The 113,620-nt window shown below is 59.0% G+C and carries 107 protein-coding genes and 1 pseudogene (2 of these 108 only partly in view); 50 read left to right on the forward strand and 58 right to left on the reverse strand.

Annotated features, from left to right (window positions below; all coding sequences use genetic code 11):
• Positions 1–1,084, reverse strand: the 5' portion of a protein-coding gene (locus AB4N73_RS05735) for an ABC transporter ATP-binding protein (protein WP_256808792.1). It extends 773 nt beyond the left edge of the window; only the first 1,084 of its 1,857 coding nucleotides appear in the window; the start codon lies at positions 1,082–1,084; its stop codon lies beyond the left edge, outside the window.
• A 298-nt stretch (positions 1,085–1,382) separates the two neighbouring features.
• Here AB4N73_RS05735 and AB4N73_RS05740 point away from each other — a divergent pair, with 298 nt between their 5' ends.
• Genes AB4N73_RS05740 through AB4N73_RS05750 form a run of 3 tightly spaced genes read left to right on the forward strand, consistent with a single transcriptional unit; the run spans position 1,383 to position 3,270 of the window.
• A complete protein-coding gene (locus AB4N73_RS05740) occupies positions 1,383–2,033 on the forward strand; it encodes a hypothetical protein (RefSeq protein ID WP_305382718.1) in 651 nt (216 codons plus the stop codon).
• On the forward strand, positions 2,033–2,461 hold the full coding sequence (locus tag AB4N73_RS05745) for a phage holin family protein (protein WP_052392217.1): 429 nt from the start codon (positions 2,033–2,035) through the stop codon (positions 2,459–2,461). Before AB4N73_RS05740 ends, AB4N73_RS05745 begins: the two co-directional genes overlap by 1 nt.
• Positions 2,458–3,270 (forward strand): DUF3618 domain-containing protein, encoded by an 813-nt coding sequence (locus AB4N73_RS05750; protein ID WP_460143038.1) that lies wholly within the window; start codon positions 2,458–2,460, stop codon positions 3,268–3,270. The genes AB4N73_RS05745 and AB4N73_RS05750 overlap by 4 nt, the downstream gene beginning before the upstream one ends.
• A 369-nt stretch (positions 3,271–3,639) precedes the next feature.
• Here AB4N73_RS05750 and AB4N73_RS05755 read toward each other — a convergent pair whose 3' ends face one another.
• Positions 3,640–4,533, reverse strand: coding sequence for a LysR family transcriptional regulator (locus tag AB4N73_RS05755; RefSeq protein ID WP_252869251.1), 894 nt, complete (start codon positions 4,531–4,533; stop codon positions 3,640–3,642).
• A 131-nt stretch (positions 4,534–4,664) separates the two neighbouring features.
• Here AB4N73_RS05755 and AB4N73_RS05760 point away from each other — a divergent pair, with 131 nt between their 5' ends.
• Positions 4,665–5,876: an MFS transporter gene (locus AB4N73_RS05760; protein ID WP_370695124.1), complete on the forward strand. Its 1,212-nt coding sequence runs from the start codon at positions 4,665–4,667 to the stop codon at positions 5,874–5,876.
• A 1-nt stretch (position 5,877) separates the two neighbouring features.
• On the opposite strand, the gene AB4N73_RS05765 is transcribed toward AB4N73_RS05760, so the two are convergent.
• Entirely contained in the window at positions 5,878–6,036 is a 159-nt protein-coding gene (locus AB4N73_RS05765) for a DUF2986 domain-containing protein (protein ID WP_081932631.1), read from the reverse strand.
• Positions 6,037–6,163: 127 nt separating this feature from the next.
• Between AB4N73_RS05765 and AB4N73_RS05770 the strand changes: the two genes are divergently transcribed.
• The 3 genes from AB4N73_RS05770 (at position 6,164) to AB4N73_RS05780 (ending at position 8,706) form a co-directional block, all read left to right on the forward strand.
• A complete protein-coding gene (locus AB4N73_RS05770) occupies positions 6,164–6,655 on the forward strand; it encodes an anti-virulence regulator CigR family protein (protein WP_305382723.1) in 492 nt (163 codons plus the stop codon).
• A 153-nt stretch (positions 6,656–6,808) separates the two neighbouring features.
• Positions 6,809–7,783 carry a quinone oxidoreductase family protein gene (locus tag AB4N73_RS05775; RefSeq protein WP_460143039.1) on the forward strand — a complete coding sequence of 325 codons (975 nt, stop codon included), beginning with the start codon at positions 6,809–6,811 and terminating at the stop codon, positions 7,781–7,783.
• On the forward strand, positions 7,780–8,706 hold the full coding sequence (locus AB4N73_RS05780) for a LysR family transcriptional regulator (protein ID WP_460143040.1): 927 nt from the start codon (positions 7,780–7,782) through the stop codon (positions 8,704–8,706). The genes AB4N73_RS05775 and AB4N73_RS05780 overlap by 4 nt, the downstream gene beginning before the upstream one ends.
• Positions 8,707–9,213: 507 nt before the next feature.
• Here AB4N73_RS05780 and AB4N73_RS05785 read toward each other — a convergent pair.
• Together AB4N73_RS05785 and AB4N73_RS05790 are read right to left on the reverse strand one after the other, a co-directional pair.
• Entirely contained in the window at positions 9,214–9,690 is a 477-nt protein-coding gene (locus AB4N73_RS05785) for a hemerythrin domain-containing protein (protein ID WP_353187669.1), read from the reverse strand.
• A 254-nt stretch (positions 9,691–9,944) separates the two neighbouring features.
• A complete protein-coding gene (locus AB4N73_RS05790; protein WP_041480553.1) occupies positions 9,945–10,160 on the reverse strand; it encodes a PLD nuclease N-terminal domain-containing protein in 216 nt (71 codons plus the stop codon).
• A 169-nt stretch (positions 10,161–10,329) separates the two neighbouring features.
• Here AB4N73_RS05790 and AB4N73_RS05795 point away from each other — a divergent pair, with 169 nt between their 5' ends.
• Positions 10,330–11,457: a saccharopine dehydrogenase family protein gene (locus AB4N73_RS05795; protein ID WP_460143041.1), complete on the forward strand. Its 1,128-nt coding sequence runs from the start codon at positions 10,330–10,332 to the stop codon at positions 11,455–11,457.
• Between the two features lies 1 nt (position 11,458).
• The gene (locus AB4N73_RS05800; protein ID WP_236169191.1) at positions 11,459–11,956 is read left to right on the forward strand and encodes a DUF2269 family protein; all 498 of its coding nucleotides are present in this window, start codon (positions 11,459–11,461) and stop codon (positions 11,954–11,956) included.
• On the opposite strand, the gene AB4N73_RS05805 is transcribed toward AB4N73_RS05800, so the two are convergent.
• Together AB4N73_RS05805 and AB4N73_RS05810 are read right to left on the reverse strand one after the other, a co-directional pair.
• Positions 11,939–12,391, reverse strand: a complete 453-nt coding sequence (locus tag AB4N73_RS05805) for a thiol-disulfide oxidoreductase DCC family protein (protein ID WP_315435496.1) — start codon at positions 12,389–12,391, stop codon at positions 11,939–11,941. The genes AB4N73_RS05800 and AB4N73_RS05805 overlap by 18 nt on opposite strands.
• A 51-nt stretch (positions 12,392–12,442) precedes the next feature.
• A complete protein-coding gene (locus AB4N73_RS05810; RefSeq protein ID WP_375123478.1) occupies positions 12,443–13,363 on the reverse strand; it encodes an AraC family transcriptional regulator in 921 nt (306 codons plus the stop codon).
• A gap of 87 nt (positions 13,364–13,450) precedes the next feature.
• Between AB4N73_RS05810 and AB4N73_RS05815 the strand changes: the two genes are divergently transcribed.
• Positions 13,451–14,419 carry an oxidoreductase gene (locus AB4N73_RS05815; RefSeq protein WP_460143042.1) on the forward strand — a complete coding sequence of 323 codons (969 nt, stop codon included), beginning with the start codon at positions 13,451–13,453 and terminating at the stop codon, positions 14,417–14,419.
• 182 nt (positions 14,420–14,601) lie between these two features.
• Here AB4N73_RS05815 and AB4N73_RS05820 read toward each other — a convergent pair whose 3' ends face one another.
• Entirely contained in the window at positions 14,602–15,477 is an 876-nt protein-coding gene (locus AB4N73_RS05820) for a LysR family transcriptional regulator (RefSeq protein WP_056784881.1), read from the reverse strand.
• A gap of 98 nt (positions 15,478–15,575) precedes the next feature.
• On the opposite strand from AB4N73_RS05820, the gene AB4N73_RS05825 reads away from it, so the two are divergent.
• Together AB4N73_RS05825 and dctA are read left to right on the forward strand one after the other, a co-directional pair.
• Complete coding sequence (locus tag AB4N73_RS05825; protein WP_252883610.1) at positions 15,576–16,745, forward strand: mandelate racemase/muconate lactonizing enzyme family protein; 1,170 nt, start codon at positions 15,576–15,578, stop codon at positions 16,743–16,745.
• 102 nt (positions 16,746–16,847) lie between these two features.
• Positions 16,848–18,155 carry a C4-dicarboxylate transporter DctA gene (dctA, locus tag AB4N73_RS05830; protein WP_042610193.1) on the forward strand — a complete coding sequence of 436 codons (1,308 nt, stop codon included), beginning with the start codon at positions 16,848–16,850 and terminating at the stop codon, positions 18,153–18,155.
• Between the two features lie 338 nt (positions 18,156–18,493).
• Here the strand turns inward: dctA and AB4N73_RS05835 are convergent, their stop codons facing one another.
• Entirely contained in the window at positions 18,494–19,438 is a 945-nt protein-coding gene (locus AB4N73_RS05835) for a LysR family transcriptional regulator (protein WP_256808770.1), read from the reverse strand.
• A gap of 119 nt (positions 19,439–19,557) precedes the next feature.
• On the opposite strand from AB4N73_RS05835, the gene AB4N73_RS05840 reads away from it, so the two are divergent.
• The gene (locus tag AB4N73_RS05840) at positions 19,558–20,298 is read left to right on the forward strand and encodes an SDR family oxidoreductase (RefSeq protein WP_460143043.1); all 741 of its coding nucleotides are present in this window, start codon (positions 19,558–19,560) and stop codon (positions 20,296–20,298) included.
• Positions 20,299–20,326: 28 nt separating this feature from the next.
• Positions 20,327–21,409, forward strand: coding sequence for an alkene reductase (locus AB4N73_RS05845; protein WP_150635635.1), 1,083 nt, complete (start codon positions 20,327–20,329; stop codon positions 21,407–21,409).
• A gap of 168 nt (positions 21,410–21,577) precedes the next feature.
• On the opposite strand, the gene AB4N73_RS05850 is transcribed toward AB4N73_RS05845, so the two are convergent.
• The 4 genes from AB4N73_RS05850 to xylA form a co-directional block, all read right to left on the reverse strand.
• Positions 21,578–22,714 carry a sugar ABC transporter permease gene (locus AB4N73_RS05850; protein ID WP_016774325.1) on the reverse strand — a complete coding sequence of 379 codons (1,137 nt, stop codon included), beginning with the start codon at positions 22,712–22,714 and terminating at the stop codon, positions 21,578–21,580.
• Entirely contained in the window at positions 22,715–24,271 is a 1,557-nt protein-coding gene (gene xylG, locus AB4N73_RS05855) for a D-xylose ABC transporter ATP-binding protein (RefSeq protein ID WP_460143044.1), read from the reverse strand.
• A gap of 157 nt (positions 24,272–24,428) precedes the next feature.
• Positions 24,429–25,430: a D-xylose ABC transporter substrate-binding protein gene (gene xylF, locus AB4N73_RS05860; protein WP_016774327.1), complete on the reverse strand. Its 1,002-nt coding sequence runs from the start codon at positions 25,428–25,430 to the stop codon at positions 24,429–24,431.
• 148 nt (positions 25,431–25,578) lie between these two features.
• Positions 25,579–26,895: a xylose isomerase gene (gene xylA / locus AB4N73_RS05865; RefSeq protein WP_460143045.1), complete on the reverse strand. Its 1,317-nt coding sequence runs from the start codon at positions 26,893–26,895 to the stop codon at positions 25,579–25,581.
• 281 nt (positions 26,896–27,176) lie between these two features.
• Between xylA and AB4N73_RS05870 the strand changes: the two genes are divergently transcribed.
• On the forward strand, positions 27,177–28,352 hold the full coding sequence (locus AB4N73_RS05870) for a XylR family transcriptional regulator (RefSeq protein WP_460143046.1): 1,176 nt from the start codon (positions 27,177–27,179) through the stop codon (positions 28,350–28,352).
• Between the two features lie 13 nt (positions 28,353–28,365).
• On the opposite strand, the gene AB4N73_RS05875 is transcribed toward AB4N73_RS05870, so the two are convergent.
• Positions 28,366–29,532 (reverse strand): MFS transporter, encoded by a 1,167-nt coding sequence (locus AB4N73_RS05875; protein WP_252885808.1) that lies wholly within the window; start codon positions 29,530–29,532, stop codon positions 28,366–28,368.
• 95 nt (positions 29,533–29,627) lie between these two features.
• Here AB4N73_RS05875 and AB4N73_RS05880 point away from each other — a divergent pair, with 95 nt between their 5' ends.
• Entirely contained in the window at positions 29,628–30,521 is an 894-nt protein-coding gene (locus AB4N73_RS05880) for a LysR family transcriptional regulator (RefSeq protein ID WP_150635633.1), read from the forward strand.
• Between the two features lie 48 nt (positions 30,522–30,569).
• Here the strand turns inward: AB4N73_RS05880 and AB4N73_RS05885 are convergent, their stop codons facing one another.
• Entirely contained in the window at positions 30,570–31,346 is a 777-nt protein-coding gene (locus AB4N73_RS05885; RefSeq protein ID WP_460143047.1) for an SDR family oxidoreductase, read from the reverse strand.
• A gap of 208 nt (positions 31,347–31,554) precedes the next feature.
• Between AB4N73_RS05885 and AB4N73_RS05890 the strand changes: the two genes are divergently transcribed.
• Positions 31,555–32,454, forward strand: a complete 900-nt coding sequence (locus AB4N73_RS05890) for a LysR family transcriptional regulator (protein ID WP_076563309.1) — start codon at positions 31,555–31,557, stop codon at positions 32,452–32,454.
• A 13-nt stretch (positions 32,455–32,467) separates the two neighbouring features.
• Here AB4N73_RS05890 and AB4N73_RS05895 read toward each other — a convergent pair whose 3' ends face one another.
• On the reverse strand, positions 32,468–33,907 hold the full coding sequence (locus tag AB4N73_RS05895) for an HD domain-containing phosphohydrolase (RefSeq protein ID WP_460143048.1): 1,440 nt from the start codon (positions 33,905–33,907) through the stop codon (positions 32,468–32,470).
• Between the two features lie 88 nt (positions 33,908–33,995).
• On the opposite strand from AB4N73_RS05895, the gene AB4N73_RS05900 reads away from it, so the two are divergent.
• Together AB4N73_RS05900 and AB4N73_RS05905 are read left to right on the forward strand one after the other, a co-directional pair.
• Positions 33,996–34,769: an alpha/beta fold hydrolase gene (locus AB4N73_RS05900; protein ID WP_460143049.1), complete on the forward strand. Its 774-nt coding sequence runs from the start codon at positions 33,996–33,998 to the stop codon at positions 34,767–34,769.
• Positions 34,770–34,795: 26 nt separating this feature from the next.
• On the forward strand, positions 34,796–36,373 hold the full coding sequence (locus tag AB4N73_RS05905; protein WP_460143050.1) for a GMC family oxidoreductase: 1,578 nt from the start codon (positions 34,796–34,798) through the stop codon (positions 36,371–36,373).
• Positions 36,374–36,442: 69 nt separating this feature from the next.
• Here the strand turns inward: AB4N73_RS05905 and AB4N73_RS05910 are convergent, their stop codons facing one another.
• The 8 genes from AB4N73_RS05910 to AB4N73_RS05945 form a co-directional block, all read right to left on the reverse strand.
• Complete coding sequence (locus tag AB4N73_RS05910; RefSeq protein ID WP_041480531.1) at positions 36,443–36,856, reverse strand: PaaI family thioesterase; 414 nt, start codon at positions 36,854–36,856, stop codon at positions 36,443–36,445.
• Positions 36,857–36,975: 119 nt separating this feature from the next.
• Positions 36,976–37,917 carry an AraC family transcriptional regulator gene (locus AB4N73_RS05915; RefSeq protein ID WP_056784919.1) on the reverse strand — a complete coding sequence of 314 codons (942 nt, stop codon included), beginning with the start codon at positions 37,915–37,917 and terminating at the stop codon, positions 36,976–36,978.
• A 596-nt stretch (positions 37,918–38,513) separates the two neighbouring features.
• Positions 38,514–39,338, reverse strand: coding sequence for an oxidoreductase (locus tag AB4N73_RS05920; protein WP_460143051.1), 825 nt, complete (start codon positions 39,336–39,338; stop codon positions 38,514–38,516).
• A 189-nt stretch (positions 39,339–39,527) separates the two neighbouring features.
• Entirely contained in the window at positions 39,528–39,860 is a 333-nt protein-coding gene (locus tag AB4N73_RS05925) for a hypothetical protein (RefSeq protein WP_150742660.1), read from the reverse strand.
• Positions 39,861–40,071: 211 nt separating this feature from the next.
• The gene (locus tag AB4N73_RS05930) at positions 40,072–41,145 is read right to left on the reverse strand and encodes an ArsO family NAD(P)H-dependent flavin-containing monooxygenase (protein ID WP_353187658.1); all 1,074 of its coding nucleotides are present in this window, start codon (positions 41,143–41,145) and stop codon (positions 40,072–40,074) included.
• A 68-nt stretch (positions 41,146–41,213) separates the two neighbouring features.
• The gene (arsH, locus tag AB4N73_RS05935; RefSeq protein WP_041480526.1) at positions 41,214–41,927 is read right to left on the reverse strand and encodes an arsenical resistance protein ArsH; all 714 of its coding nucleotides are present in this window, start codon (positions 41,925–41,927) and stop codon (positions 41,214–41,216) included.
• A 48-nt stretch (positions 41,928–41,975) separates the two neighbouring features.
• Complete coding sequence (locus tag AB4N73_RS05940; RefSeq protein ID WP_256808740.1) at positions 41,976–42,446, reverse strand: arsenate reductase ArsC; 471 nt, start codon at positions 42,444–42,446, stop codon at positions 41,976–41,978.
• Positions 42,447–42,510: 64 nt separating this feature from the next.
• Complete coding sequence (locus AB4N73_RS05945) at positions 42,511–42,867, reverse strand: metalloregulator ArsR/SmtB family transcription factor (RefSeq protein ID WP_256808739.1); 357 nt, start codon at positions 42,865–42,867, stop codon at positions 42,511–42,513.
• Positions 42,868–43,148: 281 nt separating this feature from the next.
• Between AB4N73_RS05945 and AB4N73_RS05950 the strand changes: the two genes are divergently transcribed.
• Positions 43,149–43,535, forward strand: coding sequence for a MerR family transcriptional regulator (locus AB4N73_RS05950; protein ID WP_056784936.1), 387 nt, complete (start codon positions 43,149–43,151; stop codon positions 43,533–43,535).
• 70 nt (positions 43,536–43,605) lie between these two features.
• Positions 43,606–43,998 carry a carboxymuconolactone decarboxylase family protein gene (locus tag AB4N73_RS05955; RefSeq protein WP_016774346.1) on the forward strand — a complete coding sequence of 131 codons (393 nt, stop codon included), beginning with the start codon at positions 43,606–43,608 and terminating at the stop codon, positions 43,996–43,998.
• Between the two features lie 37 nt (positions 43,999–44,035).
• Here the strand turns inward: AB4N73_RS05955 and AB4N73_RS05960 are convergent, their stop codons facing one another.
• Complete coding sequence (locus AB4N73_RS05960) at positions 44,036–44,950, reverse strand: LysR family transcriptional regulator (RefSeq protein ID WP_460143052.1); 915 nt, start codon at positions 44,948–44,950, stop codon at positions 44,036–44,038.
• 157 nt (positions 44,951–45,107) lie between these two features.
• On the opposite strand from AB4N73_RS05960, the gene AB4N73_RS05965 reads away from it, so the two are divergent.
• Positions 45,108–46,118, forward strand: coding sequence for a zinc-dependent alcohol dehydrogenase family protein (locus tag AB4N73_RS05965; RefSeq protein WP_236169206.1), 1,011 nt, complete (start codon positions 45,108–45,110; stop codon positions 46,116–46,118).
• A gap of 66 nt (positions 46,119–46,184) precedes the next feature.
• Here AB4N73_RS05965 and AB4N73_RS05970 read toward each other — a convergent pair whose 3' ends face one another.
• Genes AB4N73_RS05970 through AB4N73_RS05980 form a run of 3 tightly spaced genes read right to left on the reverse strand, consistent with a single transcriptional unit; the run spans position 46,185 to position 48,967 of the window.
• Positions 46,185–47,186 carry an NAD(P)H-quinone oxidoreductase gene (locus tag AB4N73_RS05970; protein ID WP_460143053.1) on the reverse strand — a complete coding sequence of 334 codons (1,002 nt, stop codon included), beginning with the start codon at positions 47,184–47,186 and terminating at the stop codon, positions 46,185–46,187.
• Position 47,187: 1 nt separating this feature from the next.
• Positions 47,188–47,520, reverse strand: coding sequence for a carboxymuconolactone decarboxylase family protein (locus AB4N73_RS05975; protein WP_110599182.1), 333 nt, complete (start codon positions 47,518–47,520; stop codon positions 47,188–47,190).
• Positions 47,521–47,530: 10 nt separating this feature from the next.
• Positions 47,531–48,967: an NAD-dependent succinate-semialdehyde dehydrogenase gene (locus AB4N73_RS05980; RefSeq protein WP_460143054.1), complete on the reverse strand. Its 1,437-nt coding sequence runs from the start codon at positions 48,965–48,967 to the stop codon at positions 47,531–47,533.
• Between the two features lie 211 nt (positions 48,968–49,178).
• Between AB4N73_RS05980 and AB4N73_RS05985 the strand changes: the two genes are divergently transcribed.
• Positions 49,179–50,105 (forward strand): LysR family transcriptional regulator, encoded by a 927-nt coding sequence (locus AB4N73_RS05985; protein ID WP_252869271.1) that lies wholly within the window; start codon positions 49,179–49,181, stop codon positions 50,103–50,105.
• Positions 50,106–50,174: 69 nt separating this feature from the next.
• Here the strand turns inward: AB4N73_RS05985 and AB4N73_RS05990 are convergent, their stop codons facing one another.
• The 3 genes from AB4N73_RS05990 to tspO form a co-directional block, all read right to left on the reverse strand.
• Positions 50,175–50,426 carry a DUF2790 domain-containing protein gene (locus AB4N73_RS05990; protein WP_252869272.1) on the reverse strand — a complete coding sequence of 84 codons (252 nt, stop codon included), beginning with the start codon at positions 50,424–50,426 and terminating at the stop codon, positions 50,175–50,177.
• Positions 50,427–50,647: 221 nt separating this feature from the next.
• The gene (locus AB4N73_RS05995; protein WP_460143055.1) at positions 50,648–51,631 is read right to left on the reverse strand and encodes an alpha/beta hydrolase; all 984 of its coding nucleotides are present in this window, start codon (positions 51,629–51,631) and stop codon (positions 50,648–50,650) included.
• Complete coding sequence (gene tspO / locus AB4N73_RS06000; protein ID WP_041480509.1) at positions 51,628–52,071, reverse strand: tryptophan-rich sensory protein TspO; 444 nt, start codon at positions 52,069–52,071, stop codon at positions 51,628–51,630. Before tspO ends, AB4N73_RS05995 begins: the two co-directional genes overlap by 4 nt.
• A 133-nt stretch (positions 52,072–52,204) precedes the next feature.
• Here tspO and AB4N73_RS06005 point away from each other — a divergent pair, with 133 nt between their 5' ends.
• Positions 52,205–52,471: a hypothetical protein gene (locus AB4N73_RS06005; protein ID WP_041480507.1), complete on the forward strand. Its 267-nt coding sequence runs from the start codon at positions 52,205–52,207 to the stop codon at positions 52,469–52,471.
• A 42-nt stretch (positions 52,472–52,513) separates the two neighbouring features.
• Here the strand turns inward: AB4N73_RS06005 and AB4N73_RS06010 are convergent, their stop codons facing one another.
• Positions 52,514–53,425: a magnesium transporter CorA family protein gene (locus AB4N73_RS06010; protein WP_150742655.1), complete on the reverse strand. Its 912-nt coding sequence runs from the start codon at positions 53,423–53,425 to the stop codon at positions 52,514–52,516.
• A gap of 3 nt (positions 53,426–53,428) precedes the next feature.
• Positions 53,429–55,009: a RimK family protein gene (locus AB4N73_RS06015; RefSeq protein ID WP_305382754.1), complete on the reverse strand. Its 1,581-nt coding sequence runs from the start codon at positions 55,007–55,009 to the stop codon at positions 53,429–53,431.
• A 94-nt stretch (positions 55,010–55,103) separates the two neighbouring features.
• Here AB4N73_RS06015 and AB4N73_RS06020 point away from each other — a divergent pair, with 94 nt between their 5' ends.
• On the forward strand, positions 55,104–56,198 hold the full coding sequence (locus AB4N73_RS06020; protein WP_305382755.1) for a GNAT family N-acetyltransferase/peptidase C39 family protein: 1,095 nt from the start codon (positions 55,104–55,106) through the stop codon (positions 56,196–56,198).
• Positions 56,199–56,208: 10 nt separating this feature from the next.
• Here AB4N73_RS06020 and AB4N73_RS06025 read toward each other — a convergent pair whose 3' ends face one another.
• The gene (locus AB4N73_RS06025) at positions 56,209–57,780 is read right to left on the reverse strand and encodes a sensor domain-containing diguanylate cyclase (protein ID WP_305382756.1); all 1,572 of its coding nucleotides are present in this window, start codon (positions 57,778–57,780) and stop codon (positions 56,209–56,211) included.
• A gap of 160 nt (positions 57,781–57,940) precedes the next feature.
• On the opposite strand from AB4N73_RS06025, the gene AB4N73_RS06030 reads away from it, so the two are divergent.
• Positions 57,941–58,372, forward strand: a complete 432-nt coding sequence (locus tag AB4N73_RS06030) for an HhH-GDP family DNA glycosylase (RefSeq protein ID WP_460143056.1) — start codon at positions 57,941–57,943, stop codon at positions 58,370–58,372.
• A 73-nt stretch (positions 58,373–58,445) separates the two neighbouring features.
• On the opposite strand, the gene AB4N73_RS06035 is transcribed toward AB4N73_RS06030, so the two are convergent.
• From AB4N73_RS06035 to AB4N73_RS06045, 3 genes are all read right to left on the reverse strand, one after another.
• Complete coding sequence (locus tag AB4N73_RS06035) at positions 58,446–58,658, reverse strand: hypothetical protein (protein WP_041480496.1); 213 nt, start codon at positions 58,656–58,658, stop codon at positions 58,446–58,448.
• A 51-nt stretch (positions 58,659–58,709) separates the two neighbouring features.
• The gene (locus AB4N73_RS06040; RefSeq protein WP_041480494.1) at positions 58,710–59,591 is read right to left on the reverse strand and encodes a manganese catalase family protein; all 882 of its coding nucleotides are present in this window, start codon (positions 59,589–59,591) and stop codon (positions 58,710–58,712) included.
• Positions 59,592–59,871: 280 nt separating this feature from the next.
• Positions 59,872–61,410, reverse strand: coding sequence for a methyltransferase regulatory domain-containing protein (locus AB4N73_RS06045; RefSeq protein ID WP_460143057.1), 1,539 nt, complete (start codon positions 61,408–61,410; stop codon positions 59,872–59,874).
• A 336-nt stretch (positions 61,411–61,746) separates the two neighbouring features.
• Between AB4N73_RS06045 and AB4N73_RS06050 the strand changes: the two genes are divergently transcribed.
• Complete coding sequence (locus tag AB4N73_RS06050) at positions 61,747–63,666, forward strand: tyrosine-protein phosphatase (RefSeq protein WP_460143058.1); 1,920 nt, start codon at positions 61,747–61,749, stop codon at positions 63,664–63,666.
• A gap of 36 nt (positions 63,667–63,702) precedes the next feature.
• Here AB4N73_RS06050 and AB4N73_RS06055 read toward each other — a convergent pair whose 3' ends face one another.
• Positions 63,703–64,830: a mechanosensitive ion channel family protein gene (locus tag AB4N73_RS06055; protein WP_150742647.1), complete on the reverse strand. Its 1,128-nt coding sequence runs from the start codon at positions 64,828–64,830 to the stop codon at positions 63,703–63,705.
• 167 nt (positions 64,831–64,997) lie between these two features.
• A complete protein-coding gene (locus tag AB4N73_RS06060) occupies positions 64,998–65,981 on the reverse strand; it encodes a helix-turn-helix transcriptional regulator (RefSeq protein ID WP_460143059.1) in 984 nt (327 codons plus the stop codon).
• Between the two features lie 373 nt (positions 65,982–66,354).
• Between AB4N73_RS06060 and AB4N73_RS06065 the strand changes: the two genes are divergently transcribed.
• The gene (locus tag AB4N73_RS06065) at positions 66,355–66,753 is read left to right on the forward strand and encodes a hypothetical protein (RefSeq protein ID WP_460143060.1); all 399 of its coding nucleotides are present in this window, start codon (positions 66,355–66,357) and stop codon (positions 66,751–66,753) included.
• Positions 66,754–66,804: 51 nt separating this feature from the next.
• Here AB4N73_RS06065 and AB4N73_RS06070 read toward each other — a convergent pair whose 3' ends face one another.
• On the reverse strand, positions 66,805–67,818 hold the full coding sequence (locus AB4N73_RS06070; protein WP_460143061.1) for an AraC family transcriptional regulator: 1,014 nt from the start codon (positions 67,816–67,818) through the stop codon (positions 66,805–66,807).
• A gap of 30 nt (positions 67,819–67,848) precedes the next feature.
• Between AB4N73_RS06070 and AB4N73_RS06075 the strand changes: the two genes are divergently transcribed.
• The 3 genes from AB4N73_RS06075 (at position 67,849) to AB4N73_RS06085 (ending at position 69,848) form a co-directional block, all read left to right on the forward strand.
• Positions 67,849–68,646: a glutathione S-transferase family protein gene (locus AB4N73_RS06075; RefSeq protein WP_460143062.1), complete on the forward strand. Its 798-nt coding sequence runs from the start codon at positions 67,849–67,851 to the stop codon at positions 68,644–68,646.
• A gap of 46 nt (positions 68,647–68,692) precedes the next feature.
• Positions 68,693–69,436 carry a methyltransferase domain-containing protein gene (locus AB4N73_RS06080; RefSeq protein ID WP_460143063.1) on the forward strand — a complete coding sequence of 248 codons (744 nt, stop codon included), beginning with the start codon at positions 68,693–68,695 and terminating at the stop codon, positions 69,434–69,436.
• A 112-nt stretch (positions 69,437–69,548) separates the two neighbouring features.
• Positions 69,549–69,848, forward strand: coding sequence for a hypothetical protein (locus AB4N73_RS06085; RefSeq protein ID WP_460143064.1), 300 nt, complete (start codon positions 69,549–69,551; stop codon positions 69,846–69,848).
• Between the two features lie 43 nt (positions 69,849–69,891).
• On the opposite strand, the gene AB4N73_RS06090 is transcribed toward AB4N73_RS06085, so the two are convergent.
• The 4 genes from AB4N73_RS06090 to AB4N73_RS06105 all read right to left on the reverse strand — a co-directional run bounded on the left by AB4N73_RS06090 (position 69,892) and on the right by AB4N73_RS06105 (position 73,924).
• The gene (locus tag AB4N73_RS06090; protein WP_024012629.1) at positions 69,892–70,794 is read right to left on the reverse strand and encodes a bestrophin family protein; all 903 of its coding nucleotides are present in this window, start codon (positions 70,792–70,794) and stop codon (positions 69,892–69,894) included.
• An 88-nt stretch (positions 70,795–70,882) separates the two neighbouring features.
• Positions 70,883–71,425, reverse strand: a complete 543-nt coding sequence (locus AB4N73_RS06095) for an AAA family ATPase (RefSeq protein WP_076563283.1) — start codon at positions 71,423–71,425, stop codon at positions 70,883–70,885.
• An 84-nt stretch (positions 71,426–71,509) separates the two neighbouring features.
• Positions 71,510–72,820 (reverse strand): NTP/NDP exchange transporter, encoded by a 1,311-nt coding sequence (locus AB4N73_RS06100; protein WP_460143065.1) that lies wholly within the window; start codon positions 72,818–72,820, stop codon positions 71,510–71,512.
• A gap of 57 nt (positions 72,821–72,877) precedes the next feature.
• Positions 72,878–73,924, reverse strand: coding sequence for an SDR family oxidoreductase (locus tag AB4N73_RS06105; RefSeq protein ID WP_460143066.1), 1,047 nt, complete (start codon positions 73,922–73,924; stop codon positions 72,878–72,880).
• A 145-nt stretch (positions 73,925–74,069) separates the two neighbouring features.
• Here AB4N73_RS06105 and AB4N73_RS06110 point away from each other — a divergent pair, with 145 nt between their 5' ends.
• The 4 genes from AB4N73_RS06110 to AB4N73_RS06125 all read left to right on the forward strand — a co-directional run bounded on the left by AB4N73_RS06110 (position 74,070) and on the right by AB4N73_RS06125 (position 80,565).
• Complete coding sequence (locus AB4N73_RS06110) at positions 74,070–74,987, forward strand: LysR family transcriptional regulator (RefSeq protein WP_460143067.1); 918 nt, start codon at positions 74,070–74,072, stop codon at positions 74,985–74,987.
• 286 nt (positions 74,988–75,273) lie between these two features.
• Positions 75,274–77,379, forward strand: coding sequence for an AAA family ATPase (locus AB4N73_RS06115; RefSeq protein ID WP_460143068.1), 2,106 nt, complete (start codon positions 75,274–75,276; stop codon positions 77,377–77,379).
• Between the two features lie 531 nt (positions 77,380–77,910).
• Positions 77,911–79,917, forward strand: a complete 2,007-nt coding sequence (locus AB4N73_RS06120; protein ID WP_460143069.1) for an ATP-binding domain-containing protein — start codon at positions 77,911–77,913, stop codon at positions 79,915–79,917.
• A gap of 6 nt (positions 79,918–79,923) precedes the next feature.
• Complete coding sequence (locus tag AB4N73_RS06125) at positions 79,924–80,565, forward strand: hypothetical protein (protein ID WP_460143070.1); 642 nt, start codon at positions 79,924–79,926, stop codon at positions 80,563–80,565.
• Between the two features lie 167 nt (positions 80,566–80,732).
• On the opposite strand, the pseudogene AB4N73_RS06130 reads toward AB4N73_RS06125, so the two are convergent.
• Positions 80,733–82,162, reverse strand: a pseudogene (locus tag AB4N73_RS06130) (IS1182 family transposase).
• Positions 82,163–83,262: 1,100 nt separating this feature from the next.
• Between AB4N73_RS06130 and AB4N73_RS06135 the strand changes: the two are divergent.
• The gene (locus AB4N73_RS06135; protein ID WP_460143071.1) at positions 83,263–83,562 is read left to right on the forward strand and encodes a hypothetical protein; all 300 of its coding nucleotides are present in this window, start codon (positions 83,263–83,265) and stop codon (positions 83,560–83,562) included.
• 168 nt (positions 83,563–83,730) lie between these two features.
• Positions 83,731–85,362, forward strand: coding sequence for a hypothetical protein (locus AB4N73_RS06140; protein ID WP_460143072.1), 1,632 nt, complete (start codon positions 83,731–83,733; stop codon positions 85,360–85,362).
• Positions 85,363–86,254: 892 nt separating this feature from the next.
• On the opposite strand, the gene AB4N73_RS06145 is transcribed toward AB4N73_RS06140, so the two are convergent.
• Entirely contained in the window at positions 86,255–86,767 is a 513-nt protein-coding gene (locus AB4N73_RS06145) for a nuclear transport factor 2 family protein (RefSeq protein ID WP_460143073.1), read from the reverse strand.
• Between the two features lie 272 nt (positions 86,768–87,039).
• On the opposite strand from AB4N73_RS06145, the gene AB4N73_RS06150 reads away from it, so the two are divergent.
• From AB4N73_RS06150 to AB4N73_RS06160, 3 genes are all read left to right on the forward strand, one after another.
• On the forward strand, positions 87,040–87,933 hold the full coding sequence (locus AB4N73_RS06150; RefSeq protein WP_460143074.1) for an AraC family transcriptional regulator: 894 nt from the start codon (positions 87,040–87,042) through the stop codon (positions 87,931–87,933).
• A gap of 375 nt (positions 87,934–88,308) precedes the next feature.
• Positions 88,309–88,608 carry a metal-sensing transcriptional repressor gene (locus AB4N73_RS06155; RefSeq protein WP_016774379.1) on the forward strand — a complete coding sequence of 100 codons (300 nt, stop codon included), beginning with the start codon at positions 88,309–88,311 and terminating at the stop codon, positions 88,606–88,608.
• A 7-nt stretch (positions 88,609–88,615) separates the two neighbouring features.
• Positions 88,616–89,752, forward strand: a complete 1,137-nt coding sequence (locus AB4N73_RS06160; protein ID WP_460143075.1) for a nickel/cobalt efflux protein RcnA — start codon at positions 88,616–88,618, stop codon at positions 89,750–89,752.
• 170 nt (positions 89,753–89,922) lie between these two features.
• Here AB4N73_RS06160 and AB4N73_RS06165 read toward each other — a convergent pair whose 3' ends face one another.
• Complete coding sequence (locus AB4N73_RS06165) at positions 89,923–90,285, reverse strand: DUF6124 family protein (RefSeq protein ID WP_460143076.1); 363 nt, start codon at positions 90,283–90,285, stop codon at positions 89,923–89,925.
• Positions 90,286–90,831: 546 nt separating this feature from the next.
• Between AB4N73_RS06165 and AB4N73_RS06170 the strand changes: the two genes are divergently transcribed.
• From AB4N73_RS06170 to AB4N73_RS06185, 4 genes are all read left to right on the forward strand, one after another.
• Positions 90,832–92,154 carry an APC family permease gene (locus AB4N73_RS06170; protein ID WP_460143077.1) on the forward strand — a complete coding sequence of 441 codons (1,323 nt, stop codon included), beginning with the start codon at positions 90,832–90,834 and terminating at the stop codon, positions 92,152–92,154.
• Between the two features lie 134 nt (positions 92,155–92,288).
• Positions 92,289–92,915 carry a TetR/AcrR family transcriptional regulator gene (locus tag AB4N73_RS06175; RefSeq protein ID WP_016774383.1) on the forward strand — a complete coding sequence of 209 codons (627 nt, stop codon included), beginning with the start codon at positions 92,289–92,291 and terminating at the stop codon, positions 92,913–92,915.
• 324 nt (positions 92,916–93,239) lie between these two features.
• Positions 93,240–94,349: an efflux RND transporter periplasmic adaptor subunit gene (locus AB4N73_RS06180; protein ID WP_460143078.1), complete on the forward strand. Its 1,110-nt coding sequence runs from the start codon at positions 93,240–93,242 to the stop codon at positions 94,347–94,349.
• Complete coding sequence (locus tag AB4N73_RS06185) at positions 94,346–97,405, forward strand: efflux RND transporter permease subunit (protein WP_460143079.1); 3,060 nt, start codon at positions 94,346–94,348, stop codon at positions 97,403–97,405. The genes AB4N73_RS06180 and AB4N73_RS06185 overlap by 4 nt, the downstream gene beginning before the upstream one ends.
• Here AB4N73_RS06185 and AB4N73_RS06190 read toward each other — a convergent pair.
• Both AB4N73_RS06190 and AB4N73_RS06195 read right to left on the reverse strand, forming a co-directional pair.
• Positions 97,383–98,318, reverse strand: a complete 936-nt coding sequence (locus AB4N73_RS06190) for an NADP-dependent oxidoreductase (protein ID WP_460143080.1) — start codon at positions 98,316–98,318, stop codon at positions 97,383–97,385. The two genes, AB4N73_RS06185 and AB4N73_RS06190, sit on opposite strands and share 23 nt — an antisense overlap.
• 60 nt (positions 98,319–98,378) lie before the next feature.
• Entirely contained in the window at positions 98,379–98,810 is a 432-nt protein-coding gene (locus AB4N73_RS06195) for a DoxX family protein (protein WP_082228565.1), read from the reverse strand.
• Between the two features lie 295 nt (positions 98,811–99,105).
• Between AB4N73_RS06195 and AB4N73_RS06200 the strand changes: the two genes are divergently transcribed.
• On the forward strand, positions 99,106–99,939 hold the full coding sequence (locus AB4N73_RS06200) for an oxidoreductase (RefSeq protein ID WP_056785051.1): 834 nt from the start codon (positions 99,106–99,108) through the stop codon (positions 99,937–99,939).
• Positions 99,940–100,119: 180 nt separating this feature from the next.
• Positions 100,120–101,280 carry an MFS transporter gene (locus AB4N73_RS06205; RefSeq protein WP_290128321.1) on the forward strand — a complete coding sequence of 387 codons (1,161 nt, stop codon included), beginning with the start codon at positions 100,120–100,122 and terminating at the stop codon, positions 101,278–101,280.
• Here the strand turns inward: AB4N73_RS06205 and AB4N73_RS06210 are convergent.
• Positions 101,274–102,182, reverse strand: a complete 909-nt coding sequence (locus AB4N73_RS06210; protein WP_252887766.1) for a LysR family transcriptional regulator — start codon at positions 102,180–102,182, stop codon at positions 101,274–101,276. The genes AB4N73_RS06205 and AB4N73_RS06210 overlap by 7 nt on opposite strands.
• A gap of 204 nt (positions 102,183–102,386) precedes the next feature.
• Here AB4N73_RS06210 and AB4N73_RS06215 point away from each other — a divergent pair, with 204 nt between their 5' ends.
• Positions 102,387–102,956 carry an NAD(P)H-dependent oxidoreductase gene (locus AB4N73_RS06215; RefSeq protein ID WP_016774391.1) on the forward strand — a complete coding sequence of 190 codons (570 nt, stop codon included), beginning with the start codon at positions 102,387–102,389 and terminating at the stop codon, positions 102,954–102,956.
• A gap of 235 nt (positions 102,957–103,191) precedes the next feature.
• Complete coding sequence (locus tag AB4N73_RS06220) at positions 103,192–103,407, forward strand: Atu4866 domain-containing protein (RefSeq protein ID WP_056786820.1); 216 nt, start codon at positions 103,192–103,194, stop codon at positions 103,405–103,407.
• Between the two features lie 45 nt (positions 103,408–103,452).
• Here the strand turns inward: AB4N73_RS06220 and AB4N73_RS06225 are convergent, their stop codons facing one another.
• The 5 genes from AB4N73_RS06225 to AB4N73_RS06245 all read right to left on the reverse strand — a co-directional run bounded on the left by AB4N73_RS06225 (position 103,453) and on the right by AB4N73_RS06245 (position 107,839).
• A complete protein-coding gene (locus AB4N73_RS06225; protein WP_056785061.1) occupies positions 103,453–104,010 on the reverse strand; it encodes a flavin reductase family protein in 558 nt (185 codons plus the stop codon).
• Positions 104,011–104,147: 137 nt separating this feature from the next.
• A complete protein-coding gene (locus AB4N73_RS06230) occupies positions 104,148–105,053 on the reverse strand; it encodes a LysR family transcriptional regulator (RefSeq protein WP_024012654.1) in 906 nt (301 codons plus the stop codon).
• Positions 105,054–105,137: 84 nt separating this feature from the next.
• Positions 105,138–105,704, reverse strand: coding sequence for a GNAT family N-acetyltransferase (locus AB4N73_RS06235; RefSeq protein WP_252877954.1), 567 nt, complete (start codon positions 105,702–105,704; stop codon positions 105,138–105,140).
• Between the two features lie 86 nt (positions 105,705–105,790).
• On the reverse strand, positions 105,791–106,795 hold the full coding sequence (locus tag AB4N73_RS06240) for an NAD(P)-dependent oxidoreductase (protein ID WP_236169235.1): 1,005 nt from the start codon (positions 106,793–106,795) through the stop codon (positions 105,791–105,793).
• A gap of 102 nt (positions 106,796–106,897) precedes the next feature.
• The gene (locus tag AB4N73_RS06245) at positions 106,898–107,839 is read right to left on the reverse strand and encodes a LysR family transcriptional regulator (protein ID WP_150635584.1); all 942 of its coding nucleotides are present in this window, start codon (positions 107,837–107,839) and stop codon (positions 106,898–106,900) included.
• Between the two features lie 120 nt (positions 107,840–107,959).
• On the opposite strand from AB4N73_RS06245, the gene AB4N73_RS06250 reads away from it, so the two are divergent.
• Complete coding sequence (locus tag AB4N73_RS06250) at positions 107,960–108,712, forward strand: SDR family NAD(P)-dependent oxidoreductase (RefSeq protein WP_460143081.1); 753 nt, start codon at positions 107,960–107,962, stop codon at positions 108,710–108,712.
• A 220-nt stretch (positions 108,713–108,932) separates the two neighbouring features.
• Positions 108,933–109,529 (forward strand): trypsin-like peptidase domain-containing protein, encoded by a 597-nt coding sequence (locus AB4N73_RS06255; RefSeq protein ID WP_150742630.1) that lies wholly within the window; start codon positions 108,933–108,935, stop codon positions 109,527–109,529.
• Here the strand turns inward: AB4N73_RS06255 and AB4N73_RS06260 are convergent, their stop codons facing one another.
• The 3 genes in view from AB4N73_RS06260 to AB4N73_RS06270 are tightly spaced (at most 5 nt apart) and all read right to left on the reverse strand, a layout consistent with a single transcriptional unit that may run on beyond the window.
• On the reverse strand, positions 109,530–110,717 hold the full coding sequence (locus AB4N73_RS06260; RefSeq protein WP_370593533.1) for an HlyD family type I secretion periplasmic adaptor subunit: 1,188 nt from the start codon (positions 110,715–110,717) through the stop codon (positions 109,530–109,532).
• Between the two features lie 5 nt (positions 110,718–110,722).
• Positions 110,723–112,885 (reverse strand): type I secretion system permease/ATPase, encoded by a 2,163-nt coding sequence (locus tag AB4N73_RS06265; RefSeq protein ID WP_460143082.1) that lies wholly within the window; start codon positions 112,883–112,885, stop codon positions 110,723–110,725.
• Positions 112,882–113,620: the 3' portion of a TolC family outer membrane protein gene (locus AB4N73_RS06270; protein ID WP_122750731.1), read on the reverse strand. 698 nt of this gene lie beyond the right edge of the window; the window shows 739 of its 1,437 coding nt (coding positions 699–1,437); its start codon lies off the right edge, out of view — the gene reads right to left on this strand; its stop codon occupies positions 112,882–112,884. The genes AB4N73_RS06265 and AB4N73_RS06270 overlap by 4 nt, the downstream gene beginning before the upstream one ends.

The following is a 113,620-nucleotide window of genomic DNA, read 5'->3' on the forward strand; positions in this document are numbered from 1 at the left end:
CCACTTCGCCACCGGCAGGCTCAAGCACCTTGGCATCCGGCGCGTCCTGGACTTTCGGGCCGCTGGTCAGGGTGGCCATGCCGTCCTGCACGGTACCGATGTTTTCGAACAGCGAAGTCATTTGCCACATGATCCAGTGCGACATGCCGTTGATGCGCAACGCCATGGCGGTGATCGCCGCGACAGCGCCGGTGCCGACTTCGCCCTGATGCCACAGCCACAACGCATAACCGCCGGCACCGAGAATCAGCGCGACCACCAGCGCCTGATTGACGATCTCGAACTGGCTGACGAGACGCATCTGGCGGAACCCGGTGAGCTTGAAATCTTCCATCGCCGCACGGGCAAAATGCGCTTCACGCTTGGAGTGCGAGAACAGTTTGACCGTGGTGATGTTGGTGTAGGCATCGGCAATCCGCCCGGTCATCGACGAGCGCGCATCGGCCTGTTCCTGGCCGACCTTGCCCAGACGCGGGACGAAATACACCATCGCCAGCCCGAACAAAACGATCCACGCCAGGAACGGCAGCATCAGTTTCAGCGCAAAGCCACCGGCCAGCGCAATGATCGCGATGAAGTACACGCCGATGCCGGGGAGGATTTCGATCAGGGTAAACAGCACCTCGCGTACCGACAGCGCGGTTTGCATGACCTTGGTCGTGACCCGGCCGGAGAACTCGTCGGAGAAAAACGACAAGCTTTGCCGCAGCATCAACCGATGGAAGTCCCAGCGCAGACGCAGCGGCAGATTGATCGCGAGGATCTGGTGCTGGACCATCGTGCGCAGCGCCACCAGCCCGATGCTGACCACCAGCACAATGCCGATGCCCCACAACACGCGGCTTTCCTCATCACCAGCAGCGCCGCCGGATTGCCAGGTCGAGAGCAGATCCACCACTTGCCCGAGGAACGAAAACAGCCATGCCTCGTAGATCGACACGCTGGCGCTGAGCAGGGCGAAGGCCAGAATGTAACCGCGCGCGCCCCGGGTGCAGGCCCACAAGAAACGCATCAGGCCGACTGGCGGTGGCGGCGCCTCGTCGGGCGGGAAGGGGTCGAGCCTTTCTTCAAACAGGCGAAGCATTGCGGTCTCCGAAGTGATCAGGGTGTGGGGATTCTGCCATCTATCGGCGGCGTTGAGGGTTTCACTGCCATCATCTGGATGAACCCCCGTGCCTTGTCTTGACCGCAGACCGGCGCAGAAGCTCAACACAATCCTGCCAAGCGCAACCTTTCGTCACTGATCCAGACCTGATGTCGCACGCTCATCAACCTCTTTGAACTCTCGCGCAAGCTGCTCCGTCATCTCTTATGTGGGGGCTCGAGGCAATGTTGCCGTGTAGCTCCGTTTTTCCGTTTTCAGTGAGAAGGCGAGGGGCGACATGAATACTTCAGACAGCAGGTCAGGGTATGAATCAGGTGATCCCAACGGCAAGCCTGAGCAAAGTTTTGATCATTTGAAGGACAACGTCAGCGAAGCACTGGGCGGTGCGCGGCAGCAGGCCGATGCGCAATTCGGCCAGTATCGCGACACGGCGGCCGAGCAGATCGAAGCCTTGGCGCAAGGGGCGAAAAGCTTTGTCTCGGAGCTGCAGGACAAGGACACGCTGGGCATGTCCGACTACCTGACCGACATGGCGGACTCCATGACCGGGCTGGCAGGCAATCTGCGTGGCAAGAGTGCCGAACAGTTGCTGCACGATGCAGCGGATCTGGCGCGCAGCAATCCGGGATTGTTCATCGCCGGCAGCATTGCCATCGGTTTTGGCCTGTCGCGGTTTCTCAAAGCAGGTACCTCTGCAGCAGCGACGGTCAGTGCCGAATACGATCCGGCGGCGGGCTCCACCTCGACGCCACCGCCAGCCGATTACGGCGCGCAGCGGCCCTATGAATCGTCAGTGCCGCCATCGGCCCACGCCAATCCGGGACTGGCCACCGGCATCACCCCGACCTCGCCCAGTGACAGCGATCACCCCTCTGATTTTGCCGCGGCTTCCGTACCGCACGCACCCGACGCCAAAGGAGAACTGTGATGAACAGAGATGAATCTGATCTGAGCGGGGCAAGGCCCCTCGGCCAAACGGATGACGCCTCCGTGGTCGGCCTGTTGCGACAACTGTCGCGCGAAGTCCCGGCCTTGTTCACCAAGGAACTGGCACTGGCAAAAGCCGAACTGCACAACAGCCTCAGCACGCTGAAGGCGGGCATCGCTGCGGTGGCCGGCGGCGCGATCGTGTTCCTCGCCGGCTTCATCATTCTGCTGATGTCGGCTGTGTACGGCCTGAGCATGTTCATGGCGCCATGGCTGGCCGCGCTGATCGTCGGCGTGGTGGTGATGATCATCGGCTTCGCCATGCTGCAATCCGGGAAAAAGCAATTCGAGCCATCTCACTTCAAACCTGATCGCACCCTCGACGCCTTGAACAAGGATCAGGAAGCGCTGCGGAGGAAAGTCTCATGAAAAGCGAACTGGATATCGAAGCGGAAAAAAGCCCGGAGCAGATCGAGCGCGAAATCGATGCGCAGCGCGCCAGCATCGGCAACATCGTCGATCAACTGGAGAGCAAGTTCACCCCCGGGCAGATGATCGATCAGGCCTGGGGAATGATGCAGAGCAACGGCTCGACATTCTTCACCAATCTCGGCACCAGCGTGCGCAATAATCCGGTGCCAGCGGTGCTGACTTCCGTGGGCCTGCTCTGGTTGATGATCAGCCAGAATCGCCCACCCGTGCCGCAACCGACCTATCGCAGCGGACCGGATCAGGACAAGGCCGGCGAGTGGGCCGACGGTCTGGCCGACGGCATCGACAGCGCCCGCGCGCATTTGCACTCGACTACTGACTCGCTGAAGGACGGCTACCAGTCGCTGAAAGGCAAGGCCAGCCACCTTGGTGAAAACGTCGGTGCAGCGAAGGAAAACCTGAGCCATGCGATGCATGACGCCGGTGACCGGTTGTCGCGCAATTCGCAGGTGCTCGGCCAGCAGTTCAGTCACCTGCTCAAGGAGCAACCGCTGATGGTGGCTGCCACAGGGGTCGCCTTGGGTGCTTTGCTCGGCGCGGCGTTGCCGACCACGTCCACTGAACAGCGCTACATGGGCCGCACCAGCGCTGGCATCGTCGACAAAGCCAAGCAAAAAGCTCAGGAAGGTTATGAAGCCGTGCGTGACACGGTGACCCGAACCACTGAACAAACCGAAGTCGAAACCAAACCGGATCCGGCGCGGCCGTCTTCTTCGGATCTGTCGCAGGGTCTGGGTACATCCTGACGGGGAGAAACGAGGGAGGCCTGCAATGGGCCTCCCTTCGTCGTTGTACGGCGGTGATTCGGTGCGCCGCTGTGGTGAGCCAGCCTGTGAAAACGTAGCCTTGACCCGGATCATTGTGAGAGCGAGCCTGCTCGCGAAAGCGGTGTGTCATTCAATGTGGATGTATCTGATCTGGCGCCTTCGCGAGCAGGCTCGCTCCCACAGGGATTTTGGTTGCGCTGAAGATTTTGGCATTGCCCCGGACCATTGTGGGAGCGAGCCTGCTCGCGAAAGCGCTGGGTCAGGCGATGATGAGGTTGAATGTGCCGACGCCTTCGCGGGCAAGCCCGCTCCCACAGGGATTTGGCTTGGATTGAAGAGTTGCGTTTGTCAGCGGTTGTATTTCAGTGCTTCGACAAACGCCGCAAACGCTGCCGAGCCCTGGCGCCGGTTCGGGTAGTACAGGTGATAGCCCTGAAACGTCGGGCACCACTCTTCCAGGACTTCCACCAGTCGTCCGTCCGCCAGATACGGCGCGACCAATTGCTCGGGCACGTACGCCACGCCGATGCCATCCACGGCGGCATTGAGCACGTGCATGATGCTGTTGAACACCAACTGCCCGTCGACCTTCACGCTGAAATCCTGACCCTTGTGCGCAAACTCCCAGGCGTATATCGCGCCGGCCGGTTGGTGGCGGATGTTGATGCAGGTGTGTTCCGTCAACTGATGCGGCGTGGCGGGGGCCGGGTGGCGGGCGAAGTAATCGGGCGAGGCGACCACGGCCAGGCGCCAGTCCGGACCGATGCGCACGGCGATCATGTCTTTGCTGATTGACTCACCGAGACGGATACCAGCATCGAAGCGCTCCTTGACCACATTGGTGAAACCATAATCGACGTAAAACTCCAAGGTGATGTCCGGATAGTCCTGCAAAAACTTTGCAAGCATCGGCCGAATGCACAACTCAATCTGATCGTCCGTGCAGGAAATCCGAATGGTGCCGCTGGGCTTGTCGCGCAATTCGCCAAGGGCTTCGAGCTCGGCGCTGATCTGCTCGAACAGCGGCGCAATCGAACGCATCAAGCGTTCGCCAGCCTCGGTCGGCGAGACATTGCGCGTCGTGCGAGCCAGCAAGCGGATACCCAGACGCTGCTCCAGCGCGCGGACCGTATGACTCAACGCAGAGGGCGTGACGCCGAGGCGAGCAGCGGCTTTGGTGAAGCTTTGATCCTGGGCCACCGCCAGAAAGGCCTGCAGGTCATTGACTTTGGCGTTGCTCATTGCTGAATTTTTCTCAAAAGCACATGAAGATTACCGCTACTAATCAAGTTAAGCCCGATCCGTCAAGCTTTGCAGCCTGAGTAGCGGGGCAGAAGTGCCTCGACCATTTGTACTTCCAAACAGGTTTTTGCATGACGGCCCAAGCAATCGACAACCCGACAAACCAGCCCATGGGCGTGTCCACTGCCGGCGAGCAACCGGCGTACTGGAGCGGCGTGTTCGCCATGACCTTGTGTGTCTTCGCGCTGATCGCCTCCGAATTCATGCCGGTCAGTCTGCTCACGCCCATGGCCACGGACTTGCGCATCAGCGAAGGCCTGGCCGGCTACGGCATCGCCATCTCCGGCGCGTTCGCGGTGCTGACCAGCCTGACGATCACCAGGCTTGCCGGTTCGATGGATCGCAAGCGCCTGTTGCTGCTGTTGACGGCGCTGATGTGCGCGTCCGGGCTGGTGGTGGGCCTGGCGCCCAACTACACGGTGTACATGATCGGTCGCGCATTGATCGGCGTGGTGATTGGCGGCTTCTGGTCGATGTCAGCGGCGTTGGCAATGCGTCTGGTGCCCTCCGCCAGCGTGCCCAAGGCATTGGCAATTTTTAACGGCGGCAATGCTTTGGCTACGGTGGTCGCGGCGCCGCTGGGCAGTTATCTCGGCAGCGTGATTGGCTGGCGCGGGGCGTTTTTCTGCCTGATACCGGTGGCGTTGATTGCGCTGCTCTGGCAATGGATCAGCTTGCCCGCGCTGCCGGCCGCGCCACGCAAAGCCAGCGCAGCCAACGGCTTTGCGTTGTTCAAAAGCCGCCGGGTGGCATTCGGCATGCTCGGCGCCGGCCTGTTCTTCATGGGCCAGTTTGTGCTGTTCACTTACCTGCGACCGTTTCTGGAAACCGTGACCCGGGTCGATGTTTCGGTGCTGTCGATGATTCTGCTGGTCATTGGTGTGGCCGGGTTTATCGGCACCGTGGTCATCGGTTCCGTGTTGAAGAAGGGGCTGTATCGCGTGGTGATCGCCATCCCGCTGTTGATGGCGATGATCGCAGTGGCGCTCATTGGGATGGGCAGTTCAGTGGTCGCGACGTTCGTGTTGCTGGGCGTGTGGGGATTGATCGCCACGGCGGCGCCGGTAGGCTGGTGGTCTTGGCTGGCGCGCACGCTGCCTGACGATGCCGAAACCGGCGGTGGGCTGATGGTGGCGGTGGTGCAGTTGTCGATCGCTTCGGGGTCGACCGTCGGTGGTCTGCTGTTCGACGGCAGTGGCTATCGGCTGACCTTCTTCGCCAGCGCGGCATTGCTGGTGCTGGCGGCGCTGATGACGTGGCTGACGTCGCGGCAGAAAGCCTGACTCAGCTCTCGGTATTTTCCACTGAAGCCTGCGCGGCTTCGGCTTCCAGCTTCAGGCGGTCGGCCTTGCAGATGTACTTGGGCTTTTTCGGCGCCAGTTTGGCGTTGGCCTTTTTGGCTTTTTCCTTGAACAACTGCTGCAGCTTCTTTTGACGATTCATGATTTTTCGATCGCGGGTGGAGAGGGTGGGAATCCTGACGCAAGGCCGAGTGGTCAGCAAGGAGAAATCCACTAAGCTGAGCACATTCCCCCCAACTCAAGAGCACCCCAAACCAAAGGAATCGCACATGAGAAAAGCTCGCAGATTGATTGTCGCGCTGTCTTGCCTCGCGCTGGTAGTGGGCAGCACGACTGCACTGGCTGACCCCGGCAATGGCAAGGGCCAGGGCGGCCAGGGCAACGGCAAGGGCAAACCGCAGAACATGCAGGATCATGGTAAACAGGGTGGGGGCGGTCAGGGCAATGGCAATAAAGGCCAGCAACACTCTGGCAATGGCGGCGGTGCTCCGAGCATTGATCGCGGCAATATTCTCGGCATCGTCGGCGGCTATCGCGGCGAATACTGGAATCCGGGGCCAGCACTGCCGCCGGGCATTCAAAAGAATCTGGCGCGGGGCAAACCGCTGCCACCGGGCATCGCCAAGAAGCTGGACGGGCGGCTGCTCGGCCATTTGCCTCACTATGACGGCTACGAATGGCAACAGGTTGGCACCGACCTGATCCTCGTCGCGCTGGCTACCGGGCTGATCTACGAGGTGCTCAACGGCGCGTTCGATTGATTCTGCAAAGAGGAGTGGCAGCACCTGCCGCTCCTTTTTTATTCACGCATAGCTGCATCAGATGCAGCAATGAACTGCATTCAGATTGGGTTGTTCGTTGAATGTTCAGCTTTCAGACTGAGCGCAACGGCTAACGAATGAATGGAGATGACCATGGCCAACGCAATTCGCTTCACCGCAACCGGCGCACCGGACGTCCTGCAACTGCACACTGTCAGCGAACAGACCCCCGGGGCTGGCGAGGTCTGGCTGGAGCAAGCGGCGGTGGGCGTCAATTACCTCGATGTCAGCCAGCGCAAAGGTGCAGTGCCGGTGGCGTTGCCTTCGGGGTTGGGTCTGGAAGGCGCGGGGCGGGTGGCGGCGGTCGGTGCCGGTGTGAGCAATGTCCGCGTCGGTGATCGGGTCGCTTACGCCACCGGGCCCCTGGGCGGTTACGCCTCGGCGCGGCTGTTTCCGGCAGAGCGCCTGGTGAAGATCCCCGATGAGTTGTCGTTCGAAGATGCGGCGGCGGTGTTATTCAAAGGCATCACCGCGCAGTATCTGCTGAAGGCGACTTATCCGGTCGGGCCGGGCACGACGATGCTGCTTTACGGTGTCGCGGGAGGTCTGGGGGAAATCATGGTGCCATGGGCCAAGCACCTTGGCGCGACAGTCATCGGTGTGGTGTCGAAGCAGGCCAGTGTCGACAAGGCTCGCGCGTCCGGTTGTGACGAAGTACTGGTGTTCGATGCCGAAACCCTCGCAGCCGACGTGTTGCGTATCACCGAGGGGCGCAAGGTCGACGTGGTGTATGACCCGGTTGGCCGAGTGTCTTTTCAAGCCTCGCTGGACAGCTTGCGCCCACGCGGATTGATGGTCTCGTTCGGCGCGCAGACCGGCGCGCCGGCAGCGGTGGAAATGGCCACGCTGAACGCCAAGGGCTCGCTGTTCCTGACCCGTCCGTCGCTGGCCGCGCACACCGCCACGACAGCCGAATACCAGGAGCGCGCACAAGATGTGCTGGCCGCTGTTGCCGCCGGTATCATCACGCCGCAAATCCGCGCGCGTTATTCATTGGCTGACGCGGCACAAGCGCACGCCGATCTTGAATCGGGCCGATCATCAGGGGCGATCATTTTAAAACCATGAATCTGGATGTTCTGAGCAACCCGCACAGCGATGAAATCGCTGCTTTCCTGGCCGTCGCCGCGCAAGGCTCGTTTGTCGCGGCGGGGCGTTTGTTGCAGCGTCATCCGACCATCGTTTCCAAGCGCCTCGCGGCGATGGAGAAGCGACTGGGCGTGCGGTTGGTGGAACGCTCGACGCGACACGTGCGTATCACCGAGGCCGGCCTTCAACTTGAACAACGCTTGCGCGCGGCCGTCGAGTTGATGAACGAAGCGCAGCAACAAGCGGTACAGGGCGCCAGCGAAGTACGCGGCACCTTGCGCCTGGCGTTGCCGGCGGCGATGGGGCGCTTGTGGCTGGGGCCGCTGCTGCCCGAATTTCTCAAGGCCCATCCGCAGGTTTCGCTGGTGGCCGATTACAGCGAAGGTCTGGTCGACATCATCGAGCAGGGCTTCGACGCGGCTATTCGCATCGGCGAGCTGGACGATAATCGGCTGATCGCGAAAAAGCTCAGCGACCATCGACGGATTCTCTGCGCATCGCCGGCCTACATCGAGGCCCATGGCATGCCGCAAACCCCGCAGGACCTGCTTCAGCACAATTGCCTGCGCTTCAGCGGGCTGGCGTCGTTCCCGCTGTGGCGCCTGCATCGGGGCAAGGAGGTGCAGGCCATCACGCCCCACGGCAACCTGACCGCCAGCGACAGCGAATCTCTGCTCGCCGCCGCCCGCGCCGACGCCGGCATACTCGGTGCCGGCGACTGGCTGATGAGCCGCGATCTGGCGGCAGGTCGGTTGATTCGTGTGTTGCCCGGCTGGCATCTGGATTCGGCGGGCGGCGTTTATCTGGTCAGGCCGTCATCGCGGTTTCCAGCGGCGGCGGTGGTGGCGTTCAAGGAGTGGATTGAAACTAAATTCGATCCCAGGCCACCTTGGGCGGTTTGATAACAACCTGCCTCAAGACCGACACTGACCCTGTGGGAGCGAGCCTGCTCGCGAAAGCGCAGTGTCAGTCATGGATGATCTGGCTGACCTGACGCCTTCGCGAGCAGGCTCGCTCCCACAGCTTTCGTGGTTTGCTAAGGAATTGCCGAACATACGTATATCCAATGTGGGAGCGAGCCTGCTCGCGAACGCGCAGTGTCAGTCATAGATGATGTGGCTGACCTGACGCCTTCGCGAGCAGGCTCGCTCCCACAGGTTTCGTGGCTTGCTCAGGAATTGCCGGACATACGTATATCCAGTGTGGGAGCGAGCCTGCTCGCGAAAGCGCAGTGTCAGTCATGGATGATCTGGCTGACCTGACGCCTTCGCGAGCAGGCTCGCTCCCACAGCTTTCGTGGCTTGCTCAGGAATTACCGAACATACGTATATCCAATGTGGGAGCGTGGGCCAGTTTGGGCGCACAAAAAAAGCCCGGCATTGCCGCCGGGCTTCGGTGTCTTCAACACTTCAAGCGGCGATCTTGTTGGCCGCCATTTCCTTTTTGTGGCTCGCCTTCATGGCTTCCATTCGCGCGCCCAGTTCCTCGAGCTTGGCCTTGCCCAGAAGCTTCTGCGCTTTCGGGAACATTTCCTCTTCTTCCTCCTCGATGTGGTGCTCCAGCAGTTCCTTGACCACTTTGACCCGACCGGCAAATTCCGGGCTGCCTGGATCGGTTTCTTTCAGATCAGGCAGTACCAGCGAATCCACGGTGCGGTGCTCTTCCTTGGCTTCGTAATACATGATGTCTTCTTCCTTGCTGCCGGCTTCCTTGAACGCAGGGTAGAGAATCTCTTCTTCGAGGCGGGTGTGGATGGTGATTTCCATTTCCAGTTTGCCCAGTAACTCGACGCGTTTTTTCAGCGCACGGTCGGTGGACTCACTCAGTTGGCTGAGGATGGCTTTGACTTTTTCATGGTCGGCTTTGAGAAGGTCGATGGCATTCATTTTTTGAGGCCTCTGCTTTTCACGGATTGAACACAGCGTTCTTTTTCGCGCTGCTGTGTATTCAGGAAGAGGCTATCGCAGGACTCATGCCAACTCGCCGATCAAGCGCAACCCTTCTAAATCAAGGGCTGGCATCGAAGCAGGCACAATGCTTTCGTGCAGCCTGCAAGAAATCCGCGTGGCGGGCATTGCATATAACAAGCCCGGCAAAAGCCGGGCTGTGGTGATACTTGAGACGGGCCTGCGCCCGTGGGTCACCGGTTAGCCTGGGAAGGCGAAATGCGACCGACATGCTTGGGTCCCGCCAGTGCCCAGGCGATCAGGCCGAACAGCGGCACGAACACGATCAGCACGATCCACACGCCTTTACTACTGGATTTCCCTTCGCTTTTACGCACCCGATTGATGGCCCAAAGCTCGATCAGCACAAGAATGACCGCCAATACGATCCACACGGTTTCGATTTGCATAGGCTTAGCTCCTGATGGTCTGTGCGTTAGGCGACGATAGGGGCGTTGGGTTCATTCTTTTTGCCTTGGACAAGCGGGCGGGGTGATACCCGGTTGCAAAATAAATGTCTGATCGCCGCTGCGGCCTATATCCTCTGCGCCACGTTTGGGCTGAAACAGGGACAGGGCAATGGCATTCAGGGTGATGGTTGTCGGTGGTTACGGCAATTTCGGCAGTATCGTGTGTCGGCATCTGGCGCTCATGCCAGAGATTGAACTGCTGTTGTCGGGCCGCGATGCACGCAAGTTGCAAATCAAGGTCGCTGAGCTGCAAGCGCAATCAGGCCGTCCGTGCGGAGGGTGGTGCGGCGATGCAATGGGCGCAGGTTTTCAAGCGGCGTTGCGAGAGTTGAATATTCAGTTGGTGGTGCACACCGGCGGGCCGTTTCAGGGGCAATCCTACGCAGTTGCTGAAAGCTGCATCGGCGCCGGTGTGAATTATTGCGATCTGGCTGACTGCCGCACCTTCGTCAACGGCATTGATGTGCTCGACGCCCGCGCCAGGGAGGCTGGTGTGGCCGTGCTCAGCGGTTGCAGTTCGGTGCCGACCTTGTCTTCGGCAATCATCGATCAGCAGCGCCAGCGCTTTGCGCGAATCGATTCGATCGAGCATGGCATTTCCTCCTCGGCGAAGATGCCGGGGCTGTCCACGGTCGAGGGCGTGCTCGCCTATGCCGGTAAGCCGATCAAGCAATTGAAGCACGGCCAGGTACACGAAGTGCCGGGCTGGCTCGATCTGACCGTGCGCACGATGCCACAACTGGGCACGCGGGTGCTGGCCAATGTCGATGTACCTGACATGGATATATTTGCCCGCCGCTATGGTGCGCACACACTGCGCTTCAAGGCTGGCGCTGGCCTGAAGCTCGGCGGTGTCGCCAATGCCTTGCTGGCGCAAGCCTTGCGCTTCGGTCTGGTGCGCGATCATGTGCGCTGGGCGGCGCGCCTGCATCGCCTGGGTACGTGGTTCGAACGTTTCGGTGATGGCAAGAGCGCGATGTACATCGATGTTCAGGGCATCGGGGTTGACGACCAGCCGCTGAGCATGACCGCGCAACTCACCGCGCTGAATGACAAAGGCCCGGAAATCCCCAGCTGCGCCGCCGTCGCCCTGGCAATCAAAATGGCGCGGGGTTATGCACCGCAACCTGGTGCGCGGCCGTGTGTTGGCGAAATCAGCGTCGATGAATATCTGGCGGCGATCAACGATCCGGCCAACTTGAGCCTGTCGGTTCAATTCTCCGATGGGCAGCGTTGAGATGCTCTATCTCTGCCTGAAGTACCTGCATGTAATCGCGGCGATTTTCCTCTTCGGTTTCGGCATGGGTTCCTACCTCTACCTGATCGCCGCCAGCCGCAGCGGCAACCCGCAAGTGATCGCCCATGTCGCAAGGATGGTGGTGCGTTTCGATACGTGGATCACCACGCCGGCAGGGATTGTTCAGGTCATTACCGGCTATCTGCTGATGCGGCTTTCCGGGCTTTCGATGAGCAGTGAGTGGCTGCTGACGTCGCTGATCATTTTCTTCTGCGTAGGCGCACTGTGGCTGCCTGTACTGGTATTGCAAAAGCGTCTGCAGAAGATGGCGCTGAGCGCGGGCGAGGACGGCCTGCCTCTGGATGATCGCTACGCGAACACTTACCGCTGGTGGTTCTGGATGGGCATTGCCGGGTTCGCCGGGATGTTTGTCATCGTGCTGATGATGGTGACGAAGATGACGCCGGTGCAACTGGTCGGGTTAACCGTGGGCTTTTAGAAAGCGGCTTTCATGATCCGCTGTTGGCAGCAGACAAGTGTCGTACCTGCCGAACAGCCGATAGCGGTTCAGCGCGATTCGATCGTAAGCCCAGTCACGCAGACGACGCGGGAAGATGCGCAGCAGTTTCAACGGCTGCCAGCGCATCGGCAGTTGCCCGACCACTTCAAGGAATGCATCTGATCGCTCCCAATAATTGCGGTCGCGGATCACCGCCATGGTGTCGAACTCATCCAGGGGCAAACCGGCCCACGCCAGCAAGGCCTGGCCTTCGGGCGATTGCACGGTCGCCAGACGCACATGGCGCTGATGGTCATGGCGAATCAGAAAGCGCGCCCAGCCGTTGCACAGTTTGCACACGCCGTCGAACAGCACCACGGTTTCGCCTGGCTTGAGCAATGGCGCGGGGGTCGGGCGGGTTTTCATGGCAGGCATCGGCGGATGTCCTTGGCGGCGGTTGTCGCGATCATAACCTTGATCATTGGGCTACAGGAGTGGATCGCGGCGGTATTGGCCCGGCGATATGCCGTGCACGCGGCGGAAGGCAGCGCCAAACGCCGCGTCGGACAGGTAGCCCAGTGACGCGGCGACAGTGGCCACATTGTCCCGACCATTGCGCAAGCGAAACGCGGCCACGCGCATCCGCCAGCGCGTGGCATATTCGACCGGCGCTACACCCATGCAAGTTTTGAATAACGCGGCGAAACCGGAGCGCGACATGCAGGCAATCTCGGCCATTTGCGTCAGTCGCCAAGGTTTTTCCGGGGCAGCGTGAACGGCGCGCAAGACGCCGGCAATCGCCGGTTCCCGCAGTCCGCCCAGCCAAGACAATTGTTCGGCATCCGCGCTGTTGATGTGATGGCGCAGCGCATGGATGAAGATCAGTCGCAGCAAGTCGTTGCACATCGCCTGCGAGCCGGCCTGGTGTGATGGCCACTCGCGCTCCAGTTCATCCAGCAGCCAACCAAACGACGAGGCACCTGTGGCCTCGGCGCGAATGATCAGCGAGGTCGGCAGCACGTCGAGCAGTTCGGTTGCGCCGGGTCCCGATAGCGACACGCTGCCGCCCAGCAGCTCGACTTCCTCGCCGACGCCAAAGGTCGCCGAGGCGCCGTCATGGGCAAAAACATCCGCGGCATTCACCGCCTCGACGTCGGCGCCGCTGGCCAGAATGAACGGCGTGCGCGACACCACAAAACAGTCGCCGGCCCGCAGCAACTGCGCCGGCAAGCCCTGCATGCGCAACCAGCATTCGCCTCGTCGCACCACGTTGAATTTCAGTTCGATGGGGTGAAATCGCAGCGCCCAGACGCCTCCCGCTTGCAAGCGAACCGAGCAGGCTGCTTGCAACTCGGAGAGTGCCAATACGGCAGAAAGCGGATCGCCAGCAGGATTTTGGATGATCACGACAGAAACCTGGATTTATCAGACTGGTTCGTCCGCAGAGCTTAGCCAAGAATGAAGGCCTTCGATAGCTCACTCAGGATTACGCCCATGGCTACCCTTCAACTACCTGTGCAATCACCGTTCAACGCCGCCAGCACAGCGGCGGAAGTCATGGCCGGCATCGACCTGCGCGGGCAACTCGCCGTGGTCACCGGCGGCTATTCCGGCCTGGGTCTGCTGACGGTGAAAAGCCTCGCGGCGGCAGGAGCGCAGGTCATTGTGCCGGCCAGAGATACGGAGCGGGCAGAGGTGGCATTGGCGGGTGTTGACGGTGTCCGCGTGCCGCCCATGGACCTCATGCAGGCTGAATCTGTGGCGGCGTTCAGCCACAGCGTGGTCAGCGCGGGTCAGCCAGTGTCATTGCTGATCAACTGCGCCGGAGTCATGGCCGCGCCGTTGCTGCGCGATGCCGATGGCCATGAAAGCCAGTTCGCGACCAATCACTTGGGCCACTATCGCCTGACCTGCGGCCTCTGGCCGGCGCTGGTCAAAGCTGGACAGGCGCGGGTGCTGTCAGTGTCCTCGCGCGGGCATCAGATTGCCGGGGTGGGCTTTGCCGACATCGATTTCTCGCAGCGGCCGTATGACAAATGGGTCGCGTATGGTCAGTCGAAAACAGCCAATGCCTTGTTCGCCATCGCGCTGGATCGGCGCGGACGCAGTCATGGCGTTCGTGCGTTCTCATTGCATCCCGGGCAGATTCTGACGGATCTGGCACGGCACCTGAGCACAGCGGAACTTGCCGCATTCGATGCGCTGGATGAGCAGGGCCGGCCACGGCTGGATGCCCACAACGGTCTGAAAACGCTGGAGCAGGGCGCCGCGACGGGATTGTGGTGTGCGACCAGTGCATTGCTTGCGGATTTGGGTGGCGTGTATTGCGAAGACTGCAATGTTGCGCCGATCAATCAACCTGAAGCGGGCCGCAAGGGCGTTGCGCAATGGGCGGCGGATGCTGAGCTGGCTGAGCGACTTTGGGCGGTTTCGGAGCAATGGACGGGGCTCACGGTGGCATAAATCGATTCAAAGGACAAAAGCCCCTCACCCTAACCCTCTCCCGAAGGGAGAGGGGACTGACCGAGGTGTTTAGTAGAAATTCGCCGACCTGAAATACCGGGTCGAACTCAGTTCTTGAACAGCACCCAAATCGGCTCCCTCTCCCTCGGGAGAGGGCTGGGGTGAGGGGCTGCTCGATAGAGTTACTCTCCCAGCTTCGCCCAGAATTCCTCCGCCGAAGGGCTGATCGGTGCGGTCGGGCGAGTCAGGTGTATTTCCAGTGGAATATCCCAACTGTCATCCAGCGCCCTGACCAGGCGCCCGTCAGCCATTTCCTGTTCGGTCAGGCTTTTCGGCAGCCAGGCCACGCCTTTGCTTTCCAGCGCCATCGACATCAGCACTGCCGCCAGATGGCTGCTGAACAGCGGTTTCAAATGCAGATAATCGGCCTTGCCGTGTAGCCTGTGGGCGACGATTCGGCCCAGGCCGGATTCGTGGGTGTAGGCCAGATAGGGCAGGGTTTCAGGCGACGTGCCGAACTGGGCTGAAGCACTCGCCAGCGGCACAAGTACGTCCTCGCCGACCTTCTTGCCAATGAACTGATCAGGCGCCAGCAACGGCGGAACGTCGGGGTGGCGATGGCACAACAGAAATTGCACCTGACCATGAATCAGCATCTGTTCGCACACGGCCATGCTGTCGGAATGCAGGCGAACTGCATCGATCGGCGCGCCACTTTCGGCACTGCGCAACCAGCGTGGGAAGAAGGTGAATGACAGCGAGTGAGTGGCAGCAAACTGCAAGGTTTTCGCCGCCATGCCAGCCACTTCCTGAGCCTCGGAGCGCATGCGGTACAGGCGTCTGGCCGCTTCCTGAGCGCTGGGCAAAATCTGCCTGCCGGCCTCGGTCAGCGTCGCGCCCTGCGGAGTGCGCACGAACAATTCCACGCCCATCCAGTTCTCCAGCGAGCGCACTCGGCGACTGAACGCCGGCTGCGTCACATGGCGCGCTTCGGCGGCCCGGACAAAGCTGCCGTATTCGGCCAGCGCTGAAAAATCCTCAAGCCAAACCAGTTCCAAGGGCAATGCCTCCTGTGCATAGGGCGCGGCATTAATAGCATTGGGCGGGTGTCGTCGCAACGCATAACGTTGGCCCACCACAACAAGAGGAACCCGTCATGCGTATCGTCGATATCCGTGAAAAAACCGTCTCCATTGCTTCCCCGATCGCCAATGCCTACATCGACTTTTCGAAGATGACCTGCTCGGTCGTCGCGGTCATTACCGACGTGATCCGCGACGGCAAACCGGTCATCGGTTACGGCTTCAACTCCAACGGTCGCTACGGCCAGGGCGCGTTGATGCGCGACCGTTTTCTGGCGCGGATCACCGAGGCCGACCCGGAAACCCTGATCGATCACGAGAACAATAACCTCGATCCGTTCGCCATCTGGAAAACCCTGATGACCAACGAAAAACCGGGCGGGCATGGCGAGCGTTCAGTAGCGGTCGGCACCATCGATATGGCGGTGTGGGATGCGGTAGCGAAGATCGAAGGCAAGCCGCTGTATCGCCTGCTTGCCGATCGTTATCGCAACGGTGTGGCCGATGACAAAGTCTGGGTGTACGCGGCGGGTGGCTATTACTACCCGGGCAAGGACCAGACCAAGCTCAAGGCCGAAATGCAGAGCTATCTGGATCGTGGCTACGACGTGGTCAAGATGAAGATCGGCGCAGTGCCGCTGGACGAAGATATCCGCCGCATTGAGGCGGTGCTCGAAGTGGTGGGCGACGGCCAGCGCCTGGCGGTCGATGCCAACGGCCGCTTCGATCTGCAGACCGGTATCGCGTACGCCGAAGCGATCAAGAAGTACAACCTGTTCTGGTACGAGGAAGTCGGCGACCCGCTGGATTATGCGCTCCAGGCCGAGCTGGCCAATCACTACGAACTGCCGATGGCCACTGGGGAAAACCTGTTCTCTCACCAGGACGCCCGCAACCTGTTGCGCCACGGCGGCATGCGCCCTGACCGCGATTACCTGCAATTCGACTGTGCGCTGTCCTACGGTCTCGTCGAGTACATGCGCACCCTGAAAGTGATGGAAGAGCTGGGTTGGTCTTCGCGCCGCGTGGTGCCACATGGTGGTCACCAGATGTCGCTGAACATCGCTGCCGGTCTGCACCTGGGCGGCAACGAATCGTACCCGGACGTGTTCCAGCCATTCGGCGGGTTTGCCGATGGTATCCGCGTGGAAAACGGCTACGTCGGGCTGCCGGATATCCCGGGGGTCGGCTTCGAAGCCAAGTCTGCGCTGTATGCCGTCATGCGCGAACTGGGCGAGGGCTGATTCGGTTTTATCTGCGGCCTCGATTTCCGAGGCCGCACCTTCAGGCGTCATCCTCGACGCCAAAGCCACATGCCCACCACAACAATAAAATGAGGTGCTTCCGTGGAAACTTCAAAATCACGCTGGTACAGCCAGCTCTATGTGCAAGTGCTGATCGGCATCGTCATCGGCGCTGCCATCGGATACTTCGTGCCGGACATCGGCGCCAAGCTGCAGCCGTTTGCCGACGGTTTCATCAAACTGATCAAGATGCTCCTGGCGCCGATCATTTTCGGCACGGTAGTGGTCGGTATCGCCAAGATGGGCAGCATCAAGGAGGTCGGCCGCATCGGTGTGAAAGCGCTGATCTACTTCGAGATTCTTTCCACCATCGCTCTGGTGGTAGGCCTGATCGTAGTCAACGTGGTCAAGCCCGGCGCCGGCATGAACATCAACGCCGGTACCCTCGATGGCAGCGCTGTCAACAAATACAGCCAGGCGGCGAGCGAGCAGGGCGGTCTGGTCGAATTCTTCCTCAATATCATCCCCCATACCTTCCTCGGCGCCTTCTCCAACGGCGTGATGCTGCAGGTGATTCTGTTGTCGGTGCTGATGGGCGTCGCCTTGGTGCAAATGGGCGAAACCAGCAAACCGCTGATCAACACCATCGACCTGTTCCTGCAAGGCCTGTTCAAAATCGTCGCGATGGTCATGCGTCTGGCGCCGTTGGGCGCGGGGGCTGGCATGGCATTCACCATCGGCAAATACGGCATCGGCACTCTGCTGTCGCTGGGGCAGTTGCTGGTCGCGCTGTACATCACCACGCTGATCTTCATCGTCGTGGTACTGGGCGCGGTGGCGCGATGGTCGGGCATGCCGCTGATGCAGTTTCTGCGTTATTTCAAGGATGAAATCCTGATCACCCTGGGCACCTGTTCGACCGAAGCGGTGCTGCCGCGAATGATGGTCAAACTGGAAAAGCTCGGCTGCAAGAAATCCGTGGTCGGCATGGTCCTGCCGACGGGCTACACGTTCAACGCGGACGGCACCTGCATCTACCTGACCATGGCAGCAATCTTCATCGCCCAGGCGACCAACACGCCGCTGACCTTCATGGATCAGATGATTCTGCTCGGCGTGTTCCTGCTGACCTCCAAGGGCTCGGCCGGCGTGGCGGGGGCAGGTTTTGTGACACTCGCGGCCACCCTCACCACCATTCACTCGATACCTCTGGTGGGCCTGGTGTTGCTGCTGGGCATCGACCGCTTCCTCAACGAGGCGCGAGCCGTGACCAACCTGATCGGTAACGGCATCGGCACCATCGCCATCGCCAAATGGGACAAGTCGTTCGATGTCGAAGCGTGCGAGCGGGAAATCGCCGCCATGAAGCAGGACAAGGCAGCGCGCAAGTCGCTGCTTGTGCATAAGTGATTCGGGCAACGTGAGCGCTTGATTGGCCTGCCGACGCGTACAGGTTTCAAGTCAGTTCAAAGGTTATGGACTGGGGGCGGGACGATGAGAATTGGCGCACTGACGAAAACCAGTCGGTGCTGGCACGCCACCAATCCCCAGCCATGCCAAAAAACCTGTGGGAGCGAGCTTGCTCGCGAAGGGGCCAGAACGGTCAACACGGATGGCGACCGGCAGAGCGCTTTCGCGAGCAAGCCCGTTTCCACAGTAGGTTGCGCGATTGCTGTCACAACAGTTGGCGATGTTCTTTCGCACCGGACAGTACAAGCAGTGGATTGCAAAACGTTCGCTATGAACCGTCAGGCCGGACCTGAACCCTCTACGTACGTCTGGATGACCTCATCCCAAGGCGGCGTTGCAGGGAACAACTCAAGCAAAAACGCCGTGAACGCTTTGACATTCGGGCTACCGCGACGGCTCTCCGGCCACAACGCGGTAATGGCGAAGCGTTCGACGGTGAACTGTGGCAGCACCGGGACCAGTTCGCCCCGACGAACATACGCCGCCGCTACGTAGTGCGGCGAAATACCGATGCCGCCGCCGGCAGCCAGCACCGCCGCGACCGCATCGCTGGCATCAACGGTGAAGGCCGCGTCGGGTGCCAGTTCCAACTGTCTGTCACCGGCTAGATACGGCCAGCGCAAACTCTGCCCGGTGCTTTGATAGCGGAAATTCACGCACTCATGCTCGGCGAGATCCTCGGCCGTAAGCGGAGTACCCTTGCGCTGCAGATAGTCCGGTGATGCGAACGCACCGATTCGATGCGGGCCCAGCGGGCGAGAAATCAGTCGCGAATCCGCAAGATTGCCAACCCGAACCGCGACGTCGATGCCTTGTTCGATGAGGTCGGCATACTGATCGCCGAGTCGTAGATCGATCGTCACCTTTGGATATTGCTCGCGAAATCTCGGCAGGGCCGGCGCGAGGATATTCAGTCCAATCGGCAACGGCGCGGTGACCTTCAATACGCCCGATGGCTCAGCGCGTGAAGCAACGGCGGCCTGATCGATGTCTTCGACTTCGCGCAGAATCCGCAGCGCCCGTTCGTATAGATCACGGCCCTCCGGGGTGAGTACCAGCGAGCGCGTGGTGCGAGTAAACAGCATCAGGCCGAAATGCTCTTCGAGCCGTTGCACGCTTTTGCTGATGGCCGACGGCGACACCGACAGTGCCCGAGCGGCAGCCGTGTAGCTGCCCAGCGAAGCCGCTCGTGCAAAGGCGATGAGCCCGGTTAAACGATCCAATCCAATTTGTGCCTTCATGGCACTAGTAAAGCGACTTCTGGCCCAATTATCAATGTGGCTTCCAAAACGTAGTCTTTGCCCATCGAACGCCATTCAGGTGTTCCAGACGGAGACTCAGCATGAACATCAGCCAAACCCTGCCTTCCACACTCACCGACAAAACCGTGGTCATTTTCGGCGGCACCTCCGGCATCGGCCTGGCCGCTGCGGTGCAAGCGAAAGCCGCTGGCGCCAAGGTCATCGTCATCGGCTCGAACGCTGCACGTGCCGAGCAGGCCGCCAGCGAGCACGGGCTCGATGGCTGGCGCGCGGCCGACGTGACCGATAGCCAGGCTCTCGATACTGCACTGGCCGATATCCTTCAGGTCGATCACCTCGTTCTGCTCGCCGGCACGTTTGTCGCTGGCACCGTGCGCGCGGCTGATCTCGATTATCTGCACCGCGCGTTCGACGAACGCATCTGGGCATCGATCAATGCGATTCGGGTCCTTGGCGACAGGCTGGCAAAAGACGGCTCGATCACGTTTATCTCCGGTTCTCTCGCTGATCGCCCGAATGCCTACGGCACCGCCGTACTCGCCGCCGCCTCGGCAGCCATGGAAGCACTGGCTCGCGGTCTGGCCCTTGAGTTGGCACCGGTGCGAGTCAACACGCTTTCGCCCGGCCCGATCAACACCCCGATTCTGGGCAAGGCACTGGGCGAGGGGCGGGATGCATTTGTCGCTTCTCTTGAGCGGGTGCTGCCCCTGCATCGCCTCGGCACAGCTGCAGAAGCGGGCGCGGCAGTGGTTTTCCTGATGAGCAACACCTTCATGAACGGCGCCGTGCTCAACATCGACGGCGGCGCACGCCTGGTTTGATCCTGCCCACCTTTTTGAGAGCCTGAACATGACATCGTTATTTGATTCCGTGCGCCTCGGCGCGCTCGATTTGCCCAACCGCATCCTGATGGCACCGATGACCCGCGCGCGCGGCACTCGCGAGCACGTCCCGACCGAGATGATGGTCGAGTATTACCGCCAGCGCGCCAGTGCCGGCCTGATCATTTCCGAAGCGATCGGCATCAGCCAGCAAGGTCTGGGCTGGCCGTATGCGACAGGCATTTGGTCGGCCGAACAGGTCGCCGGCTGGCGCAAGGTCACCGATGCCGTGCATGGCGCTGGCGGCCGGATCATCGCGCAGCTCTGGCACATGGGCCGGGTCGTGCACCCGAGTTTCCTTGGCGGCGGCCAGCCAGTTTCCGCATCGGTCACCACCGCGCCGGGACAGGCGCATACGTACGCCGGCAAGCAGCCGTATACACCGGCGCGTGCGTTGCCGCTGGAAGAAATTCCCGCACTGCTGGAAGACTTTCGTCAGGCCACTCGCAACGCAATCGAGGCGGGTTTCGATGGCGTGCAGATCCACGCCGCCAACGGCTATCTGCTCGACCAGTTCCTGCGCGACAGCGACAATTTTCGCACCGATGCGTACGGCGGCTCGATCAACAACCGTATCCGCTTGCTCAAGGAAGTGACCGAGGCGGTGGCCGAAGTCATCGGCGCCGACCGCACTGGCGTGCGCTTGACTCCAAGCAGCTACGAGCAGGGCATCCGCGACAGCGATCCCGAAGCGCTGTTCATCCGCGCCGCCGAAGTGCTGTCAGCGATTGGCATCGCTCATCTGGAAGTCCGCGAACCACCGCTGGACGGCACCTTCGGCAAGTCCGAACGCCCGCCACTGGCCGGGATGATTCGCGACGTGTTCAAAGGCGTGCTGATCCTCAATTCGGACTACGGTTTCGCCAGGGCACAAGCGCAACTGGATGCCGGGCTCGCCGATGCGATTGCGTTTGGACGGCCGTTTATAGCCAATCCGGATCTGCCGCTGAGATTCGCTCGGCAGTTGCCATTGGCGGAAAGCGAAATGAGCACTTGGTTCAGCCAGGGTTGGGAAGGGTATGGGGATTATCCGGCGGTGGATGGCGTTTGAATGTAGCGTCGGTGCCAGCCGCCGTGGCAGTGGATGCCCTGACGGGCTGGCCAGAACCCGGAAAAGCACGCTTAAGCCAGTCGCAAGAGACGGTTCACGCCGTTGATAGGAAAAAGTGAGGCCTGTGATCAGGCCTCATTTGCGTTTTACCAACTCACCTGCAACGTTTCAACGCCGCGCCGTGCGCGTGCTCACATCCACCCAGACCGCCAGCACCAGAATGCTGCCCTTGACGATCATCTGCCAGTAACTGTCGACGTCGAGCATCGACATGCCGTTATCCAGGCTGGTGATCACCAGTGCGCCGAGGAGGGCGCCGTAGACGGTGCCGGAGCCGCCGCGCATGGAGGTGCCGCCGATGAAGCAGGCGGCGATGGCGTCGAGTTCGCCCATGCTGCCGGCGGACGGTGAGCCGGCGGCGAGGCGTGCGGTGTTGACCACGCCGGCGAGGGCGCACATCACGCCCATGATGCCGAAAATCCACAGCTTGACCGCTTGCACATTGATGCCCGACAGGCGCGTGGCTTCCATGTTGCTGCCGACCGAATAGACCCGGCGGCCGAATACGGTCTGGCTGGTGACGTAACTGAACACGCCGAGCAGAATCAGCAACAGCAGCACCGGCACGGGAATGCCGTCATAGCTGTTGAGGGTCTGAACAAAACCCGCCAGCACCGCGCCGATCACCAGCACGCGCACAACATCACGCACCAGCGAATGCGCCGCCAGGCCATGCAGGGCGCGATTGCGTCGTTGTTTCCAGGTCAGGAACACCGTCAGCACAAACAGCAGCACACCCAGGCCGGTGCCGATCGCGTGAGGCAGATATCCCTGGCCGACGTAGACCAGCTCCGGGGATACCGGGGCGATGGTGGTGCCGCCGGTGATCCCCAGCAAAATCCCGCGAAACGCCAACATGCCACCGAGGCCGACGATAAATGACGGTATGCGCAAGTACGCCGCCATGTAGCCGTTGGCGAGGCCGATCATCAGGCCGCACAGGGCGACCAGACTGAGATTCGCCAGCAGCGGAATGTGATAGACCACGTCGAGTATCGCCGCGAGGCCGCCGAGCAGGCCGAGCAATGAGCCCACCGACAAATCGATCTCGCCACTGATGATCACCAGCACCATGCCGCAGGCGAGGATTCCGGTGATCGACATCTGCCGCAGCAGGTTGGAAAGATTGCGCGGGGTGAGGAAACCGCCTTCGGTCTGCCAGCTGAAGAACAGCCAGATCAGCACCACGGCAAATACCAGCGCGAGCATCTTGTAGCGGGTGAACAGTTGTTTGACCTGATTCATTTACGCGGTTTTCCGATCATTATTGTTATGGCTGCCCGGCTGGCTGAGGGCGGCGGCGAGTACCTGTTCCTGGGTCAGCTCATGGTTGACGAAGTCACCACGCAACTGGCCTTCGCCGATCACCAGCACGCGGTCGGAGACGCCGAGCACTTCGGCCAGTTCCGACGAAACCATGATGATCGACACGCCTTCGGCGGCCAGCGCGCCCATCAATTTGTAGATCTCGTACTTGGCGCCGACGTCCACGCCTCGGGTCGGCTCGTCGAGAATCAGCACGCGCGGTTTCGCCAAGAGCATCTTGGCGAGTACGGCTTTCTGCTGATTGCCGCCAGACAGGCTGGTGATCGGCAGGGACGGACTTGCGGTCTTGAGATGCAGACGGGAGATTTCCCGGTCGATGCAGCCCAGCTCGGCTTCGGCATCGATGCGGGTCATTTTCGAATAGCTCTCGAGCACGGCGAGGGTGATGTTCTGACCGACACCGAGATCCGGAATGATGCCCTGGCGCTTGCGATCTTCGGGCACCAGGCACAGGCCGGCGCGGATCGCTTTCAGCGGCGTGCGCGTGTCGATTGGCTGGCCGTCCAGCCAGACTTCGCCCTCGTGGCGGCCGGGGTAAGCGCCGAACAGTGCGGTGACCAGCTCGGTGCGGCCGGCCCCGACCAGCCCGGCAATGCCGAGAATCTCGCCGCGCTTGAGGCTGAAGGAGATGTCGTCGACCCGTTTGCGTTTGGGGTTGTCGACGTCGTAGCAAGTCATGTGGCGCGCCTCGAAAATCACCTCGCCAATCTCATGCGGCTCGCTTGGGTAGAGGTTGCTCATTTCGCGGCCGACCATCTGCGTGATGATCTGTGGAATGTCCATGTCGGCCATGGCGGTGGTGGCGATGTGTTTGCCGTCGCGGATCACCGAAATGGTGTCGCATACGGCGGCGACTTCATCGAGCTTGTGCGAGATGTAGACGCAGGCGACGCCCTTGGCCTTGAGGTCGCGGATGATGTCCAGCAGCACTTCGATTTCCGAGCGGCTCAGGGCTGAGGAGGGTTCGTCGAGAATCAGCAGGCGCGCCTGTTTGTTCAGGGCCTTGGCGATTTCCACCAGTTGCTGATAGCCGCCGCCGTACTGCGAAACCGGCAGCGAAACATTCATGTCCGGCACCTTCAATTCACGCATCAAGGCTTCGGCGCGGTGGATCATCGCCGGGTAGTTCATGCGTCCGCCGGGCAGCGTCAGCTCATGGCCCATGAAGATGTTTTCGGCGACCGACAGGTCGGGAACCAACGTCAATTCCTGATGGATGATGACGATGCCGGCGGCCTCGGTTTCGCTGATCGATTGCGCCCGGAGCGGTTGCCCGTCCCAGAGGATTTCACCGTCCCAGGTGCCATGGGGATAGACCGCCGAGAGGATCTTCATCAGCGTCGACTTGCCGGCACCATTCTCGCCACACAGGCCCACGCATTCACCGGGCCGGACCTTGATGTCGATGCCGTTGAGCGCTTTGACACCGCCGAAGGTTTTGACGATGCCGTTCATTTGCAGCAGATAGTCGGACATGGAAAAGGCTCGTATACCAGGGACTCAAACACCACTGAACCTGTGTGGGAGCGAGCCTGCTCGCGAAGGGGCCTTTTCAGCCAGAGCTGTACTGACTGACACTCCGCTTTCGCGAGCAGGCTCGCTCCCACAGGTCTGATCAAGATTTACGACCGGATCACTGCCCGGCAATCTGCGCCTTGGTGTAGAAACCATCCTGTTCGAGCAAGTCGATGTTGTCCTTGGTCAACGGCGTTGGCGTGAGCAGGATGGTGTCGACTTTCTTGCTGCCGTTGTCGTACTGCGAGGTGTAGGCCGGTTTTTCGTTGCGTGCCAGTTGCACCGAGAGCTTGGCCGCTTCGGAGGCGATGAGTTTCAGCGGTTTGTACACGGTCATGGTTTGCGTGCCGGCGATTACGCGTTTGACCGCTGCGAGGTCAGCGTCCTGACCGGAAATCGGCACCTTGCCGGCCAGTTGCTGCGCGGCCAATGCCTGGATGGCGCCGCCAGCGGTGGCGTCGTTGGAGGCGACGATGCCGTCGATTTTATTGTTGTTACGGGTCAGGGCGTTTTCGACGATGCTCAGCGCTTCGGTCGGGTTCCATTCCTTGACCCACTGCTGGCCGACGATCTTGATATCGCCCTTGTCGATGGCGGGTTGCAGCACCTTCATCTGGCCTTCACGGAGGATCTTGGCGTTGTTGTCGGTGGGCGCGCCACCCAGCAAGAAGTAATTGCCCTTGGGCGCCGCTTTCAGCACGCCGCCGGCCTGCATCTCGCCGACCTTTTCGTTATCGAAGGAAATGTAGGCGTCGACATCGGCGTTGAGAATCAGCCGGTCGTAAGACACCACTTTGATTCCGGCTTTCTTCGCCTCGGCCACGGCGTTGGTCAGCACTGTCGCGTTGAATGGCACGATGACGATCACATCGACGCCGCGAGAGATAAGGTTTTCGATCTGCGAAATCTGCTTCTGCTCGTTGGCGTCCGCCGATTGCACGAAGACTTTGGCGTCCATTTTTTCCGCCGCCGCGACAAAGTAATCGCGATCGCGCGACCAGCGTTCCAGACGCAGGTCATCAATGGAAAAGCCGATTTTCGGGTGGGTGGCGTCGGCCATTACCGGCAGGGCCAACAACGCCAGGGCACTGGCCAACAGCGTACGTTTCAAGTTCTTCATGGTGGTGCGTCCTTTTATTTTTGTTGGAAAGACACGGCCTGACGATGAATCGGGCTGGGTAGAACTGTAGAGAATCTGCCGACGCAGCAGGTACAGAATTGTCGTGCAATTGTCACAGCGTCGTTGCGTCGGCAGCCTCCCTTGGCGATCAGCGATACAGGTAACGGTTGACGATGTTTTCGAGCATTTCCTGGCGGCCGCTGACGGCTTGCGGGTTCAGCTCGTTGGTGAACGCGTGCTCGGCCAGAGACTCAAGATTGAAGTCGCCCGCCATCACCGCTTGCCCGAACGGCTGACGCCAGCCGGCGTAGCGTTGATCCTTGAGCACTTGCAATTGATCGTTCTCAACCATCGCAGCGGCGCGTTCCAGCGACAGGGCGAGGACGTCCATGGCGCCAACATGACCGTGGAACAGGTCGATCTCGTCGAGGCTCTGCCGGCGCACCTTGGAGTCGAAATTGAAGCCGCCATTCTTGAAACCGCCGGCCTTGAGGATTTCATAGGTCGCCAAGGTCATTTCTTCGACGCTGTTGGGGAACTGGTCGGTGTCCCAGCCGTTCTGCGGATCGCCACGGTTGGCGTCGATGCTGCCGAAAATCCCCAGCGAGGCAGCCGTGGCAATTTCGTGATGAAAGCTGTGGCCGGCCAGGGTCGCGTGGTTGGCCTCGATGTTGACCTTGATTTCCTTCTCCAGACCGTACTGCTGGAGGAAGCCGAACACCGTGGCGCTGTCGTAATCGTATTGGTGCTTGGTCGGCTCCTGCGGCTTGGGTTCGATCAGCAGGTCGCCGGTGAAACCGATCTTGTGCTTGTGCTCGACCACCATGCGCATGAAGCGCCCGAGTTGTTCGCGCTCACGTTTCAGATCGGTGTTGAGCAGGGTTTCGTAGCCTTCGCGACCGCCCCATAGCACGTAGTTGGAACCCTTGAGCCGATGGGTGGCGTTCATTGCGCTGAACACTTGCGCGGCGGCGCAGGCGAACACTTCCGGATCGGGATTGCTCGCCGCACCGGCGGCAAAACGCGGATTGCTGAAGCAGTTGGCGGTGCCCCAGAGCAACTTGATGCCGCTTTGTTCCTGATGCTGTTCGAGGCGGTCGACCATTTGCGCGAAGTGTTCGCGGTACTCCTTCAGCGAATTGCCTTCGGGGGCGACGTCCGTGTCGTGAAAGCAGTAGTAATCGATGCCCAGTTTGCTGAAGAACTCGAAGGCGGCTTGAGCCTTGCCGATAGCCAGTTGCATCGGCTCACCACTGCGTTGCCAGGGGCGTTTGAAGGTGCCGGCGCCGAACACATCGGAGCCCGGCCAGACGAAGGTGTGCCAGTAGCAGGCGGCCATGCGCAGGTGTTCGCGCATGGGTTTGCCGAGGATCAGTTTGTCGGCGTCGTAGTGGCGGAAAGCGAGGGGCGAATCACTGTTCGGGCCTTCGTAGCGAACCGGTTCGATATTGGGGAAATACTGCATGGACCTTGTCCTTGTTGTTCTTGGGTGTCTCGATACTAGCAACGCCCCCGTGCCCGCTGATTATGAAAAGCCTCAACCGTGAGTGCGATTTTGCGTATTGAGCTTCAGCGCGCGCAGGCCTAGTCTGTGTCCATCGTCGCCGTGACATGGCGCCCGGAACAAAAACAATTTGAGGCCGCTTTCGCGAGCAGGCTCGCTCCCACATTTGATTCGTGTCGTTCACAAAACCGTGTGGGAGCGAGCCTGCTCGCGAATGGCTTTACGCAAAATCCGGATACTGAATGAAGAGCCTACCGCCCGTGCACCGCATCGCCCTGTTGTTCAACGGCAGCAAGATCTACGACCGTGGAATCATCAGCGGCATCGGCAACTACCTGAGCAGCACCCGCGCTTCCTGGGACCTGTTTCTGGAAGAGGACTTTCTCTGCCGCTTGAAAGGCATCGAGCGCTGGCAGGGTGACGGCATCATTGCCGACTTCGACGATCCGCTGATTGGCGAGGCGCTGGCCGACATTCATTTGCCGGTGGTGGCGGTCGGCGGTTCTTACGAGGATGCGCGCGCCTATCCGAAAGCGATCCCCTACGTTGCCACTGATAACAACGCACTGATCACTCTGGCTTATTCGCATCTGGTCGAGGCGGGGTTGCAGCGCTTTGCCTGTTTCAGCCTGCCGGAAGCGCAGGCCAATCGCTGGGCGCAGGAGCGGGAAAAAGCTTTTCGCAAACTGATGCAGCGCGACGGCCTGCACGCCGAGATCTATCGCGGCATGGGCACCAGCGCACCGTTGTGGGACAGTGCCGTCGAGCAACTGATCGCCTGGCTGCACAGCCTGCCCAAACCGATCGGCATCATCGCCGTTAGCGACGCCCGCGCTCGGCAGTTGCTGCAAGCCTGCCTGACCGCCGGCATTGCCGTGCCCGAGCAGGTCGCGCTGATCGGCATCGACAACGACCCGCTGACCCGCAGCCTGACTCGCGTACCGCTGAGTTCGGTGATTCAGGGCACCGAAACCATGGGCCGCACCGCTGCGCAATTGCTGCACCAGATGCTCCACGGCATGCCGTCCACCGGCACGCAAATCCTGATTCCGCCTGATGCGGTCAATGTGCAGGTGTCGAGCCTGCACCAACCGCTGGGCAATTCGTACGTCATGCAAGCGCTGCTGTTCATCCGCCAATATGCCTGCCAGGGCATCAAGACCGCGCAAGTGGCGGCGTATGTCGGCGTGTCGCGCTCATCGCTCGAAGCGCATTTCCGCGCCGAGCGCGGTTGCAGCGTGCATGACGAAATTTTGCGTTTCAAACTGGCGGCGGCTACCAGCGGTTTGAAGCATACCGACGCTGCGATTGCCGACATTGCCCACGCGTGCGGCTTCAAATCGGCGCAGTACCTGCACACGGTGTTCCGTCGCGAGTTCGGCTGCACGCCCCGCGAGTATCAGCAGGGCGGGGCGTAGCGCTGCGCATGGCTCACGCCAGCGCAGCAGCATTGGCTCTGGAACGCCAGGCAAACGTCAGCACCATCAGCAACCCCAGACCGGCCATCGCCGCGCCGGCCAGGGAAATCGCCGGATAACCCAGCCCGGCATTGATCACCGCGCCACCCAGCGCCGCGCCGATCGCGTTGCCGAAATTGAAGGCGCCGATGTTCACCGCCGAAGCCAGATTCGGCGCGTCTTTGGCGGCTTCCATCACGCGCATTTGCAGCGGTGGCACTAGGGCGAAGCTGGCGATACCCCAGATCAGAATGGCCACGGCGGCCGGCAGCGGCCAGCGCATCAGCACCGTGAACGCCAGCAACACCACAATCAATGCGCTCAGCGACACGATCAGGGTGCGGTCAATCGAACGGTCGGCAGCCTTGCCACCCCACATGTTGCCCAGCGTCAAACCGACGCCGAACAGCACCAGCATGGCGGTGATGAACGCGGCGGAGGCATGGGTCTCGCTGCTGAGAATCGGCGCGATGTAAGTGAATACGGTGAACATCGCACTTGAGCCGACCACGGTCAGGGCCAGCGCGGCCAACACCGGACCTCTGCCCAATACCCGTATTTCTGCCAGCGCACCCGCGCCTTGCTCTGCTTTCAGATTGGGCAGGGCGAACCACAAGGCGATCATGGTCAGCACACCGAGGCCGGTAATGCCCCAGAACGCCGTGCGCCAGCCGAACAGCTCACCAAACCACGCTGCCAGCGGCACACCGCCAATGGTCGCCAGGGTCAGGCCCATGAACATCGCCGCGACTGCGCCGGCACGTTTTTCCGGCGCGACCACGCTGGCGGCCACCACCGAGCCAACCCCGAAGAATGCGCCGTGATTGAGCGAGGTGATCACCCGGGCGACCATCAGGCTGGAGTAATCGGTGGCAAGCGCCGACATCAGGTTACCCAGGGTGAAAATCGCCATCAGCCCGATCAGCAGATAGCGCCGGGGAATCTTGCCGGTGGTCAGGGTCATCAGCGGCGCGCCGAGCAGCACGCCCAAGGCGTAGGCACTGACCAGCAACCCCGCAGCGGGAATGGAAACGCCGAGATCGGCGGCGATGCCGGGCAACATGCCCATCGGCGCGAACTCGGTGACGCCGATGCCAAAGGCGCCGACAGCGAGTGCAACAAGTGGTGGATTGATACGCATGGAAAGTCTCCTCATCTATGCCGCCAATGCTACGATCCATGGTTTTCCGGCGGTAGATGGCGATTTTGGCAATCACCTTTGCGTAAGAGGCACGAATGGACTTCAACGGCAGATCAGGGGAAATGAGCGTGTTCGTCACCGTGGCGCAGGAGGGCAGCCTCTCAGCGGCTGCGCGTGCGCTGGGGCTGACGCCTTCGGCGGTCAGTCGGATCATCGCCCGCGCCGAACAGAGACTCGGCACTCGTCTGCTACTGCGCACCACCCGCGCACTCACTTTTACCGCCGAGGGCGAGGCCTTTCTGCGCGGTGCCCGGCGGATTCTCGCCGACATGGACGAAGTGGAAGGGGCCATCACCGATCAAGGCGTACCCAAGGGCCGCTTGCGCGTCAGTGCCGCCCTTGGCCATGGACGGCTGACCATTGTGCCGTTGGTCGCAGCCTTCACCGCCCGCTACCCGAACATCGTCGTCGACCTCAGCCTCGGCGACGAAGTCGTTGACATCCTCGCCGGCCAGGCGGATGTCGCCATACGCTTCGGCCATCTGCCCGACAGCCCGTTGACCGCACGCCGGCTCGGCCACACCGGCCAGGTGGTCGTGGCATCGCCCGACTATCTGGAACGTCATGGCACGCCTCAGCAACCCGAAGACCTGCTCAAGCACAACTGCCTGCGCTTCAACTTCCGCCGCGCCGAAGCCAACTGGCCGTTTATCCGCGACGGCAAGGAGTTCTCGCTGAAAGTCAGCGGCAACATCGAATGTAGCAGCGGCGAAGCACTGGCCCAGTTCGCCAGACTCGGCGCCGGAATTGCGCGGATTGGCGAGTTCACCGTCAGGGAAGACTTGCAGCGCGGCGCGCTGATCCCGCTGCTGCAAGCGTTTAACCCGGGCGATGAGGAACCGATTCATGCGGTGTTCGTCGGCGGCGCGGCGATGCCGGTGCGGGTGCGCTTGTTTGTGGATTTTTTGCTGGAGCAGCATCGGATGTAGACGTGCTGTGCGGATTCTGCGGGTCGTCCATGACCCGCAGACTGGCGGCTAAATGGTCGGGATGGTGCCGCCGTCGATCACAAATTCACTCCCGGTGATCGACGCTGCTCGCGGCGATGCCAGGAACCCGATCAGCTCAGCCACTTCAACTGGCGTCGACGGGCGGCCGAGCGGGATACCGCCCAGGGCCTGCATGATGATGTCCTTGCCACCTTGATAGTCAGTGCCTGCCTCCTGCGCGAGTCGCTCGGCGAATGCCACCGACGCTTCGGTTTCAACCCAGCCCGGCGATACCCGCACGACGCGAACCCCCTTGGGTGACACTTCTTTCGACAGGCTTTTGCTGTAGGTCGACAGCGCAGCCTTGGCCGCCGCGTACGCCGTCGTTGATTCCGGCAGTGGCAGCCTACTCTGGATGGATGTGACATGGATCACCACGCCATTACGACGCTCGAGCATGCCCGGCAGCAGGGCGCGATCAAGGCGCACCGCCGGCAGCAGATTCAGGTTGAGCTCGCGTTGCCACTGTTCCTCGTCCAGCGCCGCAAAACCACCACCGGGGGCCGACGAGCCACCCAGGACATGGATCACTATGTCGACGCCGCCCAGTTGCTGTTCGACCGCAGCGATGAGTGCGTCACAACCTTCCCGGGTCGAAAGATCAGCCGCGACCAGCAGTGCGCCCGGCATTTCGACGTCCACTTGCCGAGCCGAGGTGATGACCTTTGCGTCCTCGGCCAGGAACCACTCGACCACTGCTTTGCCGATTCCCTTGGTACCGCCGGTGACGAGCACCCGCTTGCCAGTCAATCCTGAATTCAGCATGGCGAGATCTCCAGCGCGAGGAATTGATGGATTGCGTCGGAGATTTTTTTCTCGTCGGTGACCGTGAGATACGTTTGCACGACGTTGGAAAGTTGAAGGTTCATTGCCTGACTCCTGATTGATGGTCTGGAGTCATCTTGCTGCGCCACAGATAGTTTGTTCAACTGGGACAAACCTTAATGACCTATCCCGAAAATGAGGACAATCCATGGCCCAGGATCGCTTAGCCCTTAATGAACTGGATGCCGTTATAGCGGTGGCACGCAGGGGGTCGTTCCGCCAGGCTGCCATTGATCTCGACGTTTCGACCACCGCGCTGAGCAACACCATTGCGCAACTCGAAGCGCGCCTCGAATCGCGCCTGTTCAACCGCACCACCCGCAGCGTCGCCATCACCGAAGCGGGCAGGGTGTTTCTCGAGCAAGTGGGGCCAGCCTTGCACGACTTGCGCGCGGCACTGGATGCAGTGCGATCGCAGAATGCCGGACCCTCGGGAACGCTGCGCATCAATGCCTTCGCCAGCGCTGCGCGTTCGGCGCTGCTGCCACTGGTGATCGAGTTTTTGCAGCAGCATCCGAAAGTCCACATTGACCTTGTGACCGAAGGGCGCCTGGTGGATATCGTGGCTGACGGCTTCGATTTCGGCGTGCGCTCGGCAGGCCTGGTGCCCAACGATGTGATTGTGGTGCCAGTCGGCCCGCCGCAACGTTACGCGGTGGTCGGTTCGCCGGGGTATTTTGCACAACACGGCAAACCGCGCTCGCCGTCCGATCTGCCCGGGCATCGATGCATCCGCGTACGACTGCCGAACGGGGCGATTTTCCCTTGGTATTTCGAGCGCGACGGCGAAGTCATTCGTCTGGATGTGAACGGGCCGCTGACCCTGGATGAATCGAGCGTGGTCAAGGTGGCGGTGCAGGCGGATATGGGGCTGGGCTTTTTCATGGAGCAGGACGTTCGTGACGAAATCCGCAGCGGCGAGTTCGTGCAGGTACTCAAGGACTGGACCCCGCCCCGAGACAGGTTGTGCCTGTACTACCCGAACCGCCGCAATCCCTCTGCGGCCGCCAGGGCATTCATTGAGTTGGCGCGCGCCAGTCAGGCTTGACCCGGCACGGTATTCAGGCGATCAAGCCCAGTGTCAGCCCCTTCAGAGTGGCGGCTGCACGGGTCGAGCATTGCAATTTGCGAAAGATGCTTTCCATGTGCGTGCGTACCGTGCTCGGACTGATATCCAACAGTAGCGCGACTTGTTTGTTGCTGGCGCCACGGCTGATCTCCAGAAGAATGCGGCACTCACGGGCTGTCAGCAGCGAAGGCTTGGGTTGCCGCAGGCGGCGCTCGCCACTGGCGGCGGCAATGACCGCTTCGCAGACATCGTGATCGAAAAGGCCACGACCAGCATCCTGTTTGAGTAGCGTGGCGGCTGCGGCTTCGTCGTGGGCTGCTCGCCATGGCCGGGCTTGCCTCAACGCTACCCAGGCGACCGAGGTGGCGAACAGCCGATGTTCGGCATTCAGTGCATCACCCGCCACGCCGCGAAAATAGCCGCTGCCATCGAGCCGTTCATACGCGTGGGTGGCTATTTCGGCGGGCGCGGCCAGTTCAGGAACCGGTCGGAGCGCATGTTGCGTCCAGTAAGGCACCAGCCGCACTCGCTCTGCCGCACCGTAGGGCAGCGACCCTGGGCTATTCCATAGGTGATTGGAAACGGCTGCGCGGCCGAGGCCGTAAATGAGTGCAGACTTGCCAATGTTTGCCAAAGCCGGCTCACCCAGCCCCCACAGGCGTGCCGCTTCCACGGCAACATGCGCGACCTGACGCGAATGCCCGGCCAGCCATGGCAGCTTCAAGTCAATGACGTCTCCGACCAAAGTCAGCGAGACACGACGCTGCTCAGGCGCGGGTTCAACTTTTGTGCAAAGCGTTTCCAGATCCGCCAGCCAGGCCTTGGCATTGGCCACCAGCAACGACACCAGCGACGCTGGATAGCGCCGATCCGACTGCTCGTTGATCCAGCGCAACGCCGCGTCCAGGCCGTGAGCGCGAGTGAGAATATCCAGATCACCGGCCATGACCACCTGATAGGCCACCTCCGGGATATGTTCATGCGCCACGCCGAGCGGTCGGCCAGTGCCGTCGTAGGTTTCGAACACCCGACACAGGCCCGCTTCGACGGCGGTTCCGAGCTGGAGGGTTTTGGCGATTGCACCGGACACTTCACAGTGCACGACGGCCAGCGGGGTTGCCTGATGCACCGCGTTCATCTGCTCATTGCCCAGGGTCAGATCGAGCATTGCGCGGCGACCATCGACGTCGTCACCCAGCAGGTCGGCAAAGCCTTCGGCGTTGGCCGTGCACCCAGACCAGCGCAGCAAGGCAATCTGCTCTGCAACCTGCAGATGCTCACCGTCGCCGTGGCATGCCTGCGCGAGCATCCGCGCCAAAGCGGCAACGCGCCGGGAGTGACCGAGCGGTTGCCCCATGCTGAGGTCACCGACCTGGGCGATGGTTGCCAGTGCGCCGTCCAGTGAGATGTCCAGTTGCAAGCCACTATCCATGAAAAATGCCCCGGGGTCGGATAATTGACCGATGCCCACATCGCAGGCCGGCCAGCACACTCTGAACTCCCGAACAGGAGCTCATCCAATGAAAACAATCAAATCGAAATTCGCCACCGTCGCCTTTGCCCTGGCCAGTACCTTCATGGCCGGCGCCAGCCACGCGCAGGATACAACGCCTTCGGTGGTGATCGTACACGGCGCCTTCGCCGACGGTTCCGACTGGGCCAAAGTGGTGCCACTGCTGCAAGCCAAAGGCGTGGCCGTTACCGTTGTGCAAAATCCGCTCACCTCGCTGGCCGATGACGTTGCCGCCACGCGCCGCGCGCTGAACAACCAGCAGGGCAAGGTGGTGCTGGTCGGTCACTCCTGGGGCGGCACGGTGATCACCGAAGCCGGCAACGAACAGAAAGTCAGCGCGCTGGTGTACGTCGCCGCCTTCGCGCCAGAGGCCGGGCAAACCAGCGGCGAGCAGGGTAAAGGCGCGCCGACGCCGCCGGGCATCAGTCAGATCAAGGCCGACGGTAACGGCTTCCTCTATCTCACCGCTGAAGGCATGGCCAAGGATTTCGCTCAGGATCTGCCGGCCGCGCAGACCGCCGTCATGACCGCCACACAGGGGCCGATCAAGGCCTCGGCTTTCGAAGATAAAACCACCGTTTCGGCCTGGAAAACCAAGCCGTCCTGGTACCTGCTCGCTACCGAAGACCGGATGATTCATCCCGACGTCCAGCGGTCTGCCGCCAAGCGCATCAGTGCGACCCTCGCCGAGGTGAAGTCCAGCCATGTCCCGCAGCAGTCGCAGCCGGCGCAAGTCGCGGCGGTGATTCTCAAAGCCGTGCACGGCGTTGCTGAGCAGTGATCGCGGCATCGAAGGTGAGCGGGCGTATGAATCCTCGGAGCGATCACGACTATGACTTCATTGTCTGTGGTGCCGGCACGTCGGGCTGCGTGGTCGCTGCGCGGCTTGCCGATCAGTCAGGCGCACGGGTTCTGCTGATTGAAGCCGGCGAAGGTTATTCGGGCCCCGAGGTGACCGAACCGGCGCAATGGCCGCTGAACCTGGGCTCCGCGCGCGACTGGGCATTCGAGGGGCAATCCGATCCACGCCTCAACGGTCGACGGCTCCCGCTGAGCATGGGCAAGGGGCTCGGTGGAGGTTCGAGCATCAACGTGATGGTCTGGTCGCGCGGCCATCGCGCCGATTGGGAGCATTTTGCTGCCGAGTCTGGCGACCCGGCCTGGGGCTACGCATCGGTTCTCGATTACTACCGCAGGATCGAAAACTGGCAAGGCAGCCCGGACGCCACTCGGCGTGGTTCAGGTGGGCCGGTACATGTCGAACAGCCGGCCACGCCTCAACCCCTTGCGTGGGCAACGCTGGAGGCGGCCAGCGATCTGGGCATCCCCCGATTCGACAGCCCCAATGGCGAGATGATGGAAGGCCCGGGCGGCGTCGCCATCACCGACTTGCGCATCAAACACGGCAAGCGTGAATCGGTTTATGACGCCTACATCCAGCCACGGTTGCACTGTCGCGACCTGACGGTGCTGACCGGAGCCTTAGTGACTCGCGTGTTGCTGGACGGCACCCGGGCCGTCGGTGTCGAAGTGTTGATCGCCGGCGAGCGGCGCTGCTTTCATGCCGCAGTTGAAGTCATCCTGTCCATGGGCGCGGTGCAATCACCGAAAGTGCTCATGCAGTCGGGCATCGGCCCGGCGGATGAACTGCGAAAACACGGCATCGCACCGGTCGTTCATCTACCCGGTGTGGGCGAGAATTTGCAGGATCATCTGGCGTTCGCTTGCACGTGGGAGTATCGACAACCCCAGGCCGTCGCTGGCAGCGGATGCGAAACCACCTTGTACTGGAAAAGCGACAGCCGCCTGGAAGCCCCGGACCTGTTGCAGTGCCAGTTGGCATTCGCGGTACCGTCTCCGCCTGAGGTCGCCATCGAGCCGCCGGAGCATGGCTGGACCATGTTCGCCGGGCTGGCCAGACCGGCCAGTCGCGGACGCTTGCGGTTGTCGGGTGCTGGGCCGCTGGATGCACCGATCATTGAGCCGAACTCCCTGAGCGAGCCCGAGGACATGGCCGCAGCCCATGCGTCGATCGAACTGTGCCGCGCACTCGGCAACAGCCAGGCCTTCAATGCGCTGATCAAGCGCGAAGTCGTGCCCGGTCCCAGAGAGCGTCGCGCTATGGAACAGTTCATCCGCAACTCGGCCGTGACCTATTGGCACCTGTCCTGCACGGCAAAAATGGGCCGCGATGCGCTGGCGGTGGTTGACCACCAATTACGCGTGTATGGCATTGACGGGCTGCGCGTTGCAGATGCCTCGATCATGCCGCGCATTACCGTTGGCAACACGATGGCGCCGTGTGTCGTTATTGGTGAGCGGGCGGCGGATATGCTTCTGGCTGCGTATGGGGTGACGATGGCGAACACCATGCCTTCAAGGTAATGGCCGTGCGGGCGGGGCGGCAAATCCCGGCCTGCCGTCCAGGTGGGACGATGAGTCGAGTCAGTCGATTCAATTCATCGGCACGGCGAACACGGCACTGGCGCGCGCGACCGTTCGCTCACCGACGTGCAGACTGACGCCAGCAAACGCCAGTTGGCGGCCCTTTCTGGAGTGCTCAAGACGCACTTCGAGCCACTCGTTGATTTGCACCGCGCCGAGATAATCCAGGGTCATGCTCGCGGTGATCAACGGCTGCGGCGGATCGCTGGAAAAGGCCATGGCGTAACCCATGCCCACGTCCGCTAGTGTCGCCAATACACCGCCATGCAAAGTGCCACGGCCGTTGGCGTGGCGGGAGTCGGTCAGTAAACCCAATTCCAAGTGCAGCCCCTGACCCCTGGCGTAGATCGGGCCGAGCAGATCAAGCAACGGACTGCTGCGGGTCAATGGAGTGAAACCTTCGGGAATGGCCGTGGTGTTCATGTTCCCATCCTGATGCAGGCGACTGACCTGCATGATTGGGCGAGGAAACGCAGGAGGGGGCAAGCACTATGCGAACGGGGAATTTGCTGCAATAAATGCGCGGAGCGTGGCACTGAAAATCAGTGCGACGACACAAACGGCGAAGCACTCGTCGGTGCCGGCAGCGCATAGGCCGTTTTCATCCACGCCACTTCCGCTAGCGGTGTGCGGCCGAAGAGGCGTTTGAAGTCGCGGCTGAATTGCGAGGCGCTTTCGTAACCGACCAGAAACGCAGATTTCGCCGCGGTCAGGTCGTTACGCAGCATCAGCAATCGCGCCTGGTGCAGCCGTGTCGACTTCAGATACTGCATCGGCGAGGAATCGGTAACCTTGCGAAAGTGCAGATGAAAATTCGGCACACTCATCTGCGCTTCCTCGGCCAGGGTTTCTACGTCGAGATGCTGGTGATAGCAACTGTGGATCTTGTGGATGGCGCGGGTCACTTTGCCGAACTGGCCTTGTTGGGCGATGGCGGCGCGCAGGGTGCCACCTTGTTCGCCGGTGAGGATACGGTAGTAAAGCTCGCGCAGCATCGCCGGGCCGAGGATTTGCGCGTCGGCATCGTTGCTCATCACTTCAAGAAAGCGCAGGGTCGATTGGCGTAGCGGTTCGTCGAGAGGCGAGGCGTACATGCCCATCGGCTGCGCTGTGGGGAAATCCCACAGCTCATCCACTTGCTGAATCAGCTCGCCAGCCAGGGCGAAATCCAGACGCACGTACACCGCGAGCATCGGCTCGGCTTCGCTGGCGCAGGTTTCCATGGTGAAGGGTACCGGCACCGACACCACCAGATAGTGCTGAGCGTCGTAGACGTAGATTTCATCGCCTAGATAGCCGCGTTTGCGCCCCTGACAGAGGATCACGATGCCCGGTTCATACAGCACCGGCGTGCGGGTCAGCGGTCGGTTGGAACGCAGGAAACGTACATCGTCCAGCGGGCTCAGGTTGTAGCCCTCCAGCGGGGCGAGCTGGCTCATTAGCTGGACCATGCGCGCTGTGATTGGGTCTTTCGGTTTCGGCATGGGCTGTGGGTTTCCTTGTGAAAAGGCGCGTTTGAACCTGTCTGGCTGATTGGCGGGGTGTCAGACAGAGCCCTCACCCTAGCCCTCTCCCAGAGGGAGAGGGGACTGACCGTGGTGTTAGATCGGGATCTGCCGACCTGAAATATCGCGCCGAATGCTGACCGCGCTGTTCTAGCGTAATAAGCCCTGCGGAAATCTTCGAGGCAGGCTCAGGAGTGGAATCTACCCGCGATCGGCTCCCTCTCCCAGAGGTAGAGGGGACTGACCGTGGTGTTTGATCGGGATCTGCCGACCTGAAATATCGCGCCGAATGCTGACCGCGCTGTTCTAGCGCAATAAGCCCTGCGGAAATCTTCGAGGCAGGCTCAGGAGTTGAATCCACCCGCGATCGGCTCCCTCTCCCAGAGGGAGAGGGGACTGACCGTGGTGTTTGATCGGGATCTGCCGACCTGAAATATCGCGCCGAATGCTGACCGCGCTGTTCTAGCGTAATAAGCCCTGCGGAAATCTTCGAGGCAGGCTCAGGAGTTGAATCCACCCGCGATCGGCGCCCTCTCCCTCCGGGAGAGGGCTGGGGTGAGGGTGCTTTTGATCTTTCAGCCATCCGTCGAACGACTAAGCGCTGCCCATTGCTCAATACTCTCCGCCGTCTGCTGCAACTTGTCACGCACCAGCGCCAGCGCATCACTGCCCAATAGCAGGTGAGCCGGCGGATCTGGACTGTCGATGATGGTCAGCATGGCCCGTGCAGCTTTCAGCGGATCGCCCAGCTGCTGGCCGCTTTTCTCCTCCCGGGCCTTGCGCACCGGATCGAAGCTTGCGTCGTAGTCACTGATGCTACGCGGCGTGCGTTGCATCGAGCGGCCTGCCCAGTCGGTGCGAAATGACCCCGGCGCCACAGCGGTGACAAAAATATTGAAGGATGCAAGCTCCTTGCTCAAGGTGTCGGAGATGCCCTCAAGCGCAAACTTGCTGCCGCAGTAATACGCGATCCCGGGCATGGTGATATGGCCCCCCATCGACGTGATATTAAGAACATGCCCCGCGCGGCGCTGGCGAAAATACGGGACGAACGCCTTGGTCACCGCCACTGCGCCAAACACGTTGACGTCGAACTGGCGGCGCATTTCCTCCAGCGATGACTCTTCAAAAATCCCCTCGTGGCCATAACCTGCGTTGTTGACCAGCACGTCCACCGGGCCGTGGCGATCCTCCACTGCCGCAACCACCCCATCGATGGCATCGAAATCGGTAACGTCCAGCACCACCCCATGAGCGCGTTCGGGCGACAGCGCTTCGAAGGCTGCCAGCGCTGATTCGCTGCGCACTGTGCCGATGATCTTATGGCCTTGGGCAAGTGCTTCCTTGGCCAGCGCTTGGCCAAAGCCGCTGCTGACACCGGTGATGAAAAGGGTCTTCATGGATCTGTACTCCAGCAGGCAATTGGAGAGGCCATGCTAGGGCGGATAACGCTGGCGGACGATGCCGAATCGGATCGGAGTATTGCCTGTTCCTATCAATAGGGTTTTCGATCAGGTCTTGCCTCAAAAAACGGAAAAGTCCTGCAGGTTTCAAACCTGCAGGACTTTTCTTGTTTCAGCGACACGCGCTTATGCTGCGCGACGACCTAGGGTCCGGTCTGATCCATCAGCGGCGAGGGCCTGGCCCATTGAGGTGCGGTCTGAGCCGTCGGCAGCGATGGCCTGGCCTTGTGGGGTCTTGTCATAACCGTCTTCAACCAGGCCTTGTTCCTCGAGGCGGTTGCGGCCGTTTTCAGCCAGAGCCTGACCCTGCGGCGTACGTTCCGAGCCATCGGCAGCAACAGTCTGCTGTGGTTCGTTGACCTGGGTGAAGAAACGATCTTCCTGATTGCTCGGTACGGCGAATGCGCTGGCGCTGAGGGCGAAAGTGGCGACGGCGATCAGTTGGCTTACAGTTTTCATGGCGGTGACTCCGGTCAAGTTGAGATTGAGGTCCGGGTCGTTCAGATCCGTATCTGGTTAACCCGTTGCAGTGGTGTGTTCTGCATGGGTTCAGATTAGGGGGCAGGGCGGTGTCGGCGTTAGGCGGATACTGTTGGCAATTTGCCTGATTCTGCTCGCTGAAGATGATTTACAGGCTAGCGACCTTATGGCTTCACGGCGCCGCGAGCAATCAGGTTCCGCCAGTGAGATAGCTTTGCACTTGCCTGACTACATCCCGGGCGGTGCGGGTTACGCCGATCAATGTGGCAGAAGCGAGCCCCGTCCAGTCGCCGTAACCCACCAGCCACAGATCGGGTATCGCAACGCTTCGGCTTTCGTCAACAATCACTTTGCCATCCCGGCCTACAACGCCCAGGTTGTTCAGGTGGTCGAGCGCTGGAGAAAAGCCCGTGCACCAGATGACAGCGTCCACCTTTGTCTCGATCCCCGATGACCACACAACCCCTGTCGAAGTAAAACGCGTGAACGGCCGTACTGCGTTCAGTACACCGCGTTCGCGAGCCTCCTTCACCGGTGGCACCATGACGATGTCGCCCAGCCCTCCAATGGGCTGTTGAGGCTCGACGCCATCCTGCTGCGCCTTCAGTCGAGCAGTAGCGCGTTCGAACAGGACGCGTCCATCCACCTCATCAGGTAAGAACGTTGGGGCCTGTTGCGTGACCCAGGTTGCCTGCGCCACTTTGGAGACCTCGGCGTAAATCTGGGCGCCGGAGTTGCCGCCACCGACGACAAGGACGGTTTTACCCGCAAACCCGTTCTGCCCGACGTAATGAGCGGAATGAAGCTGCCTGCCTGCAAACAACGCCTGGCCGGGATAGTCCGGTACGAACGGGCGGCTCCAGGTGCCTGTTGCACTGATAACCGCTTTGGCGTCCCAGTAATTGTCCTTTGAGATAACGCGCAACCCGCCTTCGATCTTCTCGACACCGGTCACCCGCGTGGAGCGGATGATGGGGAAGTCATACCGGCGCTCGTACTGAGTCAGGTATTCGACAACATCGTCCCGCCCGGGCGTCCCCTCGGATATGGCCGGCATCGGCCAGCCTGCAATCGAGCTCCATGCCGACGGCGAGAAAAGCCGCAGCGAATCCCAGCCATGCCGCCAGGCGCCTCCCGGTCCCGGCTCGGCATCGAGCAGCACGTAAGACAAGCCTGTGCGCTTCAAAAAATAGGCGACTGTCAGCGCGGATTGACCACCACCAATGACCACGACATCAAGTTTCGAATTCTGACTCACCAGCATCCTCCCGGCGCAAAGGCCTCAACATGTGAAAGATCGTGGTGCGCTCATACCGTTTCCGCACACAGGTATCAAATTGAACGCTGGTTGACTCGTCTGGACAGCTCTTCGGCGGATTCCTTGCGCTCGGAATAACGGTCGACCAGGTAATCCTGACGATCGCGCAAGAGCAGCGTGAACTTCATCAATTCTTCCATCACATCCACCAAGCGGTCGTAGTACGAAGAAGGCTTCATGCGACCCGCTTCATCGAACTCGGTGAACGCCTTGGCCACGGAAGACTGGTTCGGGATGGTGAACATCCGCATCCACCGGCCAAGTACCCGCAACTGATTGACCACGTTGAATGACTGCGAGCCGCCGCAGACCTGCATCACAGCGAGGGTTTTGCCTTGCGTAGGTCGTACAGCGCCCAGCGCCAGCGGAACCCAGTCGATCTGCGCTTTGAACACGGCACTCATGGAGCCGTGACGCTCAGGAGAGCACCACACCTGACCCTCGGACCATTGCATCAGCTCGCGCAGTTCCACGACTTTGGGATGCGTGTCGGGTGCGTCATCAGGCAGCGGCAGACCCGCAGGATCAAAAATCCTGGTTTCGGCGCCAAACTCATTCAGCAGGCGTGCCGCTTCTTGCGTGACCAGACGACTGAACGAGCGCTCTCGCGTCGATCCGTATAGCAGCAAAATGCGAGGTTTGTGGGGCGAAGGATTACGCGGAGACAGCTGCTCCAGCGTAGGAATGTCGATCAGGTCGGCGTGTACGTTTGGCAATGTGTCTTGCATATGAACTCCTGCGGCGGCACCTGGAGGGGGGGGCGCCTCGGTTGATCTTCAAAGCGAACCGATGCGGTTCAGTTCAGCTTGCAGTTGGTCAGGGCTCATGGTCTTGAGCGGCAGTGCGAGAAAAGCACTCACGCGTTCCTGAATTTTGGCCAGTGTGCTTTCAAACGCTGCGGTGATCTCGGCTTCCGACCCGCTAGCCTCAGACGGGTCGGCCAGCCCCCAATGCGCCTTCAAGGCTGGGCCGAAAAAGATCGGGCATGCTTCTCCCGCAGCCCGATCACAGACGGTGATCACGATGTCCGGAGGCGAGCCCTCAAAAGCATCCGAAGCCTTGCTGCTCAAGCCCACTGTGGAAATACCCGCCGCCTCCAGCGTTTGCAGTGCCCGTTGATTCACCCGGCCACTGGGAAAGCTGCCTGAGCTGACAGCGTCTACGCCCTCGGGCGCCAAATGGTTGAAAAGCGCCTCGGACAGAATGCTGCGGCAGCTGTTGTGGGTGCACATGAACAAGATTTTCATCAGACGATTCCTTGATTCAGAAACTGAGGCGCAGTGCCAGGGTGGTTGATCCGGTGGGCATGAATCAGCTGCACATGGCCTGATTGACCGGTCGGTCGCTCATGCAGCACAGGCGCTTGGCCTCGGTTTCCAGCCATGGCTGATTGGCGTCTGCCACTGCCTTCAAAACTGCTGCCACCCACGCGGGCACATCAGGATTCAGTCGGTAGTACACCCATTGACCCTGGCGACGATCCAGCAGCAAACCGGCGGAGCGCAGCAGCGCCAAGTGGCGAGAAATCTTCGGCTGACTCAGGTCGAGCGCTGCCGTCAGCTCGCATACACACAACTCGCCTTCGCGCACGACAAGCAGGGAAATTTTGGCCCGGGTGTCATCGGCCAGACACTTGAACAAGGTGGTGGGGGTCATGGGTTCTGTCATACATCCTCCAGAAGCTTGTGTCTTGACCAAAACGAAGAGCCTGATGCGCTTGCGGATGTCGTGACGCGTAGGGTGAAAGGCGGCGGGATGATTGCCGAGCAATGGATACGGATAACCGAATATACGCATAGTCATATATCTGGTAAAGCGAATATAACAGGGGTTGAACCGTCGAGACTGATAGCGACGGACCGCGCGGATAGTGCCCGCGATTTGTCTGATTCCAACTGATTGAAAATAGCCATTGACTTAGAGCACGCTCAAACCTTTACGGTGATGACATGAATCCAGAACTGACAATTTCACAGTTGGCCAAGCGCCTTGATTTGAGCGCTCACACGATCCGCTATTACGAGCGCATCGGGCTGTTCGACCCGGTTGGGCGCGGTGGCAATGGCCACCGGGTGTACGCCGAGAAGGATGTGCTGTGGGCCGAGTTTCTGCTCCGGTTGAAGGCGACCGGAATGCCGATCCAGCAAATGCTGCGGTATGCCGAACTGCGCCGATCAGGCGACTCGACCCTGGCAGAACGCCGCGAGCTTCTCGAGCAGCATCGCCGGGACGTGCAAGCGCAGATCAGCCAGTTGAGCCAGTCCCTGGAGGTTCTGGATAACAAGATTCAGATCTATCACCAACTCGAGCAAAAGGAGCATCACCATGATCCGTAAACTTCCCGGTCTCAATCGTTTGCTGTCCGCCACACTTATTGGTGCAAGCGTGACCAGTGTCGCAGCGCCCGTGGAGATGACTGATCGTCGAGCGCGCGGAGAAGCCGCTCTGACGCAGATTACTGGCGGACCTGGTCAGGCAGTGGTTGATTCATTGAAGGATACTGCTCCAGAACTTGCGGACTGGATTCTGAGTTTTGCCTACGGCGATGTCTTCGCCCGCCCCGGCCTCGACCACTGCACTCGTGAGCTGGCAACCGTTGCGGCACTGACCGCACTGGGCAACGCACAGCCACAACTGAAAGTGCATATCGGCGGCGCCCTGAACGTCGGGTGCACACCGGAGGCGGTGGTCGATGTGATCTTGCAAATGACGGTATACGCAGGGTTTCCCAGTGCCCTGAACGGTATAACGGCTGCGCGTGAAGTCTTTGCTGCTCGCGGGATCAGTGTTAAATCCTAGGTGCGCACGCTGCAGAAACTGCGGGATAAAGCCAGATTCAACCTACCACCCACCCCCCATGCAACTGCACAAACCGCACCTGCAGCCATTCGATAAACACCTGCACCTGCGCCGGCAAATGCGTGCGGCTCGGGTACAAAAGCGTCACTGGCCGAGGCAGCGGGCGCAGCGGTTGCAGAATTTCCACCAGAGCACCGTTAGCCAGATGCTCTGCCACCGCGATACCCGGTGCCTGAATAATGCCGAAGCCCGACACGCCACACTGCACGTAGGCGTTCGACTCGGTGACGGTAATACCTTGGCGGCTGACGTAGGATTTCTGTTTGCCCTCAACTGAAAACTGCCAGGGCAAGGTGCGGTTGTTCTGGCCCGAGAGAAAGTTCACGCCTTGATGGTTCGCCAGATCTCCAAGCGTTTCCGGTGTGCCGTGCTCGCGCAGGTATTCGGGCGCGGCGCAGGTGACCATGGTCGCCAAGGCGATAGGGCGGGCGATCAGGGTTGAGTCGGGCAGCTCGCCGATGCGCAGCGCGCAGTCGATGCCTTCGCCGACCAGATCAACCGCACGATCGGTGACGCCCAGCACCATATCGATGCCGGGGTAGGTGTCGGTGAATTCGCGCAGGCTTTTGATGAATTCCAGCTGCGCGAACGCCGTGGGAATGTCGATGCGCAGGCGGCCGGACAGCGTGGCTCCGGTGCGATCGAACATTGTGGTGGCGGCGGTGATCTCGGCCAGAATTTCCTGGACCCGCTGATAGAAAAGTTCACCCTCGGCGGTGAGTGCGACTTTCCTCGTAGTGCGCTGGAAGAGGCGCACGCCCAGCGATGTTTCCAGTTCCTGAATATAGCGAGTGACCTGCGGCCGGCCGATGTCCAGCGACTCAGCGGCTTTGGTGAAACTGCTCAGCTCCGCCAGTCGGGCGAACAGGCGCATTGATTGCAGTAATTCCATGACTTTTCCGGTGAGCTTCAGTATCTGGATTTGTTGCCTGAGAATAGAACAATCATGTCTGTTTCCAAGCATTTATTGCGCTGATGTAAAAGCCAATCATGGCCCCAAGGCAAGCCCGCTGAGGGTTTGCGGCCAATAATGCATTTGGAGACACATCATGAAAGCGTGGTTACTGAAAGATTTCGGGCTCGACAATCTGCAACTGGGCGAGACGCAAACCCCGCAGCCCAAGGCTGGCGAGCTGCTGGTCAAGGTCGGCGCGGTCTCGCTGAATTTTCGCGACAAGGCCATCGTTGACGGTATCTACGAGCCGCACCTGGTGCCGAAACCGCTGATTCCGGTGAGCGATGCCGCCGGTACCGTAGTTGCAATCGGCGCCGGTGTTACTCGTTTCAAGGTTGGCGACCGCGTCAATTCACATCTGTACTCGCGCTGGTTGGATGGCGAGCCGGGGCCGAGCGAGCCGGATTATTGCTTCGGTTCGCCGCTGCCCGGTGGCCTCGCCGAGTACATGATCATTCATCAGGACAGCGCCGTCGGCGCGCCGGCCAACATGAGCGATGAAGAGGCGGCGACACTGCCGATCGCCGCACTGACTGCGTGGTATGCGCTGGTGGATTTCGGCGCTATTCAACCGGGCCAGACTGTGTTGGTGCAGGGTACCGGCGGCGTATCGATTTTCGCCGTGCAGATCGCCACCGCGCTGGGCGCCAAAGTCATCGCTACCTCAAGCAGCGATGAAAACCTGCACGCGGTAAAACGTCTGGGCGCGGTCGCCGGTATCAACTACCGCAGCACGCCGAACTGGGCGGACGAGGTGCTGAAACTCACCGAGGGCAAGGGTGTGGACCTGCTGCTCGATGTGGCGGGAGGCAATGGCATCAATCAGTCGGTAGCAGCGACCAAGGCCTCGGGGCGGATAGCGCAGATTGGCTTTCTGACAGGGCAGACCGTCGAGCTGAACCTGATGCCGCTGATCTTCCGCCAGACCACCATTCGCGGCATTGCGGTGGCACCGCGTTCATCGTTCGACCGGATGAACGTGTTCCTCGCCGAGCACGACATTCGCCCGGTGATCGACCATGTCTATCCATTCGAACAGGCGCGCGAGGCCTATGAGCATCTGGCGAAAGGGGCGTTTGGCAAGGTTGTGATCAAGGTGAGCTGATCAGCGAAAACGTCAGACAAACCAAGGCCAGTCAGCTCAACGGACTGGCCTTTTTTTATGTCTGTCCTAGCGCAAATCCTCCGGCTGCATCGTCAGAATAATCTTCCCGACATTCTGCGAAGACTCCATCCTCCGATGGGCATCGGCTGCGCGGGACAGCGCAAAGGTGCTGTCCACCACCGGTTCCAGACTCGCAGCGCCGGCGAAGCGTTCCAGCCAGTGGTCGCGAAAGCGCTGGATCATCGCGTGCTTCTCCGGCTGGGTGCGCGACTTCATCACCGTGCCGATGATTTGCAGGTGCCGGTAGAGGATGTGCTCCAGCTCCACGTCGACCTTGCCGCCGCCGCCAAGAATGCCGACCTGCACCAAGCGGCCACCGTGGGCCAGCGAGGCGATGTTGCGGGCGAAGTAGGGCGCGCCAATAAAGTCGATGATCACGTCGACCCCGCGCCCTTGGGTTTTGTCGGCGATGACTGCGGCGAAATCCTCGTTTTTGTAGTCGATGGCCACGTCGGCGCCCAGGTGTTCGACGCGCGACAGCTTGCTGCCTTCGGTGGTCGCGTACACCGTGGCGCCTGTGGCGTAGGCCAGTTGCACGGCAGCGGAACCGACGCCACCGGCGGCGGCATGGATCAGCACTGAGTCGCCTGACTTGAGTCGGGCCAGGTGCAGCATCGCTTCGTGGGCGGTGACGAACACTTCGGGAATCGCCGCGGCGTGCACATAGTCGAGCTGCGCCGGAATCGGCATGGCCATGCGGTAGTCGATGCGCGCCAGTTCGGCGTAGGCGCCGCCACCGACAACGCCCATCACCCGGTCGCCGACGGCGAATCCGCTGACCTCGCTGCCGGTCTCGAGCACTTCCCCGGCAATCTCCAGACCGATGATCAACGAGTCGCCGAAGTTCGCATGGCCGTAGCCGCCGGTTCGGTGAGTCAGGTCGGCACGGTTCACGCCGGCCGCATAGACACGCACCAGCAGGTCGGTCGGGCGCACTTCAGGGTTGGGCGCTTCGCCGAGTTGCAGCACTTCTGCCGGACCGAACGCTTTCAGGTTGATGGCTTTCATCTCAGCGTTGCTCCGTGTCGGCAAGGGTGGCATTGGCGATGGCCGAGGCGGTGATGGCGCCCGGAAAACCGACGTAAAAGGCCAAGTGAGTGATCGCCGCCGACAACTCTTCATGGCTCACACCATTGCTGACAGCGCGGCGCAGGTGCGCGGGCAACTCTTCGCAGTGGCCGCCGGCAATCAGCGCGGCGACAGTGATCAGGCTGCGCTCGCGGGGTGACAAGGCGGGGTCACTCCAGATCTGCGGGTACAGCGTTGAGTCCACGAATTGCGCCAGTTTCGGGGTGAAGGCGCGGGCGGCTTCGCGTGGGCTGCTGAAATCGATAGTCGACATGGAAATCCCCTTAAACCTGGCTGATGAATTTGTTGGTGAGATAGTGCTCGATGCCTTCGATGCCACCTTCAGAACCGTGGCCGCTTTCTTTCATGCCGCCGAAGGGCAGTTCGGTGGCGACGATGCGGTACTGGTTGATGCCGATCATTCCGGCTTCCAGGCCATCGGCGACGTCGATCGCGGTGCGCGCATTGGAAGTGAACGCGTAGGCCGAGAGGCCGTAGGGCAGGCGGTTGGCTTCTTGCAGGCCATCGCTCAACTCATCGAAAGGCATCAGTATCGCGATGGGGCCAAAGGGTTCTTCGTGCATGATTCGCGCACTCATCGGCACATCGGCCAATACGGTGGGCTGAAAGAAGAAGCCTGCGCCCGGCAACGCTTCACCGCCGGCCAGCACCCGTGCACCTTTCTCCACGGCGTCGGCGATCAGGTGCTCCATCTTCGCCAGTTGCCGTGGGTTGGCCAGAGGGCCGACCTGGGTTTGCGGATCCATGCCATCGCCGATTTTCAACGCCTGGGTGGCCGCGACGAAGTGCTCGACAAACTCGGCGTAGGCCTCACGCTGGATGAGAAAACGAGTCGAGGAAATGCACACTTGGCCGGTGCCGCGAAAGCGATTGGCGACGCCTTCCACAGCTGCCTTTTCGATGTCGGCGTCGGCAAACACCAGCACCGGGCCGTGGCCGCCCAGTTCCAGAGTGATCGGCTTGACGCCTTCGGCAGCGCGGGCCGAGAGCAGCCGACCGATCGGCACCGAACCGGTGAAGGTCACTTTGCGAATGATCGGTGAGGCAATCAAATGGCTGGACACTTGATCCGGCACACCGAACACCACTTGCAGCACGCCTTTGGGCAAGCCGGCATCGTCCAGCGCCCGGGCCAGGGCCAGCGCGGTGGAGGGGCTTTCCTCGCCAGGCTTGAGCACCACACTGCAACCGGCAGCCAGCGCTGCCGAGAGCTTGCGCGCCGGGGTGATGGCCGGGAAATTCCACGGTGTGAACGCTGCGACGGGGCCGATGGCTTGGCGTTTGACCAGTTGCAGTACACCCGGACGATTGGCCGGGACAACACGGCCGTCGATGCGTCGTGCGCTTTCGGCGAACCACTCGAAATATTCCGCCGCACGGGTCACTTCATCGAGGCTTTCGCGCAGTGGCTTGCCTTCTTCCAGTGTCATCTGCGCAGCGATGTGCGGGGCGCGTTCGAGGATCAGGTCGGCGGCGCGCTTGAGGATTTTTGCGCGCTGGTCCGGCACGGTCTGGCGCCATTGGTCGAAGCTCAGTCGGGCCACTTCGAGGGCGTGATCCAGGTCTTGGGCGGTGGCGAGTGGCACCTGACCGATTTCCTCGCCGGTTGCCGGGTTGACCACGGCAGCGGTAGCGCGGTCCTGGGCGGTGAGCCATTGACCACCGATGAAGAGATAGAGCGGATCGTAAAGAGTGTTCATGGATGTCGCCTTCATGGTTAAGGATTCATTCGGCGCCTTGTACGCAGTAGTTCAGGCGTCCCGTGGAATCCAGTCTATGGAAGGCGTGCCGTTTGATTTAGCCGGCCACGAGGGAATCATTGTTGTCCCAGAAGGTAATATCGAGCGCAGGGGCGAGCGTGTAGCATCCGTCCTTATCCGCAGTGAGTGGCAGTTCTACAGGACGATCAGGATGGACAAACTTTCAAACATGTCGGTGTACATCAAGGTAGTCGAGATGGGCAGTTTCACTGCCGTGGCCAACCATCTCGACTCCACCGTCGGTAACGTATCGCGTGCGGTCTCGGCGTTGGAAAACGTACTCGACACCCGCCTGTTGCAACGCTCGACCCGGCGTCTCTCGGTGACCGACGCGGGCCGGCGGTTTTATGAACGCTGCGTGAAGATTCTCGCTGACCTGGAAAGCGCCGAAGCCGAGGCGAGCAATGCCGCCTTGCAACCACGAGGGACGTTACGCGTGCACTGCGTGCCCGGACTGGCGCGGCAACTGGTGACCGGCGCGGTGCTGGAATATCGCCAGGCGTTTCCCGAAGTGACCGTCGATTTGATGCTCTCCCAACGCATGCCCAATCTGCTTGAGGATCAGTTGGACGTGTCCATTCTGATCGCGCGAACGCTGCCGGATTCGGCGTATGTCAGCCAGAAGATCGGCGTCAGTCACTGCGTACTGGTGGCCTCTCCGCAATACCTGGCGCGGCATGGCGCCCCCGAAACGCCGGAGCAGCTTTGCGATCATCAATGCCTGCTGCTCGGTACCGTGGATTACGTGCGCGATGAATGGCAGCTCAAAAGCAAGGCGGGCGATGCGACGTTCATTCCGAGTGGGCCGAGTTTCAGCGTGAACGATATGGACGCAATGGCCGTTGCCATTCGCGAAGGGGCGGGGATTGGTCTGTTGGCAGGCTTCACGGCGATCGACGATTTGCGTGCCGGCAGGCTGGTGCGGGTGCTGCCCGATTACCACACCTACGAGCGCAATGTTTACGCGGTCTACACGTCTCGCCAGTTTGTCGATGCGAAGATCACGCGATTCATCGATACCTTGAAAACCCGGGTCGGCGCGCAGTTGGCGAGCACTGCTCAGGCGCTTATCGATTGAAGCGGTAAAGCATTTGCGTCTCAGCGAGCCAACTCTGAGACGCAATGGGTGTGCGAGATATTGGCCGGATCAGCCGTTGCTGCAACCGCTGCCCATGACCTCGTATTGCAGGATGTGCTGTTTGCCTTGGGAGTCCTGATAAGTCATGTGCACCGGCACTACGGCGCAGACATCCGGCACGGGATCTTCCGAGATGATTTTGGCGACGTCGAGGTGACTGGCGTAGGTGTATTGCTCGACGGGAGGCGTGGTAGTCGAGTCCTGAGCCATGACCACCGAGCTGAAGCCGAAGAGTGTGAGGACGAGCATTGAGACTTTCATGGGTATTTTCCTTTGCTGAAGTTGAGTGTGCTGCTGGAACAAACTCTATGCGGCGGCTGGCGGGGGAAACAGGCGCGGATTGGGTAAAGACTGTTTACGGTTTGAGCCACAATCGGCATGGGGTGAACGATCGCGCAGGGTTCAGCGCAAACAAAAAAAGGCGCCGGTGAAGGCGCCTTTTGTTTGTCTCGTTTCTTTATGGCTCGCCATGCAATCGGCAGCTACGAAAACGCCGGGCTGATTTCGGCGGTTTTCGCTGAGTAGCTTGCCACTCGCGCCGAAATCCACTTGCGGCTGTAAGCCAGCACATGGTCAGCAGTGGCGGTCGGGAAGTGAATAAACCCATGCGGACACTCCGGCAGCACATACATGTCCACCGGCGCCGCTTGCTGCCAGCGCTCGGCGATGAGCCGCGTGTCATCCAGCAGCGGATCGAGGTCGCCGGCAAACAGCAGCGCTGGTGGCAGTCCGCTGAAATCGCCATACAGCGGCGACAGTGGTGGCTGGCGTCGTTGTTCGTCGCTGATATCAGGTGTGAGCAGGCGCAACGCTTCGACCATGCCGGGGCCGTCGAGCACCAAGGTATCGGCTGGCGCGGCGCGCACGCTGGGCGTGCCGGTCAGGTCGTAGACGCCGTAATACAGCAGCGCGCCGCAGATCCGTTGCAGCAGTTGCGGCGAAGATTTGAGGGCGAGCAGGGTGGCCGCCGCCAGATGCCCACCGGCCGATTCACCGACGACGACCACGGGCAGTCCGGCAAATTCGCCATCGTTCAATATGCCGCGAGTGGCGCGCAGACAGTCTTCCAGCAAGCCCTCGATTGGCGTCGACACCGCCAGCCGATAATCCACCGACAGCACCGCCACGTCGCAAGTATTGACGATGGCGATGTTGAAGTTGTCGTTCATCTGCGCATTGCCGATCACCCAGCCGCCACCATGGAAATCCAGCACCACGCCTCTGGCTTTGCCCTTGGGGCGGATGATGCGCACGGGCACCGTGTCGATGATCTTCCGTTCGGCGCTCAGCCGATGCTGGCGCAGCTTGCCAGCGCCGCCGAGCTGACCCGCCCGCAGCAACGCCTGAATCAGCCGTGGGGTGAGGCGATTGCGGATCTTGAAGCGTGGCAGCCAGGCGAGCTTTTTGTTGAATGCGCGAACCTGTGCCAGCTCAGGCTCGCCTTGCGGCCATGGAAATTCGCTCACAGGCGATTCTTCATCAGGATCGAGCAGTTCAGCGCCGCCGCAACGCACAGCCACGCCAGGTACGGGAACAGAATCAGCCCGGTGACCACGTCCAGTTGCAGGGCGAGCACGACCATCACCGCGACCACCACCCACAGCACCGCCAGGATCACCAGCGCCGCCAGCACCTGATGCGCGCCGAAGAACACCGGCGTCCACAGCGTGTTCAGGGCGATTTGCGCGGCCCACAAGGCCAGCACCGTTTGGCTGCCGGGGATCAGGCTCAAGCGATAACCGGCCCAGGCCAGCAGCAGGTAGATGATCGTCCACGCTACCGGAAAGGCCCAGTTGGGCGGGGTGAAAGAGGGTTTGGTCAGCGATTCGTACCACGGGCCGGGTTTGAACATCACGCCAGTGGTTGCCGCCGCCGCGCAGGCCAAGAGGAAGATGAAAAAGGTCATTGCCAGTCCTTAGCTGTGATCAGCTGTTGTGGAGAGTTAAGAAGAGGACGCTTCGCTGCGCAAAAAGTTTGTTCGCAAATGCAATTTGGCAGTCAGGTTGAACTAAAAGCTGACCGCTGCGTCAGGATAAACAGTGCCTTTTCCCACCGACGCGGACGACAACATGTACACCTATCACATTGAATACCGTTTCAACGGCGAGCCTCGTACTTATCTGCTCGAACTCAAGGAAGCGCAACTGGCCGAGCACGACGCGGCGATGCATCTGCTCGAACTGCATCTGGGCGATGCAGAAAACAGCCTGGTCATGCCCACGGCGGATTCGACGCCAGAGCAGATTCTCGAGCAGGCCGAGCGGGTAGGGATTACGCATATCCGGGTGGTCAGCCGGACCAATTGACGCCCGCATGCGGCGCAGGCGTTAGCAGAATGTGCTCTGGATTCAGGCCATGCGCCGCAATACCAGCACCATCCCCGCGCCTACGAGGCCCATGCAGGCGATCAGCACGGGAAAGGACATCCACCATGGGACGCCGGACGTCATCATGCTGAACTCCGACATGCCACCGATGCCGGCGATCAGGTTCAAGGGAAGGAATACGACGTTGATCAGTGTCAGCTTGCGCAGGGCCCGGTTCATGCTGTTGTTGGCAAGATTGCCGTGGGATTCGATGAGGTTGGCGAACACCTTGGCGTGAATTCTGGCCTGCTGAAAGCTTTGTTCGTTTTCCACGATCAGATCGTTCAGCGCAGCCAGTTGACTGTCGCTGAAGCCCTGACGCTGGCCGTGGTTGCGCAGCAGCGTCAGCACCGCACCGTTACTTTGAATCGCATTGACGTAGTACACGAGGCTTTCGCTCAGGTTGTACATCTGCGCCAATTGCTGATTGTCCATTGCCCGCGTGAATTGCTGTTGAATCTCCCGGGCGATCTGTTTGACCACGCGCAAATGCCCGAGATAGTGATGAACGCTTTCAGCGAGTAACGCCATCAGCACGTCCAGCGGCCCGGTCATTTGCGCATCGTGCTCAAGACCCGAAAGCAGCGAGTTGCTCGCGCAAATGACCACCAGGCGTTTTTCGCTCAGCACCACTCCGAAGGACGAAACGTTGAATGCGCGCCCGTCGAAGCTTTCCGGACGCTTCCAGATCAGGAACAGGTGATCTGGCTTGACCTCGATGCGGGCCACTTCATCTGGGTCCAGCGACGACTCTATCGCTTGTGCGCCAATGCCCAGGCGTCTGTGCAAATCCAGTTGCTCGGCTGCGTCCGGGGCGACACACAGCCAGACAGTCGCCTGGTCCTCCGATGTCCTGTGCAGGGCGCCGCAATCAATGCAATAGCCTTCAATCATTGCTCACCACGCTTGGCCACGGTGTTTGAGCTCAAGCCTTTGGGTAAAAGCCTGTAATACGCGCCGGTACAATTCGTCGCCCAGCACCGCATCTTCGATGCCGGCGTCGAGGTTGGGGTTGTCGTTCACTTCGATCACCAGTACCCGATCGCCCGCCTGCTTGAGGTCGACGCCGTAGAGGCCGTCGCCGATCAGCCGCGCCGTCTGTACGGCGAGCTGCACGACTGCGGGCGGGGCTTGCTCGACCGGCACCGCCTCGCACATTCCGTTGATCTCGCCGGGCAGCGCCTTGTGGTTGTAAATCTGCCAATGCCCCTTGGACATGAAATACCTGCAGGCATACAGCGCTTCGCCATTGAGCACCCCGACGCGCCAATCGTATTCGGTGTAGCAATACTCCTGCGCCAGCAGCAGCACCGAGTGTTCGAATAACTCCTGCGCGGCCGTGGCCAGCGCTTGTGCATCGGCGACCTTGATCACACCCCGTGAAAAACAGCCATCGGGGATTTTCAATACCAAGGGAAAACCGAGGCGACGCCCTGCGTTTTCGAGTTCCTGCGGACGATCCTTGTAGAGTATTTCCGTTGCCGGCATGCCCAGCCCGCGACGCTTCAGCAAATCGGCCAGATAAACCTTGTTGGTGCAGCGCAGGATGGACGACGGATCGTCAATCACCACAAGGCCTTCGCTTTCAGCCTTTTTCGCGAACCGATAGGTGTGATCATCCACTCGCGTTGTTTCGCGGATGAACAGCGCGTCGAATTCGGCGAGACGTGCGTAGTCCTTTTTCTCGATCAGTTCGACATCGATACCCAGCTGTTCGCCCGCAGCGATGAAACGCTGCAATGCCTCGGGATTAGAAGGCGGCAGGGCTTCGTCAGGATCATGCAGGATGGCCAGGTCGTAGCGGGCCACACGTTTGGAGGCGGGCTGACGCCATGTCCTGCGATTGAACGCGTCCAGTGCATCAGCGAAAACATGCTGCTGTTCATCGCGAAGTTTGTGCAGTGCACCGGCCTTGATGCCTGCGATCTGCCAGGTCTCACCACGGCGGAATTCCACCAGCAGGATAGGGCAGGGGAACGCCTCGAACAGCTGACGGCCGATCTCTTGCAGCGTCTCGATCGAGGCCTTGCCGAAGTACAACGACAGCGTGAAAGCCTCGGTTTCGCCGTACGGGTGGTTCGCCAGCGCCCGCTCCAGGGTGCGCTCCAGATCATTCAGCCCGACCCCGTAAAGCGCTTTGCGCGCCAGCTCGCTGACGGTGCGTACCGAGGGGAAAACCTTGTGTCCGCGCGCTTCGGCCAGCAATGAGCAGTAATAGCCCTGACCGAGGTATTTGTAATTGCGGCAGAGGTTTATGACCTGGGTGCGATGAGGAAAATCATCGCTGTGTTCAAGGTAATCCTGAGCCAGCATCAGGCTCTCGCTGGGCAGGTAATCAGCCCAGTCATCCTTGCGTTCGACCAGTATGAGCAATCGACTTCCCGAGGGCTTGATACTGGGAGGTTCCTCGCTGAGGGAGATTGTCGAATGCTCGGTTTTGTCTAATACTTCGTTCACGTTGGCTTGCACCGCTGACATGAGTAATGAATCCCTGTTGAAGAAGACGCCGCTTCAATAAATCACGGGCCTTTCGGTCTGTCCCGGTTCGTTACTCAAACTTTACGGTGCGGTCATGTCTTTTGATTTTCGCTTTGCATCCATGGACGATATCGACGATCTGGTCGAATTGGAGCGGGTGTGTTTTACCCTCGACCGGTTGAATCAGCGCAACTTCAGCTGGATGCTCAGTAGAGCCAATGCCGCGTTGATTGTCGTTACCTCAGGCGCAATCCTTTGCGGTTACGCACTGGTGCTTTTTCACCGTGGCACCTCACTTGGACGCCTGTATTCGATTGCGGTCAGCCCTGCGTGGCGCGGACATCAACTTGGCCAGCGTTTGCTGGAACAGGCCCAGGCCTGCGCATTGGCGCGCAACTGCGCATGGCTGCGGTTGGAGGTGCGCGCTGACAACAGCGCTGCCATCCGCCTCTACGAAGCCAACGGCTATCAACGCTTTGCCAGTGTCGAGGACTACTACGAAGACCACTGCGAGGCGTTGCGCTACGAGAAACGCATCCTGCGCGAAACACCAGCGCCCGCCCGGCAAGTGCCGTATTACCAGCAGACCACCGAGTTCACCTGCGGCGCCGCGTGCCTGCTGATGGCCATGTCCGCCATCGATGCGAACCGTGCCATGACCCGAGCGGAGGAAATCCAGTTGTGGCGCGAGGCAACCACCATTTTCATGACGGCGGGGCACGGTGGCTGCAGTCCTCAGGGCCTCGCACTGGCGGCCTGGCGGCGCGGTTTCGATGTGCGCCTTGAGGTAAGTCACCCGGGCTCGCTTTTTCTTCACGGCGTACGCAGCACGGAGAAGAAGTCGATCATGAAACTGGTCGAGGATGGGTTTGCCCAGGAACTGGCTGCCACGCAAGTCGAGCAGGTTCTGGGTGATTATCTGCAGATCGGCGCTGCGTTGGCGGCCGGATACAAGCCGCTGGTGCTGATCAGCAGCTACCGATTCACCCGCTTGAAAGCGCCGCATTGGGTCATCATCACCGGGTGTGACGAGGACTTCGTTTACTTGCATGATCCTGATGTCGACCACAGCAAACTCAAGCGCGGCCTGGACTGCCAGCACTTGCCGGTCAGTCACCAGGAATTCCTGCGCATGACGGTGTTTGGCGTACAGCGGGTTCGCGCAGCCGTGATGCTGCGCTCCCGTTGAAGAGCGGTGGCTAGGCGCCGAGCACTTCCTCGCCGATACAGCAGCGATCCCTGCCTTTCTGCTTCGCGGCATAAAGCATTTTGTCAGCCGACTCGATAAGAGTGGCAGGGCTCACTTCATGTTCGGCCGGTTTGCCAACCGCAATACCTGCACTGGCGGTGACGTGACCCAGTGGATGGGCTTTGTGCTCCATTCGCAAGGATCGAATGGCCTCAAGAATTTCCTCAGCCACAAGCGCCGCCCCGCGAATATCGGTGTTGGGCAGCAACACGGAAAACTCCTCGCCGCCATAGCGCACGGCGAGATCACCCGGCCGTTTTACCGCCTGCGCAATGGCCTGGCCGACGGCGCTCAGGCAATCATCACCTGCCGCGTGCCCATAGCTGTCGTTGTAGAGTTTGAAGTGATCGACGTCGATCATGATCAGTGAGATCGACGAACCCTGGCGTCTGGCCAGACGAATTTCGTCAATCAAGGCAGTGTCCAGTCGCCGACGGTTGGCCAGCCCGGTCAGGCTGTCCGTCAAGGCCATGTCCTTCATGGCCTGGTGTGCCTTGCGCAAATCCTTTTCCATCACCATCCGCTGGCGCAGTTGCCTCAAGACGATCAGTCCGAAGACCGTGAACGCGGTGATCACCGACATCAACACAAAGCCGGTTTTGATCAGGTCCCAGCGCCACGGCGCAATGATCGATTCGCGGGACAGTCCGGTTTCGACTACCAACGGATAGGTGCTCAAAGCTCTGTAACCGTACAGACGCTTGGTGCCGTCGACGACGGCTCGGACCTCGGCGATCCCTTGATTGGAAAAGGGCAGGTAGTTCTTGAACACCTCACTGTCGGCGAGGCTCTGACCGATTACCGAAGCGATGAAGGGGCGACGCACGAGAATGGTTCCATTGCGCAACGCCAGCACCAGTGCACCCTTGTCGTCGATTTTGAAATCGCCGTAATAGTCGACGAAATAACTGACCTTGATCGTCCCCAGCAGCACGCCGGCGAAGGAGCCGTCCGGGTTATTCAATCGGCGGGAAATCGGAATGATCAGGTCGTCCGTGGATTTGCTTTTGACGACATCACCGATACGCACGTTTCGATCGGTGTTGGCGCGGTGATACTGGAAGTAGTCGCGATCGGCATTGTTCGCCGGGTCCGGGATCATTTCCTTGTCGGTGACGATCCATTTGCCGTCCGGGCCGTAGATAAACAGTCCATGCAACTGCGGCATCAATTTGGCCTGCTGCACCAGCAAGTTGTGGATGCGCGGTACGTCGATGTTCTGCAGACCGTCGCCTTCGACGCGCTCGCCCAGGGCGGCGGTCAACACATCGACCTGGCGGATGGCGTCTTCGGCATGTTGCGCGGTTGCCCGCGCGAGGTTGGTGACCGAATCACGCGCCGACGAGAAGGCTGCATGATAGTCACGCCAGGTTCGCCATCCCTCCACGCCGAGAAACGCCAGAATGACCGTCAGCATGAAGATGACTGTCAGGCGGAAAGCGGCTATCTCGCTGGCAGCTTTGATGGGAGCGGTTTCTGCGGCGTCATGCCCCTTGGTTTTGGGCATCTTACGACCGAGCATCTGAGGGTCCTTATGCTTGTCATCTCTCATCTCTTGAAAGATGACCATCCTTTTCCACCTGGAATTCAATTTACTGCCTTGGCCAGGCGGTCGCGATTGGATCGTTCAAAGCCGTGCCGGGTCAACATCTGTAATTGAAGCGCGCCTTGAGGTGAGACTTGTGAGCGATATCATCACGGCCGGTGAATTGAACATCGACCTGCGCAATGCCAACGAAACCGGCCTGTTCAAATGGCTGCTGGCGAGTTTTCTGATGGGCAAAAGGATTCAGGGCGCCATTGCCGCCAAGGCGTATCAAGTCATAGTAGAGCAGCATCACAAAGACACCCCGCAAAAGCTCGCGCAGTGCACCCACCGTCAGTTGGTGTCGATGCTGGGGCAGGCGCGTTACGTGCGCTACGACGAAAGCACGGCGTCGCGACTGCTCGCGTTGGCCAACAAGCTCAACAGCGAGTACGCCGGTAAGGTCAGTAACATCGTGGCCGCGAGCGCGGACCGTAAGGCGCTGGAGAAGCGCCTGTCCGAGTTTGAAGGAATAGGGCCAAAGACCGTCGAGATCTTCATGAGGGAAGCGGCGGCGGTACTTTTCTGAACGCCCGGTTCTGCATTGAAGACGGTGGCAACACTCGGCTCACAGAGCAGCAAGTCTTCCGGCCAGTTCGCGGTCAATGGATGGCTGCCACCTCCGATTGCTGGACTGTGGCTTGATCGGCGAAATTATTCGGCAGCAGGGTGCCCAAGCCGAATACATTCACCGCCATGCTGACTTTCAATCCTCGACAGGCCTGTTTGCAGTCGAGCTCGAAACCCGCAGATGCCTGTTCCATCAAACGTTGAAAATGTTCAGAGGTCAGTGCCAGGACTTTGCTGCTTTTCATGTGGTTTTCCTTGAGCAAGTGGCGACCCCGGTCCGGGGCCGCCGGACGGGTTCAGACATCTTTGCCTTGCACATAGCCGGAGCCCAGGTCAGCACCGGTCACCGGCTCGCTGAGTGGGTCAGAGGCTGTACGGGTCTTCATCGCTTCCAGCACCTGTTCGTCTTCAGCCGGAAGGCTGACGGTCGCCAGACCGTCACCGCCGTCGACCGCAGGCTCTGGGTTTTCCACGTACTCCCACGCACCGCCCTCGTTCCAGGGACCGCGCACGTTGGGCTCGCCAGACATATTGAAGTACTTGTTGGTGAACTCCGGCATGCCAGGCAATTTGCCCTGCGGGAAGTTCGGCTGGATCGAATGCAGGGCTTTTTCGAAGGACTGTTGATGGGCGATTTCCCGCGTCATCAAAAAGCCAAGCGCCTCTTTCACGCCCGGATCATCGGTGATGTTGATCAAACGTTCGTAGAGGATTTTCGCCCGCGCTTCGGCTGCGATGTTCGAACGAAAGTCGGCAGTAGGCTCAGTGATCGAATCCACATACGCCGCCGTCCAAGGTACGCCAGCGGAATTGACCAGAGGCGCGCCTGCGCCGTACAGCAGGCTGGTGATGTGCGAGTCATTACCGGCGCCATTCAGCGCACGGTACAGCTCGCCTTCCTCTTGAACGCCCTCGGCGAGTTGACCCTTGGCACCTCTGTTGAGCATGACGATGATCGAGCCGACCACCTCCAGATGGCTCAATTCTTCGGTGGCAATGTCCAGCAGAAGGTCTTTGCGCCCCGGATCTTCCTCGGCCAAGGCTTGGGTGAAATAGCGCGCTGCTGCGGCCAGTTCGCCATTGGCGCCCCCGAATTGTTCCAACAGCAGATTGGCCAGACCAGGGTTGGGCTCGGCCACGCGAACGGTGTACTGAAGTCGCTTGTTATGTATGAACATTCAAATTTTCCTCAGACCAGGCTATCGCGCTTTTGCCCTGATGGGCGTTAGCGCATGCATAGTTGTGAGGAGTGGGTGGAGCGGAAATTTCGTTTATTGCAGGCCGGCTGGACGGACGGCAGAGGGCGGAAAGTTCCGGAAACAGGACGGTTGGCTTGACCCTGTTCCACGACCAATGTGGGAGCGAGCCTGCTCGCGAATGCGGTACGTCAGTCACCGATTTGGCGGCTGATCCAGCGCTTTCGCGAGCAGGCTCGCTCCCACAATGGTTCGTTGGCAATCAAGCTATCTTCAACGCCCTCAGCACCACCAGCGTCTGCTCGGCGAATACCTGCGCCTGTGCGGTCAGGGCCGCAATGTTGGCTTCGGCAGTGAGCAGCGGCTGGCCGTTCTCTACCAGCACTTCACCTTGTTCGCTGATCACACTCCACGCCAGTTGCGCCCACTCGGCTGGCTGCTGTTTGCCTTGCTTGATCGAAATCAGGAACAACTGCTGGAAGCGGTTGACCGTCACGCCACCGCCAGTGACCGGGCTGGCCAGGGTCTGGATGTTGGCGCCGTACAGCGAGCGTTTGCACAGTTGCAGATTGAGCGCGGCGCAGCGACCGCTGACCTGCGACTCGGCGGCCTCGCTCTGGCACGGAGCGACAGCGCCCATACCGATCAGCACGGCCAGGGCTTGTTCGAGGTCGTCGTAAGCCAGCGCAGCCTCGGACAGCAATTGGCGCATCGATTTGGCCGCATAGTTCTGTGCCGCCAGTGCATCGAGCACCGGGCCGTAAATCTCCGGTTGCAGCGTCGCTTCGCCGGCGGGACCACTGACCGAGCCCGCCACGGTTTCCCAGGGTTGCAGCAGCACGAAACGGCTGTGCAGCATCCTCGCGCGGCGTTCGGCAGCGGACAGGCGGGTCGCGCCACGTACGTACAGGTCGCGGCGGAAGTGCTGGTTGACGAAGTAGTCCCGCGCTTGCTCGCGCATGATCGGATGTTCGATGGTTTCCAGAAAGTCCATGCCTTCAGCGCTCAGGTTGAGCGGGGCGACCGAATCCAGCGGCACTGCCGTGGTGGCGTAGTCGAGTTTGGCCGAGGCCAGCGCGTCGACCATGTCGGCGAAGTACATGCAATTCCAGTCACGGTTGAAATACTCGTGGGCGACGTAGTGACGATCCTGACCCTTGATGCTCTGCAGCCGCGCGCCGAGACTCGGCGCCGCAGCGGCGTATTTCGGGTTGGCCGCGAGCAGTGCTTCGGAAAATTGCAGTGCGGCGTCGATGCGCTGGTCGGAGCGCGACGAGGCATTGGCAAAGCGGTCATGCAGGCTGAACAGATTGCGCAGCGGCGCCGACGGCGACCAGCCGGGGAAGCAGTTGTAACTGACGTAAAGCATGCCGCCCGGCTTCAGGTGACGGCGGGCGAATTCGACGATCAGTTTTTGATTGTCGCGGCTGACCCAGGTCCAGATGCCATGCAGGCTGATGCTGTCGAACTGCGGCAGATCATTGCGCGCCAGCAGCTGTTCGAAGCTGTCGTCATACAGGCGGGCGCCGTTGTTGGCGGCAGTCGCGAGTTCGATGGCATGGGCCGCCATACCCGGGTGAAAGTCCGTACCGACAAACGAACCCGGGTTGGCGGTGGCGTGGATGTTGATCGACACGCCCTGACCGAAGCCCAGTTCGCAGTGCACGCCTTCGTTGCTTTCCAGCGTGGCGAACCCGCGCAACAACAGGCAGTAACGCAGGAACACCGGATTGATCTCCCGGCTATAGCTGTAGGTGTAGCCTTCGTCGGTGAAATAACCTTCGTTCCAGGCGTTGCTCATGGGTACAGCCTCTTGTTCTTGAAAGTGATGGCAGTCTTATAAGGGGTTGTCGCTGCGCGCGACAAATTGAAAAAACGGATACTTCCCCAAACCCTGTGGGAGCGAGCCTGCTCGCGAAAGCTTTTTTTCAGTTTGAATATAATCGGCTGACACGCCGCTTTCATGAGCAGGCTCGCTGCCACAGGGATCTTCAACACATCCAAGCAGGATTGATACCGATCACGCACTCCACGGCCCATTCGCGCAGGCATTTTGTAGCCAGCCGAAACTGTCATATTCCCTCCCACTCGTCTGCCCATAGTGACCAGCCCAACGCTGATTTCATGAGGCTGCACTGTGTTCCAACGTCTTCTGTGTTCGCTGTCCGTTCTGAGCCTGTCCATCGCCGCTGCCCACGCGGCCGAGCCTGTCAGCCTCGACACGCCGCGCTTGAGCGGCATCGACAACTTTCGCGACATCGCCGGCATCACCACCGCGTACTCCACCGCCCACGACGGCGTTATGCGCAGCGGCGTGTTCTACCGTTCCAACGCACTGACGCCGTCGACGGCGGATCTGGCGACACTCAATGGGCTTGGCATCAAAGCCATTTACGACCTGCGCACGCCCAGCGAAATTGCCGCTACGCCCGACACGATGATCACGGGCGCGGCCTATCGCAATATCGACATCATCGGCAGCACCACCTCTGGTGCGAACATCACCAATATCTCGTTCCACAGCGCCGCCGAGGCCGTGGCGATGATGGAGGAAACCAACCGCGCTTTCGTCAGCGATGCCGGCATGCGCGGGCAGTTCGGCCAGTTGTTCAATGAGCTGGCCAGTGTCGACGCCGCGCAGTTGTTTCACTGCACCGCCGGCAAGGACCGCACCGGCTGGACCGCCGCCGTGTTGCAGAGCATCGCTGGCGTTGATGAGGCGACGATCATGGCCAACTACCTGGCGACTAACGACTACACCGCCGCCCGAGTTGCCGCGACCTTGAAAGCCTTGCCGCCGAGCATGGCCGCTGTCTACGAGCCGCTGCTCGGCGTGCAGGCCAGTTATTTGCAGGCCGGTCTCGACCAGGTCGCCGCCGAGTACGGCAGCATGGACAACTACCTCAAGCAGGGCCTCGGTCTGTCCCAGGAAACCATTTACGTACTGCGCGGCAAACTGGTCGAGTACAACAGCTTGCCGGGTCAGGCCGGGCTGATCGGCAATGCCGCCGCTGGTGCCGAGTTGCTGCGCCAGCTGCAGAACTCCGAGCTGTCCGGCACCTACAGCGCCTACAACTACTACCTGCAATCGGCGATCGACGCCGGCAGTCTGGGCGGTGTCGAATCGCAAGTCGGCGGTCAGGTCCACGCTGATGCGGCCAGCTACCTGCTGCGGCAGAACGCGATGATCGAACAAGCCGCCGCACCGTTCGCCAGCGGCAGCGATCTGAAGATCGGCCAATACCGCCTCTGGACCACCGCGCTTGCCGGCTACCTCGGCACTGACGGCTCGACCCATGCCGAGAGCAGCAACGAACACAGCCAGGGCCTGATGCTCGGCATTACCCAGCGCTTCAACGAACAACTCAGCGCGCGCGGCGGCTTTGGCTACAGCAAGGGCAGCGTGGGCGGCGCGGGTGGCGAGGCCGATACGGACTTCACCTTCCTCAACCTCGGTGCGCGTTACGGCCTCACCAGCCTTGAGCGCGGCATGTTTGTCGATGCCAACGCCAGCGCCGGTTACGTCGACTACGACAGCAAACGCGAGCTTGGCGGTGGTCTCGGCACTGCCAAGGGCGACACTCACGGCAATCTCACCGGCGCGACCCTGGCGCTGGGTTATCGCGCACCGCTCAACGGCGTGACTCTCGAACCGAGCCTGGGCTTTCGCGTCAGTCATCTCGACTTGCAAGGTTTCAAAGAGAAGGGCAGTGAACTGGCGCTCGACGTCGATGGCATCGAGCAGACCCGCCGTAGCGCGGTAGCCAATCTCGAAGTGTCATTCGCCCCGGTGACGATGGGGGCGTGGCAGCTGGTCCCGGGCGTTCGCGTGGGCTATGAACGTGCGCTCGGCGATCAGCAAGTCGACAGCGCAGGTCATCTGCTGGGGCTGGATATCGAGCAGCGCGCGGCGTTCGACAATCGCGACCAGTTCAGCGGCGGCGTTAATCTGATGGCCAACCTCGGCGCCCTGAGTGTGGGCGCTGAGGTCGGGGCCAACGGTGGCGGTGACAGCCATGGTTTCAATGGCGGACTCAAGGCCAGTTACGCGTTTTGAACACAGCGAGCCCGGCAAATTGCCGGGCTCTTGCGCTCAAGCATGCTGCGCACGCGAAGGTTGCTGTGTGCGTGCCGGTTGCGCGGTGGGTTCGGGCAGCGAGGCGACATGCACGGTGCGCGCCGGGAAGGCGAACGTCGCGTCCAGCTCGGCCACCGCTTCCATGATTGCCAGATTGATACGCTGCTGCACGTCCATGTAGACGTTGTAGCTGGCGTCCAGAACGATATATACCGTCTCGAATTCCAGCGCGCTCTCACCAAAACTGCGGAAATGGCAGCGGTCGAAGCGCGCCTGTTTTTCGTTCTTGATGATGCTTTCAACGCGTTGGGTGATCTGGCGGATCTGTTCGCTGGTGCACTCGTAAGTCAGACGAAATTCGAACACCACTCGACGCTCCTGCAAGCGTTTGTAGTTCTGAATAGTGCTGCCGATCATGTCGGCGTTGGCCATGACAATCTGCTCACCGCCGAGACTGCGGATGCGCGTGGTCTTCAGGCCGACGTGCTCGACCGTACCGGCCAGCGTGCCGACGACGATGAAATCGCCCACCTCAAACGGCTTGTCGACGGCAATCGACAGCGAGGCGAACACGTCGCCGAGAATGTTCTGCACCGCCAGCGCCACCGCGATACCGCCGACACCCAGGCTGGCGACGAATGCAGTGATGTTGACGCCCAGGTTCGACAGCATCGCCAGCAGAATCACCGCCCACAGCAATACCTTGACGCCCCACAGGCTCAGGGTCGCCAAGGCGCTCGCTTGAAAGGAGCCGGTCGCGTTATGCCGCGAAAAATAGCGATGCAGCCCCAGCGCCAGCGCGCGGTTGGTCCACAGGCCGACCTGCAACGCCGCCACCACGAACCACAAACTGCTGACCCGCCCGAGCCAGCGCTCGGGCAAATCCAGCAAACCGATGCCGACCAGAATCGATGCCAACAGCAGCAACGTGGTGCTGGTCGCCGCCAGCACTTCGCTGGCCATGTACGTCAGATGCCCATTGCCGGCAGTGGCCCGCGCCTGCACCTTGCGGAAAACGAAGCGGATCGCCGTGGTGGTCAGCAGATAACTGAGCGTTGCGGCGAGCAACGCCAAGACCCAGTTCGCCAGTGAAATTCCCAGAAGTGTGTGCGTCGTGAAAAAGCCGATGAAATCCTCAGTCATTGAAACCCCCTTGCGAAGCCTGCGAAGACGCTAGCGCAGAAGCGCAGCGCCGGCCGCAGCCAGGTAAACGCCGCTTGAATCGGCGGTGCCGTCAAACGACCTGTCTGGGTTAGTCGCCCTGAGATTCCTGCTGTTCAATCAAATGCAGGTTTCGCCGGACCGAATGGTCAACGCCTGGCCTTCAGCTCCGCTGGGCTTACGCCGTAAGCGCTTTGAAAATACTGACAAAAGCGCCCGACATTACTGAAGCCAAAGCTCAACGCCACCTCCGTCACGGAGCCTGCATGCCCGCGCACCAACGCCTCATAGGCGCGCTGCAAACGCACCTGCCGCTGATAAGCGACGATCGACATCCCGACAAAACGTCGAAAACCTTCCTGCAATGCGCGCTGGCTGACATGGCTCAACCGCGCCAGATCCCCACCGCTGACCAGCTGTTGCGGATGCGCCTGAATAAACTCCATCGCCACCTTCACATGCCGCGGCGCCACGCACGGCGCCGGCCGCCGTAATGCCTCGGTGAAGTTGTGCGGCCACGCCTCCAGCACCGCATCGATCAACATCTCGCGCAACCGTGACGGCATCAACGTGCCGCTGTTGATCAAGGCATCGAACTCAGTGCCCGTGGCCAGATCAATCAACGCCTTGAGGCCCTGAAATTCCGGGGTATTCAGATCCACGCTTGGCTCAAACACGATCTTCTGCACGACCGGTTTCTCCAGCAGCGCCGACAACCGCTCGGTGAGCTGCAGACGATTGATCGAAATGCCGTGATGCGCGTGATCGTCAACAAAACGCATCGAACGGATATCCGCCTTGTCGATCGCCAGACCGATGTGCGCCATGCCGATGGACTCGGTGGCGTGGTTGAAAACGATCTTGCCGGCGGTGGGGATGACGAAAGTGATTTCGTTCTGCGGATCGGGGAGGGTGACGCTGAAGTCGCCGTGGTAATGCATACGCCGAAAACTCACCCCGTCGTGCCGCCCGTAGACCCCGCCGATGATGATGCTGGAAGGTGGCGGCGGAGTATCGGCGTAGCGGTTGCCGAAGAGCCTGGAGAACAGGGCGCCGAAGTCGGAAGAGGTGAGGTTGTCGGAGCGCAGGATGATTTTTTGCCGGGTTGGGGATGCAGTTGCGATGGGCGGCATTTTGGAATGCGGGCTCTTGGGGCGACGGTGGGGATGGGAAGATTAGTGAATTGGCGTGACTGTCTGGTGACAAGGCTTTGGAGCATCGTTTGCTTTCGACTTCAGCGGTCATTTCTGATGGCTCGCTATGGGCGGAAATCGCCAATTGGGCGCCAGCACTACATAGTTAAGTTAAATAGTGTGAGTTCGCAAAATTGAATGGCGGCGACGCTACCGAACTAAATCGAATTGTGTCCGATTGCTTTACAGTTTGGGGGTGGATAGGTGGGAGTGCTATTGGCTTTATAGTAATCGAATATATTGTCGATCCGTTCCGTGTCTAATATAAGTCCGGTACTTCTATAGCGCTTCAATAAGCGAAAAGGTGATAGTTATGAAAAAGCTCCTTTTTTGTGCGGTTGCCATGCTATTTATGATTGGCTGCGCTTCGTCCGGTAATCAAGCTGCGCTCGACGCCCATGCGGACGCACCGGCGACCGCTAAGCAGCTAACGGGCAGCGAAATAAAAACTACGGTCATAGGCCGAAAATATTCCAGCGTAACGTCCACTGGTTATCCTTTCTCTCAAGTATTAAGCGCTGACGGAACTGCACAAATTCAGATCTCCAGCGAGTCCATGCAGTCAGGAAGTTGGGTGATTACGGGGGATGTGATCTGCGTTGCCTATCAAAAATACGGTAAGGAATGCAGCAAAGTGTTAACAGATGGGGGCTCGATTTGGTTTGTTGACAGTACGACGAGTAAAACCAACAACAAATTTATCGCCAACTAGAGCGGACATCATTTTGAGAGCGGGTAGCGGCTGCTTCACGCCTGGTTCATATCAGGTATTGAAAGAACGACGCCACTGACTGGGCGTAACCTTTTCCACCTGCCGAAAGGCCCGATAGTAAGAGTTGACGTCGTCATAACCCAGAAGATACGCCACCTCTTTGAGCTCCAGGCTCGTATCAGCCAGCAGCTGCAACCCAACTTGACGCCTCGCCTCGTTGAGCAGTGCGTTGAAGGTCGTGCCCTCGGACGCCAAACGGCGCTGCAAGGTTCGCTCGCTCTGCAACAGTTCTCTGGCGAGGTGTTGCAAACTTGGCCGTCCGTTCGCCAGCGTGCGCTTGAATATTTCAATGACCTGCTCACAGAAGCCAACCGGCGCCTCGATTGCGCGTAATGCGGCATCGAGGCCGGGGCTCATCATGTGCAGCACCTGCGCATTGTGTTGCAGAAACGGCCGGTCAAGATCAGAGGCGCTCAAGATCATCTCGTCATGGCTGGCGCCGCAGTTGATGGGACAGGCGAAATAATCCGAATGAGTTTCCAGCGGTGGCTTTGGCCGCCGCAAGCTCAATGACATAGGCGTGATGTGTTTTCCGGTGCCTCGTCGACCGAGCTCCAGTACCAAGGCAAAACACGCCTCCACTGAAAGATAGGGCGCAGGCCCCGTGCCGGATGGCCACTGAATCGTGAATGACACAGTGTTCTGGCGCTCGACCATGGATAATTTGTCGGGACTGCACAGGCGCTGCAAGCGCGCCAACCGCGCAAGTCCGTCGCGATAATCAGCAGCATATAACGCCGTGATGAACGCCATTTTGTGCTTCGCACTGGGCGTGTCGCGAACCATTTTTATCGCAAAAGCCGGATCCGCCGAAAGCGCCTCAATGGCGTTCCAGACAGCGAACAACTGCTGTGTGCTGACAAAGGTCGATTCGTTCAAATGAAGGTCAGGGGGCAGTTGAGCATGTTGCTCAATCAACGAGGGATCCAGTCCCAGCTGCGCTATTGATTCCCAGAATACCCTGGGTAATTTACACCGCTCGGCGCTGGTGTGAAGGTGCGGCATTTCCAGACTCCGAACTGCAGGATAGCGGTGATGCGTGATGCAATGCGCCGCCAATGGCGCGTTCTGCAAGTATTCTGGCGGAAGGCGCCCACAGGCTCATACCGCTTCGCTTTTACCATTGTCGTCAACACACCGAGCCAAAAGGAGCTCACGATGACAATGACTTTCTATACCAACCCCAATTCTCGCGGCCGTATGGTGCGCTGGATGCTCGAAGAAATCGGCTGCGCGTATGAGACGGTGGTGATGGATTACCAGTCGACCAGTCAGTCTGACCGCTGGGGTGGTGCTGCGCTGGCGGCGCCGACGATGAACGACGCTGATGGTTCGCGCGCCAGTTTTTTTCGCGACGTTAACCCGATGGGGAAGATCCCGGCCCTGGTGCATAACGGGCAAACCATAACAGAAACCGCCGCCATCTGTGCCTATCTGGCTCAGGCATTTCCCGAAGCCGGGCTGGCGCCAGTGGCAGCGGAGCGCGCCGCTTATTACCGGTGGATGTTTTTCGCTGCGGGACCGCTGGAGCAGGCGGTCACCAACTACCGCGCCAGTTTCAACCCGACGCCGGATCAGGAGTTTTTCTTTGGCTACGGAAGCTATGAGCGCACGGTCGATCAGCTCGAGCGCGCGGTATTGGCGCATCCGTTTATCGCCGGGGAACGCTTCACCGCTGCAGACGTTTATGTTGGCTCCCACATTGGCTGGGGGTTAGGCTTGCAAACCTTGCCGCCCAGGCCTGCGTTTCTCGCCTATGCCCAGAAGTTGACCAGCCGCGAGGCCTACAAACGTGCGGTGGCGAAGGATGAAGCGCTGTTGGGGGCCAGATGACTGATGCGCCTGCCATGATTTTTCAGAAAACTCAGGGAATTTGATAATGCCGCTCAACCGACTCGACTTCACCACACGCTTGCTGATCGATGCGGGCATTGGTGAAGGGATGCGAATCCTGGACGTAGGTTGCGGTTCGGGTGATGTTTCGTTTTTGCTGTGTGATCTCGTGGGAAGAGACGGGGAGATCATCGGCGTTGATCACGATGCCGCTGCCATTGCCGTTGCACGCCAGCGCACCGCAGGACATGCGCTGACCTTTCTTGAGGGAGACCTCTTGGAATTGCCAGACTCTATCGGCAGTTTTGACGCCATCGTCGGCAGGCGTGTCCTCATGTATCAACCGGATGCGGTGGCGACGATCCGAGCGCTGTCGAGATGTCTACGTCCCGGCGGGATCATGGTCTTCCAGGAACACGATACGACGATGGCGCCTGCCAGCGTCGAGCCTTTCCCTTTGCATGCAAGAGCGCAACGTTGGTTACAGCAAATGCTTGCTCGCGAAGGAGCGGATTTGCACATCGGGTTCAACCTGCACGGCATTTTCACTCAGGCAGGCTTGACCGTTGAAAGCGTGCGAGCCGAGTGCCTGGTACAAACGCCTGATACGCCGTACAGCCTTGGCGCCATCGTTCGAGCATGCTTGCCGCGAATCATTGCGTTAGGGGTGGCCAGTGCAGAGGAGGTCGACATTGAAACGTTGCAGACGCGTCTGGATCAGGAGCGATCAGCTTCTTCGGGTATCTACGTCGGTGATGTGATGTTTGGGAGTTGGGCTCGGAAAAATTGACGTTTTGGGAGGAGGATATACCGCGGATGCGGTGGGAAAGTGCGACGCTTGGAACGACCCACTGTGCCCGCTAGTCGTACCTGTCTACGAACATTTTTACAGGTACGGCGCAATGGATAAGACAATCACCGTGGATCAACTGGCAACCACTGATCTTGAATCAATCAACGAGATATGGCTCGGCGGGACTCATACCCAGTTATGCCTGTGGCGTGGAGAGCAAGTCTTCACCCACGAAATGCTCAGCGAGGGCACCCATGACCAAAATGTTCGACGCCTGTGCTTGCAGTTGGTTGACCCTGACGATCGAGACGCAGTGGCCCGTGTTGAGGCGGTAGCGCGCGAACGACTCGAAGAAATGGGCAAGCAGGGCGAGTTTTATCCGGCCGAGGAGGCGGACACTCGTCAATAGCCGCTCCGCATCTGATGAAAAGCGCTGCTGCTAAAGCAGCGCCTCAAGCGGGCTCCTCAACCCTGCGTACATCCCCCAACGAATCACGCTGCATTGACTGCAAATTCTTTTCGATGGTTTCGCACAGCGCTTCCATTTGAATCTGGTGTTCGCTGTGGCGAAACGGGCTTTGCAGATCGGTGCCGATGCGCTCGATGGCCAGCAGCATGAACCCGACCACGGTCGACGCCAGCGGCGTGAACCAGCCGAGGGATTCCACCAGACCTATCGGGACGATCAGGCAGAACAGCGAAATGAACAGCCGTGGGAAATACACATAAGGGTAGGGCAGCGGGGTATTGGCGATCCGCTCCATGCCGCCTTGGCTGTTGGACAGATCCACTAGGGTCGACTCGAGCCGCGCCAGGCGAATACTGTCCAGATGCCCGGCCTTGTATTCGCGAGCGAGCAGAGTCGCCGAGCCGGTGAGGATATCGTTGGCAAAGTTATTGGTTGTGCCACTGCGGGCGAATTCTTCGGCGGGAATAAACGCGCGCACCTCGTCGGGACATGGCTGGCCCTGTAGGTGCGCGGCGAGGCAATTCACGTAGGCCACGTGGCGGCGCAACAGCGTGGATTTGACCGGATTAACCTCGCCACCAGCATCGTCCAGCAGCGTCAGCACCTGCCGGGCGAAGCTGCGGGAATTGTTGATCATCGACCCCCACAGCGTCCGCGCTTCCCACCAGCGGTTGTAAGCACTGCTGTTGCGAAAACTGATCAACACGATCAACGCCGAACCGAGCAAGGTCAGCGGCATCAACGGCAGGTTCAGCTTGGCGTTGAGAAACAGCATGAAGTCGACGGTGACGGCGATGTCCCAGAGCAGCAACCAGAACAAAGACCAGCCCACGTAACCCAGGGTCTTGATGATCAGACGGTATTTTTTGACGATGGCAGCTTTCAAACGGAAACCTCGTGGCGAGCAGTTTGCTTAAACGCTTAAGCTCGGACGATGCCATGCACCCGCAGTTCCCTGGTGGGGCGGTCAGCCGTCAGTCAGTCTGCAAAGTCTGGCCCTGTGCAGGGCGAATGCTTTCAAGAAAAATCCTCGTCTCTCGATTCGACCGCAGATGAACCACCCGGCAAGCCGATGGCGCCGTTGACACGAATTGGCGCATTTTGGCTCGCGAGGTTTTTCTCGTCCGCCACATGAACTTTAGAAACTCCGGCAGGTTCGCCAGCTGTTCGGGGCAGTTTTCCGGCAAGTCGGGCCGAGACTGACCGTGGTTGAGCAGCGTTCTACGCAGGACGCGCAAGAATCGAAGCGGTGGCGAACGATCGATCCAGATCAGCAGATCTGCACGGGCGACGCGATTTTCCCAAGTGGTTGAATGGCCACCTTCGAATATCCAGCGATCACGCGCCTCGACCTCCAGGCAGAGTCGGGTCTTCTCATCCGGGCTTCGCTCGATCCAGCCTGGCTGCCAATGGATCGTGTCGATATGCACGACCGGCAACCCCGTGCGCTCACCAAGCCTGCGCGCCAACGTACTTTTGCCAGACCCAGGCTGACCAACAATCATCACCCGTTGCATCGAAGCTCCTTCTCGCTCTGCAAGCTGATTTTTTGGGCGGGCGATTCTACGGCAATGCCTGTCTCAGTCAATGACCGTTGAACGCTACGCTGGGTTTTGCCGCGCTCCCGCCACACTGGCTCGGCGGTCCGCCCGCTCGCCGAGTCGCCATCCCAGCAGCCCCCACAGCAGTGCGCACAACGCGCCGACCAGCGCTGCCATGCCTGCACCTTGGCTGAGGGCGTCCAGCGCGCTTTTTGCCCAGGCACTGATGGCGTCGCCGGCGCGGTAGACCACGGTGTCGATGAAGTTCTTCGCCTTGTACTTGCTTTCGGCATCGAGCGGGGCAAACAGCATCTCTCGGCCTGGACGCACGAAGGCGTATTCACCGATGCGGCGCACGATCATCAGCGCGGCGATCAGGCCAAAGCTGGGCGCGAAGATCAGTCCGATAAACCCAGCACACATGATCAGCGGCACCATGGCCAACAGCACGCCGACGCCGAGCCTTTGCGCGAGGCGTCCAGTGATGAACAGCTGACAGAGCAGGGCGCCCGCCTGCACGACAAAGTCGATGATGCCGAACACGCGCACCTGCGCCTCGCGGTCCGGGAAGTGTTCGGCGACGACGCGTGCCTGCTCGAAGTAAAGGAAGGTGGAGACTGTCGCCAGCAGCACCACAAAACCGCAGATGCCGAGCAGATAGGGTGATTTCAGAACGGCCGTCATACCGCTGAACGGATTGCCCGGCAACGGCCTGCTAGGGCTTTCGCTCGGCGCGGCATCGGGGCGTCCTGCGCCACCCCGTTCACGCCAGCGCATCAGCTGGCGTTTGAACCACATCGCAGCGGCCAGCAGAACAGCGGCCAGCAGCATCAGGCCGGACTCACCCAGCGGACCGATCAGCAAGGCGCTCAGCGCAGGGCCACTCAGGCCGCCGACGCTGGCGCCCGCCGCGATGAACGCGAACAGACGTTTGGCCTGGGCACTGTCGAATACATCGGCCATCAGGCTCCAGGCGACCGATACGACAAACAGGTTGTAGACCGATATCCACACGTAAAACACGCGCGCCAGCCACGGGCTTTCCTCGCCCAGGAACAAGGCGGCGAACAACAGCAGGTTGGTGCAGAAGAATCCGTACACCCAGTCCACGAAATGCAGGCGCGGCACGCGTGCGCTGAGCCAGGCGAACAGCGGCACGGCCGCCAGCATGACCAGGAAGGTCGCGGTGAACAGCCACTGCAAGTTCTCGACGCCGGCAGTGATGCCCATCGATTCGCGGATCGGGCGGAGCATGAAATAGCCGGCGAACAGGCAGACGAACAGCAGAAAACCGTTGAGCGCAGGGCGCAGCTCGTGAGCCTCTGCATTGATGATGGCGCCGGCGCGGTGGGCGAGAAGAGACATATCCATGTTGCGCTCCTGTGGGAGTGGCGGGGCAATGGCACGGAGCCTGCCCGTGCCGGGCGGTCAGCGGTAGGTGACGCCGGTCAGCCGCTCGGAGAGTTGCCACAGTGTGGCCGAATTCGAGCGATCGGCAGCGGCCGGCGGCATCTTGGCGAAGCCCAGCGGGCCGCGCTTTTCGTTATCACCGGTGGGGCCGTAGTAGGCGCCGCCAACCGCCTCAAGCGCCGTGGCTGCATACAGCGTGGGTAGCGCGCCCTGCGCTGCGGAATGATACAGGTCCCGCTCTACAGCCCATTGTTTGCCGAATTCACTGTCCAGGCCAGGCCCACGGGCGATCAGCTCGGTCACGGCAACGCCGGGGTGCGCGGCGATGCTGCGTATCCCCCAACCGGCGGCATCGCTGCGCTGCTGCAGCTCGATACTCCACTTTAGAACCGCCAGTTTCGATTGGCTGTAGCTGGCGAAAGGGTCGTAATCGCGCTCAGCCTGCAGGTCATCGAAGTTCAGGCTTGCGCGCCCGGCGGCGATGCTCGACAGGCTGACCACCCGACCATCGTCGCTTTTGCGTAGCAGCGGCATCAGCAGGCCGGTCAAGGCGAAATGCCCCAGGTAATTGGTCGCCAGTTGCATCTCGTAGCCATCGGCGGAAACGCCTCGAACAGGCGGCGACATGATCGCAGCATTGTTAATCAGCACGTCGAGCCTCGGCAGGCGCCCTTGCAGACGGTTGGCGAGGTCGCGCACCGATTGCAGGTTGGCAAGGTCCAGCGTTTCGAATTGCACGCGCGCCTCGGGCACGGCTTGCTTGATGTTTGCGATCGCTTCGCGGCCGCGCTCGGCGTTGCGTGCGGCGATGATCACCTCGGCACCGGCGCGCGTCAGGGCCAGCGCGTCTTCATAGCCCATGCCGCTGGTCCCTCCGGTCACCAGCACAATGCGGCCTTTCTGGCTGGGCATATCGTGGGTTGACCAGTCCGGCTTCGGCTCCGTTCGGGGAGTCGCCTGCGCAGCCAGTGTGCCGGCCATCGCGGAAATGGCGAACAGCGTTCGGGCGGCCTTGAGGAGGCGTTGGGTCGCAGTATTGCTCGGCGTAGCGGGTGAATGGCTCATTGGGGAAATCTCATTCGCGGTACAGGTTCCCGGTTGGCGGGGCGAGTGAGCAGTATCGGTGTACGAATGCGCGAGGATAAGTCGGTCATTTGTGGATGGCCCGTACGGTATGGCGTACAGTCAGGCGCCTGCGGAGGAAGCATTCATGCGTAAACCAAACCTTACCGATGTGTCGATATTTGCTGCGGTGGTCGAGGCGGGGGGATTTCGTGCTGCCGCGCAAAAGCGAGGGCTGTCCGCCTCGTCGTTGAGCGACTGCATGCGCCGGCTGGAAAGCGACCTGGGCGTGCGCCTGCTCAATCGAACCACGCGCAGCGTCACGCCGACGGCGGCCGGCGAACGATTGCTCGAGCGCCTGCGCCCGGCCTTGCAAGAAATCGACGCCGCTTTCAACGATCTCGACGACGACGCTCAGCGCCCGGTCGGCACGCTCAAACTCAATGTGCCAGTGCCGGTGGCACGCTTTCTGTTGCCCGACCTGCTGGCGCGTTTTCTGCGCCTTTATCCAGGGGTCAGTGTCGAAGTCGTCATGGATAACACCTTTGTCGACGTCAATGCGGGCGGGTATGACGCCGGCGTGCGCTATGAAGAGAGCCTGGCCAAGGACATGATCGCCGTGCCCATCGGCCCGCGTCGCCAACGCTTCGTTGCAGCCGCCGCCCCGCGCTATCTGGCTGAACGTGGAACACCCACTCACCCCGAAGAACTGCCGGGCCATGACCTGCTTGGCCATCGCTTCGAGAGTGGCAAAGTCGGCGTATTCGAGTTCCATCGAGACGGCCGTATCGTGCGTATCCCGCCTCAGGGGCAACTGCTGACGTCGTCGCACGATCTGAAAATTCGCTCGGCCATCAACGGGCTGGGCATCGTCTATACCTTCGAGGACTTCCTGCGCGAGCCACTCTCCGATGGTCGACTGGTGCCGATTCTCGAGGACTGGTGGCAGGCCTTCGACGGCCCGTTTCTTTACTACCACGGCCGCCGCCACATGCCTTCGCCGCTGAGGGCGTTTGTGGGTTTTTTGCGGGGGGAAGGGGAGATTGCGGAGAGTTCAGGTGTTTGAAGCTCTGTTTCGTGAGGCGAATACATGGCCTGGCAGCAGAGCGCCCATGGCAACTGGCAGCAATCGGCCAGAAGCGGACGTTGGCAAGCGACCGCTACCGGCCAGAAGCGGACATCGGCAAGCGACCGCTGTCGGCCAAGAGTGGACGCTCGCGGTTTAACGCACAAAAACCTCCGGATACTGTGGATTCCGGGCTACAAAATTAAATAGATCGGACATTCACGGGCGACTTTAAGAATAGCTGCTAATTTTATTTGCCTAATCTGGTCAAGATAAAGAGGGGCGCATGGCTAACTACACGGTTACCGTACTCAACTGCAACAGTATTGACCGCGCAGATGTAGTTATTTCTGAGGGAGCGCTAAACATCAAATATGGGCCAAACGGCCTAGGAAAAAGCACCATTACGAAAGCTATTATCAGCCATATTCGTGCTGACGGCTCTCTCCACGAGTTGATCCCATTCAAGCACCGCGGCAAGCCTGATATGCCAGCCCCGGAGGTTCAGGGAGTGGACAAACTCAGGAAAGTCCTCGTATTTGACGACAGTTATGTGCAGCAATTCGTCTTCCAGAAAGATGAGATTGTGAAAAATAGTTTTGAGATTTTCATCAGAACTCCGGAATATCTGGCGGAGATGGCTGATATCGATTCGCTGCTTTCGGGTATCCGAAAAGCGTTTTCCGACAATGCTGAAATCGGGCAAGTCGTAACCGATCTAAAGGAGTTACGAGAGGCCTTCGGAAAGTCCAAGACAGGTGCCATTCCCAAGACAAGCAAGATCCACAAGGCATTCGGAACTGGCAATAAGCTGGAAAACATTCCTGATATCCTGCAACCATTTTCGACGTTTATTAAAAGTCAAGAACCCGCCAAATGGATCGCATGGCAGGTAAAAGGTAATGAATTTCTACGATTAGCAGATAGCTGCCCCTACTGTTCAACAGCGCTGACTAGCACAGAACAGAAGGACACAGCCTTAGCCGTCGAAAAAGAGTATGACTCCAACACCGTCGGGCACATTAACCTCCTTCGCGGAATCATTGACAGGCTAGGAAAATATTTCAGCGAGAAGTGCCGGGAGAATCTGGAAAATGTAACAAAGGCAAAGGTTGAATTGCAGGCGGAGGAGCAAAGCTTCCTGACGGGCCTCAAAGCGGACATTGATGCTTTGATCAACAAGCTGGAGGGGTTGCGAACTATATCTTTTTTCTCTCTACGCGATTTCGAAGAAGTTGGCGATCAACTGACACCTTTGAAAATTGACCTCAATTTGATCGACAAGCTTGATTCTGAGGAGACGCGCAAGACTGTCGACCCTATCAACCTTCAGCTGGACGACTTGATTGGGAAAGTTGGTAGCCTCAAAGGGAAAATCAATCGACACAAAGCGAAAATTAAAAAAAACATCGAAGACAACCAGAACAGCATCAATGGCTTCCTAAAGTCTGCAGGCTACAAATACGTCGTTGAAATCGTAGCCGAACCAGAATCCTACAAAATGAAGCTAATCCACAAAGACCAGGTAAATTATATAGAGACGGCCTCACGTCATCTGAGCTACGGAGAAAAAAACGCATTTGCGCTGGTGCTATTCATGCATCAGGTCCTCAGTGAAAAACCGGATTTGGTCGTATTGGATGATCCGATCTCATCTTTCGACAAGAACAAGAAATTTGCGATCCTCCAGGAGCTATTCCGGGGTAAGGCCAGTCTGCGCGGCATAACCACGCTGATGCTCACCCACGACATCGAACCCGCGATTGATGTCATAAAAAGTACTAACGCCATATTCAAAGCCGCCGAACCGTCTGCTTGCTTCTTATCTTCGCGCGCCGGTGTTGTAACGGAAGTTCCGATTGAGAGGAACGATATCCAGACCTTCGCCAAAATCTGCAAAGTTAATATCGAGGCACTTACCGACATCGTCCTGAAGACAATCTACCTGCGACGACACTTCGAGCTGCTGGACGACGCAGGCCTGGAATACAACCTACTTGCTAGCCTTTTCAAGGGTCGGGATACCCCGACAATTCAGTCAGGGTCTTCTATTCGGGACATGACGGCTGCAGAACAGGCAGATGCCGAGTCACTAATCCGCAACAACCATATCGCCGAATTTAATTACATTGCCCTAGTGGCTGAGGTGAAGGACGTTGAGGTCATCAAGGCCAAGTTTTACGCGACCGTTGTGGGTTATGAAAAAATCCAGCTGTTCAGGCTGATCAATGATGAGCACGACGACAGCGTCATCCGGAAATTTATTAACGAGTCCTATCACATCGAGAATGAGTACGTGATGCAGCTCAACCCGCATAAATTCGAGAGCATTCCGGAATATGTCATCGAGGAGTGTGTCGCGCTGCTTACGCCCGCTCCCACCGTTGCGTAAGTCAGTACCGCGGATCTGATCCCAACTGACGCTTGGGGGCTTTTTTGACCAGACGGGAATCCCACAGAATTCGGAGATCTTACCGTTCGATTTTTTCCGAATTCTGTAGCCTCCCCCTCATTGCTTACATTGAAGCTGAAACCGTACCCAAAGCTATAAAGACCCCGTTTCCTTCGGGTCGACTGCTGCCCTTCACGAGAGACAGCAATCGGCCAAAAGCGGACGTTCGATTACGGCGGCCCACACACAAATTTTACATGATCGATTTTCTTTAAAAGACGCTTAAGCGGTTCAGACTTACCGTGTTGAGCACCGCATTTGGCCCCGTAAGTCGCCTTAGCGCAATAGGCGGAGAGAAGACTCAAAAAACTGGGGTCCACGGCGGCAATAATTCCGCCTTCAACGGCATTGCTGCTTGTTGAAACCTTGCCGTGCTTAACCCGTTGAGCCATCATCGGATAGTACATAGCTAGGGCAGTCGTGACCGCGAGCGTAGACAGCCACCTCAACCGGTTCTAAGCAGAGAGCGATATGAGCAGTTATATTTTTAGCAGCATTGAAACGAGTCCGGAAGTCGAAGGCTTTTTGCATCAGCTTGCTGATTGGTGCGCCCAAAACTATGTTCAATGTTATGTTATTGACAAGCCGCTTATAGAGGTCAAAGGAAACTACGATTCAGATAGATGCTTTGCTATCTTAATACCAAAGCGAAAGATTGCATTCGTTAGCTATAATGAAAGTGAAGAAACCTTAGCTGATTATGCAGACGATTTCGTCGAGGATATAGGTTATATCTCAACGAAATTCAACTACAAGGAAAAAATAGGCAGACCTAAGCGCTGGCAAGAATTGCTCACTTTTCAACAATCAGATGCGGACAGCTTTACTATTGCGGAGTATCTGGAAGCATCTGCACTGAATAACCCGGAAGAGCAGCGACTGTCAGAGTTGCTCGTGTCATTAGCCACCGGGAGTATCAATGATATTGACCGAGTCGGAACAGATGTTCCTGAAAATGATTTGGATCGTATTAAGCGAAATATTTTGCTTTTTGACGGGGACCAGACTCGTTTTGTCTATCAAGATCTGAAGCAAAAAGAAGTTAGAATACAAGGCCTTTCCGGCACGGGCAAAACAGAACTATTGCTTCATAAGCTGAAGGAGCTATACGTCTCCGATGACATTTCTAAAATTGCAATGACCTGTCACAATAAAATTTTAGCAGCCAATCTTCGTGCAAGAATTCCTAAGTTTTTTAACTTCATGAAGGTTGAGCAACAGATTGAATGGAATGAAAGATTACTATGCGTCCACGCTTGGGGCTCCTCAGGGCAACCTTTTTCTGGAGCCTATGCTGCTATTTGCAGTGCATTCGATATCCCCTGCCACCCGTGGTCTCGATTGATGGACTTTGACAGAGCATGTTCTCTGTCATTGGAGGCTTTGAAAGCTAAGGGTGGTTCAAATGGCGTGCATGTGTTTGATTACATGCTGATTGATGAAAGCCAAGATTTTCCAGAAAGTTTTTTTGAGCTGTGTGAAATCGCTACAAAAAACTCCTTATTTATTGCTGGCGATATTTTTCAAAGTATTTTTGACGAGCGAAAAGATGCGGGCGCCAAGGCGGAATTTACTTTAAGCAAGTGCTATAGAACAGCACCGACAACGCTGATGTTTGCTCAGGCTCTGGCGATGGGGTACTTTGAAGATAGAAAACTAAACTGGCTCGACCACGACGATCTAGATGCATGTGGATACCAGACATCTACTGATCCATTCACAGGTGAGCTAATTCTAAAGCGGGAACCTATCAGCAGGTTTGAGGATATATCTCAGGAAAGCCGTAGTGTTGAGCTTATCCGGTTGAATGGTGAGTATCGTCAGCAAAGTTGCTTGCAAATAATCGAGTGCCTCAAGGCTATAAAAAGAGACTATTCGAATGTCACTGCAAATGACGTCGGAATCATTATGATTGACAAAGGCAAGTCAATCTATGAGATGTCTGATGTTTTGGCTCAGATGATACCCAGAGAAATTGGCTGGCCTGTTAATAAAGCTTACGAGTCGGGAAGCCCTAGTAGAGATGGCGAACTGTTTTTAAGCAATACCAATCACGTTAAGGGTTTAGAATTTCCGTTTGTTATTTGTGTAACATCCCATCTCTCGGAGTCATTCAATCACAGAAACGCACTCTACATGGCGATAACTAGGTCCTTTCTAAAGACATACTTTTTGATTCCTAACGGAGCTATGAATCAAACTCTTGATAAAGTCCAATCCGGACTTCAAAAAATAGCGCAAGATGGAATCTTAAGGGTTACACCTCCGCCACTGCGAGAGCAAGAACAAATCAGAGCCTCAGTTAAATGGCATGGTAGGCTCAAGTCTTTTGATGATCTTGTGTTTGATGCTCTCTTTGAACTTGGAGTGCCAGAGACTCGTCATGGCCGCTTTTTGATCGCGCTAAAATCGTTGCTGGACGCAGACGCATCGAAAGCTGAAATCCACAAGTTAGCTAAAAAGATCACCTCGGAATAGCCCTAAATGTCCGTTAACATTTTTAAGATTGACCAATATCAGGCGGAGGTTTTCAAAAAAGCCATTCGCAGCAGGTTCGACATTCTTAAAGTCTGGATGGATGCGGTGAAGCTTATTATCAACTACGCTCCACCCGCAGAGGAGTTTGTTGCTGCGGAAATCCATGTTCACAATTCCAGAATGAGCAGGCTTTTCTATTTAAGTGACTCAAAAACATTCTCGATTGCTTTTCCCTTCAGAATAGAGACTGTAGACGACTTACTGACCGTTAGAACTTCATCAGGCATTGAAGTCGACAGCGAGCTATCCTCTGAAATCACATTGGTTGCTTCGCTTCTAAAAAACCAAGGCTTGGTGAATGAGTGGGCACTGGCTGAGCATTTTGAAGATCAAGGAGGAGCCTCAGCTGAGTTTTGGCCCGTATTAGCTAGCTTGCTTGATGCAGAGGACGGATATCTACGCTTTGACCATGATCCAGTTAGAACGGATGGCCACAAGCATCCACTCGATCATGCGGATCTTTTTTATACTAATGGCGCTAGTTTCAAAGTTGGCTTGCAAAAAAAACCAACTATAGACGAGATCATTGACATCTTAAATCGGGAAACTGACTGTCACTACCTCAATCGTGTAATAGTACGAAAGTAGGCGTGTCCGACCGGCTCCTCTTGGCCCGCGCTGATGCACTGTCGGCGCGCAGCGCTGACGGTTGTTAGCTGAGTAATTGCTAACAACAAGTCCTGCGGATCATCACGAGGCTCTGGGAGCCCCTCGCGCCGCTCCTACCTTGCTGGGTGGCCAAAATCCAGACCTCTTCAGGCCGACAGCGCCTTCATTAAACTGCGGAACCGAGAATTTTCATGACTCGTTTCAAGTTGTAGGCGAGGACATTCAAGCTCATCTCCGCACTTACTCCGTTCAGCTTTCGTGTCAGGAAATGTGTGGCGCCCAGCCATTGTTTGAGTGTCCCGAAGGGATGCTCGACCGTACGCTTGCGGACTCGCATCATGTCCGGCGCGTTGCTCAGCCTGTTCTGCATTTCCTCCAATACGGCTTGATGCTCCCATCGCCGAACTCGCCGTTGCTTGCTCGGTGTGCACTTCGATTTCAGCACGCATCCCTGGCAATTTGAACTCCAGTAACGGTGCAGCGTCAGGCCTTTTTCAACGCTGGAAAAGCGCCAGATCAACGCCTCTCCAGCGGGACAAATGTATTCGTTTTTTGCCGCGTCATAGATGAAGGCATCGTTATTGAAACGCCCGTCAGCCTTGGCTCCAGAGGTCATTGGCTTGGGCACATAGGCGGTGATGCCTGCATCGTGACAAGCCAGGATTTGTTCGCTTTTGAAGTAACCTCGGTCAGCCACTACCGACAACGTATCTGACGCCATCGCCTCGCGGGCCTGCTTGGCCATCGAGCTGAGTAGATCGCGGTTGGAACCGACGTTGGTCACCTCATGCGCAACGATCAAATGGTGCTGGGTATTGACCGCTGTCTGCAAGTTGTAACCGACGATTCCAGTGCCGCGCGTCATCATGGAACGGGCGTCTGGATCGGTCAGTGAGACCTGTTTATCCGGTGATTCGTTGAGCTGAGTTTCAATGACCTGCAACTCTTTCATCTGAGCTTTGAGTTTGTCGATTTTCTCATGCAGACGAGCAGCCTTGGGCTGAGCGACCGAGGGTTCTTGCCGATCGGTTTCGTCGAGCGCAGTCAGGTACCGATTGATACTTGATTCAATTTCTTCCATCCGCCGTTTCAGCTTGGCGCTGGTGAAATTGCGGTCGCGGTTATTGACGGCCTTGAATTTACTGCCGTCGGTGGCGACCAGATTTTCTTCGAACAGTCCTAGCTGCTGGCACAGCACCACGAACTGGCGGCAGACACCTCGGATGGCCTTGCTGTTGTCTTTTCGGAAGTTGGCGATGGTCTTGAAATCGGGCATCAAACGTCCAGTCAGCCACATCAGCTCGACGTTGCGTTGGGCTTCTCGTTCAAGACGCCGACTCGATGGAATGCGTTTCAGATAGCCGTAGATGTAGATTTTCAGCAGGATCGCGGGATGGTAAGCCGGCCGGCCAGTATCAGCCGGTATGGCGCCTTCGAAACCCAGTTTGACCAGGTCGAGTTCGTCGACAAAGACGTCGACTACGCGCACCGGATTGGCATCCGTGACGTAATCGTCGAGGCTCGCGGGAAGGAAGGTTTCTTAGCCTCGATGTTCACCTTGGATAAAGCGCTTCATGGGCGATCCCTGCGATGAAATCCTCAGAAATCATAGCAGGGCTAGAGCGATGTTCTGTTCAGATATTGATGCGTTTTTCAACCGCCTGTAGTTGCCTTACCGGGTCCCAACCACTCGGCGACGCTTGAGCTTTGCTCCACCAAAGCATTCCTTTAGAGATCCATAATTTCCGCAAATCAGCATGAGCAGATGTTGCGTCATCATAGCCAAACTGCGTACCGCAGGACGGGCACATGCCAAAAGAAGAGCAGCCAACCTCATCGTATGGAGGCTCTTCAAGCCCGGGGTATCCACAAACCGGACAAAGATATGAAACGTTGCTTGCAATCATCCAACCCCCAGATTTCTAGCATCTAGCCCACGTTGTCGGCGTACCTGCTGATTTCCGGAATCTTATACTGAATCTGAGCAACTGATTTCTGACCTGGGCTGAGTAGGAAAAACACTAGAGTGGAAGCCGCTAACAAGCGATTTTGACACACTCTGGGCCGATTCCTGCCTGTCAGGACTGACTGACATCGACCCATAACTGTCTTTCTCGAACGGCAACTAACGGCCTTGATGACTGTATCTGAGACAACGTCAGGGACGCCATATGATGACTAGTCGTTGACGATGCATGATAGTCATGCTTGGTCAGTAGTTTTCTTACCACTTTCGATGATGCACATGACGCAGCTTGGGAGTACTTCTGTTAGGTGCTGTTCGGTTATTTCCACATCGTTTCACTGTAACTGGCCGTACAGCATTCCAATGGCTGCATTGGTGATCAGGCCGACCTCACCGTCGAGCTTTCCTTTTCTCCTCGTACTCATCGGCGATAATTGCACTCAATAGAGGACCTGTAGGCATTTATCAGTTGATTAGCGGCACCATTTGTTCTCGCTCCATAACTAATTATGATTGGTTTCACCTTTGTCTCAATTTGGTTATTTCGACGATGTGTTGCTTTTTTAATACAAGCATTGTTTGCGATATTTTTTATAGCTAAATGATAGAGGCAGAATAATTAAATATGCTACCATGAAACAAAAGGTAGCTTCTAATGTGGCCTTTAGAAAGTAAGCGAATTAAGGATTCGAATTTTTCTGGAGGTATCGATGTCCGCGCTAATAAAGAAAAAAGTAGATCGCGAATGGACTTGGTTTGAAGACTATTTGTATGTTGGAGCGACGTATACTTGCTTTACACCTCCGGGAAGACGCGTCCAAGTGGGCATGGGAATATATATTAACGGTACTCCGCTTGGAGAAAAAGTTGCAATCACTGAAAAGGCTGATTTCACTGTTGTCGGACCTGGGTCGGTCCATATCAGAATATATGACGACGGGCCCGATTGCGAAGTCGCGATTACGCAGGATAGTAATATTCCTGTTCCTATTTTGGTGGCTGAATTTTGATATCGTTGAGTACGGATTCAGAAAGGGTTGTGTCCTTTAGTATTCTGTAATCTGGTGTCGCTTGTTATACGGTACCTCTCTGTTCTATTGGGTCAGCGCCATGGAGGGATCTATTAAGTTATGCAGAGCCTGGGAGGAAATAAAATTAACTGATGAGAGGATATTGTTATGGTGTTTTCGCGCCCGTGCCTGGCCTTAGTCGGTATAGTGCTTGCACTACAAGTTCAAACTGTTAACGCTGACCTGGTATCTTCTGCCTTGGCTGGCTCATCTATTTCTGGACTAATCGACCAGATAAAGGGGGTCGCAGATAGTATTATTCACGAACTAGACGATAAGGTTGGTTTGAATGCTTTCCGAATTCGACAGGATTTAGCGATTTTAATCAGCGAACTTAATAATGCAGCGCTGGAACTGGAAGGAAAGACAATTTCAGATTTGAATAGTACGCAAAAATCATTCTTTCAACAGGCTGAGGCTTCCATAATAGTAGCCCAATCGACCCTCACGGCACCTCTGGAGGAACTCGGTAACATTCAAGTGCAGATGAGTGACACAATCAGCGGCTTGCCCTTTTCACGAAAAACTGCGCGAGTTCTGCAAGTGGAGCCGCATTACTTAGTGTCTACTTTTTACGGTAGTGTTGATTCGGCAACGCTCGAAAACAATGTGAGTGCAGGCGGCGTTAAAGCTTCTGATATACTTATTAAGGATATTATGAATCCTGCCCACATCAAAGAAATCGATGATATCCTGAAGCAAGTGAGCTTTGCCGTGGTGTTCTCAGAGTCTACCCCATCTCTTCCTTTTAGCTCTAAGCCTCCAAGTGCCCCAGAGGCAAAGACTTTTGTCAATCAGCCTGCGCAACCGGCTAGCCAAGTGCTTCGCGGTGATCATGCTAACTATTCTGGACAATTTCAAGATGAACTTATAACTATCAAAGGTAGTGATCTAAACTACGGTCCTGCTTCTCTTATCTTTGGTGATACCTCTTGCGTTCTCGGGGAGCAACTAGATTCACGGCTGACTTTCAATTGCCCTGGTCGCTCCTTTATTGCGAATCAGTCTATTGAGCGCCGAAGTGGAGATTTGGTCGTTACTGACTTTCAACCTTGGTATAGTCGGCTATGGGCTTGGGTAACCAACGATCCTTTACCCACCCGCACATATAAGACATTGATTACCATTGTACCCCAAAAATTAGGTGATTATTCCGTAATGGCGGTGGTCGAGACTCCAAGACTGGTTAGAGAGCCAAGATCGCAGCCGGTCGCTGTCGGAAATAGCCATTGTGATGGCGAACGTAACTACAATGTTCGGGTGAATAAACAGGGCGACCCTAATTGGAGTATTGACTTTAACTCCGTGAATTTGGTTGAAACATCAGGCAATCAGGGACGATCGGTTACTGCTCCACTTGAAACTGGCCCAACCGGATTTGTTGTTGCAGTTAATTTGCAGAATGGCGGTAGTTGTGGACCAAATCGGCCGTTCAGCGGAGATAAGCTTTGGTACGATGCACGAGCTTGGTTTTCTGGGAATGTAAGTTGGAATGAGTCTAAAACTGTTAAAGAAAATCTCCCTACCGTTGTCAGTTCAGGACCTCTGTTCTGGGGTAAAGACATGGATTTTGTCCTTCCCGATGGAACCAAGGATTTTCAGATAACAATCAATCAAGTGAATAATTTAAAACAAATTGTAATTGGTGAAGAAATTAAACCGTGGTTTCGTGTGAAAAGTGATGCTTCCAAGAAGCTACTGGTAATAAGTCCCAAAACTATTAAGGACGCCATGCAATAGACTTTACAGATGGCCAGCGACATAAGATGCATGGTTCTAACTCTCATCAAAGTTTTCGCCAGCCTGATGAAATTATGGTTCAGTATCGTTGAAATCCTTGAAATGTATGAAGCACATAAAAAAGATCGAACCATCTCTTTCATTTTGGAACGCTAGCAGCTAGATGATCCGCGCCGCTCAACCCAGTGGTGACATCCAGAATGCTGCTTCAAGGGCGAGTGGTTTTCATTAATATAAAAAACAGGAAATTGAGCGGGTCTGAGTATTGCATCGAGAATCCTCTGTAAAGAGCTACGAAGGAGGGCGTCAATACCAATCGGTATAAACGCTGCTTGGACGAGAGCGAAGCTGAGATTACCATTACTCCGCCAAGTGGTTTGAGCGACTGCATCAGCATAATTCCAGCTCTTCCTATTGCATAAAGCTAGAGTGTCTTGGCTGAGTGCTGCCCGAAGGGACCGCTATGTTGTCCATCCTTGAGCTGCGCCACATCATCGAATCGGCTTTTATCCCCTCTCCTGCAAATGTCGGATTGAGCAACTGGGTTCGTCCAAATCTACTATCCGGTATCTTGGCAGGTAGAGCTTCTGGTCACCGGCATTTCTATCTCCTGCCTGACTGGGAACTGGGCTATCACCAAGCTCATCGATAATGTTCGCGAAGAGCTCAAGATTACTCATGAGAACGGATCTTGGCCGCGTGAAAGGGCGGCAAACTGACTGTGCCTAGCTCGGTAGTGATAATGCATTCAGAACTGACCGCTTTTGGCCGTATGCGGTCGCATGGGAATGTCCGCTTCTGGCCGAAAGCCGACATTCGGTGACATGCCCACCTACGTAATATCTCGCAGCGTCTCGCGAGCAGATCCTCCAGTCGATCCTGGCGGGCTTATCTATTCAACATCGCCAGCTTCAAGCGGAATTCGCCTGATAACGTCGTCATAAGGCACCAGGTCGAGAAAGGCAACGACTTCAACTGCCTGCAGATTTCGCATGCGCATGATCCATACGTAGCTGTTGCGATAAGGCGCGCCGTCGGCTGCGGTGGCGGTGCCGTTCCAGTGCACAACGACGTCATCGCCTTCAGCCCAGATATCCGCCACCGTCGGGCGAACGGGCGAGGCGAGCCGTTTTGCGAAGGGTTGGACTGCGCGTTTCAGGAAGTCATCTCGGCCCCGGTAAGTACCCGCTGAAGGGCTCGTCCCCTTGATTGTCCAGATCACATCGGGAGACAGCACATCTGTGAAGAACGTCCGGCCGCCCTGAGCCCATTGGTTGAACGCTTGCGCAACGAATTGGCGATTGCGTTCCGTAGTCGGTTCGCTGGCCACGGCGGGCGCCGGCCCTGCAATGATTGTGGTGAAGACTAGTGCTAGCGCTGTAGAGAGGCGTTGAACAAACGTCATTTTCTGTGCTCCTTAATCTGTCCGATGAGCCCCGTCGAGTTGGATGGGCCGTTGTTGTTATCTGTAAGCCGCTAGTTGCGTTCCCACACGCCGTTGTTCTATATGGGGCATCGGCAAAGAATCGGCGTGGGTGTGGACGGCAGTACCTCTGGGCTTCATTTGAAGTGTGACTTACGAGCGGAGGAGGGCTGTTGCAGGATCGTCCTGATTTCTTGCTTGATCATCCGATACCAGATGTCTAACCGCCGCATCCCCACGTTATGGAGTTGTGTTTGAATTCCCTTTCAAAGCTTGTCGATATCATTGGTCGTCACGTCCGGGATGACGGCATTCACAGCACCGCGATTCCGGGTGTCAGCCTGATTCGTTCGGCTTCGCCCACGATGCCTATGCCGGTGGTGTACGAGCCAACACTCTGCCTGGTCGCCCAAGGACGTAAACAAGCGATGCTGGGTACTACCGCCTATGTTTACGATCCGGCCAAGTACCTGATTGCATCGGTAGACCTTCCGGTGATGGGCTCGGTCATCGAGGCGAGTGAGGCTGTTCCCTATCTGTGCCTGGCGCTGGATCTCGATACCGCTGTATTGAGTGAACTTGCGCTGCGCCATCCGCTAAGAGAAGAGAGCGTCAGTGCACCGCCGGCAGGCATTACGCTCAACGATACGACTCCAGAACTGTTGGATGCAGCGGTTCGACTCGCGGGGCTGCTCGACAGACCACGGGATATCGAAGCGCTCGCTCCGCTGGTGATTCGCGAAATGCTTTATCGCCTTCTAACCGAGAATGGCAACAGCATCATCAGGCAGATGGCACAAGCAGACAGCCGCTTGAACCAGATCGCCGAGGCCATTGCCTGGCTGCGCAGCCACTACAACGAAGCGTGTCGAATAGATGAACTCGTCGAAATCGCCGGCATGAGCCGTTCTTCGTTTCACACGCATTTCAAGGCGATCACCTCGATGAGCCCGCTGGAGTTTCGCAACCAGTTGCGGCTACAGGAAGCACGCCGGCTGATGGTCACCGAAGCGGTCGATGCCGCAGAGGCGGGATATGCAGTCGGTTATGAAAGTCCCTCGCAGTTCAGTCGGGACTACGCCCGTCTGTTCGGCATGCCACCAGCGAAAGACGCCTGGCGGTTGCGCACGGACATTTGTGGAATTTGAATCCAGCGCTTTTCGTCGCGCAGAAAAAAACGAGGCCGCATTTGCGGCCTCGTTTTCAATGTGTTCCGGACTACTGTTTGACGCTCAGGTAATCGCCGGTCGTGGCTGGATGACGACTCTTCGCCGTGAGAACGATGGACGTCCTGAGCGATCTCCCAGGCTGGCTGCCCCGAGGTGACTGGCAACGAATAGGTATGCCCGGCCTAGGCCATGAACATGGCGAGAGCAAGCGCGATTACTACCGTCGTTGTCAGTGTTTTGCTGTACATGGCGTTAAAGGTTTCAACTCGTTGACCGGGCGCTCAAGCGATTTGCCTAATCCCCCCTGGGGGGATACGATGCCAGCGTAATTCATCGAGCCCTGAGACTCAACTCATGAGTGAACACGAACACGACCACAGCCATCCCCACACCCACCAAAGTCATGAGGCGATCATCAAACGCCTCAAACGGGCGGACGGGCATTTGCGCGGCATCATCACCATGATCGAAGAAGGGCGTCAGTGTGTGGATATCGCCCAGCAGCTTCATGCGGTAGAGAAAGCGATCTGCCAGGCCAAACGCACGCTCATCCAGGATCACATCGACCACTGCCTCGAAGATACCGTTTCAGCGCTAGGCAATGGCGAGCGCGCACCGCTGGAAGCCTTCAAACAAATCACCAAGTACCTTTAGGTCTGACATGCCCGATTTCGCTGAACTGTTGCAGCAAGGCGGGGCTCACGCCTGGCTGTATTTCCCGAGCGCGATTCTGCTCGGTGCCTTGCATGGCCTGGAGCCAGGTCATTCGAAAACCATGATGGCGGCCTTCATCGTGGCCATCCGTGGCTCGGTCAAACAGGCTGTTTTGTTGGGGTTGGCCGCAACGCTTTCGCACACCGCCGTGGTGTGGCTGGTCGCCATCGGCGGCATGTACTTGGGCAAAGGCCTGGATGCTCAAACCACTGAGCCGTATTTCCAGCTTGCTTCCTCTGCACTGATCATCATGATTGCCCTGTGGATGCTGTGGCGTACCTGGCGCGGTGAGCAGATGTTCAAGTTCGAGCAAAGCGATGATCACCATCACGGCGAACACGACCATGGTCATCATGATGAAACGCACCGAATAGATACCGGCCATGGCCGTGTTGAACTGTCGATCTTCGAGGAAGGCATGCCACCGCACTGGCGCCTGAAGACCTTGAGCGGACACGCCTGGGCAGCCTCGGATGTTCGCCTGACCACGACGCGTCCGGACGGCAGCAGCCAATCGTTCGCGTTCGTCGAGCGCGAAGGCTTTCTGCAGTCGACGGTGGATATTCCGGAACCGCACGAGTTCAACGCTCGCTTGAGCCTTGGACATGCCGGGCATTCGCATGATTACGACCTGACGTTCCAGGAGCATGATCACGGGCATGCGCATTCCGAACTCGAAGGCCTGGAGCTGTCGATTGATGGCTATCAGGATGCGCACGAACGTGCTCATGCCAACGACATCCGTAAGCGCTTCACCAACCGCGAAGTGACCATGGGTCAGATCGTCATGTTCGGGCTGACTGGCGGCCTGATTCCCTGTCCGGCTGCCATCACTGTCCTGTTGCTGTGCCTGCAAGTCAAAGAGGTCGCGCTCGGCGGCATGCTCGTCCTGTGTTTCAGTATCGGCCTGGCGCTGACTTTGGTCACTGTCGGTGCCGCTGCGGCCATTGGTGCCAGACAGGCTTCCAATCGCTGGCCGTGGCTGGGAACCGTAGCGCGCCGCGCTCCTTACCTGTCCAGCGTGCTGATCATTGGCGTTGGCCTGTATGTCGGCTTTCATGGCTGGATTGGCCTGAGCGCATAAGGCCGTTTGCGCACAGCGGTGGCACTGATGCAAAGGGTTGCCATCGCAACCATAAAACCAACGACAACGACTACCACTGCCACTGACGAGCAAAAAGCCCAGCGCAAGGCTGGGCTATCGAGGAGCGCGCGATGGGGGCGAGGCATTAGCGAACGCCTGCATCCGCAGAATTACTCGACCGGCACGACGCTATCCAACGCCTGATTAACCGCCAGCTCGCCGAGCATCACCACTTGCGCGATACCTTGCAGTGTCTTGCGCGCAGATCCTTCAACCATCCCGATCACATCACTCAACATCACCGAGGCGGAGCCTAGCGATTCGCTGGCGTTGACCAGCAATTCTTCGGTCGCGGTTTTCGGGTTGGCGAGGAACATGCTGCTGGTCTGGTAGGGCGTGGTTTTGATGGTGTCGCTGGGTTTGAGGTAGTGGTCGAGGGCGCGGTCGGCAGCTTCGTGGAGTTTTTTTGAGTCGAGGGATTCGTAGGGGGAGGTTGCGTCTGACTGTGGCGGGTTTGGCGTGACTTTGAACATGGTGAAGCTCCATATGTGACCAAGGGAGCCATCACTCTCGCTACCAAACGAAGGGTGGTGGCCATACGAAGGTTGGTAGACCGGCCCACATGGAAAAACCGGCGCGCTCGAAAACGCCCTGCGCATGGCCACCATAAAACCGATGCGAAAGCATCTGCATAGGATGACGTTATGCGCCATGTGGAAAGCGGGCTACCAAACCCGATCACTGTTTTTCAGTGACCGGCCAACGATAGAACTGCGGCCCGAGGCGCACAAGCCGGCGGATTCTGGCGTAGTCGTAGGCAATGGCGCAAGGCGTTGTAGCTTGCTGGAATAGTCTGGATATCGGTTTTAAACGGGGTGTTTAGGGAATTGGTTTTGGCTGATGTTTTGTGTTGATCGGGTTGGAGTCTTCGCGAGCAGGCTCGCTCCCACAGGTGTCGAGTGGGCAATGTTTACAGCGTCTTGCCAATCGGGCCGTCACAGATTTTGAACTTTGCTTTCGGCGCCATTTCCATTGTTTGAGGTGACAACCCTCCAGCTCCTCCACACCTGAACCAAGGAATGACCGTGACGGCTCCCACTGACAAAACTTCTCTGCGCCGGGCTATCACTTTCCCGATGCTGTTTCTGTTTATTCTCGGCGATGTACTCGGCGCGGGTGTTTACGCACTCGCCGGAACGATCGCGGGGGAGGTGGGCGGCGCGATTTGGGTGCCGCTGCTGATCGCGTTGTTCTTCGCCATGTTGACGGCAGGTTCCTACGCGGAGTTGGTGACCAAATATCCCCACGCCGGCGCGGCTTCGGTATTCGCGGAAAAAGCCTTCAAGTCACCGCTCATTTCCTTCCTGGTCGGTTTTTGCATGCTGGCGGCTGCGGTCACCAGCGCTGCGGGTTTGTCGCTGGCGTTTGCCGGTGATTACTTGAACGCCTTCGTCGACGTATCGCCGCAGATTGCAGCCCTGGTGTTTCTTCTGGCTATCGGCCTGCTCAACGCGCGGGGGATCAAGGAGTCGCTTGGGGCAAACCTGGTGATGACTGTGATTGAGCTGTCCGGGCTGATTCTGGTGATCGTGGCTGCGGTCTGGTATTTCCGCACAGGCGATGCGGATCTGGGGCGGACGCTCACGTTCAAACCGGGGGTCAGTCCCATGCTGGCGGTGCTGGGGGCGGCATTGTTGGCGTTCTATTCCTTCGTCGGGTTCGAAACTTCGGCCAATCTGGCCGAGGAAATCAAGGACGTGCGCAAGGTCTACCCGCGCGCCTTGTTCGCGGCTTTGATTACGGCTGGCGTGGTTTACATGGCGGTGGGTGTGGCGGCTTCTTCGGTGTTGCCTACCGAGAAACTGGTCGCCACGTCGGCGCCTTTGCTCGAAGTTGTCCGCGCGTCGACCCTCGCAATCCCGCCCGCGCTGTTCTCTTTTATTGCGCTGATCGCTGTGGCCAACGGTGCGCTGTTAACCATGATCATGGCCAGTCGATTGACCTATGGCATGGCGAATCTGGGGCTGTTGCCGGGTGTTTTGGGTGCGGTGCTGCCTGAACGAAAAACTCCATGGGCTGCCATTGTCGCAACTACCGTGGTCGCTATTGCCCTGACACTCACAGGCACGCTGGCAACGCTGGCAGAGACGGTGGTCTTGCTGTTGCTGTTCGTTTTTCTGAGTACCAATGTGGCCGTGCTGGTACTTCGGCGGGACAGGGTAGAGGAAGACCACTTTCGCGTGCCGACCTTTGTCCCGGTGCTTGCGATCGTGTCGTGTCTGGTTCTGCTCAGTCAGCAGGGCTGGGAGACCTGGTTGCGGGCGGGGGCGTTGATCATTGTCGGGATGTTGCTGCATGGCTTTTCTCGTATCAATTTTTCCGCGATCAGTAAGGCCGGGTAGTGCAGCAGCTTGGGGAATTGGTGTTGTTTGGGCGGGCGTATTCGCGAGCAGGCTCGCTCCCACAATGGATGGGTGGTGATAGTCAGGATGTGTAACACGTTGTCAGTCGGCGGGCGGGTGAGTAAGCTGCCGACATGAATCAGTCCTCAGTTTCCCCATCCTTCCCCGGCCCGCGTGGTCCCGTTGATCACGACATTCGTGATCAGATTGTCGCGGCGGCCAACGAGCATTTCAGCCAGTACGGCTACGCCAAGACCACGGTGTCCGATCTGGCCAAGGCCATCGGTTTCTCCAAGGCGTACATCTACAAATTCTTCGATTCCAAACAGGCGATTGGCGAAGCGATCTGCGCGAACTGTCTGGGGCAGATCGTTGCGGCGGTCGAGCAGGCGATAAACGAAGAAGACCTGACCCCTACCGAGCGTTTCCGCCGGCTGGTAAAAACCGTGATCGCCACGGGTGTGAATCTGTTCTTCAACGATCGCAAACTCTACGACATTGCTGCGTTTGCAGCGGGTGAGAACTGGCCGAGTGCGCAGCGTTACGATGCGCAGATCAAGCGTTTCATCACCGACATTGTCCGTGAAGGGCGCGAGGCCGGTGAGTTCGAGCGCAGGACGCCGCTGGACGAGACGGTCGAATCGATCCACTTGGCGCTGCGGCCCTTCGTCAATCCACTGATGCTGCAACACAATCTGGATTTCATCGAAGTGGCGCCGACGCTGACTTCGAACCTCATTTTGCGCAGCTTGATGCCTTGACCCTGTGCTGATCCGAGGAGTCGGATCAGTCGCCCTAACCCCATCCTGTTCCTGACGCCACGATATTTCCGCTGTTCTGATTGTGACTCTTGGCTGGTATGGTCACTAGGGCAACATGGCCGCCGCAGTTTGGTTATTTCAGTGCTGCGTACCGGGGTTCGTACAGCGCGAAATACAAGAACAGCGCCAGCGGGCTCGGTAAATCTGTCAGCTATCGGTTCTGATTCAGCGCTGAAAATCGGGCCGGTGACTTTGTGACTGTTGACGACATCGGTCACAAGAATGAGAATATGATGATCATCCTATTTTCAGTAAAGGAATTCCATGCGCCGGCTCCGACCTTTCCCCCTCGCGGTATGTTTATTGCCCCTGGCCCTGACGGCGTGCGGTGATTCTTCCACCGCGCAGGATCCGCGTACCTTGGCGCCCTTTGTCAGGTCGGCGGCGGTGCAGCCTGCAGAAGACGGCTCCCGATCGTTCACCGGTGTCGTGGCGGCGCGAGTGCAGGGCGACCTGGGTTTTCGCGTCTCGGGCAAGGTGCTTGAGCGTCTGGTTGATACCGGCCAGACGGTCAAGCGCGGCCAGCCGCTGATGCGCCTGGACCCGATCGACCTCGGCCTGCAGGCGCGAGCCCAGCAAGAAGCGGTGAGCGCCGCTCGCGCCCGAGCCATACAGACTGCCGGTGACGAAGCGCGCAATCGCAAACTCGTCGCCGCCGGCGCTATTTCGGCATCGGCCTACGATCAGTTCAAAGCCGCAGCCGACACCGCCGGGGCGCAACTCAATGCCGCTGTCGCGCAAGCGGACGTTGCGCGCAACGCTTCCGGTTATGCGGTGCTGGTGGCGGACGCTGACGGCGTGGTGGTGGAAACCCTCGCCGAACCGGGGCAAGTCGTCAGCCCGGGACAACCGGTGGTGCGGCTGGCGCGGGCCGGTCAGCGGGAGGCCATCGTCCATCTGCCCGAGACCTTGCGGCCCGCACCGGGCTCGACCGCTCAGGCAAAACTGTATGGCGATACGTCAGCTGCCGTGAGCGCAAAACTGCGTCTGCTGTCCGATTCGGCCGACAGCACAACTCGTACCTTCGAGGCGCGCTATGTGCTCGAAGGCAGTTTGGCCAATGCGCCAATCGGCTCGACGGTCACCGTCGAAATTGCCCAGGGTTCTTCGCCAGATCAGGCGCTCAAGGTGCCCGTCGCCGCGATCTACAACCCAGGCAAAGGCCCCGGCGTGTGGGTCATCGCCGGCACACCGGCGACAGTGAGCTGGCGCCCGGTCGAGGTGCTGGGCTTGAGCGATGACTCGGCCCGTGTCGCTGGCCAGCTCAACGTCGGTGAACCGATTGTCGCGCTGGGCGCGCATCTGCTGCGCGATGGCGAAGAAGTACGCTTGCTTGCCCGCGACGATGGCCAGATTGCCGGGAGTCGTCCATGAGCGAGGGCCGGTTCAACCTTTCCGCCATCGCCGTGCGCCAGCGCGCAATCACGGTGTTTCTTATTTTTCTCATCGCCGTTGCCGGCGTTCTGTCGTTCTTCAAATTGGGCCGGGCGGAAGACCCACCGTTCACGGTCAAGCAGCTGACCGTCATCACCGCGTGGCCAGGAGCGACCGCGCAAGAGATGCAGGATCAGGTCGCCGAACCCCTCGAAAAACGCTTGCAGGAACTGAAGTGGTACGACCGCTCGGAAACCTACACGCGTCCGGGACTGGCATTCACCGTGGTCTCGTTGCTCGACAGCACACCGCCATCGCAGGTGCAGGAAGAGTTCTACCAGGCACGCAAGAAGCTCGACGATGAAGCGATCAGGCTGCCGGCGGGTGTCATCGGGCCGATGGTCAACGACGAGTTTTCCGACGTGACCTTCGCGCTGTTCGCTTTGAAAGCCAGGGGCGAGCCACAGCGCTTGCTGGTGCGTGATGCGGAGAGGTTACGCCAGCAGCTGTTGCATGTGCCTGGCGTGAAGAAGGTCAACATCATCGGCGAGCAGGCCGAGCGGATATTCGTCTCGTTTTCCCATGATCGGCTGGCGACGCTGGGCTTGGCGCCACAGGACATCTTCGCCGCGCTGAACAATCAGAACGTATTGACGCCCGCCGGATCGGTCGAAACCAAAGGGCCGGAGGTATTTTTGCGCGTCGATGGCGCGTTCGACACGTTACAGAAAATCCGTGACACGCCTGTGGTGGCGCAGGGACGAACACTCAAACTGTCTGACGTGGCCACGGTCGAACGCGGCTACGAAGACCCGGCGACCTTCCTCGTGCGCAACAACGGCGAAGAAGCCTTATTGCTCGGCGTGATCATGCGCGAGGGCTGGAACGGTCTCGATCTGGGCAAGGCGCTGGACGCCGAAACGGCCGGGATCAACGAGGAAATGCCCTTGGGCATGACCCTCTCCAAAGTCACCGATCAGGCGGTTAATATCGACTCGGCCGTCGGCGAGTTCATGGTCAAGTTCTTTGTCGCGCTGCTGGTGGTCATGCTCGTGTGTTTTCTCAGCATGGGCTGGCGTGTCGGCGTGGTGGTCGCAGCGGCGGTGCCCTTGACCTTGGCGATCGTGTTTGTGGTGATGGCGGCCACCGGCAAGAACTTTGACCGGATCACCTTGGGTTCGCTGATTCTGGCGCTCGGCTTGCTGGTCGATGACGCGATCATCGCCATTGAAATGATGGTGGTGAAGATGGAGGAGGGCTACGACCGCATCAAGGCCTCGGCCTATGCCTGGAGTCATACGGCAGCGCCGATGCTGGCCGGCACGCTGGTCACGGCGATTGGCTTTCTGCCCAACGGATTCGCGCAATCAACGGCGGGCGAATACACCAGCAACATGTTCTGGATTGTCGGCATCGCGCTCATTGCTTCGTGGGTCGTCGCCGTGGCTTTCACGCCGTACCTGGGCGTAAAGCTGTTGCCGGACATCAAGAAAGTCGAAGGCGGGCACGCGGCGATCTACGACACGCCGCGCTACAACCGCTTCCGGCGGATTCTGACGTGGGTGATCACGCGCAAATGGCTTGTGGCCGGTGCGGTGGTCGCGCTGTTTGCTGTTGCGATCCCAGGCATGGGGCTGGTGAAGAAGCAGTTCTTTCCAACCTCGGACCGCCCCGAAGTGATGATCGAAGTGCAGATGCCTTACGGCACGTCCATCGAGCAGACCAGCGCCGCTGCGGCCAAAGTCGAAGCCTGGCTGCAAAAGCAGGAAGAGGCCAAAATCGTCACGGCCTATATCGGCCAGGGTGCGCCACGGTTTTTCCTGGCGATGGCGCCGGAGTTGCCGGATCCATCGTTCGCCAAAATTGTCGTGCTGACCGAGAGCCAGGAAGCCCGTGAAACTCTGAAGTTGCGTTTGCGCGAAGCGGTCGCCGCAGGGCTTGCCCCGGAGGCCCGTGTGCGTGCGACGCAAATCGTCTTCGGTCCGTATTCACCATTCCCGGTGGCCTACCGGGTGATGGGGCCGGATCCGGCAAAGCTGCGCGACATCGCCGAGCAGGTCAGGGCGGTGATGCAGGACAGCCCGATGATGAGAACCGTCAACACTGACTGGGGGCCGCTGACGCCGACGCTGCATTTCAACCTGGATCAGGACCGCTTGCAGGCAGTGGGGCTGACGTCCAGCGCGGTGGCCCAGCAGTTGCAATTTCTGCTCAGCGGCGTGCCGATCACGGCGGTGCGCGAAGACATCCGTTCCGTGCAGGTCGTTGGTCGTGCGGCGGGCAATATCCGCCTGGACCCGGCGCAGATCGAAGGCTTCACCTTGGTCGGTGCGGCGGGGCAGCGCATCCCGTTGTCGCAGATCGGCGAGGTGGAAGTGCGCATGGAAGACCCGATCCTGCGCCGCCGCGATCGCACGCCGACCATCACCGTCCGTGGCGACATCTCCGAAGGTTTGCAGCCACCGGACGTTTCCGGCGCGATCATCCAGCAGTTGCAGCCGATCATCGAAAACCTGCCTTCCGGCTACCGGATTGAACAGGCGGGCGCCATCGAAGAATCCGGCAAGGCCGGCAAAGCGATTCTGCCGTTGCTGCCGATCATGATCGCCATGACGCTGCTCATCATCATCGTCCAGGTACGCTCGATCTCAGCGATGATCATGGTCTTCCTTACCTCGCCGTTAGGCTTGATCGGTGTGGTGCCGACGCTGCTGATCTTCAACCAGCCGTTCGGCATCAATGCGCTGGTCGGGTTGATTGCGCTGTCGGGGATTCTGATGCGCAACACGCTGATTCTGATCGGGCAGATCCATCACAACGAGCAGGAAGGGCTGGCGCCGTTCTATGCCGTGGTCGAAGCGACAGTGCAACGGGCGCGGCCGGTGTTGTTGACCGCGCTGGCGGCGATTCTCGCGTTCATTCCGCTGACCCACTCGGTGTTCTGGGGCACGCTCGCGTACACGCTGATCGGTGGCACGTTTGTTGGCACCATCATCACGCTGGTGTTTCTGCCGGCGATGTATGCGATCTGGTTCAGGATTCGGCCTGAGCGCTGACATCGAGCACGATTTTTCCCCGGGTGTGTCCGGCCCAGCTTTGTTTAACCGCGTCGACAACTTCTGTCAGCGGTACCACTTGAGCCTCAAGGCTGAGCTTGCCGGATGTGAACAGCGCGGCAATCTCGACCAATTGGCTGCCATCGGAGCGGGTGGCGAAATTTTTGCCACTCACACCGTGCTCGCTTGCCTTCTGTGCAGAGGGTGCGCTTACGGGGGAAACCAGAACGCCCCCGCGCTTGATCACACTCCATGAGCTGTTCTGAGTTTCGCCGCCGACCAGATCAATGACCGCATCGAGGTCAGCAACGCTGTCTTCGAATTTAGCCGTGGTGTAGTCAATCACCTCATCGGCGCCAAGTGAACGCAGATAGTCGTGGTTCTTCGCAGAGCTGGTCGCGATCACATAAGCACCGGCAAGGCGGGCGAGCTGGATTGCGAAGCTGCCCACGCCACCTGAGCCGCCGTGAATGAGGACTTTTTGACCTGCCTGAATTCCGGCGTGTTCATGCAGAGCTTGCCAAGCGGTCAGCGCTGCCGCCGGCACGCCGCCGGCTTCTTGCAACGATAGTGTTGTCGGCGTGTGGGCCAGACGATCTGGCGTTGAGAGGGCCTGGGTCGCATATCCGCCGGTAATCCCGATAAACCCGAACACCTTGTCGCCAACGACAAAGTCTCTGACATTCCTGCCCACCGCGGCGACTGTGCCTGAGACTTCCACGCCAGGCGTGTAGGGCAGTGGCAGAGGAATGAATTGCTGCATGGCACCGGAGAGGATTTTCCAATCGATTGGATTGATCCCACTACCGGCAACATTGATTAACACCTGATCGTCATTGGGTTTCAGATCCGCAAGTTCTTTGAGCTCCAGCGCTTCTGCCTGGCCGTACTGCGCGACTTGGATCGCTTTCATGATTCTCTCCGTTGTGATGGTCAAGGCTCGTCGGAAGGAATGGACGTGCCGGCGATTCGATTAGTGGCGACGTGCGTCGAGGCTGAAACGCCCTGCGCCGAAAGAAACGATCTGCAAGAGCCCACCGGCCATGGCGATATTCTTGAAGAAGTGAATGAACTGATTCTGGTCCGCCAGGGCGTTATGGAAAATCAGTGCGGTCAGTACGCTGAAAATCGCCAACAGCGCTGCGGTGGTACGTGTGCGATAACCGGCGATCAACGCTACGCCGCCGAGAACCTCGACAGCAATCGCCACGCCCAACGCCAGTTCGGGAAAAGGCAACCCGACAGAGCCGATGTAGCCAATCATCATGGCCGGTGCCGCGATTTTCGACAGGCCCGAAAGAATGAAGATCGCGCTCAGAAGAATCCGCCCGATCAAGGAAACGGTGCTGTTGAGGTTGGAAGACGTTGAGGCAGTGACGCTGGAAATTGTGGCTGCGTGGGACATGACGTGGATTCCGCTGATTTCAGCGCTTCACCATGAAGCGCCGTTGTGGAGCAGATGATGTCATCGCGAGGCTTTGCGCAATAGCCGACAAGTTTCGATGATCAGGTTCGAAAAACTAGAAATGCAGCAGAAATCGAAGTTGACCTTCCACTGTGGTCAGCGACGTGTGTTGGGGAGCAGGATCAGGCAAATGTCGCGGATTAATCGGATAACAGTGGCGGGGCGGATTCGGTACGTTGGTCTCGAACGCGGTTCAGCCGAATCCTGAACCGCCGCTATCTAGAGGAGTACTGCAATGAACGAGACTAAGGTTTGGTTGGTTACAGGCTGTTCCACCGGGTTCGGTCGCCACATCGCCACGGCGCTGCTGAATGAGGGTGAGCGTGTGGTGGTCACGGCGCGCAACACACAGCAGATCGAGGATCTGGCCGCCCTCGGCGACGCTTTGATTCTGCCTCTGGACGTGACCGATCCGGCGCAGGCGATGCAGGTCGTACAGGCGGCCGAGCATCGCTTCGGGCGAGTGGACGTGCTGATCAATAACGCCGGCGTCGGCTATTTCTCATCGATAGAAGACAGCGACGATGGGGCTGTTCGGCGGATGTTCGAGGTCAACTACTTCGGCACGGCCCATATGATTCGCGCGGTACTGCCTGGCATGCGCAAGCGGCGCACCGGCATGATCGTCAACCTCACATCGGTAGGCGGTCTGGTCGGGTTCGAAGCGGTCGGCCACTACTGCGCGACGAAGTTCGCCGTTGAGGGCCTGTCGGAAAGTCTGCGCGCCGAAGTTGCGCCACTGGGTATCGGCGTGATGACCGTTCAGCCCAGCGCCTTCAGAACCCAATGGGCGGGGTCTTCGGGCGCTGCGCAAACGGTGGCCGAGGATTATCAGGCAACCGCCGGCGCTGCGATGCGCGCGTACCAGCAATCTGTTGGCAATCAAGCTGGCGACCCAGACAGGGCGGCAGCGGCGATCTACGCCGCGGTTACCTGCGCAGCGCCGCCGGCGCGCCTGCTGTTGGGCAATGAAGCCTATGAGGCAGCGCAGGCGAAGCTTGCCGCCATGGGCCGCGAGTTCAGCGCATGGGAGTCTACCGCCCGTGGCGCGGACTTCCCGACGGCCTGACAGGCGAAGCCCGCACTGATGGCATGGACGCTACAGAATCAGGCAAACACCTGAGAGGAGTGAGTTAACGGGGACGACGCGGTGCGGGAAAAACTGGGCGAGTGAGTTGACTCGCCCAATTTTGAACGGCATTTACCGAGGAGTATTTGTATGAATTCGTCGTCCCCGTCCCGACCTTTCATGTGGCTCTGCGCATTCGCAGCGGGGGCCATGATCGCTAATCTCTATTATCTGCAGCCGATCCTGTCGTTGGTAACGGGGGCATTTGGTATTCCGCTTGCCACGTCCGGCCTGCTGGTGAGTTGCGCTCAACTTGGCTACACGCTGGGCATTGTGCCGGTCGTCCCGCTCGGTGACGTCCTCGAAAGAAGAGCGCTTCTGAGCCGGATGTTTACCATCAACGCATTAGCGCTGTTTGTGGCTGCGGCCAGCCCGAATTTCTTGCTGTTCTGCGCCGCAGTGTTGATCAGTGGAGTCACGGCATCCGCTGCCATGTTGATTGTGCCGTATGTAGCGTCCATCGCAGCCGAGCATCGGCGCGGTCAAGTGATCGGCGTGGTGATGACCGGGGCCTTGCTCGCGATACCGCTGTCGTGGCTGGTCTCCGGCGGTATCGGCAACGCGGCAGGTTGGCGCTTGGTGTACGCCAGCGCCGGGTGCGCGGCGCTGATCCTGCTCATGCTGCTCAGAATCACCTTGCCAACCGAGCCCGAGCGCCGAGGCCAGCCCGTGCGTTATGAGCAGTTGATGCGCTCGTTGTGGCAACTCATCCTCGAGTACCCAGCGCTTGCTCGCCGGGCGCTTTACGGTGCGCTGGGAATGGCCAGCTTCAGCATGTTGTGGACTGGATTACCAATACTGTTGTCGCAACCGCCGTTCAATTTTTCGACTTCGAGCATCGGACTGATCGGGCTCACGGGAGTGACTGGCGCGTTGATTCCCGGTGTGGTTGGCCGGCTCTGTGATCATGGCTACCGGCACGCGCTGGCATTCGGGTTGGCCTCGTTGATGATACTGGCCTGGGCAGTGCTGAGCTTTGCGGCGACAGGGCTCTGGATAATTATCGCTGCCGCAATGGCCTTGAACGTTGGCGTAATGGGCTTGCAGATCACCCATCAATCGGTCATCTACAAACTGGCCCCCGCAGCCAACTCACGGATTACCGCGGTGTTTATCAGTATCAACTTTGTTGGCGGCGCTATTGGCTCCGCAGTTGCAAGTTTCGGTATTCGGTATGTCGGCTGGGAAGGGCTGTGCCTACTGGGCGCTGCTTTGCCCGCGGCTCTTGTGCTGGCCTATGCATTGAAGGAACGGCCCTTTGCCCGCGTTGCGGTTCAATGAACATGCAAATGGGCGGCGAGGAAATCCATCAGGGCTCTTACGCGTGCGGGCAGATGTCCGCCTTGGCCGACGTAAATCGCATGAATCTCCGTGACGCTTGCAGGCACGAATGGTTGCAGGACGCAAACCAACCTTCCGGCAGCCAGGTCATCTGCAACCTGGCAGAACCCCAGCCTGGCTAGCCCTGCGCCCAGCACCGTCAATTCACGCAAGGCGTCGCCATCGCTGACGCGCAGATTGCCTTTTACCGGGTACATACGTTGCTCGCCGCTCTCGTCGAGCAAGGCCCACTCCATGGCGGGAGGCGAAAAGGTGAAACCCAGACAGTTGTGATCGGCAAGGTCTTGAGGCACCAGCGGAGTGCCCTTGGCCGCCAGGTAGTCAGGAGATCCTACGATCAGCCCTCTGGATTGCCCGAGTCGTTTCGCCACAAGGTTGGAGTTCTTGAGCGCTCCGGTGCGTATGGCGATATCCGCACGTGCTTCGATGAGATCGACCACCTCATCGGTGAGGAAAAGTTCGACGCTGACCCCAGGATGTTGATTCATGAACAAGTTGATGATGGGAAGAAAAAGCTGGCGGCCGATACCCACATTACAGCTGATTCTGACCACGCCCTGCGGTGCAGAACTGGCAGATGCTTCGCGTTCCGCTTCGTCAAGATCGGCCAGTATGGCAACGCTGCGTTCGTAAAAAGCCATTCCTTCTGGCGTCAGCAGTTGCTTGCGCGTGGACCTGTTCAGCAAACGTGCGCCAAGACGGCTTTCCAGGCGCGTCATGAGCTTGCTCACGGCAGAGGGGGTTATCGCGCAAGCTCTTGCGGCCGCTGAATAACCTCCGCGTTCCACCACTTTAACGAACACGCTCATCTCGGCGAAGCAATTGATATCCAGTCGTCGCATGTGAACTCACGTCATAAATCGTGTGCCTGGGCACGGGCTGTTTATCTACCATTTCGCGCGCCTAATATTTTGCCAACGCGATATGGAACGGTTGCCGACTTTGCAAGCAAAGAAGTGGCCACTTCCAACCATCGCGCTCTTGCTGTCACGTTGTTTTCTCTAACCGTAGAACATTGCCAAGTTGATAGCTGCTCGGAGGCTGAAATGACTCACACACTGCAATTAGTACTGATCCATAACAGCAACCAGTCCAACGGCGTAGACACGGCGTTGGTGCAATGGATTACCGCCGTGGTGCAAGACCGCAGCGAATTTGCGTTGAGCGTGGTAGAGCCATTTGACCTGAGATTTATAGACGATTTTTCGGAACAACCCGGTCGTCGAGTGTGCTTGAGAGCGCTAGCGGCAGCAGATGCCTATATCGTCTTGGTGCCCGCACGTCACCTTGGTTACCAGCATGGATTGAAAGTCTTGATGGCGCGCTGGCCTGAACACCTCCAGGGACGACCTTGTTCATTTGTTGGTTATGGCACCACGACCGGCGGGGAGGATGAGGTCGACGAGCTTGGATGCGAGTTGTTGAAGCTGCAGGCCATGCCTGTTGGTGGCTATGTGAAGTTCGCTGAGATTGCCGAGCGTCTCGAACAAGGCCTCGGACTGGAGCACTTTGCGCAAGCACGGGTTTCGATGGCGCAGTTGTTGATCCAGCTGGCCTGGTGGGCACGGGCGCTGAAAGATGCGCGGGCCTTCTCTCCTTTGCAGAAGTTCGCGTAGTCCTTCGCTTAGACGTTCTGCGAGCGCCTGGAGCATTGGGCAAAACCTGCGCAGGAATTGCATAACGGCACCGCGCCGCGACTTTTTACTCTTGCTTCAAATCCTGCTGAACGGCAGGAAACTATGATCTGAAAACAGGAGTTCTAAAATGTCCGATGTCGAAATTCGCGTAACCCCTGATGCGCAAGAAAACGCCACGGCAAATCCAGCCGGCGATCAGGGCAAGTACGTTGGCATGTGGGTGACAGCCGACGGTCATATTCGCCATGAGTTGCTGCCAGGAGGGCGATATGACGAGGCTCGCGGTCGGCAAAAAAGCGCTTATCAAGGGCGCTACTGGCTGGAAGGCGACCACATCGAGTATGTGGACGATACTGGCTTTACCGCAGACGGAGAGTTTCGAGATAACGTGCTGTACCACGCGGGCATGGTGTTATATCCCGAGCGCTGACGCATAAGCCGGAATGAACATTCCGGCTTTTTTATTAGTGTCGTATTACAGATTCTGTGGGCGGAATTGATCGCGCAAATCCAGGGTTTCGCCCGCCACCATAAATTTCCCCTGCCCGCGGTAATGCAGGGTTTTGGGGTTTTTCACCGACGTAGCCACATGCGCCTTGACCACTTCCCACACGAACAGACCGTACTCGCCGATAAGATTGGAGTCGAACAGCTTGCACTCGAAATTGGCGTAGCACTCTTTGATCAACGGGGCCTTTACCCGTTCTGCGGGGGCGGCTGTGAGGTCAAATTGGGCAAACTTGTCGATGGCGCCACCGCTGCTGTTGCCGACGGCAACAACCTGGTCCACCAATTCGACGGTGGGCACGTTGATGACGCACTGCTGGCTGTTGTGGATCAGCTCGTAGCTGTGGTTTGCACTCCAGATGTAGCAGCCAAACAGGGCGGGGGAGAACTGCATCATCATGTGCCAACCCATGGTCATTATGTTGGTTTCACCTTGCCAGGCGGAGGTCACCAGGACGATGGGGCCGGTTTCCAGATGCTGGCGAACCTCGCTCAAAGGGAAGTCGGATTTTCGAAATGCGGTCATGGCGCCTCCGGGGATCAAAAGAGGATAAACAGTTGTTGTCAGTCGCTTTCGACAATTCAACTTTCCTGCTTTTTGACATGCATCTCTCCGGCAGCCTTGCTCAGGCTGTCGGATTTTTGCTCTTTTCCCTGAATTGCTTACGTCGGCAAGAGCTGTTCGCCGAACCGCTTGATCAGCCACTGCCCAGCCGGACCGGGCGGCGAGTCGGTTCGATAAATCGCATCGAAGGCATAGGTGCCGCCTTTACAGTCGGGCATATCAAGCTCGACCAGGCGTCCTTCGTCCAGGTCAGACTGAACCATGGGCACCGGCATATTCCCCCATCCGATGCCCTCTTTGAGAAGCATGTGTTTGGCGCCCAGATCCGCCAGTCGCCAAGTGCGAGTGCTCACGACGGCAAAGTCCTTGTCACCCGTAAGCGTTGAACGATCCGATAGCACCAATTGAACAAACTCTCTGGCAGCGCCAGGGGATTTGGAACACTCGGTTGCAAGCGGGTGTGCAGGCGCGGCGACCGGTATCAATTGAACACTGCCCACGCCGATGCGCTCGATGCCGTCCAGGCCAATGTCCAGCGGACCGCTGATGCCGACTCCAGCTTTCTTCTCCATCACCAGTTGGGTCACTGCCCCCAAGGCTTCCATGTGCAAGTGCAGAGTGACTGTGGGAAATTCTTCCCTGAAGGTCCTCAACGCATCGACTACTCGCTCGGCAGGGAGCATTACATCGAGCGCGAGGTGAACTTCTGCTTCAAGCCCATGCAGCAAACCGGAGACTTTTGCGCGCAGCCCATTTACGCCGTTGGTAATAGTGCGTGCTTCAGCCAGGACGGTTCGACCTGCCTCCGTCAGTTGCGGTTTGCGCGTGGTTTTGCGGTCAAACAGTGAAACCCCGAGCTGCATCTCCAGATTGGAAATGGAGTAACTCACCACCGATGTCGCGCGATGCAGTTTTCTGGCCGCAGCGGCAAAACTGCCCACTTCTACAACCGTCAGAAATACTTTCAGTTGATCAAGCGTTGGTGTTCCTGGATCGGAGATCATTTCTACTGTCTCGAACGTTTGGGGAGTACTTGTCCTGATTTTGCAGACAGCAGCATATACGCAAGATTGAGCACTTGATCGGCTCTAACAATCAATTGACCGGTTTGTTTCTTCGGCAAGCCATTCGCTGCGCGTGATCTCCCACACCTCCACCGGCATCGGCCCCGACACAAACTGGCCGTCCCGTGTTTCAGCCATCCGCATGCCTTCATCTTCGGAAATCTTGCGCGAAGCGCGGTTGGCGGCGGCCTTGGGCACCTGCATCAATGGGCGCATCAACGTATCGAACCAGTAGGCATTGATCACCTTGCAGGCCTCGCGCATGTAGCCGTTGCCCTGAAACTGTGGGGCGAGCCAGAAGCCTCGATGGTTACCCGGTTGATCAAACAGGCTGATACTGCCGATGCAGCTCTCGGGCTGAACGCGGGTGCGGATCATCCAGTGCCATTCCTTTGCGGCAGCCATCGCGGGCAGCGCGACATCGCGGACGTAAACAAGCGCGCCGTCGTCCGGATACGGCCACGGAACGCGGCTGTCGAGATAGCGCACGACCTCCCATTGCGGAAACAATTGTTGCACCGCCGCTGCATCACTCAGTTGCAGCGGCGTGAGGATCAAGCGGCGGGTGTAAAGCGTGGGGATGCAATCCATGGCAATCAATCCTTGCGAGCAGTGGCGGGCAGCACCGGTACTCTCTCAAACGAGCAGTTCAAGTGTCGAGTGACCTGTGCGCCGTCTCACTCAAGTAGTTCGATCAACTCCCCACCGTCCTCTCTCAACCGCTGCAAAAACACCTGTGCCTCCAGCAACTGATACGGGAAATACAGCCCCGGCCTTACCGGCGCTTGCCCATCCAGCCCAACCAGTCGCTCCAGCAGCATGGCCACGCTGAGCCCGGTCAACGCCGCTGCACCTGATCGGTGAACCACGGCGTGGCGGGTGCGCAACGGCTGGCCATCGTGATCCGTGCCTTCAAGTTCGATGAGTATTTCCGTCGACATCGGCTGGCCCTGACGCCGGGTCGAGCTGATGCCGCTGGCGAGGTTGAACTCGACGTTCGGGGCGTCGGTGGCGGCGGCCAGGCCGGTGACGTCGATCGAGGAGAAGCCGGTGCCCTGCAGGGTCGTGCCGTCGACGGCGCGGAAGCTGACCTTGGCATCGTCGCCTTCACGCCAGATGAATTCGCCGTCACGGCGGGTCAGCGCGGCGGGCAGCATTTTGTTCAGGTGCTCGAAATCGACGGCCACGGTCGGGCCGCCGCCGTCCTGTTCGTCGACCAGTGCATGGATGTGGATGTCGTGCACGCGGGCGAATGCCTTGGCGAGGTGCAGCGTTGCCACGGTGGTGGCACCGACCATCCATTCGTAGCCGAGGACAATGGGCGACGCGTCAGGCGTGTGCATGAAACTGGCGATCTGCGGGGCGATTTCGAACACGCCGGAAGAGATGCTCAAGTGCGGCACCTTGCGCTTTTGCGCAAAGCGCAGCCCGGCGAGGGCGTGGTCCATGTAGAACAGGGCGATGGCGCTGACCGGGCGATCACCCAGCCCCAGATCATCTGCGCGAGCATCGATGACCACACCCTGGGCATTGCCGATTTGCTCGGCGGTTTGCTCAGCCTTGGCGAGGTCGCGTCCGCCGATCAGCAAGGGGACGTCGGGATGCGCCGCGCGCAATGCGCGGGCCGTCTGATGGCCGATGGCGCCGGAGCCGCCCATGAACAGAATGGGATGAAGTGGCATGAATCCACCTCATTTTTCCTGGATTGAAACGTGCTTGGGCTAGACACCCTAGCACGCACTTTCCGGATTGCCCGTGCGGTCCTCAGGCGCACCGACGAACGTTCATTTGAGCAAGTACGAAGCGTGGGCCGGATCACAGCGCCACACCGGCTCTGACAGATGCTCGGCAAAGAAGTCGGACAGCGCGCGGATTTTCGCTGGCCGACTGCGTGCAGACGGCGTCACGAAATACAGGCCGCCGCGCGTCATGTGCCACTCCGGCAGCAACACTTCCAGCCGCCCATCGGCCAGGTATTCGCTGGCGATGAATTCCGGTAGTTCGGCGATCGCCAGCCCTTCGAGCAACACCGGCAGCAGCGCATCGGAATTGGTCACGCGCAACGGGCCTTTCGGCACGACATCTTCCTCGACGCCGCTCTCGTGGGTGAAGCGCCAGACTTGTGTACGCGCACGGTAGGCGTAACTCAGGCACGAACGCGTCGCCAGATCACGCGGGTGCGCGGGGCGTCCATGAGTTTCCAGGTAGCCGGGAGACGCCACCAGCAACTGGCTCACGGCGCACAGTCGACGCGCGACCAGCGATGAATCGGGCAGGGCGGCGATACGCAACGCGGCGTCGAAACCCTCGGCGATCAGGTCGACCGAGGCGTCGTGCAAATGCAGGTCGACAAACAGCTCGGGGAATCGGCGCAGCAGTTCGGGCAACAACGGCGCGATCCAGCGCAAACCGAAAGACATGGGCACGGCGAGGCGCACTTGTCCGCGCGGCTGCACCGAGAGGTCCTGGGCTTCACTCTCGACTTCCTCGGCCTGCCGGTAAATGTCCCCGGCTTTGGCCGCCATGCTCGAACCGAACTCAGTCAGTGCCAATTGCCGCGAGGTGCGGTTGAACAGGCGACCGCCGAGGCGCTCTTCGAGCCGCGCTATCGCGCGCGACACCGTCGGTACCGAAACACCCATGACCCGTGCGGCAGAAGCGAACGAACCTTCCTCCGCGACTTTGGCGAACATCGCCAGACCTTCAAAATCAGGCAGTTTGCTCATTTCAATTCTGCAACGATGAGTTTCAGACAAGTCTATTTTGAAAGGTCTACAGCGTCGATAAGCTTTGCCCAACGCGCAACCCAACGCTGACTGGCTGTATTCACGTTCTGGAGAAGACTTATGACTGGCAAACTTCAAGGCAAAATCGCACTGGTTACCGGCGGCACCACTGGTATTGGCCTTGCCACGGCCAAGCGCTTCGCCGAAGAAGGCGCTTACGTTTACATTACCGGCCGTCGTCAGGCTGAGCTCGATGCCGCCGTTGCCCTGGTCGGCAACGCCAAAGGCGTTCAGGTTGACTCGACGAACCTCGAACAGCTCGATGCGCTGTACCAGCAAATCGGTGCCGAGAAAGGCTACCTCGATGTGCTTGTCGCCAACGCCGGCGGTGGGTCGATGCTTCCATTGGGCGAGATCACTGAGGCGCACTACGACGATACCTTTGATCGCAACGTCAAAGGCGTGCTGTTCACCGTGCAGAAAGCCCTGCCGCTGCTGGCCAAAGGCGCATCGGTGATTCTCACAGGTTCCACAGCGGGCAGTTCCGGCACGCCGGCGTTCAGTGTGTATTCCGCGTCGAAGGCGGCTGTCAGGGCATTTGTGCGCAGCTGGATTCTCGACTTGAAGGGTCGCAACGTGCGCATCAACACACTCAGTCCCGGCGCAACCAAAACCCCGGGGCTGGTGGGGCTGGCCGGTCCGGACGCTGAACAGCAACAGGGTTTGCTCGATTACATGGCGTCGCAGATACCGATGGGGCGTGTCGGCGAGCCGGCCGAAATCGCCGCTGCAGCCGTATTTCTAGCCTCGGACGACGCGAGTTTCGTCAACGGTATCGAACTGTTTGTCGACGGTGGTCAAGCGCAGATCTGAGTCTGAATGGGACGATGGTGGCCATCGTCCCAACCTCGCTACTTGGATCCAATCATTAATTCACTATATCGCACGCCGACAAGCGGTAGGCTGAGCCTATTGCTAAAAGTGATGGCGCAATGACATATTGCAGCACCTTTCCTCACTTCAAGATGTACCGAAAATGCGCCCCCTCAAGTCACTTGTTGCAGCGTCGTTGCTGCTCAGCGGGTGCAATGGAATGCCAGTCGCTTATGTTCAGGATCCTGTTTTAGACCAAGCCTTTGTCGTCCACTCCGGCGCGCCTTTGCCTTACGTGCTGATGGGTTCGGCTGTGCAATGGAATGAAGACTTCGCCGTGACGGTGAAGCACATTCCTTACTTGTCGGGCACGGTTTTCCAAGGGCAGGCAGACGTACAGTTCTTCCGCCACAAGGCCAATAGCGTGCCGGCGTGGCGCGGCTACAAGCCGGGCGAGGAGCTGACTTCAGTGGGCTTCAATTCGCTGTACATGTCGGTCAAGGGCACCGGCCAGGCGTTGCCGGCCATGGTTCGCCTCGACGTCAAAGAGGGCAATGTGCTTTACGGCACCCACAATGGCGCACTGGCCAAAGGCATGTCCGGCGGGCCGGTGTTTTCCGCCGATGGCAAAGTGGTTGGCATCAACGTGGCGTTTCTCACCCGCGATGATGTCAGCCGCCTCAAGCGCAAGGACTTGCTCGATCAACCGCGCGTAAGCATCTTTTTGCCGTACGCGGAGATCAATCGCGAGTGGTCGCGCTATCAGGCCAGCATCACCCCCACAGCGCCACCAGCGACCAAACTGGCCAGCCGCTGATCAGCGTTCGCGCAACGCTTCGCGGGCGCGGTTGAGTGGTTTGATCAGGTAGTCGAGCACGGTTTTTTCGCCGGTACGGATGTCCACCGTGGCGATCATCCCGGGCACGATGGCGAAGCGTTTGCCGGCCTTGTTGCGCAGTTCATCCGACGCGGTACGGATGAACACGCGGTAGTAGAAGATTTCCGGCTTGGCTTCGTCCTGGATGGTGTCCGGCGAGATCGTCACTACTTCACCGTCGAGGCTGCCGTAGATCGAATAGTCATAGGCGGTGATTTTCACTTTCGCCGCCTGGCCCGGGTGAATGAAGGCGATGTCGCGCGGCGAGATACGCGTCTCGATCAGCAGTTGTTCATCGAGCGGTACGATCTGCATGACCTGGCCGTTGGGCGCAATGACGCCGCCAATCGTGCTGACCTCGATGTCCTTGACGATGCCGCGCACCGGCGAGCGCAGGGTCAGGCGCGACAGTGAATCGGTGCGCCCACGGATCACCGCTTCGAGCATTTGCGCTTCGGCATTGGCCTTGGCCAGGTCCTCGCGGGCGCGGACCATGTAATCGGAGCGGGCTTCGGTGGCTTTCAATTCCAGCTCCGAACGCTGACGGGTCAGGCGCAGCACTTCGACCCGGCTCGAGGCACCGATCTTCGCCAGATTCTCGGTGATCGCCAGTTCGCTACGTACAAGTTTCAGCGAGCTCTGAATGCCGTCGAGGGTTTCCGCCAGACCTTTGCGCCGGGTCTGGTAGAGCTCGGTTTCGGCGCGGATCAGATCAGGAAACTCTTGCAGCGAGGCGTCAAACGTCAGGGGCTTTTCGCTGACCTCGGCCTGCAAGCGGTTGACGCTGGCCAGCGCCGCGCGGTACTTGGCCGCGCTTTCGCCGACGTTGGACTGGTTCTTCACTGGGTCCAGTTGCGCGAGGATCTGCCCGCGCTCGACCAAAGCGCCTTCGCTGACATTGAGCTGCTCGAGAATGCCGCCCTCCATCGACTGAATGACTTGCTCGCGCGAGCTCGGCACCACTTTGCCGGTGCCGGTCGAGACTTCGACGATCTCGAACCAAGCCGCCCAGGCAATGAAGCAGGCGAGCATCAGCGCGCAACCCCAGATCACCTTTGCGCCACCGGCAAGTGCGCGCTCATCGCGGCCATCGAGGTAGGACATCGGATCTGGCACGTCGGTCATCATCGGCTTCATACCGCCACTCCTTTACCCGGTGCGCGCAGCCGCGCCAATGCCGCGTCGCGATGGTCGTCAATGACGATGCGGCCGTTGTCGAGAACGATGATCCGCTCGACCAGTTGCAACACACTGACCCGATGCGTGGCAACCACCAGCGTTCGGCCCTGGGTCCAGGTCGCGAGTTTTTCCAGCAGCAGCCGCTCGGTGACGTCATCGAGCGCGGCGGTCGGTTCGTCGAGCAGCAGCACTTGTGGCTGGCGGATCAATAAGCGCGACAGCAACAGGCTTTGACGCTGACCTCCAGACAAACCCAGCCCGCCCTCGAGTACCAGATGATCCATGCCTTTGGGCAGCTGCCGAACAAAGTCCAGGGCACCGGTGACGGTCAGCGCAGCGATGATTTCCTGATCGCTGGCCTGACCGGCGCCGAGGGTGATGTTGTCGCGCAAGGTGCCGTGAAACAGTCGCGCCTGTTGCGAGAGCAGGCCGACATCGCGGCGCAGGTCGGCCGGATCCAGATGTGCCAGGGCGATGCCGTCCAGAGTGGTTTCACCGCTGCTTAGATCCATCGCGCCGCCCAGTGCTTGCAGCAACGTTGACTTGCCGGCGCCGTTGCGGCCGAGCAGAGCGATGCGCTCGCCGGGCCGGATGCTCAGGTCGATGTTGTTGAGCGCCGGGGACGATTCCTCGCTGTAACGAAAACTGGCCTGACGCAGGCGGTAGTCGCCGCGAATCGCCGGCAAGTTCACGCGCTGACTGCCTTCGGGATGATCCACCGGCATCTGCATGATCCGGTTCAAGCCTTCGAGCGCGACCTTGGCCTGCTGCCATCGCGTGAGCACGTGGGTTAGTTGCGCCATCGGCCCCATCATCCGCGACGACAGAATCGACGCGGCGACCAGACTGCCGGTGGTCAGGTCGCCGGCAATCACCATCGGCGCGCCGAACACAATGACCACCGCGAACACTCCGCCCTGTACGTTCTGCGTCCACGCCACCAGGCTGTTGGTCAAGGTGCGCAGGCGCAGGCTGCTGTCCGCCGAGGCGGCGTTGTACTGATTCCACTGTTGCTGGAAACGCTGCTCGGCCTGCAGCGCCTTGATGTCGTCGAGGCCCTGAATACTTTCCACCAGCATGGCGTTGCGCAGCGCCGCTTCACGCATCGACGCATTGGCCAGTCGCGCCAGACGCGGTTGCGCGATGATCCCGGGGAGCAACATGAACACCAACGCCACCAGTGGAATCAACACCAGCGGCCCACCGATCAAATAGAACACCAGCAGGAACAGCAGAAAAAACGGCATGTCCGCCAGTGCCGTGGCAGTGCTGGAGGTGATCAGGTCGCGGATCTGCTCCAGCTCGCGCAACTGCGAAATGAACGAGCCGGTGGATTTCGGCCGCGCGGAATTGCGCAGGCGCAGGGCGTGGCCGAAGACCAGATCGGAGACGCGCAAGTCGGCGCGTTTGCCCAGCACATCGGTGATGCGCAGACGCAGGATGCGCATGACGAAATCGAACAGCAGCGCCAGCATCACCCCGCCGAACAACACGTACAGGGTCGGCAGCGACTCGGCCGGAATCACCCGGTCGTACACCTGCATGGAAAACAGTACCCCGGCCATGCCCAGCAGGTTGGCGACCAGTGAGGCGATCATCACCTGGCTGTAGGGCCGCAGATCGGTGAGGACGATGCGCCGGAACCAGTGCTCGTCGTAGGGCTTGATGTAATCGTTGGTGCGCACGTCCGCCACCGGTTGCGTCGGACGGAGAATCACTGTGCGCAGGGCTTGCTCGGCGAGCGCGGTGGCGTCCATGCGGCTCTGCAAACCCTGGTCGCCACTGAAGCAGATGCCCAGCTCGCCGGTCTCGCCGATGCTTTCGAGCACGCCGACCTGACCGTCACGCAGTTGCACCACCAGCGGCGTGCGCCAGCGGCTCAGGCTCTTGTTGTCGAACACCGCGAATTTCACGCTTAAACCGGCCTGCCGCGCCATGTGCCGAACCACTTCTTCGACGCGGCCTTCGCTGTGCACCGAGGCCAGGCGCACGCTTTCCGGCGAGACGTCGAGGCGATAGTGGCGGGCGACCTTGAGCACCGCTTCCAGCCATGGCGAATAATCTTCGCGAGCTTCGGCAGCAGCGGGTTCGGGAACAGTGATGCTGGCATCGGTCATGGCAGGATCTCGACATTCTGGATGGCGCTGTGGTCGATGCCGAAGACCCGGCGAATCGCACCGCTGTTGTAGAAGCAGTCGATCTGCAGACGTTGCAGCTCGGCCTGGGTGTTGACCAGATCGAAGCGCGACTGATGGATTTCCTGCTCGGCGTTGAGCAAGTCCAGCAGCGGCCGCGTGCCCAGCTCCAGGTACTGGCGGCCATACAACATGCGTGCCTCGGTGATGCTGGTCTGGCGAAATTCCAGCGAGCGCAGCCGCCGGTTCAGACCCGAGGTTTGCGCCTGGGCTTCGGCCAGACCCTGGCGCGCTTGCAGACGGGCGAAGTCTTCGGCCGAGTCCGCTGCGGTCAGCGCATGCCCGGCGGCGCGGCTGCGCGCACTGATTGCACCGCCCTGATAGATCGGCACTTCGAGGTTGAGGAAGATTCCGACCTGGGTGCGATCGGCGCGCGAGTTCTGATCGTCGTAATGATCGTCCAGGTATTGGTTGACCGACGGTTGCAGCGACAGGGTCGGGTAGGCCTCGGCTTTGGCCTGGGCCAGCTCGGCCTGGGCCTGGGTGCGTTGCGCAGCCGCCTGGAGAACGGCGGGCAGGGTGTCGGAAATCTGCGACGCGTCGCAGGCCTGGGTCAGCGTCGGCGCGGCGGCATCGCTGACTGCTGGCGGCGTGCGTCGTCCGAGCAGACTGGTCAGAGTCGCTTGCCACCGTGCGTATTGCGCCTTGAATTCCTGC

The organism is Pseudomonas sp. S3_B08 (assembly GCF_054667725.1).

Coding starts and splice junctions, on each gene's coding strand:
- AB4N73_RS05740 (WP_305382718.1), top strand. CDS start 1,383: ATGAATACTTCAGACAGCAGGTCAGGGTATGAATCAGGTGATCCCAAC.
- AB4N73_RS05745 (WP_052392217.1), top strand. CDS start 2,033: ATGAACAGAGATGAATCTGATCTGAGCGGGGCAAGGCCCCTCGGCCAA.
- AB4N73_RS05750 (WP_460143038.1), top strand. CDS start 2,458: ATGAAAAGCGAACTGGATATCGAAGCGGAAAAAAGCCCGGAGCAGATC.
- AB4N73_RS05755 (WP_252869251.1), bottom strand. CDS start 4,533: ATGAGCAACGCCAAAGTCAATGACCTGCAGGCCTTTCTGGCGGTGGCC.
- AB4N73_RS05760 (WP_370695124.1), top strand. CDS start 4,665: ATGACGGCCCAAGCAATCGACAACCCGACAAACCAGCCCATGGGCGTG.
- AB4N73_RS05765 (WP_081932631.1), bottom strand. CDS start 6,036: ATGAATCGTCAAAAGAAGCTGCAGCAGTTGTTCAAGGAAAAAGCCAAA.
- AB4N73_RS05770 (WP_305382723.1), top strand. CDS start 6,164: ATGAGAAAAGCTCGCAGATTGATTGTCGCGCTGTCTTGCCTCGCGCTG.
- AB4N73_RS05775 (WP_460143039.1), top strand. CDS start 6,809: ATGGCCAACGCAATTCGCTTCACCGCAACCGGCGCACCGGACGTCCTG.
- AB4N73_RS05780 (WP_460143040.1), top strand. CDS start 7,780: ATGAATCTGGATGTTCTGAGCAACCCGCACAGCGATGAAATCGCTGCT.
- AB4N73_RS05785 (WP_353187669.1), bottom strand. CDS start 9,690: ATGAATGCCATCGACCTTCTCAAAGCCGACCATGAAAAAGTCAAAGCC.
- AB4N73_RS05790 (WP_041480553.1), bottom strand. CDS start 10,160: ATGCAAATCGAAACCGTGTGGATCGTATTGGCGGTCATTCTTGTGCTG.
- AB4N73_RS05795 (WP_460143041.1), top strand. CDS start 10,330: ATGGCATTCAGGGTGATGGTTGTCGGTGGTTACGGCAATTTCGGCAGT.
- AB4N73_RS05800 (WP_236169191.1), top strand. CDS start 11,459: ATGCTCTATCTCTGCCTGAAGTACCTGCATGTAATCGCGGCGATTTTC.
- AB4N73_RS05805 (WP_315435496.1), bottom strand. CDS start 12,391: ATGCCTGCCATGAAAACCCGCCCGACCCCCGCGCCATTGCTCAAGCCA.
- AB4N73_RS05815 (WP_460143042.1), top strand. CDS start 13,451: ATGGCTACCCTTCAACTACCTGTGCAATCACCGTTCAACGCCGCCAGC.
- AB4N73_RS05825 (WP_252883610.1), top strand. CDS start 15,576: ATGCGTATCGTCGATATCCGTGAAAAAACCGTCTCCATTGCTTCCCCG.
- AB4N73_RS05840 (WP_460143043.1), top strand. CDS start 19,558: ATGAACATCAGCCAAACCCTGCCTTCCACACTCACCGACAAAACCGTG.
- AB4N73_RS05845 (WP_150635635.1), top strand. CDS start 20,327: ATGACATCGTTATTTGATTCCGTGCGCCTCGGCGCGCTCGATTTGCCC.
- AB4N73_RS05850 (WP_016774325.1), bottom strand. CDS start 22,714: ATGAATCAGGTCAAACAACTGTTCACCCGCTACAAGATGCTCGCGCTG.
- xylG (WP_460143044.1), bottom strand. CDS start 24,271: ATGTCCGACTATCTGCTGCAAATGAACGGCATCGTCAAAACCTTCGGC.
- xylF (WP_016774327.1), bottom strand. CDS start 25,430: ATGAAGAACTTGAAACGTACGCTGTTGGCCAGTGCCCTGGCGTTGTTG.
- xylA (WP_460143045.1), bottom strand. CDS start 26,895: ATGCAGTATTTCCCCAATATCGAACCGGTTCGCTACGAAGGCCCGAAC.
- AB4N73_RS05870 (WP_460143046.1), top strand. CDS start 27,177: ATGAAGAGCCTACCGCCCGTGCACCGCATCGCCCTGTTGTTCAACGGC.
- AB4N73_RS05875 (WP_252885808.1), bottom strand. CDS start 29,532: ATGCGTATCAATCCACCACTTGTTGCACTCGCTGTCGGCGCCTTTGGC.
- AB4N73_RS05880 (WP_150635633.1), top strand. CDS start 29,628: ATGGACTTCAACGGCAGATCAGGGGAAATGAGCGTGTTCGTCACCGTG.
- AB4N73_RS05885 (WP_460143047.1), bottom strand. CDS start 31,346: ATGCTGAATTCAGGATTGACTGGCAAGCGGGTGCTCGTCACCGGCGGT.
- AB4N73_RS05890 (WP_076563309.1), top strand. CDS start 31,555: ATGGCCCAGGATCGCTTAGCCCTTAATGAACTGGATGCCGTTATAGCG.
- AB4N73_RS05895 (WP_460143048.1), bottom strand. CDS start 33,907: ATGGATAGTGGCTTGCAACTGGACATCTCACTGGACGGCGCACTGGCA.
- AB4N73_RS05900 (WP_460143049.1), top strand. CDS start 33,996: ATGAAAACAATCAAATCGAAATTCGCCACCGTCGCCTTTGCCCTGGCC.
- AB4N73_RS05905 (WP_460143050.1), top strand. CDS start 34,796: ATGAATCCTCGGAGCGATCACGACTATGACTTCATTGTCTGTGGTGCC.
- AB4N73_RS05910 (WP_041480531.1), bottom strand. CDS start 36,856: ATGAACACCACGGCCATTCCCGAAGGTTTCACTCCATTGACCCGCAGC.
- AB4N73_RS05915 (WP_056784919.1), bottom strand. CDS start 37,917: ATGCCGAAACCGAAAGACCCAATCACAGCGCGCATGGTCCAGCTAATG.
- AB4N73_RS05920 (WP_460143051.1), bottom strand. CDS start 39,338: ATGAAGACCCTTTTCATCACCGGTGTCAGCAGCGGCTTTGGCCAAGCG.
- AB4N73_RS05925 (WP_150742660.1), bottom strand. CDS start 39,860: ATGAAAACTGTAAGCCAACTGATCGCCGTCGCCACTTTCGCCCTCAGC.
- AB4N73_RS05930 (WP_353187658.1), bottom strand. CDS start 41,145: ATGCTGGTGAGTCAGAATTCGAAACTTGATGTCGTGGTCATTGGTGGT.
- arsH (WP_041480526.1), bottom strand. CDS start 41,927: ATGCAAGACACATTGCCAAACGTACACGCCGACCTGATCGACATTCCT.
- AB4N73_RS05940 (WP_256808740.1), bottom strand. CDS start 42,446: ATGAAAATCTTGTTCATGTGCACCCACAACAGCTGCCGCAGCATTCTG.
- AB4N73_RS05945 (WP_256808739.1), bottom strand. CDS start 42,867: ATGACAGAACCCATGACCCCCACCACCTTGTTCAAGTGTCTGGCCGAT.
- AB4N73_RS05950 (WP_056784936.1), top strand. CDS start 43,149: ATGAATCCAGAACTGACAATTTCACAGTTGGCCAAGCGCCTTGATTTG.
- AB4N73_RS05960 (WP_460143052.1), bottom strand. CDS start 44,950: ATGGAATTACTGCAATCAATGCGCCTGTTCGCCCGACTGGCGGAGCTG.
- AB4N73_RS05965 (WP_236169206.1), top strand. CDS start 45,108: ATGAAAGCGTGGTTACTGAAAGATTTCGGGCTCGACAATCTGCAACTG.
- AB4N73_RS05970 (WP_460143053.1), bottom strand. CDS start 47,186: ATGAAAGCCATCAACCTGAAAGCGTTCGGTCCGGCAGAAGTGCTGCAA.
- AB4N73_RS05975 (WP_110599182.1), bottom strand. CDS start 47,520: ATGTCGACTATCGATTTCAGCAGCCCACGCGAAGCCGCCCGCGCCTTC.
- AB4N73_RS05980 (WP_460143054.1), bottom strand. CDS start 48,967: ATGAACACTCTTTACGATCCGCTCTATCTCTTCATCGGTGGTCAATGG.
- AB4N73_RS05985 (WP_252869271.1), top strand. CDS start 49,179: ATGGACAAACTTTCAAACATGTCGGTGTACATCAAGGTAGTCGAGATG.
- AB4N73_RS05990 (WP_252869272.1), bottom strand. CDS start 50,426: ATGAAAGTCTCAATGCTCGTCCTCACACTCTTCGGCTTCAGCTCGGTG.
- tspO (WP_041480509.1), bottom strand. CDS start 52,071: ATGACCTTTTTCATCTTCCTCTTGGCCTGCGCGGCGGCGGCAACCACT.
- AB4N73_RS06010 (WP_150742655.1), bottom strand. CDS start 53,425: ATGATTGAAGGCTATTGCATTGATTGCGGCGCCCTGCACAGGACATCG.
- AB4N73_RS06015 (WP_305382754.1), bottom strand. CDS start 55,009: ATGTCAGCGGTGCAAGCCAACGTGAACGAAGTATTAGACAAAACCGAG.
- AB4N73_RS06020 (WP_305382755.1), top strand. CDS start 55,104: ATGTCTTTTGATTTTCGCTTTGCATCCATGGACGATATCGACGATCTG.
- AB4N73_RS06025 (WP_305382756.1), bottom strand. CDS start 57,780: ATGCTCGGTCGTAAGATGCCCAAAACCAAGGGGCATGACGCCGCAGAA.
- AB4N73_RS06035 (WP_041480496.1), bottom strand. CDS start 58,658: ATGAAAAGCAGCAAAGTCCTGGCACTGACCTCTGAACATTTTCAACGT.
- AB4N73_RS06040 (WP_041480494.1), bottom strand. CDS start 59,591: ATGTTCATACATAACAAGCGACTTCAGTACACCGTTCGCGTGGCCGAG.
- AB4N73_RS06045 (WP_460143057.1), bottom strand. CDS start 61,410: ATGAGCAACGCCTGGAACGAAGGTTATTTCACCGACGAAGGCTACACC.
- AB4N73_RS06055 (WP_150742647.1), bottom strand. CDS start 64,830: ATGACTGAGGATTTCATCGGCTTTTTCACGACGCACACACTTCTGGGA.
- AB4N73_RS06060 (WP_460143059.1), bottom strand. CDS start 65,981: ATGCCGCCCATCGCAACTGCATCCCCAACCCGGCAAAAAATCATCCTG.
- AB4N73_RS06065 (WP_460143060.1), top strand. CDS start 66,355: ATGAAAAAGCTCCTTTTTTGTGCGGTTGCCATGCTATTTATGATTGGC.
- AB4N73_RS06070 (WP_460143061.1), bottom strand. CDS start 67,818: ATGCCGCACCTTCACACCAGCGCCGAGCGGTGTAAATTACCCAGGGTA.
- AB4N73_RS06075 (WP_460143062.1), top strand. CDS start 67,849: ATGCGTGATGCAATGCGCCGCCAATGGCGCGTTCTGCAAGTATTCTGG.
- AB4N73_RS06080 (WP_460143063.1), top strand. CDS start 68,693: ATGCCGCTCAACCGACTCGACTTCACCACACGCTTGCTGATCGATGCG.
- AB4N73_RS06085 (WP_460143064.1), top strand. CDS start 69,549: ATGGATAAGACAATCACCGTGGATCAACTGGCAACCACTGATCTTGAA.
- AB4N73_RS06095 (WP_076563283.1), bottom strand. CDS start 71,425: ATGCAACGGGTGATGATTGTTGGTCAGCCTGGGTCTGGCAAAAGTACG.
- AB4N73_RS06100 (WP_460143065.1), bottom strand. CDS start 72,820: ATGGATATGTCTCTTCTCGCCCACCGCGCCGGCGCCATCATCAATGCA.
- AB4N73_RS06105 (WP_460143066.1), bottom strand. CDS start 73,924: ATGAGCCATTCACCCGCTACGCCGAGCAATACTGCGACCCAACGCCTC.
- AB4N73_RS06110 (WP_460143067.1), top strand. CDS start 74,070: ATGCGTAAACCAAACCTTACCGATGTGTCGATATTTGCTGCGGTGGTC.
- AB4N73_RS06115 (WP_460143068.1), top strand. CDS start 75,274: ATGGCTAACTACACGGTTACCGTACTCAACTGCAACAGTATTGACCGC.
- AB4N73_RS06120 (WP_460143069.1), top strand. CDS start 77,911: ATGAGCAGTTATATTTTTAGCAGCATTGAAACGAGTCCGGAAGTCGAA.
- AB4N73_RS06125 (WP_460143070.1), top strand. CDS start 79,924: ATGTCCGTTAACATTTTTAAGATTGACCAATATCAGGCGGAGGTTTTC.
- AB4N73_RS06135 (WP_460143071.1), top strand. CDS start 83,263: ATGTCCGCGCTAATAAAGAAAAAAGTAGATCGCGAATGGACTTGGTTT.
- AB4N73_RS06140 (WP_460143072.1), top strand. CDS start 83,731: ATGGTGTTTTCGCGCCCGTGCCTGGCCTTAGTCGGTATAGTGCTTGCA.
- AB4N73_RS06145 (WP_460143073.1), bottom strand. CDS start 86,767: ATGACGTTTGTTCAACGCCTCTCTACAGCGCTAGCACTAGTCTTCACC.
- AB4N73_RS06155 (WP_016774379.1), top strand. CDS start 88,309: ATGAGTGAACACGAACACGACCACAGCCATCCCCACACCCACCAAAGT.
- AB4N73_RS06160 (WP_460143075.1), top strand. CDS start 88,616: ATGCCCGATTTCGCTGAACTGTTGCAGCAAGGCGGGGCTCACGCCTGG.
- AB4N73_RS06165 (WP_460143076.1), bottom strand. CDS start 90,285: ATGTTCAAAGTCACGCCAAACCCGCCACAGTCAGACGCAACCTCCCCC.
- AB4N73_RS06170 (WP_460143077.1), top strand. CDS start 90,832: ATGACCGTGACGGCTCCCACTGACAAAACTTCTCTGCGCCGGGCTATC.
- AB4N73_RS06175 (WP_016774383.1), top strand. CDS start 92,289: ATGAATCAGTCCTCAGTTTCCCCATCCTTCCCCGGCCCGCGTGGTCCC.
- AB4N73_RS06180 (WP_460143078.1), top strand. CDS start 93,240: ATGCGCCGGCTCCGACCTTTCCCCCTCGCGGTATGTTTATTGCCCCTG.
- AB4N73_RS06185 (WP_460143079.1), top strand. CDS start 94,346: ATGAGCGAGGGCCGGTTCAACCTTTCCGCCATCGCCGTGCGCCAGCGC.
- AB4N73_RS06190 (WP_460143080.1), bottom strand. CDS start 98,318: ATGAAAGCGATCCAAGTCGCGCAGTACGGCCAGGCAGAAGCGCTGGAG.
- AB4N73_RS06195 (WP_082228565.1), bottom strand. CDS start 98,810: ATGTCCCACGCAGCCACAATTTCCAGCGTCACTGCCTCAACGTCTTCC.
- AB4N73_RS06200 (WP_056785051.1), top strand. CDS start 99,106: ATGAACGAGACTAAGGTTTGGTTGGTTACAGGCTGTTCCACCGGGTTC.
- AB4N73_RS06205 (WP_290128321.1), top strand. CDS start 100,120: ATGTGGCTCTGCGCATTCGCAGCGGGGGCCATGATCGCTAATCTCTAT.
- AB4N73_RS06210 (WP_252887766.1), bottom strand. CDS start 102,182: ATGCGACGACTGGATATCAATTGCTTCGCCGAGATGAGCGTGTTCGTT.
- AB4N73_RS06215 (WP_016774391.1), top strand. CDS start 102,387: ATGACTCACACACTGCAATTAGTACTGATCCATAACAGCAACCAGTCC.
- AB4N73_RS06220 (WP_056786820.1), top strand. CDS start 103,192: ATGTGGGTGACAGCCGACGGTCATATTCGCCATGAGTTGCTGCCAGGA.
- AB4N73_RS06225 (WP_056785061.1), bottom strand. CDS start 104,010: ATGACCGCATTTCGAAAATCCGACTTCCCTTTGAGCGAGGTTCGCCAG.
- AB4N73_RS06230 (WP_024012654.1), bottom strand. CDS start 105,053: ATGATCTCCGATCCAGGAACACCAACGCTTGATCAACTGAAAGTATTT.
- AB4N73_RS06235 (WP_252877954.1), bottom strand. CDS start 105,704: ATGGATTGCATCCCCACGCTTTACACCCGCCGCTTGATCCTCACGCCG.
- AB4N73_RS06240 (WP_236169235.1), bottom strand. CDS start 106,795: ATGCCACTTCATCCCATTCTGTTCATGGGCGGCTCCGGCGCCATCGGC.
- AB4N73_RS06245 (WP_150635584.1), bottom strand. CDS start 107,839: ATGAGCAAACTGCCTGATTTTGAAGGTCTGGCGATGTTCGCCAAAGTC.
- AB4N73_RS06250 (WP_460143081.1), top strand. CDS start 107,960: ATGACTGGCAAACTTCAAGGCAAAATCGCACTGGTTACCGGCGGCACC.
- AB4N73_RS06255 (WP_150742630.1), top strand. CDS start 108,933: ATGCCAGTCGCTTATGTTCAGGATCCTGTTTTAGACCAAGCCTTTGTC.
- AB4N73_RS06260 (WP_370593533.1), bottom strand. CDS start 110,717: ATGATGACCGACGTGCCAGATCCGATGTCCTACCTCGATGGCCGCGAT.
- AB4N73_RS06265 (WP_460143082.1), bottom strand. CDS start 112,885: ATGACCGATGCCAGCATCACTGTTCCCGAACCCGCTGCTGCCGAAGCT.